The organism is Amycolatopsis sp. PSD-21 (assembly GCF_055561455.1).
In genome coordinates this window covers 2,705,417-2,816,521 of sequence record NZ_CM145712.1, presented here as the reverse complement: position 1 = coordinate 2,816,521, position 111,105 = coordinate 2,705,417, and the positions used below count along the sequence as shown (strand labels likewise).

At 69.2% G+C, this 111,105-nt stretch carries 109 protein-coding genes, 2 tRNA genes and 3 pseudogenes (2 of these 114 only partly in view); 53 read left to right on the top strand and 61 right to left on the bottom strand.

The annotated features are described in order from the left end of the window. The 3 genes from ACZ1DY_RS13645 to ACZ1DY_RS13635 form a co-directional block, all read right to left on the bottom strand. A protein-coding gene (locus tag ACZ1DY_RS13645; RefSeq protein ID WP_465484592.1) for an MATE family efflux transporter crosses the window boundary here: on the bottom strand, positions 1 to 1,287 show its 5' portion. 36 nt of this gene lie to the left of the window's left edge; only the first 1,287 of its 1,323 coding nucleotides appear in the window; its start codon is at positions 1,285 to 1,287; the stop codon falls past the left edge of the window. A 124-nt stretch (positions 1,288 to 1,411) separates the two neighbouring features. Continuing rightward, positions 1,412 to 2,581 carry a preprotein translocase subunit SecY gene (locus ACZ1DY_RS13640; protein ID WP_465484591.1) on the bottom strand — a complete coding sequence of 390 codons (1,170 nt, stop codon included), beginning with the start codon at positions 2,579 to 2,581 and terminating at the stop codon, positions 1,412 to 1,414. A gap of 58 nt (positions 2,582 to 2,639) precedes the next feature. Then, positions 2,640 to 3,638, bottom strand: coding sequence for a DHH family phosphoesterase (locus ACZ1DY_RS13635; RefSeq protein ID WP_465485654.1), 999 nt, complete (start codon positions 3,636 to 3,638; stop codon positions 2,640 to 2,642). Between the two features lie 40 nt (positions 3,639 to 3,678). Between ACZ1DY_RS13635 and ACZ1DY_RS13630 the strand changes: the two genes are divergently transcribed. Beyond that, a complete protein-coding gene (locus tag ACZ1DY_RS13630; RefSeq protein WP_465484590.1) occupies positions 3,679 to 4,722 on the top strand; it encodes a TRM11 family SAM-dependent methyltransferase in 1,044 nt (347 codons plus the stop codon). 179 nt (positions 4,723 to 4,901) lie between these two features. Here the strand turns inward: ACZ1DY_RS13630 and ACZ1DY_RS13625 are convergent, their stop codons facing one another. From ACZ1DY_RS13625 to rimP, 7 genes are all read right to left on the bottom strand, one after another. Further along, entirely contained in the window at positions 4,902 to 5,732 is an 831-nt protein-coding gene (locus ACZ1DY_RS13625) for an alpha/beta hydrolase (protein WP_465484589.1), read from the bottom strand. Positions 5,733 to 5,748: 16 nt separating this feature from the next. After that, positions 5,749 to 6,225, bottom strand: a complete 477-nt coding sequence (gene rbfA / locus ACZ1DY_RS13620; protein ID WP_126737747.1) for a 30S ribosome-binding factor RbfA — start codon at positions 6,223 to 6,225, stop codon at positions 5,749 to 5,751. Positions 6,226 to 6,254: 29 nt separating this feature from the next. Next, positions 6,255 to 6,548 carry a DUF503 domain-containing protein gene (locus ACZ1DY_RS13615; protein ID WP_126737748.1) on the bottom strand — a complete coding sequence of 98 codons (294 nt, stop codon included), beginning with the start codon at positions 6,546 to 6,548 and terminating at the stop codon, positions 6,255 to 6,257. Between the two features lie 73 nt (positions 6,549 to 6,621). After that, a complete protein-coding gene (gene infB / locus ACZ1DY_RS13610; protein ID WP_257488124.1) occupies positions 6,622 to 9,645 on the bottom strand; it encodes a translation initiation factor IF-2 in 3,024 nt (1,007 codons plus the stop codon). A gap of 145 nt (positions 9,646 to 9,790) precedes the next feature. After that, complete coding sequence (locus ACZ1DY_RS13605) at positions 9,791 to 9,985, bottom strand: YlxR family protein (RefSeq protein WP_465485653.1); 195 nt, start codon at positions 9,983 to 9,985, stop codon at positions 9,791 to 9,793. Between the two features lie 131 nt (positions 9,986 to 10,116). Beyond that, complete coding sequence (gene nusA, locus ACZ1DY_RS13600) at positions 10,117 to 11,157, bottom strand: transcription termination factor NusA (protein ID WP_126729275.1); 1,041 nt, start codon at positions 11,155 to 11,157, stop codon at positions 10,117 to 10,119. Then, entirely contained in the window at positions 11,154 to 11,693 is a 540-nt protein-coding gene (gene rimP, locus ACZ1DY_RS13595; RefSeq protein ID WP_126729277.1) for a ribosome maturation factor RimP, read from the bottom strand. Before rimP ends, nusA begins: the two co-directional genes overlap by 4 nt. 135 nt (positions 11,694 to 11,828) lie before the next feature. Here rimP and ACZ1DY_RS13590 point away from each other — a divergent pair, with 135 nt between their 5' ends. Further along, positions 11,829 to 12,758: a ferritin-like domain-containing protein gene (locus ACZ1DY_RS13590; RefSeq protein WP_257488126.1), complete on the top strand. Its 930-nt coding sequence runs from the start codon at positions 11,829 to 11,831 to the stop codon at positions 12,756 to 12,758. A 79-nt stretch (positions 12,759 to 12,837) separates the two neighbouring features. Here ACZ1DY_RS13590 and ACZ1DY_RS13585 read toward each other — a convergent pair whose 3' ends face one another. The 5 genes from ACZ1DY_RS13585 to ACZ1DY_RS13565 all read right to left on the bottom strand — a co-directional run bounded on the left by ACZ1DY_RS13585 (position 12,838) and on the right by ACZ1DY_RS13565 (position 17,684). Further along, a complete protein-coding gene (locus tag ACZ1DY_RS13585) occupies positions 12,838 to 13,458 on the bottom strand; it encodes a hypothetical protein (protein WP_126729280.1) in 621 nt (206 codons plus the stop codon). A gap of 88 nt (positions 13,459 to 13,546) precedes the next feature. Beyond that, the gene (locus ACZ1DY_RS13580; RefSeq protein WP_465484588.1) at positions 13,547 to 14,566 is read right to left on the bottom strand and encodes an aminotransferase class V-fold PLP-dependent enzyme; all 1,020 of its coding nucleotides are present in this window, start codon (positions 14,564 to 14,566) and stop codon (positions 13,547 to 13,549) included. Positions 14,567 to 14,576: 10 nt separating this feature from the next. Continuing rightward, positions 14,577 to 15,338 (bottom strand): isocitrate lyase/PEP mutase family protein, encoded by a 762-nt coding sequence (locus tag ACZ1DY_RS13575; RefSeq protein ID WP_465484587.1) that lies wholly within the window; start codon positions 15,336 to 15,338, stop codon positions 14,577 to 14,579. Positions 15,339 to 15,639: 301 nt separating this feature from the next. Beyond that, a complete protein-coding gene (locus tag ACZ1DY_RS13570; protein WP_465484586.1) occupies positions 15,640 to 17,145 on the bottom strand; it encodes a PH domain-containing protein in 1,506 nt (501 codons plus the stop codon). Continuing rightward, entirely contained in the window at positions 17,142 to 17,684 is a 543-nt protein-coding gene (locus tag ACZ1DY_RS13565) for a PH domain-containing protein (protein WP_257488130.1), read from the bottom strand. The genes ACZ1DY_RS13570 and ACZ1DY_RS13565 overlap by 4 nt, the downstream gene beginning before the upstream one ends. A gap of 55 nt (positions 17,685 to 17,739) precedes the next feature. Here ACZ1DY_RS13565 and ACZ1DY_RS13560 point away from each other — a divergent pair, with 55 nt between their 5' ends. Beyond that, the gene (locus tag ACZ1DY_RS13560) at positions 17,740 to 18,357 is read left to right on the top strand and encodes a TetR/AcrR family transcriptional regulator (RefSeq protein ID WP_465484585.1); all 618 of its coding nucleotides are present in this window, start codon (positions 17,740 to 17,742) and stop codon (positions 18,355 to 18,357) included. Here the strand turns inward: ACZ1DY_RS13560 and ACZ1DY_RS13555 are convergent. The 4 genes from ACZ1DY_RS13555 to ACZ1DY_RS13540 are packed head-to-tail and all read right to left on the bottom strand — an operon-like array spanning position 18,342 to position 21,631. Then, positions 18,342 to 18,704, bottom strand: a complete 363-nt coding sequence (locus tag ACZ1DY_RS13555; protein ID WP_126729291.1) for a winged helix-turn-helix transcriptional regulator — start codon at positions 18,702 to 18,704, stop codon at positions 18,342 to 18,344. The genes ACZ1DY_RS13560 and ACZ1DY_RS13555 overlap by 16 nt on opposite strands. 35 nt (positions 18,705 to 18,739) lie before the next feature. Then, positions 18,740 to 19,321, bottom strand: coding sequence for a TetR/AcrR family transcriptional regulator (locus ACZ1DY_RS13550; protein WP_126729949.1), 582 nt, complete (start codon positions 19,319 to 19,321; stop codon positions 18,740 to 18,742). A 51-nt stretch (positions 19,322 to 19,372) separates the two neighbouring features. Then, a complete protein-coding gene (locus ACZ1DY_RS13545) occupies positions 19,373 to 19,810 on the bottom strand; it encodes an SRPBCC family protein (protein WP_465484584.1) in 438 nt (145 codons plus the stop codon). 30 nt (positions 19,811 to 19,840) lie between these two features. Then, positions 19,841 to 21,631: a CocE/NonD family hydrolase gene (locus tag ACZ1DY_RS13540; RefSeq protein ID WP_465484583.1), complete on the bottom strand. Its 1,791-nt coding sequence runs from the start codon at positions 21,629 to 21,631 to the stop codon at positions 19,841 to 19,843. Between the two features lie 73 nt (positions 21,632 to 21,704). Here ACZ1DY_RS13540 and ACZ1DY_RS13535 point away from each other — a divergent pair, with 73 nt between their 5' ends. From ACZ1DY_RS13535 to ACZ1DY_RS13490, 10 genes are all read left to right on the top strand, one after another. Continuing rightward, positions 21,705 to 22,073 (top strand): hypothetical protein, encoded by a 369-nt coding sequence (locus ACZ1DY_RS13535; protein WP_126729296.1) that lies wholly within the window; start codon positions 21,705 to 21,707, stop codon positions 22,071 to 22,073. Then, positions 22,070 to 22,234 carry a hypothetical protein gene (locus ACZ1DY_RS13530; protein WP_465484582.1) on the top strand — a complete coding sequence of 55 codons (165 nt, stop codon included), beginning with the start codon at positions 22,070 to 22,072 and terminating at the stop codon, positions 22,232 to 22,234. Before ACZ1DY_RS13535 ends, ACZ1DY_RS13530 begins: the two co-directional genes overlap by 4 nt. 12 nt (positions 22,235 to 22,246) lie before the next feature. Further along, entirely contained in the window at positions 22,247 to 22,936 is a 690-nt protein-coding gene (locus ACZ1DY_RS13525; protein WP_465484581.1) for a response regulator, read from the top strand. Further along, positions 22,933 to 24,282: a HAMP domain-containing sensor histidine kinase gene (locus ACZ1DY_RS13520; protein ID WP_465484580.1), complete on the top strand. Its 1,350-nt coding sequence runs from the start codon at positions 22,933 to 22,935 to the stop codon at positions 24,280 to 24,282. Before ACZ1DY_RS13525 ends, ACZ1DY_RS13520 begins: the two co-directional genes overlap by 4 nt. Positions 24,283 to 24,286: 4 nt before the next feature. After that, positions 24,287 to 25,195 (top strand): LysR family transcriptional regulator, encoded by a 909-nt coding sequence (locus tag ACZ1DY_RS13515; RefSeq protein ID WP_126729301.1) that lies wholly within the window; start codon positions 24,287 to 24,289, stop codon positions 25,193 to 25,195. Between the two features lie 345 nt (positions 25,196 to 25,540). Beyond that, positions 25,541 to 26,698 carry a CaiB/BaiF CoA transferase family protein gene (locus ACZ1DY_RS13510; RefSeq protein ID WP_465484579.1) on the top strand — a complete coding sequence of 386 codons (1,158 nt, stop codon included), beginning with the start codon at positions 25,541 to 25,543 and terminating at the stop codon, positions 26,696 to 26,698. Positions 26,699 to 26,708: 10 nt separating this feature from the next. Next, complete coding sequence (locus ACZ1DY_RS13505; protein WP_257488138.1) at positions 26,709 to 27,473, top strand: crotonase/enoyl-CoA hydratase family protein; 765 nt, start codon at positions 26,709 to 26,711, stop codon at positions 27,471 to 27,473. 1 nt (position 27,474) lies between these two features. Beyond that, complete coding sequence (locus ACZ1DY_RS13500; RefSeq protein ID WP_465485652.1) at positions 27,475 to 28,221, top strand: acetoacetate decarboxylase; 747 nt, start codon at positions 27,475 to 27,477, stop codon at positions 28,219 to 28,221. Then, positions 28,218 to 29,144, top strand: coding sequence for a 3-hydroxyacyl-CoA dehydrogenase NAD-binding domain-containing protein (locus ACZ1DY_RS13495; RefSeq protein WP_465484578.1), 927 nt, complete (start codon positions 28,218 to 28,220; stop codon positions 29,142 to 29,144). The genes ACZ1DY_RS13500 and ACZ1DY_RS13495 overlap by 4 nt, the downstream gene beginning before the upstream one ends. Before the next feature lies 1 nt (position 29,145). Further along, positions 29,146 to 30,315, top strand: coding sequence for an acyl-CoA dehydrogenase family protein (locus tag ACZ1DY_RS13490; RefSeq protein WP_257488140.1), 1,170 nt, complete (start codon positions 29,146 to 29,148; stop codon positions 30,313 to 30,315). Positions 30,316 to 30,369: 54 nt separating this feature from the next. Here the strand turns inward: ACZ1DY_RS13490 and ACZ1DY_RS13485 are convergent. From ACZ1DY_RS13485 to ACZ1DY_RS13475, 3 genes and pseudogenes are all read right to left on the bottom strand, one after another. Then, positions 30,370 to 31,773 (bottom strand): annotated as a pseudogene (locus ACZ1DY_RS13485) (neutral zinc metallopeptidase); the annotation flags it as partial. 98 nt (positions 31,774 to 31,871) lie between these two features. After that, positions 31,872 to 33,071, bottom strand: coding sequence for an LCP family protein (locus ACZ1DY_RS13480; protein ID WP_465484577.1), 1,200 nt, complete (start codon positions 33,069 to 33,071; stop codon positions 31,872 to 31,874). Positions 33,072 to 33,245: 174 nt separating this feature from the next. Then, a complete protein-coding gene (locus tag ACZ1DY_RS13475) occupies positions 33,246 to 33,989 on the bottom strand; it encodes an SDR family NAD(P)-dependent oxidoreductase (protein ID WP_465485651.1) in 744 nt (247 codons plus the stop codon). A gap of 100 nt (positions 33,990 to 34,089) precedes the next feature. Between ACZ1DY_RS13475 and ACZ1DY_RS13470 the strand changes: the two genes are divergently transcribed. Continuing rightward, complete coding sequence (locus tag ACZ1DY_RS13470) at positions 34,090 to 34,716, top strand: TetR/AcrR family transcriptional regulator (RefSeq protein WP_257488143.1); 627 nt, start codon at positions 34,090 to 34,092, stop codon at positions 34,714 to 34,716. Between the two features lie 87 nt (positions 34,717 to 34,803). Next, on the top strand, positions 34,804 to 36,318 hold the full coding sequence (locus tag ACZ1DY_RS13465) for an MDR family MFS transporter (RefSeq protein WP_126729961.1): 1,515 nt from the start codon (positions 34,804 to 34,806) through the stop codon (positions 36,316 to 36,318). A 97-nt stretch (positions 36,319 to 36,415) separates the two neighbouring features. On the opposite strand, the gene ACZ1DY_RS13460 is transcribed toward ACZ1DY_RS13465, so the two are convergent. Continuing rightward, entirely contained in the window at positions 36,416 to 36,667 is a 252-nt protein-coding gene (locus ACZ1DY_RS13460) for a WhiB family transcriptional regulator (RefSeq protein ID WP_126729318.1), read from the bottom strand. A gap of 179 nt (positions 36,668 to 36,846) precedes the next feature. Here ACZ1DY_RS13460 and shbA point away from each other — a divergent pair, with 179 nt between their 5' ends. Then, positions 36,847 to 38,022 carry an RNA polymerase sigma factor ShbA gene (shbA, locus tag ACZ1DY_RS13455; RefSeq protein WP_371878895.1) on the top strand — a complete coding sequence of 392 codons (1,176 nt, stop codon included), beginning with the start codon at positions 36,847 to 36,849 and terminating at the stop codon, positions 38,020 to 38,022. A 3-nt stretch (positions 38,023 to 38,025) separates the two neighbouring features. Here shbA and ACZ1DY_RS13450 read toward each other — a convergent pair whose 3' ends face one another. Further along, entirely contained in the window at positions 38,026 to 39,399 is a 1,374-nt protein-coding gene (locus tag ACZ1DY_RS13450; protein WP_465484576.1) for an MFS transporter, read from the bottom strand. Positions 39,400 to 39,457: 58 nt separating this feature from the next. Between ACZ1DY_RS13450 and ACZ1DY_RS13445 the strand changes: the two genes are divergently transcribed. Beyond that, positions 39,458 to 39,850, top strand: coding sequence for a MerR family transcriptional regulator (locus tag ACZ1DY_RS13445; RefSeq protein ID WP_257488146.1), 393 nt, complete (start codon positions 39,458 to 39,460; stop codon positions 39,848 to 39,850). A gap of 7 nt (positions 39,851 to 39,857) precedes the next feature. Here ACZ1DY_RS13445 and ACZ1DY_RS13440 read toward each other — a convergent pair whose 3' ends face one another. Further along, the gene (locus ACZ1DY_RS13440; protein WP_126729323.1) at positions 39,858 to 40,427 is read right to left on the bottom strand and encodes a hypothetical protein; all 570 of its coding nucleotides are present in this window, start codon (positions 40,425 to 40,427) and stop codon (positions 39,858 to 39,860) included. A gap of 155 nt (positions 40,428 to 40,582) precedes the next feature. Between ACZ1DY_RS13440 and ACZ1DY_RS13435 the strand changes: the two genes are divergently transcribed. The 3 genes from ACZ1DY_RS13435 to ACZ1DY_RS13425 all read left to right on the top strand — a co-directional run bounded on the left by ACZ1DY_RS13435 (position 40,583) and on the right by ACZ1DY_RS13425 (position 43,607). Beyond that, positions 40,583 to 40,645, top strand: a tRNA-OTHER gene (locus ACZ1DY_RS13435). 260 nt (positions 40,646 to 40,905) lie between these two features. After that, the gene (locus ACZ1DY_RS13430) at positions 40,906 to 42,525 is read left to right on the top strand and encodes a TROVE domain-containing protein (RefSeq protein WP_465484575.1); all 1,620 of its coding nucleotides are present in this window, start codon (positions 40,906 to 40,908) and stop codon (positions 42,523 to 42,525) included. A gap of 194 nt (positions 42,526 to 42,719) precedes the next feature. Then, positions 42,720 to 43,607 (top strand): peptidylprolyl isomerase, encoded by an 888-nt coding sequence (locus tag ACZ1DY_RS13425; RefSeq protein WP_465484574.1) that lies wholly within the window; start codon positions 42,720 to 42,722, stop codon positions 43,605 to 43,607. Positions 43,608 to 43,909: 302 nt separating this feature from the next. Here the strand turns inward: ACZ1DY_RS13425 and ACZ1DY_RS13420 are convergent, their stop codons facing one another. Next, entirely contained in the window at positions 43,910 to 44,401 is a 492-nt protein-coding gene (locus ACZ1DY_RS13420; RefSeq protein WP_465484573.1) for a hypothetical protein, read from the bottom strand. Between the two features lie 479 nt (positions 44,402 to 44,880). On the opposite strand from ACZ1DY_RS13420, the gene ACZ1DY_RS13415 reads away from it, so the two are divergent. Next, complete coding sequence (locus tag ACZ1DY_RS13415) at positions 44,881 to 45,312, top strand: DUF6892 domain-containing protein (RefSeq protein ID WP_465484572.1); 432 nt, start codon at positions 44,881 to 44,883, stop codon at positions 45,310 to 45,312. A 175-nt stretch (positions 45,313 to 45,487) separates the two neighbouring features. Continuing rightward, a complete protein-coding gene (locus ACZ1DY_RS13410; protein ID WP_257488155.1) occupies positions 45,488 to 45,892 on the top strand; it encodes a hypothetical protein in 405 nt (134 codons plus the stop codon). Between the two features lie 118 nt (positions 45,893 to 46,010). On the opposite strand, the gene ACZ1DY_RS13405 is transcribed toward ACZ1DY_RS13410, so the two are convergent. From ACZ1DY_RS13405 to ACZ1DY_RS13395, 3 genes are all read right to left on the bottom strand, one after another. Further along, entirely contained in the window at positions 46,011 to 46,895 is an 885-nt protein-coding gene (locus tag ACZ1DY_RS13405; protein WP_465484571.1) for a CU044_5270 family protein, read from the bottom strand. Beyond that, positions 46,888 to 47,460 carry an RNA polymerase sigma factor gene (locus tag ACZ1DY_RS13400; protein WP_465484570.1) on the bottom strand — a complete coding sequence of 191 codons (573 nt, stop codon included), beginning with the start codon at positions 47,458 to 47,460 and terminating at the stop codon, positions 46,888 to 46,890. The genes ACZ1DY_RS13405 and ACZ1DY_RS13400 overlap by 8 nt, the downstream gene beginning before the upstream one ends. A gap of 246 nt (positions 47,461 to 47,706) precedes the next feature. Then, entirely contained in the window at positions 47,707 to 48,078 is a 372-nt protein-coding gene (locus ACZ1DY_RS13395; RefSeq protein ID WP_257488158.1) for a hypothetical protein, read from the bottom strand. 597 nt (positions 48,079 to 48,675) lie between these two features. Between ACZ1DY_RS13395 and ACZ1DY_RS13390 the strand changes: the two genes are divergently transcribed. From ACZ1DY_RS13390 to ACZ1DY_RS13370, 5 genes are read left to right on the top strand one after another with little or no spacing between them, the layout of a single operon-like run. Then, positions 48,676 to 49,437 (top strand): thioesterase II family protein, encoded by a 762-nt coding sequence (locus ACZ1DY_RS13390; RefSeq protein ID WP_257488159.1) that lies wholly within the window; start codon positions 48,676 to 48,678, stop codon positions 49,435 to 49,437. Next, the gene (locus ACZ1DY_RS13385) at positions 49,430 to 51,181 is read left to right on the top strand and encodes an amino acid adenylation domain-containing protein (protein ID WP_465484569.1); all 1,752 of its coding nucleotides are present in this window, start codon (positions 49,430 to 49,432) and stop codon (positions 51,179 to 51,181) included. The genes ACZ1DY_RS13390 and ACZ1DY_RS13385 overlap by 8 nt, the downstream gene beginning before the upstream one ends. Beyond that, entirely contained in the window at positions 51,181 to 52,545 is a 1,365-nt protein-coding gene (locus ACZ1DY_RS13380) for a tryptophan 7-halogenase (protein ID WP_465484568.1), read from the top strand. Before ACZ1DY_RS13385 ends, ACZ1DY_RS13380 begins: the two co-directional genes overlap by 1 nt. Beyond that, entirely contained in the window at positions 52,538 to 53,707 is a 1,170-nt protein-coding gene (locus ACZ1DY_RS13375; RefSeq protein ID WP_465484567.1) for a cation:proton antiporter, read from the top strand. The genes ACZ1DY_RS13380 and ACZ1DY_RS13375 overlap by 8 nt, the downstream gene beginning before the upstream one ends. After that, a complete protein-coding gene (locus tag ACZ1DY_RS13370) occupies positions 53,700 to 55,097 on the top strand; it encodes a tryptophanase (RefSeq protein ID WP_465484566.1) in 1,398 nt (465 codons plus the stop codon). The genes ACZ1DY_RS13375 and ACZ1DY_RS13370 overlap by 8 nt, the downstream gene beginning before the upstream one ends. A gap of 217 nt (positions 55,098 to 55,314) precedes the next feature. Here the strand turns inward: ACZ1DY_RS13370 and ACZ1DY_RS13365 are convergent, their stop codons facing one another. Next, on the bottom strand, positions 55,315 to 56,628 hold the full coding sequence (locus ACZ1DY_RS13365; RefSeq protein WP_465484565.1) for an NAD(P)/FAD-dependent oxidoreductase: 1,314 nt from the start codon (positions 56,626 to 56,628) through the stop codon (positions 55,315 to 55,317). Positions 56,629 to 56,680: 52 nt separating this feature from the next. Continuing rightward, a complete protein-coding gene (locus ACZ1DY_RS13360) occupies positions 56,681 to 57,376 on the bottom strand; it encodes a transporter (RefSeq protein WP_465484564.1) in 696 nt (231 codons plus the stop codon). Between the two features lie 194 nt (positions 57,377 to 57,570). Here ACZ1DY_RS13360 and ACZ1DY_RS13355 point away from each other — a divergent pair, with 194 nt between their 5' ends. Further along, positions 57,571 to 58,179, top strand: a complete 609-nt coding sequence (locus ACZ1DY_RS13355) for a TetR/AcrR family transcriptional regulator (RefSeq protein ID WP_465484563.1) — start codon at positions 57,571 to 57,573, stop codon at positions 58,177 to 58,179. Positions 58,180 to 58,181: 2 nt separating this feature from the next. Here the strand turns inward: ACZ1DY_RS13355 and ACZ1DY_RS13350 are convergent, their stop codons facing one another. Genes ACZ1DY_RS13350 through ACZ1DY_RS13325 form a run of 6 tightly spaced genes read right to left on the bottom strand, consistent with a single transcriptional unit; the run spans position 58,182 to position 65,823 of the window. After that, complete coding sequence (locus ACZ1DY_RS13350; protein WP_465484562.1) at positions 58,182 to 59,636, bottom strand: aldehyde dehydrogenase family protein; 1,455 nt, start codon at positions 59,634 to 59,636, stop codon at positions 58,182 to 58,184. 21 nt (positions 59,637 to 59,657) lie between these two features. Then, positions 59,658 to 60,755, bottom strand: a complete 1,098-nt coding sequence (locus ACZ1DY_RS13345) for a Zn-dependent alcohol dehydrogenase (protein WP_465484561.1) — start codon at positions 60,753 to 60,755, stop codon at positions 59,658 to 59,660. Next, positions 60,752 to 63,079 carry an AMP-binding protein gene (locus tag ACZ1DY_RS13340; protein WP_465484560.1) on the bottom strand — a complete coding sequence of 776 codons (2,328 nt, stop codon included), beginning with the start codon at positions 63,077 to 63,079 and terminating at the stop codon, positions 60,752 to 60,754. The genes ACZ1DY_RS13345 and ACZ1DY_RS13340 overlap by 4 nt, the downstream gene beginning before the upstream one ends. Next, positions 63,076 to 63,837, bottom strand: a complete 762-nt coding sequence (locus tag ACZ1DY_RS13335) for a gamma-glutamyl-gamma-aminobutyrate hydrolase family protein (protein ID WP_465484559.1) — start codon at positions 63,835 to 63,837, stop codon at positions 63,076 to 63,078. Before ACZ1DY_RS13335 ends, ACZ1DY_RS13340 begins: the two co-directional genes overlap by 4 nt. Next, entirely contained in the window at positions 63,834 to 65,171 is a 1,338-nt protein-coding gene (locus ACZ1DY_RS13330; protein WP_465484558.1) for a glutamine synthetase family protein, read from the bottom strand. Before ACZ1DY_RS13330 ends, ACZ1DY_RS13335 begins: the two co-directional genes overlap by 4 nt. Then, positions 65,164 to 65,823 (bottom strand): hypothetical protein, encoded by a 660-nt coding sequence (locus ACZ1DY_RS13325; RefSeq protein ID WP_465484557.1) that lies wholly within the window; start codon positions 65,821 to 65,823, stop codon positions 65,164 to 65,166. The genes ACZ1DY_RS13330 and ACZ1DY_RS13325 overlap by 8 nt, the downstream gene beginning before the upstream one ends. Before the next feature lie 201 nt (positions 65,824 to 66,024). Between ACZ1DY_RS13325 and ACZ1DY_RS13320 the strand changes: the two genes are divergently transcribed. Genes ACZ1DY_RS13320 through ACZ1DY_RS13305 form a run of 4 tightly spaced genes read left to right on the top strand, consistent with a single transcriptional unit; the run spans position 66,025 to position 70,320 of the window. After that, entirely contained in the window at positions 66,025 to 66,405 is a 381-nt protein-coding gene (locus ACZ1DY_RS13320; RefSeq protein WP_465484556.1) for a hotdog domain-containing protein, read from the top strand. After that, the gene (locus ACZ1DY_RS13315) at positions 66,402 to 67,922 is read left to right on the top strand and encodes a flavin-containing monooxygenase (protein ID WP_465484555.1); all 1,521 of its coding nucleotides are present in this window, start codon (positions 66,402 to 66,404) and stop codon (positions 67,920 to 67,922) included. The genes ACZ1DY_RS13320 and ACZ1DY_RS13315 overlap by 4 nt, the downstream gene beginning before the upstream one ends. Beyond that, positions 67,919 to 68,962 carry an alpha/beta hydrolase gene (locus ACZ1DY_RS13310; protein WP_465484554.1) on the top strand — a complete coding sequence of 348 codons (1,044 nt, stop codon included), beginning with the start codon at positions 67,919 to 67,921 and terminating at the stop codon, positions 68,960 to 68,962. The genes ACZ1DY_RS13315 and ACZ1DY_RS13310 overlap by 4 nt, the downstream gene beginning before the upstream one ends. Then, complete coding sequence (locus tag ACZ1DY_RS13305; protein ID WP_465484553.1) at positions 68,959 to 70,320, top strand: flavin monoamine oxidase family protein; 1,362 nt, start codon at positions 68,959 to 68,961, stop codon at positions 70,318 to 70,320. The genes ACZ1DY_RS13310 and ACZ1DY_RS13305 overlap by 4 nt, the downstream gene beginning before the upstream one ends. A gap of 163 nt (positions 70,321 to 70,483) precedes the next feature. Here ACZ1DY_RS13305 and ACZ1DY_RS13300 read toward each other — a convergent pair. From ACZ1DY_RS13300 to ACZ1DY_RS13280, 5 genes and pseudogenes are all read right to left on the bottom strand, one after another. Then, positions 70,484 to 70,876 (bottom strand): annotated as a pseudogene (locus tag ACZ1DY_RS13300) (SMI1/KNR4 family protein); the annotation flags it as partial. Positions 70,877 to 70,925: 49 nt separating this feature from the next. Beyond that, positions 70,926 to 71,528 carry an SMI1/KNR4 family protein gene (locus tag ACZ1DY_RS13295; protein ID WP_465484552.1) on the bottom strand — a complete coding sequence of 201 codons (603 nt, stop codon included), beginning with the start codon at positions 71,526 to 71,528 and terminating at the stop codon, positions 70,926 to 70,928. Beyond that, the gene (locus ACZ1DY_RS13290; protein ID WP_465484551.1) at positions 71,525 to 71,872 is read right to left on the bottom strand and encodes a hypothetical protein; all 348 of its coding nucleotides are present in this window, start codon (positions 71,870 to 71,872) and stop codon (positions 71,525 to 71,527) included. Before ACZ1DY_RS13290 ends, ACZ1DY_RS13295 begins: the two co-directional genes overlap by 4 nt. Further along, the gene (locus ACZ1DY_RS13285; protein ID WP_465484550.1) at positions 71,869 to 72,336 is read right to left on the bottom strand and encodes a hypothetical protein; all 468 of its coding nucleotides are present in this window, start codon (positions 72,334 to 72,336) and stop codon (positions 71,869 to 71,871) included. Before ACZ1DY_RS13285 ends, ACZ1DY_RS13290 begins: the two co-directional genes overlap by 4 nt. Before the next feature lie 883 nt (positions 72,337 to 73,219). Next, a tRNA-Ile gene (locus ACZ1DY_RS13280) sits at positions 73,220 to 73,293 on the bottom strand. Between the two features lie 222 nt (positions 73,294 to 73,515). On the opposite strand from ACZ1DY_RS13280, the gene ACZ1DY_RS13275 reads away from it, so the two are divergent. Then, complete coding sequence (locus ACZ1DY_RS13275) at positions 73,516 to 73,665, top strand: hypothetical protein (protein WP_257488178.1); 150 nt, start codon at positions 73,516 to 73,518, stop codon at positions 73,663 to 73,665. Positions 73,666 to 73,690: 25 nt separating this feature from the next. Here the strand turns inward: ACZ1DY_RS13275 and ACZ1DY_RS13270 are convergent, their stop codons facing one another. The 7 genes from ACZ1DY_RS13270 to ACZ1DY_RS13240 form a co-directional block, all read right to left on the bottom strand. Further along, a complete protein-coding gene (locus tag ACZ1DY_RS13270; RefSeq protein WP_465484549.1) occupies positions 73,691 to 74,212 on the bottom strand; it encodes a hypothetical protein in 522 nt (173 codons plus the stop codon). 55 nt (positions 74,213 to 74,267) lie between these two features. Beyond that, positions 74,268 to 74,999 (bottom strand): polyphosphate polymerase domain-containing protein, encoded by a 732-nt coding sequence (locus ACZ1DY_RS13265; protein ID WP_465484548.1) that lies wholly within the window; start codon positions 74,997 to 74,999, stop codon positions 74,268 to 74,270. Between the two features lie 29 nt (positions 75,000 to 75,028). Continuing rightward, on the bottom strand, positions 75,029 to 75,613 hold the full coding sequence (locus ACZ1DY_RS13260) for a DUF4956 domain-containing protein (protein WP_465484547.1): 585 nt from the start codon (positions 75,611 to 75,613) through the stop codon (positions 75,029 to 75,031). Positions 75,614 to 75,673: 60 nt separating this feature from the next. Next, positions 75,674 to 76,336, bottom strand: a complete 663-nt coding sequence (locus ACZ1DY_RS13255; RefSeq protein ID WP_257488182.1) for a response regulator transcription factor — start codon at positions 76,334 to 76,336, stop codon at positions 75,674 to 75,676. Continuing rightward, positions 76,333 to 77,724, bottom strand: coding sequence for a sensor histidine kinase (locus ACZ1DY_RS13250; protein WP_465484546.1), 1,392 nt, complete (start codon positions 77,722 to 77,724; stop codon positions 76,333 to 76,335). The genes ACZ1DY_RS13255 and ACZ1DY_RS13250 overlap by 4 nt, the downstream gene beginning before the upstream one ends. Before the next feature lie 9 nt (positions 77,725 to 77,733). Continuing rightward, entirely contained in the window at positions 77,734 to 77,994 is a 261-nt protein-coding gene (locus tag ACZ1DY_RS13245; protein WP_465484545.1) for a hypothetical protein, read from the bottom strand. A gap of 73 nt (positions 77,995 to 78,067) precedes the next feature. Continuing rightward, the gene (locus tag ACZ1DY_RS13240) at positions 78,068 to 79,216 is read right to left on the bottom strand and encodes a N(5)-(carboxyethyl)ornithine synthase (protein ID WP_465484544.1); all 1,149 of its coding nucleotides are present in this window, start codon (positions 79,214 to 79,216) and stop codon (positions 78,068 to 78,070) included. Between the two features lie 144 nt (positions 79,217 to 79,360). On the opposite strand from ACZ1DY_RS13240, the gene ACZ1DY_RS13235 reads away from it, so the two are divergent. Further along, positions 79,361 to 79,798 carry a DUF5994 family protein gene (locus ACZ1DY_RS13235; RefSeq protein WP_465484543.1) on the top strand — a complete coding sequence of 146 codons (438 nt, stop codon included), beginning with the start codon at positions 79,361 to 79,363 and terminating at the stop codon, positions 79,796 to 79,798. A gap of 10 nt (positions 79,799 to 79,808) precedes the next feature. Here ACZ1DY_RS13235 and ACZ1DY_RS13230 read toward each other — a convergent pair whose 3' ends face one another. Next, the gene (locus tag ACZ1DY_RS13230) at positions 79,809 to 80,627 is read right to left on the bottom strand and encodes an NAD(P)H-binding protein (protein WP_465484542.1); all 819 of its coding nucleotides are present in this window, start codon (positions 80,625 to 80,627) and stop codon (positions 79,809 to 79,811) included. 137 nt (positions 80,628 to 80,764) lie between these two features. Here ACZ1DY_RS13230 and ACZ1DY_RS13225 point away from each other — a divergent pair, with 137 nt between their 5' ends. From ACZ1DY_RS13225 to ACZ1DY_RS13200, 6 genes are all read left to right on the top strand, one after another. After that, positions 80,765 to 81,910 (top strand): CaiB/BaiF CoA transferase family protein, encoded by a 1,146-nt coding sequence (locus ACZ1DY_RS13225; protein WP_465484541.1) that lies wholly within the window; start codon positions 80,765 to 80,767, stop codon positions 81,908 to 81,910. 58 nt (positions 81,911 to 81,968) lie between these two features. Beyond that, entirely contained in the window at positions 81,969 to 83,132 is a 1,164-nt protein-coding gene (locus ACZ1DY_RS13220; protein WP_465484540.1) for an FAD-dependent monooxygenase, read from the top strand. 140 nt (positions 83,133 to 83,272) lie between these two features. Next, positions 83,273 to 83,854, top strand: a complete 582-nt coding sequence (locus tag ACZ1DY_RS13215) for an RNA polymerase sigma factor (RefSeq protein WP_257488190.1) — start codon at positions 83,273 to 83,275, stop codon at positions 83,852 to 83,854. Beyond that, positions 83,845 to 84,411 carry an Asp23/Gls24 family envelope stress response protein gene (locus ACZ1DY_RS13210; protein WP_257488191.1) on the top strand — a complete coding sequence of 189 codons (567 nt, stop codon included), beginning with the start codon at positions 83,845 to 83,847 and terminating at the stop codon, positions 84,409 to 84,411. The genes ACZ1DY_RS13215 and ACZ1DY_RS13210 overlap by 10 nt, the downstream gene beginning before the upstream one ends. Next, positions 84,401 to 84,802 (top strand): Asp23/Gls24 family envelope stress response protein, encoded by a 402-nt coding sequence (locus ACZ1DY_RS13205; RefSeq protein ID WP_126729388.1) that lies wholly within the window; start codon positions 84,401 to 84,403, stop codon positions 84,800 to 84,802. Before ACZ1DY_RS13210 ends, ACZ1DY_RS13205 begins: the two co-directional genes overlap by 11 nt. Then, complete coding sequence (locus ACZ1DY_RS13200; RefSeq protein ID WP_126729389.1) at positions 84,799 to 85,104, top strand: hypothetical protein; 306 nt, start codon at positions 84,799 to 84,801, stop codon at positions 85,102 to 85,104. The genes ACZ1DY_RS13205 and ACZ1DY_RS13200 overlap by 4 nt, the downstream gene beginning before the upstream one ends. Before the next feature lie 59 nt (positions 85,105 to 85,163). Here the strand turns inward: ACZ1DY_RS13200 and ACZ1DY_RS13195 are convergent, their stop codons facing one another. Then, complete coding sequence (locus tag ACZ1DY_RS13195; RefSeq protein WP_072028175.1) at positions 85,164 to 85,841, bottom strand: fasciclin domain-containing protein; 678 nt, start codon at positions 85,839 to 85,841, stop codon at positions 85,164 to 85,166. Between the two features lie 88 nt (positions 85,842 to 85,929). Next, entirely contained in the window at positions 85,930 to 87,486 is a 1,557-nt protein-coding gene (locus ACZ1DY_RS13190) for a molybdopterin-dependent oxidoreductase (protein WP_465484539.1), read from the bottom strand. A gap of 312 nt (positions 87,487 to 87,798) precedes the next feature. On the opposite strand from ACZ1DY_RS13190, the gene argG reads away from it, so the two are divergent. After that, a complete protein-coding gene (argG, locus tag ACZ1DY_RS13185) occupies positions 87,799 to 89,247 on the top strand; it encodes an argininosuccinate synthase (protein WP_126729391.1) in 1,449 nt (482 codons plus the stop codon). 74 nt (positions 89,248 to 89,321) lie between these two features. On the opposite strand, the gene ACZ1DY_RS13180 is transcribed toward argG, so the two are convergent. After that, entirely contained in the window at positions 89,322 to 90,590 is a 1,269-nt protein-coding gene (locus ACZ1DY_RS13180; protein WP_465484538.1) for an SON protein, read from the bottom strand. A gap of 118 nt (positions 90,591 to 90,708) precedes the next feature. Then, complete coding sequence (locus ACZ1DY_RS13175; RefSeq protein ID WP_465484537.1) at positions 90,709 to 91,893, bottom strand: PQQ-dependent sugar dehydrogenase; 1,185 nt, start codon at positions 91,891 to 91,893, stop codon at positions 90,709 to 90,711. Positions 91,894 to 92,219: 326 nt separating this feature from the next. Between ACZ1DY_RS13175 and ACZ1DY_RS13170 the strand changes: the two genes are divergently transcribed. Then, entirely contained in the window at positions 92,220 to 93,377 is a 1,158-nt protein-coding gene (locus ACZ1DY_RS13170; RefSeq protein ID WP_257488200.1) for a thioester domain-containing protein, read from the top strand. A 52-nt stretch (positions 93,378 to 93,429) separates the two neighbouring features. Here ACZ1DY_RS13170 and ACZ1DY_RS13165 read toward each other — a convergent pair whose 3' ends face one another. Continuing rightward, positions 93,430 to 94,173: an AraC family transcriptional regulator gene (locus tag ACZ1DY_RS13165; protein ID WP_465484536.1), complete on the bottom strand. Its 744-nt coding sequence runs from the start codon at positions 94,171 to 94,173 to the stop codon at positions 93,430 to 93,432. Between the two features lie 54 nt (positions 94,174 to 94,227). Between ACZ1DY_RS13165 and ACZ1DY_RS13160 the strand changes: the two genes are divergently transcribed. The 3 genes from ACZ1DY_RS13160 to ACZ1DY_RS13150 all read left to right on the top strand — a co-directional run bounded on the left by ACZ1DY_RS13160 (position 94,228) and on the right by ACZ1DY_RS13150 (position 97,533). Further along, positions 94,228 to 95,403 (top strand): MFS transporter, encoded by a 1,176-nt coding sequence (locus ACZ1DY_RS13160; RefSeq protein WP_465484535.1) that lies wholly within the window; start codon positions 94,228 to 94,230, stop codon positions 95,401 to 95,403. Between the two features lie 87 nt (positions 95,404 to 95,490). Continuing rightward, positions 95,491 to 96,801: a lipase family protein gene (locus ACZ1DY_RS13155; RefSeq protein ID WP_465484534.1), complete on the top strand. Its 1,311-nt coding sequence runs from the start codon at positions 95,491 to 95,493 to the stop codon at positions 96,799 to 96,801. Positions 96,802 to 96,888: 87 nt separating this feature from the next. Next, positions 96,889 to 97,533, top strand: a complete 645-nt coding sequence (locus tag ACZ1DY_RS13150; protein ID WP_465484533.1) for a TetR/AcrR family transcriptional regulator — start codon at positions 96,889 to 96,891, stop codon at positions 97,531 to 97,533. A 117-nt stretch (positions 97,534 to 97,650) separates the two neighbouring features. On the opposite strand, the gene ACZ1DY_RS13145 is transcribed toward ACZ1DY_RS13150, so the two are convergent. Genes ACZ1DY_RS13145 through ACZ1DY_RS13135 form a run of 3 tightly spaced genes read right to left on the bottom strand, consistent with a single transcriptional unit; the run spans position 97,651 to position 100,885 of the window. Continuing rightward, positions 97,651 to 98,499, bottom strand: a complete 849-nt coding sequence (locus tag ACZ1DY_RS13145) for an SDR family NAD(P)-dependent oxidoreductase (protein ID WP_465484532.1) — start codon at positions 98,497 to 98,499, stop codon at positions 97,651 to 97,653. Next, a complete protein-coding gene (locus ACZ1DY_RS13140; RefSeq protein ID WP_465484531.1) occupies positions 98,496 to 99,395 on the bottom strand; it encodes an alpha/beta fold hydrolase in 900 nt (299 codons plus the stop codon). Before ACZ1DY_RS13140 ends, ACZ1DY_RS13145 begins: the two co-directional genes overlap by 4 nt. Next, complete coding sequence (locus ACZ1DY_RS13135) at positions 99,392 to 100,885, bottom strand: flavin-containing monooxygenase (RefSeq protein WP_465484530.1); 1,494 nt, start codon at positions 100,883 to 100,885, stop codon at positions 99,392 to 99,394. Before ACZ1DY_RS13135 ends, ACZ1DY_RS13140 begins: the two co-directional genes overlap by 4 nt. 89 nt (positions 100,886 to 100,974) lie before the next feature. Between ACZ1DY_RS13135 and ACZ1DY_RS13130 the strand changes: the two genes are divergently transcribed. Beyond that, a complete protein-coding gene (locus tag ACZ1DY_RS13130) occupies positions 100,975 to 102,219 on the top strand; it encodes a PucR family transcriptional regulator (RefSeq protein WP_465484529.1) in 1,245 nt (414 codons plus the stop codon). A gap of 3 nt (positions 102,220 to 102,222) precedes the next feature. Here ACZ1DY_RS13130 and ACZ1DY_RS13125 read toward each other — a convergent pair whose 3' ends face one another. Then, positions 102,223 to 102,537: an effector-associated constant component EACC1 gene (locus tag ACZ1DY_RS13125; protein ID WP_465484528.1), complete on the bottom strand. Its 315-nt coding sequence runs from the start codon at positions 102,535 to 102,537 to the stop codon at positions 102,223 to 102,225. Between the two features lie 97 nt (positions 102,538 to 102,634). Here ACZ1DY_RS13125 and ACZ1DY_RS13120 point away from each other — a divergent pair, with 97 nt between their 5' ends. From ACZ1DY_RS13120 to ACZ1DY_RS13105, 4 genes are all read left to right on the top strand, one after another. Further along, positions 102,635 to 103,414, top strand: a complete 780-nt coding sequence (locus ACZ1DY_RS13120) for an isocitrate lyase/PEP mutase family protein (protein WP_465484527.1) — start codon at positions 102,635 to 102,637, stop codon at positions 103,412 to 103,414. A 34-nt stretch (positions 103,415 to 103,448) separates the two neighbouring features. Next, entirely contained in the window at positions 103,449 to 104,078 is a 630-nt protein-coding gene (locus tag ACZ1DY_RS13115; RefSeq protein WP_257488211.1) for a DUF2238 domain-containing protein, read from the top strand. 63 nt (positions 104,079 to 104,141) lie between these two features. Then, positions 104,142 to 105,563 (top strand): amino acid permease, encoded by a 1,422-nt coding sequence (locus ACZ1DY_RS13110; protein WP_465484526.1) that lies wholly within the window; start codon positions 104,142 to 104,144, stop codon positions 105,561 to 105,563. A 296-nt stretch (positions 105,564 to 105,859) separates the two neighbouring features. Then, the gene (locus ACZ1DY_RS13105) at positions 105,860 to 106,594 is read left to right on the top strand and encodes a hypothetical protein (RefSeq protein WP_257488213.1); all 735 of its coding nucleotides are present in this window, start codon (positions 105,860 to 105,862) and stop codon (positions 106,592 to 106,594) included. A gap of 57 nt (positions 106,595 to 106,651) precedes the next feature. On the opposite strand, the gene ACZ1DY_RS13100 is transcribed toward ACZ1DY_RS13105, so the two are convergent. After that, complete coding sequence (locus tag ACZ1DY_RS13100) at positions 106,652 to 106,990, bottom strand: YybH family protein (RefSeq protein WP_126729979.1); 339 nt, start codon at positions 106,988 to 106,990, stop codon at positions 106,652 to 106,654. 77 nt (positions 106,991 to 107,067) lie between these two features. On the opposite strand from ACZ1DY_RS13100, the gene ACZ1DY_RS13095 reads away from it, so the two are divergent. The 3 genes and pseudogenes from ACZ1DY_RS13095 to ACZ1DY_RS13085 all read left to right on the top strand — a co-directional run. Then, positions 107,068 to 108,039: a helix-turn-helix transcriptional regulator gene (locus ACZ1DY_RS13095; RefSeq protein WP_257488214.1), complete on the top strand. Its 972-nt coding sequence runs from the start codon at positions 107,068 to 107,070 to the stop codon at positions 108,037 to 108,039. A gap of 32 nt (positions 108,040 to 108,071) precedes the next feature. After that, positions 108,072 to 110,363: a helix-turn-helix domain-containing protein gene (locus ACZ1DY_RS13090; protein ID WP_465484525.1), complete on the top strand. Its 2,292-nt coding sequence runs from the start codon at positions 108,072 to 108,074 to the stop codon at positions 110,361 to 110,363. A gap of 41 nt (positions 110,364 to 110,404) precedes the next feature. Further along, a pseudogene (locus ACZ1DY_RS13085) lies at positions 110,405 to 110,608 on the top strand (transposase); the annotation flags it as partial. A 40-nt stretch (positions 110,609 to 110,648) separates the two neighbouring features. Here the strand turns inward: ACZ1DY_RS13085 and ACZ1DY_RS13080 are convergent. Beyond that, positions 110,649 to 111,105 carry the final stretch of a cold-shock protein gene (locus tag ACZ1DY_RS13080; RefSeq protein WP_465484524.1) on the bottom strand. Its footprint extends 491 nt past the window's final position, so only the last 457 of its 948 coding nucleotides appear in the window; its start codon lies beyond the right edge, outside the window — the gene reads right to left on this strand; it ends in the stop codon at positions 110,649 to 110,651.

Genomic DNA, 111,105 nt, shown 5'->3' with positions numbered 1-111,105 from the left:
CGAGCGCCACCGCACCAGCAGGGTCGCCAGCCGCAGGAGCATGAACAACGAGAGCCCGGTCCAGATCCCGGCCAGCCCCCAGCCGAACGCGAGCGACAGCCAGATCAGCGGCAGGAACCCGAGCGCCGCGCTCAGCAGGGTCGCGTTGCGCAGGAAGGCGGCGTCGCCCGCGCCGAGCAGGACGCCGTCCAGCGCGAACACCACGCCGGCGATCGGTTGCAGCGCGACGAAGAACCACCACGCGTGCGGGATCTGGCCGAGCACCGCCGCGTCGGAGGTGAACACCCGCGGCAGCACTCCCGCCACCGACGCGAACACGACGCCGAGGAAGCAGCCGAACACCAGCCCGTAGCAGGTGATCTGCCGCGACAGCCCACGAGCCCGTTTGCTCGCGCCGGCACCGAGGGCCGCGCCCACGAGCGACTGCGCGGCGATCGCTAGCGAGTCCAGCACCAGCGCGAGGAAGGTCCACAGCTGCAGCACGACCTGGTGCGCGCCGACGGCCTCGGTCGACGTCCGCGCGGCGACCGCGGCGGCGGAGACGAAACACGCCTGGAAGGCGAGGCTGCGGAGCACCAGATCCCGGCCGAGGCCGAGCTGGGCGCGCATCACCTTCGGCTCCGGGCGCAGCGGGACCCGCTCCCGCACCAGCGCCGCGATGAACAGCGACGCCGAGATCACCTGCGCGACGACGTTCGCGATCGCCGACCCTTCCAGCCCCCAGTCCGCGCCGTACACCAGCACCGGGCACAGCACGGCGGAGATCCCGTTGCCCGCCAGCACATAGCGCAACGGTTTGGCGGAATCCTGGACGCCGCGCATCCAGCCGTTGCCCGCCATCGTGATCAGGATGAACGGCGTGCCGAACAACGCGATCCGCAGCCAGGACACGGCGGCGTCGGTGATCGCGGCGTCGCCGGAGAGCACCCGGGCGATCGGCGCGGCCAGCAGCTGCCCGGCGACGATCACGACCAGCCCGACGATCACCGCCAGCCAGGTCGCCTGGACGCCTTCGCGGACCGCGTCGCCCCGGCGGCCCGCGCCGTGCAGCCGCGCCGTCCGCGCCGTGGTGCCGTACGACAGGAACGTCAGCTGGCTCGAAACCTGCGACAGCACGACACCGCCGACGGCGAGCCCGGCCAGCGGCAGCGCGCCGAGGTGACCGACGACGGCCGTGTCCACCAGGACGTACAGCGGTTCGGCGGCGAGGACGCCGAGCGCGGGCACGGCGAGACCGAGCACGCGTTTCGGCGGGACGCGCTCGTCGGGTTCGGAAGCTTCAGGCACCGATGCAGACTAGACGTCTGGTACGACAGTCCCAGTCGCCGGGAAACCGGCCGGGCCGAAGCGGGCCTGCTTCGCACCGGTGACGTAGGCGCCGACGCCCTCGGCGGCGGCCGGCTCCCGCACTTCAGCGGAGGAACGGTGCGTAGCGGCGTTGCTGGCGCAGTGATTCGATCTGCCGCGTGGTGTCGAGCGAGACACTGACGAGGAAGACGAGGACCACCTGCAGGGTCACCCCGGCGACGAGCGGCATCGGGCTCGCGTCCAGCAGGGCAAGGCCGGCGGCCGGGATCAACGCGACCACTCCCGAGCAGAGGGCGCCGAAGGCGATGATCCGGCGGCTCACGTGGTCGAGGTATTGGGCGGTCGGGTTGCCCGGCCGGATCCCGGGGACGAAACCGCCTACCCGCACCAGTTCGCCCGCCACCTTGTCCATGTCCTGCCGCACGGCCGCCCTCGCGAAGGCGAAGAGGCAGACGAGGACGAAGTAGCCCGCGATCCACCAGTGATCTCCCAGGCCGAAGAGAAACGCCGGCACCGACAGCAGCACCGCGGCGAGAACGGCCGGACTGTTGGCTTGCGGGAACCGGAAGGGAACATAGGTCGGCGTCCCGCCGAAAGCGCGCCTGCCGATCATCCGCTTGGCGTACTGCACCGGAACACGGCGCTGTCCCTGCGCGAGGACGATCGTGAGCACCGTGATCGACAGCGTCACCACGATCGCCACCGCGATCGCGGCCCAGCCCGTCCTTTCGTACAGGCGCAGGAACTCCGGCGGCAGCACCGCCAGGACCTGCGCGAGCAGCAGGATACGGACGCCGTCGCCGAATCCCCGGTCGGTGATCACCTCGGTCAGCCGGAGGACCACCGCGGTTCCCGCGGTCAGGCACACGACGGCGATCGCCCCGTGTCCGTCGAGGACGCTCTGGCCGCGGAACACGAGTGCCCCGGCTGCGCCCAGCAGACCGAGCGCGACGGTGAGCCGCCGCTGGTACCGCTTCAGTATCCGCGCGCCGGCTTCGCCTTCGGCCCGGAGCGCGGCCAGCCGCGGGATCAGGGCGATCAGTCCTCGCAGGACTCGCGGTGCGGCCAAGCAGGGCAGGACACCCAAAGCGAACACCGGCAGGGTGGCCAGGCCGCCACCGGTGAGGAGGTCGAGGATCCAGCGCACCGGGTGATCGGCTTCCGGCGCGCGGACGGTCACATGCGGGGTGGGCAGGCTCTGGCCCAGCCGGAACAGCGCGATCACGCCCAGCGTGACCAGGATCCGGCGGCGGAGGGGGTCTCGGTCGTTCATCGTGGGGATCACGTTAGGAACGACCGATGAAATTACGATGACACCGCTCGTCAGCGGATCACAGCAGCGGCGCCCTCGACAGGGCCTCTCGCAGCTTGCCGAGCACCTCGTCCGCCGTGCCTTCCGCGGTGCACCCGGCCGCCTGGCGATGCCCGCCGCCGCCCAGCTCCCCCGCGGCCGCCGAGACGTCGACGCCACCCGCCGAGCGAAGCGAGACCGTCCATCGCTGCCGCGGCCCGGTCGGTTCGGCCTCCTTGAGCACCACGGCGACCCCGGCCTCGCGAGTGGACCGGACGACGTCGATGACCGCCTCGACCTCCTCGGCGCGCACGGATCGCGCGGCGTCGAGGGTAACGACGGCGTGGGCGAGGCCGAAACCGCGTGCCTCGTCCGGTTCGAGCCGGGCGCCCGCGAGGACGTCCGACAGCATCGGCAACCACGCGAACGGGTGATCGTCGACGATCTCGCGGACCACCTTGTCCGGGTCGACTCCGGCTTCGAGCAGCTTCGCGGCCATCAGATGGGTCGACGGACGGGCCCGGCGGAACCCGCTCGTGTCGGTGACGAGCCCCGCGTACAGGCAGCGCGCGATCGGCTCGTCGATCGCGGTGCCGAGTTCCTCCAGCAACGCGAAGACGAGGACGGCGGTGGCTTCGGCGGTGTCGTCGACGACGTGATGCGTGCCGTAGAAGACGTTGGACGCGTGGTGGTCGATCACCAGGACGTCACCGCCCGCCGCGCGGACGGCGTCCACCCGCGGCGCGAGCTTCCCGAGCCTGCCCGGGGTGGGCGTGTCCAGCGCGACGAGGAGCTGTTCACTCTCCGGCAGCTCGCTCGCGGGGACGAAGAGCGCGCCCGCGTCCAGGCTCCGCAGGGTTTCGGGCATCTCCTCGGGCTCGCCGACCGAGACACGGACCTTCACGCCGCCGCGCAGCTGGAGCGCCCGGCCCAGCGCCAGCGCGCTGCCGAGCGCGTCGGCGTCCGGGCGGACATGGCCGAGCAGGGTCACGTCGTTCGCGCGTGCCAGCAGGGCGGCGGCTTCCTTCAGGTTCGGCACTGGAGTGGTTGTCACAATCAGTCAAGCTACGCTCTACCGGATGTCCGAGTACGCGATCCTGGTCTACCCGTCCGCCAACCGGGTCTACACCGACTCCACTCCGGCCCTGCTGCGGGCGGAGCTGGCGGTGTTCGGTCTGTCCGCTTTGGAGACCGAGGTCTCCGAGATCGGCGAGACGGAATTCGGCGGCGTCGGCTACCTCACCTTCACCACGCCCGCCCCGCTGAGCGAACGCGATCTCGCGCTCCTTTCGAACCTTTCCGCGCTGTACGCGCTGTTCGAACTCGGCGACGGCGTCCTGAAGCCGGTGACGATCAACCCGCTCGCGAACTTCGACTCGGATCTGCTGACCATCCAGAAGTACCCTGGCAAGACGAACGAGCTGTTCACCAAGCTCCTCGTCAACGTCACCCTGATGTCGACGGCGAACCCGGCGGCGATGCTGGACAAGCCACTGCATCTTCTCGATCCGCTCTGCGGCCGCGGCACCACGCTGAACCAGGCGATGATGTACGGCTTCGACGCGACCGGCCTCGACGTCGACGGCAAGGACTTCGACTCCTACGAGCTGTTCATCAAGACCTGGCTGAAGCAGAAGCGGATCAAGCACAGCGCCGAATCCGGTCAGGTGCGCCGCAACAAGGTCCGCCTTGGCAGGCGGCTCGACATCGGTTTCGGGATCACCAAGGAGCGGTACAAGGCCGGTGATGTCCGCAAGCTGAGCTACCTCAACTGCGACACGCTCACCACCGACGAACTGCTGCGGCCGAACTCGGTGGACCTCATCGTCACCGACGCCCCGTACGGCGTGCAGCACGGCAGCCACCGCACCCAGGACGCGTCGCTCGCGCGCAGCCCGCGCGACCTGCTCGCGGCCGCCGTTCCCGTGTGGACACGGGTGCTGCGGCCCGGCGGCGCGCTCGGCATCTCCTGGAACACCAACGTCGCGCCCCGCGAGGAACTCGCCGCGATCCTGGACAAGGCGGGTTTGGTGGTCCGCGAGGACGGCCCGTTCGCGGAGTTCGCGCACCGGGTGGACCAGGCGATCGTGCGGGACCTGATCGTCGCCGCGAAACCCGCCTGACTCCAGGCGTTTCGTCCTCTGAATGCGGTAGTCGGCATCGCGCACTATGTCCGGGGCTTGGCGCGAATGGCCCCGGTGAGCATGTCGCGAAAGCCACTTTCGCGACGTCTGGTGTCCCGAAAGTGGCTTTCGCGACACTGGCGCCGGAAGGTCACCCTCGCGCCTCACGCATTTCGGGGTCAGACGATGCGTTCCCCCACGAACTTCAGCACGTCCGGCATGATCTCGCGCCAGTAGTCGTCGTTGTGCGCGCCGGGGGCCATCTTCGCGACGGCGGGGTTCAGCGCCTTGATGAGCTTGCGGTCGGCGCCGGCGAAGGGATCCGAGTTCCCGCACCACACGCCGGTCGATCCGGCGGAAAGGTCGCCGGTGTGCAGCAGCGGCTCATGCGATTCCCACTGCGCGCGATCCGCGAAGACCTTGCGGGACTTGGCATCGGGCCAGCTGACGAACAACGCCGCGCTGGCGACGGCGACGGCTTTCAGGTCCTTGTGGTCACGGGCGTAACGCAGTGCGCCGAACCCGCCCATCGAGATCCCGAACATCGCCGACGGCGGCCGCAGCTGACGCTGGGCGAGCCAGCCGGGCAGTTCGTCGGACAGCATCCGCTGCGGATCGTCGCCCTTGCCGACGTCCACCCAGTAGTTGTCGCCGTCGACGGCGGCCACCGCGAACCCGGGCCGCCCGGCCGCGACGGCCTGGTTCAGCGCGTCCTGCACTCCGAGGTCCAGGAACGTGCGCGCGTCGGCGCCGCGCCCGTGCAGGGCGACACAGACCGGCATCCCGACCCGTGACACCCCGTCCGGCGCGATGATGACGAGGTTGACGTCGCGGTTCCGCGCCGCGGACCGCATCTTCTGCACCGTGACCGCTTCGGTGAGCGGCGTCGGGGTGCTCGGCGGGGCCACCGGAGGCGGCCCCACCAGGGGCGGTTTCTCGGCGCCGCAAGCGGAAAGCAGCGCCGAGCCGCCGAGAGCCGCGGCCCCCAGCAGCAGGCCACGCCGGCTCACGGCGTGGTCCACCCTCTCAGCGACGGGTCTCCTCGTCGGCGAACTCATCGTCTTCGGCCTCTTCCCGCGGCGGCTTGTACGGGTCGGGTTCACCGGCGTGCTGCGCCCCGGTCGCCCGCCGGGCGACCTCCGCGTCGGCCTCCCTGGCCTTCGCGAGGAGGTCTTCGATGCGCTTGGCGTCCTCGGGAATGCTGTCGGCCACGAAGGCCAGCGTCGGGGTGTAGCGGACACCCGTGCCCTGCCCGACCTTCGTGCGCAGGACACCGCGGGCGGACTCGAGCGCCGCCGCGGCGCCGGCGTGGTCGGGCGTGGACTCCAGATTCTCGCCGAGCACCGTGTAGTAGACCGTGGCGTCGTGCAGATCCGCCGTGATCTTCGTGTCGGTGATCGTCACGTGGTTCAGCCGCGGATCCTTGATGTCGTGCTCGATCGCGTGCGCGACGATCTGTGAGATCCGCTTGGCGAGCTTACGAGCCCGAGCGGGGTCGGCCATGGGATTTCGTCTCCTCGAAAGGTCTTCTGCTAGTCGTCCGGGCCGAGCAGCCGGCGGTGGGTGGAGAGCAGTTCGAACTCCGGCCTCCCGGCCATGAGGCGCTCACACGAGTCGAGCACGTCACGAACGTGCTCGCCACTCGCCGCGACCACGGCCACACCGATCAGCGCGCGCCGGTGCAGGTCTTGATGGCCGGCTTCGGCGACGGAGACGTCGAAACGCCTGCGTACCTCGGCCAGCACCGGCTTGATCACGGATCGCTTCTGCTTGAGCGAGTGGACGTCGCCCAGCAGGATGTCGAGCTCAAGAGCTCCTACGAACATGGGGGGTTCTGGGTTGTTTAGAAGGTGAAGCGGCGCTCCCCCGCCCAGATGCGGGAGAGCGCCGCTTTGTCACTTACGCACGCGGCTTTTCGCGCTGCTCGTAGGTCTCGATGATGTCGCCGACCTTGAGGTCGCTGTACGACCCCAGAGTCAGACCACACTCGAATCCGTCGCGGACCTCGACCACGTCGTCCTTGAACCGCCGCAGCGAGCTGATCGGCAGGTTCTCGGCGATGACGGTCGCGTCGCGGAGCAGACGGGCCCGCGCGTTGCGGCGGATCTCGCCCGAGACGACGAGACAACCGGCGATGGTGCCGATCTTCGACGACTTGAAGACGTCGCGGATCTCCGCCTTGCCGAGCTCGACCTCTTCGTACTCCGGCTTGAGCATGCCCTTCAGAGCCTGCTCGATCTCCTCGATCGCCTGGTAGATGACCGTGTAGTACCGGACGTCGACGCCTTCGCGGGTGGCCCGCTCGGTCGCCTTGCCCTGCGCACGGACGTTGAAGCCCAGGACGATCGCGTCGGACGCGGTCGCCAGGTCGATGTCGGACTCGGTGACGCCACCGACACCGCGGTGCACGACGTTGAGTTCGACGTCGTCGCCGACCTCGAGCTGCACCAGCGAGGCTTCGAGCGCCTCGACGGTACCGGAGTTGTCACCCTTGATGATCAGGTTGAGGCTGTTCGTCTCCTTCAAGGCGGAGTCGAGGTCCTCGAGGCTGACCCGCTTGCGGCGCGACGCGTTGAGGGCGTTGCGCGTCCGGGCGGAACGGCGCTCGGCGATCTGCCGGGCGACGCGGTCCTCGTCGACCACCAGGAAGGTGTCGCCCGCGCCCGGCACCGAGGTGAACCCGATGACCTGGACGGGACGCGACGGGTACGCCTCCGTGACGTCGACGTTGTGCTCGTCGACCATCCGGCGGACGCGGCCGTAGGCGTCACCCGCCACGACCGAGTCACCGACGCGCAGCGTGCCTCGCTGGACCAGCACCGTGGCCACCGGACCGCGGCCGCGGTCGAGGTGGGCCTCGATCGCGACACCCTGGGCCTCCATGTCCGGGTTGGCCCGGAGGTCCAGCGCGGCGTCGGCGGTCAGCAGGATCGCCTCGAGCAGGCCGTCGATGTTGATGTTCTGCCGCGCGGAGATCTCGACGAACATCGTGTCGCCGCCGTACTCCTCGGCGACCAGGCCGTACTCGGTCAGCTGCTGCCGGATCTTGTCCGGGTTCGCGCCTTCCTTGTCGATCTTGTTGATCGCGACCACGATCGGCGCCTTGGCGGCCTGCGCGTGGTTGATCGCCTCGACCGTCTGCGGCATCACACCGTCGTCGGCCGCCACCACGATCACCGCGATGTCGGTCGAGTTGGCACCACGGGCACGCATGGCGGTGAACGCCTCGTGACCCGGGGTGTCGATGAAGGTGATCAGACGCGGGTTGCCCTCGAGCTCGGTCTCGATCTGGTAGGCGCCGATGTGCTGGGTGATGCCACCGGCTTCACCTTCGCGCACCTTCGTCTTGCGGATCGTGTCGAGCAGACGGGTCTTACCGTGGTCGACGTGACCCATGATGGTCACGACCGGCGGACGGACCTGCAGATCCTCTTCCTCACCCGCGTCTTCGCCGTAGGTGATGTCGAAGGTCTCGAGCAGCTCCCGGTCCTCTTCCTCGGGACTGACGACCTGAACGTTGTAGTTCATTTCGCCGCCGAGCAGTTCCAGGATGTCGTCGGACACCGACTGCGTCGCGGTGACCATCTCACCGAGGTGGAACAGCACCTGCACCAGCGAAGCCGGGTTGGCGTCGATCTTCTCGGCGAAGTCGGTCAGCGAGGCACCACGCGGCAGGCGGATCGTCTCGCCCTGCCCCTTGGGCAGACGGACACCACCGACGCTGGGCGCCTGCATGTTGTCCATGTACTCCTGGCGCTTCTGCCGCTTCGACTTGCGGCCCTTGCGCGAGGGGCCACCGGGACGCCCGAAGGCACCCGCGGTACCGCCACGGCCACCGGGGCCGCCACGACCGCCACCGCCACGGAAACCGCCGCCACCGGCCGGGGCACCGCCGCCGCCACCGGGGCCACCGCCACCGGGACGGAAACCGCCGCCACCGCCGCCGCCGGGACGGAAACCGCCACCGCCGCCGCCACCGGGACCGCCGCGGAAACCTCCGCCGCCGCCACCGGGACCGCCACGAGCGCCGCCACCGGGGCCACCACGGGCTCCGCCACCGGGGCCACCACGGCCGCCACCGGGACCACCGGCCGGACGGGCCGGGCGGCCCGGCATCATGCCGGGGTTCGGGCGCGGGGGCATGTTGCCCGGGCTGGGCCGGTTACCACCGGGAGCGCCGCCACCGGGACGCGGGGCCGGACGGTCGCCGCCCTGCCCGCCACCGGGACGCGGCGGACGGTTGTCGCCGCCCTGCTGGTTGCCGCCGCCGGGACGCGGACCGGACGGACGCGGGGCGGGCGAACCGGAACCCACACCGAACGGGTTGTTGCCGACGCGCGGAGTGCGCGGACCGGGCTTCGGGCCGCCGGGCTTGGGACCCTGCGGCTTCGGCGGCACGACCGAACCCTGCGACGGCGTCTGGGACGCGGGCGGGGTGGCGGGTGCCGCCGGGGTCTCCTTCTTCGGCTCGGCCGGAGCGGCCTTCGCCGCCGGAGCGACCTCTTCCTTGGGCGCCGGCGGCCGGGGGCCGGGGCGCGGACCCGGGCGGACACCCGGGGTGGCGGGCCGGGACGGCTGCTGGGCCGGGGCCGGCTTCTCCGACGCCGCCGGAGCGGACGCCGCGGGGGCGGCCGGGGCCTCGGACTTCGCCGCGGGCGCGGGCTGAGCGGGCTTCGCGGCCGGAGCCGGGGCAGCGGGCTTCGCGGGCGGCGCGGGTGAAGGACGGGGGCCGGGGGTCGGAACCGGCTTCTTCTTGCCGTCCTTGGACGGATACGCGTCACGGAGACGACGGGCGACCGGCGCCTCGACGGTGGACGACGCGGACTTCACGAACTCGCCCTGTTCCTTCAACTTGGCGAGAACTTCCTTGCTGGTGATGCCGAGCTCTTTCGCGAGCTCATGTACTCGGGCCTTGCCTGGCACAGCTCTCCTCATCTGGGGAGGCCGGCGGCAGACCCGCAGACCTCGTCCTATTGTCGCGCGTTCATTGATTCAGCTTCACGGCTGACTCATGACGGGTCGACCTGCTTCCTGATTCCATCCGGCACCGGGGATGTCCCGGCGCCCTTTAGCCTTCGGCGTGCCGCTCCAGGCGTTCGTGGACACCCTGGGCGTCGAGCGGCCCTGGAACACGTAGTGCCCGGGGGAACGCCCTGCGCCGCTCGGCCTTGGCCAGACAGTCCGGCACGGGGTGCAACCAAGCACCCCGGCCCGGCAACCGCCGACGTTCGTCGACGATCAGCCGCCCGTCCGCCGCGACCACTCGCAGCAACTCGCCGATCAAGGCCCGCTTACGGCAACCCACACACGTGCGGACCGGAGTTTCCCGGTCATGCTGGAGGTCGGTTCCCGGCCGCGGGCTCTGAACCACTCGTAAGTCTAGCGCTTCGACCTTCACTCAGCCGAACCGGTTGCCGCGGCGGGCCGCGCCTGCCCGGCGTGTGCTTCGTCACCCTGCTCAGGGGCGGCGTCACTGCGGATGTCGATACGCCAGCCGGTGAGCCGGGCGGCGAGGCGGGCGTTCTGCCCTTCCTTGCCGATCGCGAGCGAAAGCTGGTAGTCCGGGACGACGACGCGAGCGGTCTTGGCCTTCTCGTCGACGACCCGTACCGAAACAACCTTCGCGGGCGACAGCGCATTCCCGACGAACTTCGCCGGGTCCTCGGAGAAGTCGATGATGTCGATCTTCTCGCCGGCCAGCTCGCTCATCACGTTGCGCACGCGCGCGCCGACCGGGCCGATGCAAGCGCCCTTGGCGTTGACGCCGGGGACCGTCGAGCGGACCGCGATCTTGGTCCGGTGTCCCGGCTCCCGAGCGACGGCGGCGATCTCGACCGTGCCGTCGGCGATTTCGGGGACCTCGAGGGCGAACAGCTTGTGCACCAGCTTCGGGTGCGAACGGGACAGCGTGATCTGCGGGCCGCGGTTGCCGCGCGAGACGGTCACGACGTAGGCCTTGATCCGGTCGCCGTGCTCGTAGGTCTCGCCGGGCACCTGCTCGATCGCGGGCAGCACGCCCTCGATGTCGCCGACCTGGATGACGACCATGCCGCGGGCGTTGGCCCTGGCGTCGCGCTGCACCACCCCGGCGACGATCTCGTTCTCCTTGGCGGAGAACTCGCCGAAGGTCTTCTCGTGCTCGGCGTCGCGCAGCCGCTGGAGGATGACCTGCCGCGCGGTGGTCGCCGCGATCCGGCCGAAGCCCTCGGGGGTGTCGTCCCACTCCTCGTCGGTCTGGCCGTCCGGGGTGAGGGTGTGCGCGAGGACGCGGACCAGTCCGCTCTTGCGGTCGATGTCGATCCTGGCGTGCGGCTGGTGGCCTTCGGTGTGCTTGTACGCGGTGAGGAGCGCGGTTTCGATCGCTTCGATCACCGTCTCGAAGGGGATGTCCTTGTCCCGTTCGATCGCGCGCAGCGCGGCGATGTCGACGTTCACTTCGGCTCCTCCTTCGGCTCCGTGGTGGCGGCGTTCAGGGCCGACGCATCGTTTTCCAACAGTTTCAGGTCCTCGGCAGGTGGTTGCTTGAACTCGATCTCGATGACCGCCTTGGTCACCGAGGCGTACGTGACGTCCCGGATCTCGCCGTCCACGAGCACTCGCGCGGATTTCTCGCCCGCGTGCCCGACGCGGCCGATGAACGCCGCGCCTTCGGCCGGGGTGATCTTGACGAGGCGGAACTTCGCGCGCCGCCAGTGCCGTTGCACGGTCAGCGGCCGGTCGAGACCCGGCGACGTGACTTCGAGCGTGTACGCGCTCGCGATCACGTGCTCGTTCTCGTCGAGCGCGGCGGAGACGGCGCGGCTGACGCTCGCCACCTCGTCCAGCCCGACGCCGTCGTCCCCGTCGACGACGACCTTGACCAGCTGGCGGCGGCCTGCCTGCTGGACCTCGAAGGAATCGAGGTCGAAACCCGCGGCCTTGACGGCTTCGGCCACGATGGGCTCCAGCCTGCTGGCGAGGTCGTTGGGCACGGTGGAGCGCTCCTGTTCGGCTGTGGGCGACCCGGCGGCGTGGATCCGGGTTCGGTAGTGGACCAGCTTATCCGGTCACCCCCGCGTGACGCGCGAGCGGCGGCCCCGCGCGGGGTACTGGCAGGATGGGGCGGCGTGACCGGAAGATCGACAGAGCCGAGCCGTCGCACTTTCCTGCGGATGGGAGCGCTGGCCGCGCTGGCCGTGCCGCTGGCGTCCGCCTGCTCCCCCGGCTTCGACGAAAGCCCCGACCCGCTGGGTCCGCTGCTGCGCGCGGCGGAGAACGACGCGGCCGGCGCGAAGGCGCTGGGCGCCGAAGGCGAAGCGGTCGCCACCGCGCGGGCCGCGCACGCGGCGGCGCTCAAGACCGAGGTGGACCGGCTCAACCGGCCGAAGCCGGAGCAGCCGGGTCCGGGGGCGACACCGCCGCCCTCGTCCCTGGACGGGCTCAAGGAGCGGCTCGCCACGGCCCGCAAGCAGGCCGAAGGCCTCGTGCCCTCGCTGCCCCGCTACCGCGCCGGGATGGTCGCCTCGATCGCCGCGGGCTGCGCGGCGCTGCAGCAGAGTTCGGAGAAGCTCGGCCGCGGCGACGACGCCGGACCGGTCGAGGTGCCCGCCGGGGTCCAGCTCGCCGGGGAGAGCGCGGAAGCCGTCCAGCAGGCGCTCGCCGCCGAACACGCGGCGATCTGGGTGTACGGGCTGGTCAGCGCGTACCTGCCCGCGGCGTTCACCGGCGCGGTGTCCCGGGGCACGGCCGAGCACGTCAAGCGACGGGACGTCTGCGAACGGATGCTTTCCGCGGCGGGTCAGACCCCCACCGGCCCGGAGGCCGCGTACGTGCCGCCGAGGCCCGTGACCGAGGCGAACTCGGCGATGGAACTGGTGGCGACGGCCGAGGCCGACGCGACCTCGGCCTGGCTCGGCGTGATCGACCGGACGGACGACGCGGCCCTGCGGACGACGGCGCTGAACGCCCTGATCGGGTCGGCGCGGCGGGGCACGGCGTGGCGGGCGGAGTTCGGCGCGAAGCCGGTGGCGATCGCGATGCCGGGCCAGTCGGCGTAGGACGCTTCGCCGCATGTGATGCGACGAAAGGGCCCTTCAGCGCGTGAGATGCGGTGAAGGGCCCTTTCGGCTCACGGGGTCAGCGGCGCAGGTCACCCGAAAGCCGCAGAGCGTCGGTCGCGATCCGCTCGATCAGCGGCTTGTCGGTCTGCTTGTTGTAGAAGCCGGCCAGCACGATGGCCACTTCCGGCCCGGTGACGTGGGAGTCGTAGGCCGCGTCCTGCCCGGAGATCTTCGGGGCGCCCTGGTCCTTGAAGGTCCCGTCGCGCACCAGGTCGGACACGTTGCCCGTGCCGTCCTTGTCGGTCAGCGCCTTGAGCTGGGTCGCGGTGACCTCGCCGGGCATGGTGACCAGGACGACCGAGACCAGTGCCTTCTTCCCGCCGGTCTCGGTCGTGTACAGCGCCCGCGAAAGGCGGGTGCACGGCGTGTCGGTGAAGAACTTCTTGGTGTCGCCGTAGGCCTTGCTCGCGCAGTCGGTGGTGACCTGCGGTCCTTCGACCAGCGTGTACTGGAACTGGCCGCTCTTCGACGGCGGGTCCGCGACCGGGGTCACCTCCGGCTCGTGCCGGATGAGCCACCAGAGCAGGGCGGACACGACCGCGATGGCGACCAGTCCGGCGCCCTTCAGCGCCAGGCCCTTGGTGTCCCTCGGCGGATTCGGCGCGGACGGCGGCCCGCCCGGCCCTGCCGGTCGCACCGGCTGAAGCCGGGCCGTTTCCGTCGGTCCCGGGGTAAATTGCGCACCAACCACGGGAACATACGGTAGTTCACGCCGCTCCGGCGGTTCACCTGAACGTGCTTATCACTCGTTCGACGTCGTCGGCCGTGTTGTAGAGATGGAAGCCGAATCGCTGCCGTCCGGCCCGGCTACCGGCCACGATGCCCGCTTCCCGCACCCGGTGGGCGTCGGCGTCGAGCGAGACGATCGCACTCCCCTGGCCGGGTGAACCGAGCGCTTCGAGGAGTGAGTCGGCGAGCCCGACGCAGTGCGCGCGGACGGCGGCGAGGTCCAGCGACACGAGGTAGTCCAGCGACGCCGCGGCGCCGACGAACGCGAGCCAGGCCGGGGAGAGGTCGAGCGAGCGGGCGCCCTCGGCGAGCCGCAGTGGGAGGCCGTAGACGGTCTGCCAGCGGTCCTCCCCCGCGTACCAGTTCGCGGCGACCGGCACGGCCCGCTCCAGCACCCGCGGATGCACGGCCAGCCACGCCGCCCCGCGCGGCGCGAGCAGCCATTTGTACCCGGCGGCGACCACCCAGTCGGCCCAGCCGAGGTCCAGCGGCTGCCAGCCGGCGGCCTGGGTGGCGTCGAGCAGGACCGCGGCACCCGCCGCCTCGGCCGCGGCCCGGAGCGCGCCGAGGTCGACCTGGGCGCCGTCGGCCGACTGGACGACGCTGACCGCGACGAGGTCGTGCCCCTCGACACGGGCGGCCAGCTCGGCCAGCGGGACTTCGGTGACCTTCACCCCGCGGTGCGCCTGAGCCGCGAAAGGGAAGGTGACGCTCGTGAAATCGTTCGCGGCGGCGAGCACGCTGGCGCCGTCGGGCAGGCCGGCGGCCACGTTCGCGATCAGCTGCGAGACCGACGCCCCGACCGCGACCCGTTCCGCCGGGACCCCGGTCAGCGCGCCGAATCCCGCCCTGGTCCGCGCGACGGGCTCGTCGAAGTCCGCCGGGCGGGCTTCACCGCGGCGCCACCGTTCGACCGCCTCCGCCACGGCGTCGGCCACGTGCGACGGCGGGATGCCGATACTGGGCGTGTTCAGATAGCCGGGCGGGACGGCGAATTCGGCTCCGAAGGTCTGCATGCTCCCGAGATTAATGAGATTCCGGGAGCAGGGCGGCGACGTCGGCGTACGACGGCGGGGCCAGCGGGAGCTCGCCGCCGTCGCGAACGGCCTCCACCGTGCGCAGCGTGGCGGCCAGCGCCATCCGGTACGGCAGCGAACCGAGGCTGACCCGCGCGACGCCGAGCGCGGCCAGTCCGTCGACGGTGACCTTGCCGGGCAGGAACAGCAGGTTCACCGGCACCCCGGCGGCCTCCACCAGCCGCTCGACGTCCGCGGGCGCGGCGAGCCCCGGCACGAACACCCCGTCGGCACCCGCGTCCACATAGGACAGACAGCGGCCGATCGCGGTGCCGATGTCGGGCTCCCCCAGCCAATGCGTGTCCGTCCGCGCGTTGACGAAGAGCCCGGGAGCGCGCTCCTTCGCCGCCGCGATCTTGGCCGCGTGCCGCACGGGGTCACCGAGCGCGTCTTCGAGGTTGATGCCCGCGACACCGGCTTCGGCCAGCTCCGCCGCCAGCGCGCCGACCTCGCCCGGGTCTTCACTGAACCCGTCGGCGAGATCGACGCTGATCAGCGTGTCCAGTCCGGTGAGGCGCCGTGCCAGCCGGACAGTGGCGTCCTTCGAGGACGGGGCGCCGTCCGGCTCGCCCTCGGCGGCCGAGACCCCGAGGCTGGTCGTGCCGAGCGCCGGGAAGCCTTGTGCGGCAAGGAAGGCGGCGGCGCCGAAGTCCCAGACGTTCGGCAGGAGCAGTGGGGAACCGGGGACGTGCAGGGCGGCGAATGCGGTCATGTCACGACGGTAGCCGCCTGATGCTTCGGTGACGGCCGAAGCGTCGGTGCCGGGGCCGCATGTCGCGAAAGCCACTTTCGGGACACCAGATGTCCCGAAAGTGGCTTTCGCGACGCCGGGCACCACCTGGCCGGCCGCGCACCCTCGCCGACGTTGCGAAAGCCACTTTCGCAACGTTGAAGGTTGCGAAAGTGGCTTTCGCAACTCGACGGGTCACCGGACGCGTGTGGATGAAGGGCCCCTTCGCCGCATCAGACACAGCGACGGGACCTTTCGCAACGTCGGTCGCCCGCCCGAAGCGTCAGCCCCGTTCCAAAAAGGGCGTCAGCAGCTCCGGCACGGACTCCTCCGCGAACAGCAGCCCCTGCTCCTCCCCCGCGTCGTACACCGAGTACGCCCCGGCACCGGCGGCCGTGGTCGCCACGACGGTCAGCAATCCCTTGCGCCGCTGGAAGATCGACTGTTTCACCGTCCAGCCGATCACGCCTTCGCGTTCCAGCGCGAACGTGCTCCGCCGCACGGTCCCGTGCCGCCCGACGAGGTATCGCCCGGTGATCCCGTGCCCGAGGTTGCGATAGGCGTCCAGCGCCAGCAGCACCGACACCGGCAGCAGCACGACACCGAGCGCGGCGCCGATCACCAGCAGGACCTCGGTCAGCAGGAACCCGAGGAGCGCGAAGATCGCCAGCAGGACCACCACCGAACCGACCCACCAGCGCAGCAGCCGTCCCCGCGCGGCGCGGGGGTGCCCGGTGAGCCGGACGGCTTCGGTCGGCGAAACGGGTTCGCGCAGGACCGCGGCGGCGACCCGGTTGGCCGTCGCGACGGGCGCGGCGGGCAGAAGCGTGTGGTAGTCGGTCTTGTCCTTGTCGGCGCTCTGCCGCATGCCGGTGGCGATCGCGTCGACCCGCGCCGCGCCGGAGATCCGGTTCCCGAGCGGCTCGACGAGGTCGACGCCCCGCATCCGGCGTTCCTCGATCGAGATCGAGCGCGTGGTGAACAGGCCGCGGCGCACCCGCAGCGTGCCGCCGGATTCGCGGTCGAGCCGGTAGTTCCACCACATCTCGATCCACAGGCCCAGCGCGCCTACCAGGCCGACGAGCATCGCGATCGCCAGCAGGATCAGGATCGCCACCACCAGCGGGATACCGCGGAACAGGCCGATCACCCAGTCGATCAGGCCTTTCTGCAGGCCCGCCCATTCGGAGATCTGCATGAGGCCACCACCGGCCGCGAGGCCCAGAGTCGGTGTCAGGAAAGACATCGGCGCGTAGCGGATCCAGCTCCGGTCCAGCTCGGCGAGCGGCGCGTCGTCGTCGGACTCCACGATTTCGGCGCGGCGCAACAGGTCCGCGCGCAACCGCTCGGCCTCGGCGCGAGAGACGGGATTGAGCTTGATCCGGCCCTGCCCGCCCGATTCGTGCGAACCGGTGCCGATGGTCACCACCGCGACGCCGAACAGCCGGTGCAGCGGGTTGGCCGTCAAGTCGACGTTGCGGATCCGTTCCCGCTGAAGGGATTTTCGCGAGCGGAACACCAGGGTGAACGCCGTCTCCAGCCGGTCCGGCGTGACCCGGTACCGCACACCCTTCCAGTAGAACAGTTCCGCCAGCACGCCGCCGCCGACGAGCACCACCGCGCCGGCGACGACCCAGGCGAGCGCGACCCAGAAGCTCGCGCCACCGCCCACGATCGCGAGCGTGGTCGGGATCGCGGCACCGACGGCCGCGCCGGTCATCATCACCGCGGTGACGGCGAGCGTCCGTTTGTCGAGTGTGCTCCAGCCCTCGAACTCGCCCGAGGTCATGTCGCGTCCCCCGGCGTCGCCTGCGTCGTTTCGGTGAGTTGCTCCGCCAGGCTCGCGGCCAGTTCGTGGTCGAGCCCGCGGATCTTGACCGCGCCCCGCGCCGACGCCGTGGTGACCGTGACGGTCGCGAGCTTGAACACCTGCTGCAGCGGACCGCGCAGGGTGTCCACGGTCTGGATCCGCGACATCGGCGCGACGCGCCACTCCTGCCAGAAGAACCCGGAACGCGCGTAGACCGCCGTCTCCGTGACCTCCCAGCGATGCACCTTGAACCACCACAGCGGCATCGCGATCACCCACACCAGGCCCAGCGCCGCGAACACCGCCGCCGGTGTCAGCAGCCAGAACCGCGCGGGCGCGATGAGCAGCCCGAGCACCACCAGTACCAGCACCGGCGCACCCCAGACGAGCGTTCCCTGCAGCCGCCACCAGCCCACGACCCGCTGATCCAGCGCGTTCCGCGGCGGCCTCAGCCGCACCTTCCCCCGTTCGGCTTCCACCGAAATCACCCCCGACGAATGTTTACAATGCGATCGCATCGTAATAGCGTCGGACAGTAGTGGCAATGCGATCGCATGGCAAACAGCGGAACGGATGGTGAGGGTGCCGAAGCAGGTGGATCACGCGGCGCGACGCGCGGAGATCGCCGAGGCGCTGACAAGGCTGACGGCCAAGCGCGGCCTCGAAGGAGTCAGCCTCCGGCACGTCGCCGCCGAAGCGGGTATGTCGATGGGCTTGGTGCAGCACTACTTCAAGACCAAGGACGAGATGCTGCTGTTCGCGGTCGAACGCCGCTCGCAGGTCTATGAAGAGCGCATCAAGGCCCAGCTGGAGGCCGGCGAACTGCCGTCGACGCCGAAGGCGATCATCCGCGCGATCATGGTCGAGATCCTGCCGCTCGACGAACGCCGGCGCGGCGACTGGCTGATGGGGGTCGCGTTCTTCATCCGCGCGATCTCCGATCCGTCGTTCGCGGCCGCGTTCACCGACGGCGTCCCCCAGCTGTTCGAGCTGTTCGCCCTCCTGATCCGGCAGGGCCAGGAAGCGGGCGATGTCGACAAGTCGGCCGACCCGATGCACGAATCCGCGATCCTCTGGGCGGTCGCCGACTCGCAGGGCACCAACATCGTGATGAAGCACCGCACGCCGGACGAGGCCCTGTCCACTGTGGACTACTACCTCGACCGGCTGTTCGGTCAGGCGGTGAGCTGACCGTCGTAGTTCTTGCGCGCGTCGAGGACCTCGCCCATGTGGACGCGAGCCCATTTGTCGAGCATCTCGAGCGGTTCGGCGAGGTTGCGTCCGAGCGCGGTCAGCTCGTACTCGACGTGCGGCGGGATCTCCGGGTAGGCGGTACGCGTCAGGATGCCGTCCCGGACGAGGCTGCGCAGCGTCTGGGTGAGGACCTTCTGCGAGATGCCGCGCACGCGTTTGCCGATCTCGGTGAACCGGAGCGGGCCGTCACCGAGCACGCCGACGATCAGCACGGTCCACTGATCGCCGATGCGGTCGAGCAGCGCACGGGTGGGGCAGTCGGGGTCGTACGGATCTCCGAGCACGTGACCTCCTCACTCTCCCCGGGAGAGTAACACGCCTAGCGAGAGGGGGTGGGCTGCATCAGCGCCTCGAACAGCAGGATCAGGTGACGGCGGCCGCGTTCCCAGCGCGCCTCCAGCTCGGTCTGGTCGCGGGTCGCCCAGCTGGCGATGAGGATGCCGCGGACGACGTCCATCGCCGTGTACACCGCGTGCAGGAACTCCGGATGCGCCGAATGATCCGGCAGCAGCGCCTTGCCGAATTCGACCAGGCTACTCGTCGCGATCGGCTCGACCACGGCCATCTGGGCGCGCAGTTCCGCGTCGGTCCGCGACGCCACCCACAGCTCGACGGTCGCCGAGAAGACCGGCCCCTGGTGCATCTCCCACAGCAGCTGCAACGCGTCCCCGACCGGATCGGCCGACGCCTTGAGCCGGTCGATCTCCGCCATCGCGACCTCGGTGCGTTTGGCCGCGAGATGCCGGATCGCGGAGGTGACGAGGTCGGTCTTGGTCGGGAAATGGTGCACCTGCGCGCCGCGGGTCACCCCGGCGCGATCCGCGACGCGGGTGGTCGTGGTGCCCGCGTAGCCGTATTCGACGAGACAGTCGATCGTGGCGTCGAGCAGCCTGACGCGCATCGCGGCGCTGCGTTCCTCCTGGGTGCGTCGTGGGGCTGCCATGGGCCTACTTTATGGTGCGCCGCGCGAGGCACGCGCCACGAGGCTCTCGACCATGCGCCCGATGAAGTGGCCGAGGAACCGGCGATGGAACCAGCCGGTGCCCGGGATCTTGGCGGTGAACGTGGAATGCCAGTGGATCTCGGTGCCGTTCCGCACGGGGGTGAGATCGACGTAGGCGCGGTAATCGCGCAGCGGGAGCCCCTTCTTCAGGGCGTAGCCGAAGCGCTTGCCAGGTTGGAGCGCGATGACCTCTTCGCAGCTGTGGACGCCGTTGGTGCTGAAGACGCCGATGGCGCCGAGACCGTTCTCGTCCCCCTTCTGGAGCAAGCGGAACGAGCCCATGGGTGACCAGTCGGGCCAACGCTCGCGGTCCACGAGGAGCGCGTAGACGGTTTCGGGGCTCGCACTCGTGTGGCCGTTGACGGAAATGCGCTGGATCTTCGCCATACGTGCTCCTTCTCTCTCGCATTCAGAGGACTAAACGTGGCCGAAGACGGGGACCGAGAGCGAAGTCCCGTCCAGCTCGAACGTCACCCGGGAGCCGAGAGCGGGCAGCGCCGGGTCGAACATGTCCCCGTCGGTCCCGCCGAGGACGAGCGCCAGCCGGTGCCCCGCCGGGACGACGTGGTCGAGGCTGCTCAGCCGGAACGTCATCGTGTACGCCTTGCCGGGCACGAGCGGTTCGCCGCGCCACAGCGAGCGATGGTGGCCGAGATCCGCCCAGCCGGTCGCCACGATCCGTTTGTCCACAGTGGTCAGATCGGCGACGGTGTCGAGGAAGCAGCCGGTGTCCGCGGCGGTGCCCGCGCCCCAGCAGGAACGGGTCGTCAGGTCCTTGGTGCCCAGCGCTGGGAACTTCGTGTTCCGCACGGTCGCGGGGCCGTAGTCGACCAGCACCGCGCCGATCCGCGCGGCGGGTTTGTCCGAGCGCGCGGTCACCGTGACGGTGGCGGTCCCGGCGACACGGGTGTCCGCCTGCACGGGTTCACCTGCGAAAACGAGCCGATCCGGGCTGGTCTCCGACGGGTTCTCCACCCACTGCGACGCCCCGCGCGCCGGATCGTCGGTCACCGAGGCCGTGCCTGACGACGGGCGATCCCCCAGTCCGTTCTCCGTGGGCCACAACACGCGCTGCCGGGTGGCGGGCGGCCAGCGGCGTTCGTCGGTCCAGCGATCCGGGGTGTGTTCGATCCGGATCGCGGGTTCGGTCTCGACGCCGTTGCGGACGCCGAGCAGCCAGCGGTCGAACCAGCGGTGCAGGGTCTTCACGAACAGCGACCGGTCGAGGTCGAACGGGTCGACGTGCGCCGCCTGGTGCAGCCACGCCTTGCGTGGCACACCGTGGGAGTTCAGCGCCTCCCACCACGGCCCGAACTGGATCGGGTTGACGTTGAGATCGTGGAAACCCATCGACGCGAAAACGCTCGCACGCACCTTGCCGGTCTTCGCGACGTAGTCGAGCCCGCGCCAGTAGTCGTTGAAATTCCCGTCCGTGCCCGCGAGCCGCGCGTTGTCCTCTTCGAACGGACGGCACAGCTTCTCGGCGCGCTCGTTGTAGAAACCCGGGCCGCCAGCCCAGCCGAAATAGGCGCCGTGCGAGTTGTGGACCTCGTAGTACGAGCTGACCCCGGCGATCGGCACGATGGTCTTCAGGCCTTCGATCCCGGACGCGGCCATCCCGATCGCCGTCGCCCCGTCCTGCGACTTCCCGATCGCGCCGACCGATCCGTTCGCCCACTCCGCCCGCACACGCTCGGGCCCGAACGGCGTGCGGAAGGCCTGTGCGCGCCCGTTGAGCCAGTCCACGACGCCGTTGCCGGACGCGACGTCGTCGAAGCACCCGGACGAGCGATTGGTGCCCCCGACGTCGACCAGCACGACCGCGTACCCGCGCGGGACGAAGTAGTTGTCGTAGAAGAGCGGGAACTGCGACGGCGTGCCGTCGGGGAGGTACGTCTTCGGCTGGCGTTCGTTGCCGCGCCCGACCTTCTCGAAGTACGGGCTGACGTCCATGATCACCGGAACGCGCTGCCCGCGCGCGGCCGGTTCCGCCGGGCGGATGATGTCGGCGGCGACCCGGTCGGTCCGCCCGTCGCGGTCGAGGTCCTGGCCGGTCTCCACCCAGGCGGTCTCCCGGATGGCCTTGTCGTAGGAGAACACCGGCTCGCTGACGCCGTCGCGCAGGACGAACGCGGGTGACGCGACGGCGGGTGCGGCGGTCAGCAGCAGTGTCGCCACCACGGTGGCGGTCAAGGTCTTGAGCCCCATCGTCCGAGTATCGCTTACAAAACCCGAACATTTCCCCGACATTCCTCGTATCCGGCCGCGCGACGCTCTTCGCATGCTGAAACACACCATCGCCGCCGGGCTCGTCGCGGCCGGACTCGTCGCTCTCGCCCCCGCCGCCTCGGCCCAGGCACCGATCACCCTGAGCCCCGAAGAATCCCAGACGCTGTGCGCCGAATGGCTGCCGAAGCTCACCCAGCGCACCACCAACCTCACCGAACGCATCAACGGCGGCCCCGAGGTCCGCGGTTCGGTGGCGAATCTCAAGGCCAGGGCCGAGGGCCAGCGCAAGAAGGGCCACAACGACGCCGCCGACAGGCTGCAGAAGCGCGCCGACAAGCGCAACGCCAGGCTGCCCGAGCTCACCACGGCGAAGCAGAAGCTCGACGCGTTCGCGAACGCGCACTGCAAGGCGGGCAAGTGAAACGTCTCCTGGCCGCCGGTTTGACCGCGCTCGCGCTGTTCGGCGCGGCCGGGTGTTCCGACGAAGAACCCGCTTCGAGCCCGGCGCCGGGACAGCTGAGCGACGTCCAGCAGACCCTCGACTCGATCGAGCAGGACATGGCAGGCGACCCCGCCCCGTGACAGGATCGGCCGGTGACGACGCAACCGGGACGCGGGCTGGTACTGGTCGTCGAGGACGACCCCGCGATCGCCGAACTCGCTTCGCTGTACCTGCGGCGGGACGGGTTCGGCGTGCACGTGGAGGCGGACGGCGGCGCGGCACTGGCCACGATCCGGCGGCTGCGCCCGGTCGCGATCGTGCTCGACATCGGACTGTCCGGAATGGACGGTATCGAGATCTGCCGGGCCCTGCGTGCGGACGGTGACTGGACGCCGGTGCTGTTCGTGACCGCGCGCGACGACGAACTGGACCGCTTGCTGGGCCTGGAGATCGGCGCCGACGACTACCTGACGAAACCGTTCAGCCCGCGTGAACTCTCGGCGAGGGTCCGGACCGTGCTGCGCCGCGCCGCCGGAACGCCTTCGCTCGCCGAGACCTACACGGCGGGCGGCGTCCGCGTCGACGTCACCCAGCGCCGTGTCTGGGCCGAAGACACCGAGATCGCGCTGACGTCGACCGAGTTCGAGCTGCTCACCCATCTGGTGCGGCGGCCCGGTCAGGTGTTCAGCCGCGAGCAGCTGCTCAGCTCCGTCTGGGGTTACGCGGCGTCGGCGGGCACGCGGACCGTCGACGTCCACATCGCCCAGCTGCGCGGGAAACTGGGCGAGCACAGTCCGATCAGGACGGTCCGCGGGATCGGTTACGCGGCGGACGCCGGATGAACCGGACCTCGCTCGCGCTGCGGATCACCATGGTGTGCCTCGCGGTCGCCGCGGTCGCGGTGGTGGTCGCCGGGCTGGTCGCGGCCCGGCTCATCCGCACCACCGGCAGCGACGTGCTCCGGCAGTCGCTTTCGGCGCAGGCCGACGTGGTCGCGAGCCAGCTCGACGAGACCGGCATCGGCAACCGGCTCCGCGTCGGGAAGGCCGCGGAAGTCGTTCGAGGGCAAGGGATCGACGTCGTCGTCCGCCGCCCGAACGGGACGATCGACGGCGACGGGACGGTCGCGGCCATCGCCGCCGCCAAAGCGGGATTCTCCCGCTCGGGCACGGTGGTCGTCGAAGGGCGGCAATACCTCGTCGAAGTCCGCGCGGTGGGCGAGAGAGGTGCCGCGTTCGCGCTGGTCCAGTCGACGGAGATCGGCGAGGCGCGCGGCAGGACGCTGGTGCGCAACACGGTGCTCGCACTCGGCGCCGGGCTGGCGGTCGCCGCGATCGCGGGGCTGCTGCTGAGCCGGATGCTGTCGCGGCCGCTGCGCCGGGCCGCGTCGGTGGCGAACGGGATGCGGGCCGGGCGCCGTGACCTGCGTGTTCCGGTCGAATGGCCGTCCGAGGTCGCGGACGTGGCGAAATCGGTCAACGAACTGGCCGACGCCCTGCGGTACAGCGAGGCGCGGCAGCGCGAGTTCCTGCTTTCGGTGTCGCACGAACTGCGGACGCCGCTGACCGCCGTCACCGGGTTCGCCGAGGCGATCGGTGACGGCGTGGCCGAAGGCGAGGACGCGCGCCGCGCCGGGCAGACCATCCATCGCGAGGCGGAACGGCTGGAACGCCTGGTCAGCGACCTGCTGGAGCTGGCACGGCTCGGTGCGGACGAGTTCCGCCTCGATCCGGCGCGCCTCGATCTCGCGGCGCTGGTCGACGAATGCGCGGACGTCTGGCGGCTGCGCTGCGCGCGGCAGGACGTCACGCTGCTGGTGGAGCGGCCGGCAGGCGAGGTGCCGGTCGTCGCCGATCCGCGGCGGCTCCGCCAGGTCGTCGACGGACTGGCCGAGAACGCCCTGCGCGTGACCCCGGCGGGCGCGCCGATCGTGTTCTCCCTGGTGACGGCCGATGGGCAGGCCCGGCTGGCGGTGCGGGACGGCGGGCCCGGGCTGGCGCCGGAGGACTACCCGGTCGCGTTCGAGCGCGGGGTGTTGAACCGGCGGTATCGCGACAGCCGTCCGGTCGGTTCGGGCATCGGGCTCGCGCTGGCGCACGGCCTGGTCACCCGCATGGGCGGGACGCTGACGGCGGGCCCGGCGCCCGAAGGCGGGGCCGCGTTCACGGTGACTCTGCGGTTAGGGTGAACGCGTGGAGATGTTGCACCTGCGGTATTTCGTGGCCGTCGCCGAGGAACTGAACTTCTCCCAGGCGGCCCGCAGACTGCATATGGCCGCCTCCCCGCTGAGCCAGCGCATCAAGGATCTCGAACACGAACTGGGTCACCGGCTGTTCGACCGCAGCACGCATCACGTCACGCTCACCGCGGCGGGCACCGCGCTGCTGCCGATCGCGCGGGACGTCCTCGAACAGGTCAACGCGATCCCCTGGCGGTTGCAGGAGGCGGTGAAACCCCGGCGGAGCACCGTGTTCATCGGCATCCCCGCCGGCGTGCACCCGGCCCTGCGGGAACGGGTCAAACGTCTGGAAGAACGCTGCCGCGACCGCTTCGAACTCAAGCGCTGGCCGGGCACGACACCCGATCTGGTCGCCGCGGTGCACCAGGGCAAACTGGCGTTGTCGCTGGTCCGGATGCCGGTCACCGATCCCGCGCTGGAGATCGTCCCGGTGCAGGTGGAGCGGCTCGGCGCCGTCGTCCCGGCCGATCGGTTCGCCGGACGGGAGACCGTCACCATCGCCGAATTGAGCGATCTGTCCTATATCCCGTCCGCCTCGGAAAGCATTCCGGCCTATTCGGACGATATGGACCACACGCTGTCGAAGGCGGGCATCAAGAAAAGGCTCAAAGTCGGCGGAACCGAATATTCGGGTATTTCCGAACTGGTGGCGAACGGTTCGTCGTTCTCGATCACGATGCTGGATCCGGCCAGCCCGATGCATCTGTTCCTCGTCGACGGCGCCACCATCCTCCCGTTCTCGGATTTCCGGCCCCGGCTGGAGACCGCCTTGGTCTGGCGACGGGACCGGGCCGAGGAGGGCGACCTCGCCGAACTGGTGGCCGGAGTGCGGGAGATCTTCGCCGAACCGCTTTCGACCTGACCGAGACCCCCTCGGCAGCTTGACGGGGAGACGGTGTTGCGAAAGCCACTTTCGCAACGTTGAAGGTTGCGAAAGTGGCTTTCGCAACACCCCCAGCGGGTTCCCCGATGTCGCGAAAGCCACTTTCAGGACATCCGACGTCCCGAAAGTGGCTTTCGCGACATCCGAGAGCGGCACGCGGACGGCCAGGACAGAACGAAACGGCGCCCACTCGCGACCACGATCCCCAACCCAAGAATGGTATGACCACCGTGGTCATACCATTCTTCGTTTCTTGATCATTCCCTTTCCCGCAATTCGCGCCTAATTTCGGTTGTAGAGCGAACAACGGCGAAGGGAAAGCAAATGACTCAAACCGCCACCGGCCCGCTGGACGGCGTTCGCGTGATCGACCTCTCGACGGTCGTCATGGGCCCGTACGCCGCGCAGATCCTCGGCGACCTCGGCGCCGACGTGATCAAGATCGAGTCCCCCGCCGACACCGTGCGGGTGGGCAGGTTCCGCACGACGCCGGGCATGACTCCGCTCAACTTGAACGTGAACCGCAACAAGCGCAGCGTCGTCCTCAACCTCAAGGACGAAGAGGAGCGCGAGCAGGCGCTCGAGCTGATCGACACCGCCGACGTGCTGATCACCAACATGCGCCCCGGCGCGCTGAGCAGGCTCGGCATGGACTACGCCGACCTCGCCGCCCGCAACCCCGGCCTGGTCTACGCCCACGCGCAAGGATTCCGCGGTGACTCAGACCGCGCCGGGCACGCCGCCTACGACGAGACCGTGCAGGCGTCGTCCGGGCTGGTCGACGTCGCGAACCGCGCCCTGGGCAAGCCGGTCTACCTGCCGACGATCATCGGCGACAAGGTCTCCTCACTGACCATCGCCTACACCGTGCTCGCCGCGCTGGTGCACCGCGACCGGACCGGCGAGGGCCAGCGGGTCGAGATCCCGATGACGGACACCCTGATCGCGTTCAACCTCGTCGAGCATCTCGCCGGGCACGTCTTCGAGCCCGCGGAGGGCCCGACCGGGTTCGGCCCGTCGCTGAACCCCGGCCACCAGGCGGTGCACACCAAGGACGGCATGGCCTGCGTGATCCCCTACAACCCGCGGAACTTCCGCGACTTCTTCCACGCCGCCGGGCGGCCGGAACTGGCCGAGGACCCGCGGGTCAACGGCGACGCGATCGACGGCGCCGACCACGAGGCGCTGGCCGAGATGATCGCCGAATGCGCCCCGGCGCTGACCACCGAAGAATGGACCGAGGTCTGCGCTAAGCACAGCATCCCGATGGCCCCCGTCCTCGAACTCGACAAGGCGCAGGACGACGAGTACGTCCGCGACGGTCACCTGCTCGACGTCGTCGAGCACCCGAGCGAGGGCTCGATCCGCACCATCGGCATCCCCGTCAAGTTCTCCGCGACCCCCGGTTCCGTCCGGCGCCTGGCACCCCTGCCGGGTCAGGACACCGAAGAGGTCCTGCGCGAACTCGCCACCACTCGCTGAGGAAGAAATCATGAGCACGGAAGTACGGACGGAACGGGTCGGCGGCACGCTGCTGATCACGATCGACCGGCCGTCGGCCCGCAACGCGGTGAACGCCGCCGTCGCGGCGGGCCTGGCCGAAGCACTCGACCTCCTGGAGACCGATCCCGCGCTGCGGGCCGGGGTCCTGACCGGCGCCGACGGTTCGTTCAGCGCCGGGATGGATCTCAAGGCGGCGCTGAAGGGCGAGTCTCCCGAGATCCCCGGGCGCGGGTTCGGCGGCCTGACCGAGGCCGAGCTGTCGAAGCCGCTGATCGCGGCCGTCGAAGGCTGGGCGATGGGCGGTGGCTTCGAGCTGGCGCTGGGCTGCGACTTGATCGTCGCCGCCGAAGACGCGAAGTTCGGGCTGCCCGAGGTGAAACGCGGGCTGATCGCCGCCGGGGGTGGCGTGATCCGGCTGCCGAAGCGGATCCCGCATCACCTGGCGATGGAGTTCCTGCTCACCGGCGAGCCGATCGGCGCCGAACGCGCCGGAAGCCTCGGTCTGGTGAACCGGGTCGTCCCGAGCGGGGAGGCCGCCGCGGTCGCGCTGCAACTGGCCGAGCAGATCGCCGCCAACGCTCCCCTGGCGCTCGCCCTGGTCAAGAAGATCGTCCGCGCGGCGGACGGCGTGCCCGACGCGCAAGCGTTTGCCACCCAGCGTTCGGAGCTTCCGGCGCTGATGAAGTCGGCCGACGTCCGTGAGGGCATGCGGGCCTTCGCCGAGCGCCGCGCTCCACAGTGGACAGGTGAGTGAGATGAACCAGCAGGACGTTCTCCGGCATGTGACCACGCCGCTCACGAACCCGGCGTACGCGCCGGTGGTGCCCCGGTTCACGAACCGCGAGTACCTGAACATCGTCTACCGCACCGACGCCGGCGCCCTGCGCGCCGTCGTGCCGGAGCCGCTGGAGATCGACGAGCCGCTGGTGCGGTTCGAGGTGATGAAGATGGGCGACGTCAGCGGTTACGGGCCCTACACCGAGTCCGGGCAGGCGATTCCGGTGAGCTTCGAGGGCGAACGTGGCGAGTACCTGCACGCGATGTACCTCGACAACTTCCCGGCCACCGCGTCCGGCCGCGAGATCAGCGCCTACCCGAAGACCATCGGCTCGCCGAGGTTGTTCGCCGAGAACGGCGCGCTCGTCGGGACGCTCGACTACGGCAGCCAGCGCGTCGCGACCGCGACCATGGGCTACAAGCACCACCGGCTGGACGCGGCCGAGGCCGAAACGCAGATCACCGTGCCGACGTTCATGCTCAAGACCATCCCGGACTACGACGGTTCGCCCCGGCTCTTCGAACTGGTCCGCACCGAGATCACCGACGTGGTGGTCAAGGAAGCGTGGACCGGGCCGGCGCGGCTGCAACTGTTCCAGCACGTGCTGGCCCCGCTCGCCGACCTCCCGGTGCTGGAGGTCGTTTCGGCGAGCCACATCCTCACCGACCTGACACTCGCCCCGGTCAAGCCGGTCTTCGACTACTTGAAGGGAGCTCGGTCATGACTTTTCGCACCGCCGCGGTGATCGGCGCGGGCACCATCGGCCTGTCGTGGACGGCGTTGTTCGCCGCGCACGGCATGGAGGTCCGGGTCTCGGATCCGCGGCCGGATCTCGCCGACGCCGTCGCCGGCGCGCTGGAGACGTTCGCCCCGCATCTCGGCCGGAGCGCCGCGGACCTCGCCCCTCGGGTCCACCTCGCCGCGGATGTCTCCGAAGCCGTCCGAGACGCGGATGTCGTGCAGGAGAACGGACCCGAGAACGTCGAGTTCAAAAAGGACCTGTTCGCGACGCTGGTCCGCGAGGCGCCGTCGCACGCGCTGCTGCTCAGTTCGTCTTCGGCGATCCCTTCGACCGCGTTCGCCTCGGAGCTGGACGACGCGTCGCGGGTCCTGATCGGGCACCCGTTCAACCCGCCGCACCTGATCCCGCTGGTCGAGGTCGTTCCCGGTGAACGCACCAGCTCCGAGTCGGTCGAGCGGGCCGTCGAGTTCTACCGGTTCGCCGGCCGCACGCCGGTGGTGGAACGCAAGGAGATCCCCGGCTTCGTCGGCAACCGGCTGCAGAACGCGCTGAGCCGCGAGGCGATCTACCTGGTGGAGCAGGGTGTCGTGTCACCGTCCGAACTGGACGCGGTGATGACGAACTCGCTCGGCATCCGCTGGTCGACCGTCGGGCCGTTCCTCGGCTCGCATCTGGGCGGCGGTCCCGGCGGCTACCGGCACATGGCCGAGCACATCGGCAAATCGATGAAGCAGATGTGGGCGGGCCTCGGCACGCCCTCGCAGGACCCCGAAGAACAGGAACGGCTCATCGAAGCCGTGGAATCCGCTTACGGCTCCTCCACGTACTCGGAACTCGCCGAGACGCGCGACCGCAAGCAGCTCGCCGTGCTGTCCGCTTTGGACAGTGCCAGGGAGGAGAACTGAAATGACCGCCGACTTCTACGCCTACGAGGACCTGCTGCCCGAGGAGGAGCGCAAGCTGCTGCTCAAGACGCGTGACTTCATGCGCACCGAGGTCAAGCCGCTGGTGAACGAGTACTGGGCCAAGGGCGAGTTCCCGCACGAACTCGTCGGCAAGTTCCGCGAACTCGGCCTCGCCGGGCTGCCCTACGAGGGCTACGGCGAGCACCTTCCGGCCACCAGCCACCTGCTCAGCGGCATGATGGCGATGGAGATGACCCGCACGGACCCGTCGGTGGCGACGTTCTTCGGTGTCCACAACGGACTCGCGATGTACAGCATCTACTCGGGCGGCGACCAGGAACAGCGCGACCGCTGGCTCCCGTCGATGGCGGCGATGGACAAGATCGGCGCCTTCGCGATGACCGAGCCGCTCGGCGGTTCCGACGTCGCGGGCGGCATGCGGACGACGGCCCGTCGCGAGGGCGACACCTGGATCCTCAACGGCGCCAAGAAATGGATCGGCAACGCGACCTTCGCGGACCTCGTCATCGTGTGGGCCCGCGACGAGGCGGACAACCATGTCAAGGGTTTCGTGGTCGAGAAGGACTCACCGGGATTCGTCCCGGTCAAGATCGAGAACAAGTTCGCGTTCCGGATCGTGGAGAACGCCGAGATCACGCTGACCGACGTGCGGGTGCCGGAGGCGAACCGGCTACAGGGCATCGATTCGTTCCGCGACGTCGCCGAGATCCTGCGCGCGACCCGCGGCGGCGTGGCGTGGCAGGCGCTGGGCGTGATGATCGGCGCCTACGAGCTGGCGTTGGACTACGCCAAGGAACGCGAGCAGTTCGGCCGTCCGATCGCGCGGTTCCAGCTGGTGCAGGATCTGCTGGTGAAGAGCCTCGGCAACATCACCGCGTCGTGGGGCATGCTGGTGCAGCTGGCCAGGCTGCAGGACGCCGGGATCTTCAAGGACGAACACTCGTCGCTGGCGAAGGCCTTCGTGACGTCGCGCATGCGGGAGGTCGTCGCCTGGGGCCGCGAGATCTTCGGCGGCAACGGGATCGTGCTGGACAACGACATCATGCGGTTCTTCACCGACGCCGAGGCGATCTACTCGTTCGAGGGCACCCGGGAGATGAACACGCTGATCGTCGGGAAGGCGATCACCGGCCAGAGCGCCTTCGTGTGACCTGAGCGCGCGTGAAGGCCCCCTTCCCTCGGCTGAGCCGAGGGAAGGGGGCCTTCACGCGCGATACTTCTCGCCGCACGTCTCCTGGCTGCCGGAGGAGAAGCCGTCACGGAAGGCGGCGACCCTGGCGAACCCGGCCGGGAGTGTCCGGCCCCGGACATCCGCCGCGATCAGGCTGTTCCGCGTCAGCATCTCGGCGATCGCCTCGTCGAGGTCGCCCGGTGACAACGCGAGGGCCCCGCCGTCCGCGAGGGTCGACGCCCAGAACCCGGTCAGGCAGGCGGTGCGTTGCGCGGCCACCGGTCCGTCGAGCCGGAACCCGCCCTCCTGCTGGACCGCGAGCGTGTAGCGCGACGCGACCTCGGCGAACGCGGCGAAGTCACCGATGCCGCCCTGTCGTCCCCTGCGCGGCGGGGTGCCGATGCGGACCAGGCCGTCGAGGTCGAGGTTGATCTGGTTGGACTCCGAGCAATACGAGGCGAGCGCGTCCTCCGCCGTCACACCGCAGGCGGCTCCGGTGGTGAGCGTCGGCGGGGTGGCCGCGAGCCGGAAGGCCTGCCGCAGGCTGGTGGTGAGGTCGGCGAGTGCCCGACTGTCGTCGAGGCGGACGTTCTCCGCCGCCGAACCGGATCCGGCCTGGGTGCTCCGGCCCTCGATCTCGCGCTCGTCGATCTTCGCGCACCGGGCGGGCCCGTCGGTGAAGCCGAACTGGAACGCGGACACCCGGTCGAACGCGTTGCCGTGCGCGCCGTCGTCGTCGAAGGCCACCCCCGCGGAGTCCCGGATCCGGAACAACGCCGTGAGCACTTCGTTGAGCCCGCGGCCGGTGGACACCTGGAACATCGGCGACCGGCCCTCGGCCACCCAGCGGAAGTACGCCCCGGTGTAGCAGTCGGCCTGCTGCTCCTTGACGATCGACGGGCTCGCGGCGGGCAGCCCCAGCCGGAACTGGACGGCGTGGCCGATCTCGTGGGCGAGTACCGCCATGACCGCCGCCGGGCCGAGGGAATCGTTGAGCGACGGCAGCAACTCCCCGCGATCCCAGGCGACGACGTCCGGCCCCGAGCAGTAGAAGGCGTTCACCAGACCCGCCGTCGAGGCACCGCAGATCACGCGGCCGCGGCCCGCCGAATCGTAGGAGACGAGAGTGCTCAGCGGCCGGAACTCGCGTTCGAAGGTCGCGGGCAGATGCTCGCGCCAGTACCCCTGGACGTCGGCGACGGCGTTGGCCGCGAGCCTGTCGATCTCGCCGCCGTCGCCACCGTCGACCGGGAGCCCGTCGTCCAGGACGCCGGGTTTGAGACCGCTGGGACCGTCGGTGACCTCGAGCCCGGCGACCCTGGTGGGATCCACCGGTTGTGCCACTCCGCCCACGGTCGCGGCACAACCGGCGAGGCAGAGGGCGAGACTCACCAGGATCGTCCAGCGCTTCATCACACCATCCCCGTCGCCGTGGCCACCCCTGACTCCAGGGACACGGACGGCGGCGCGGCGCGGTTCAAAAGAATCTTGGGGCGCTCACGGGGGCGACCGGCGCAATCACCCGGCTGATTGCCTCAGTTCACGCAGCCGGCCATCGCGGGCGGCGTGGAAGCAGTGGAAGACGAAGGCGGCGCGGCGATCGAAGAAGTCGCCGCGACCGGCTTGATCCCGATCCCGCCGGTCGGCTCCCCCACCGCGGCGACGCTCGTCGAGTTCAGCGCGGCCTTCACGAACGCCTGCACCTCGGCCGGATCCACCTTCACCGCGTCGCCGTCCGACGGCGTCGGCAGGGAGAGACTCTGGACCGGGATCGTCTGGAACTTCAGCGCCCCGGAACTCATGCCCCGCAACTGCTGCGCGAAGCTGAGCACGTCCCAGCCGCGGTCGAGCACGACCGAACCCTGGACCGCGCCGACCAGCGCGCTCAGCCTGGTGGGATCGGTGAAGGTCCCGGCGTCCAGGACGGTCTTGGCCATGCTCGACAGGAACGCCTGCTGCCGGGCGATGCGGTCGAGGTCGCTGGGCAGCCCGTGCCGCTGCCGCACGAAGGCGAGCGCCTGCGGCCCGGAGAGCAGCTGTTTGCCCGCCGGGAACGACGCCCCGGAGAACTTGTCCCGCACCGGTTCGTTGAGGCAGACCTCGACGCCGCCGACGGCTTCGCTCAGCGCGGAGAACCCGGCGAGGTTGACCGCCGCGTAGTGGTTGATCGACAGCCCGGTGAACCGCTCGATCGTCTGGATCGTGAGTTTGGCGCCCGCCTCGTTGGCCTTGACCTCGAGCTCCGGACCGGAGAGGCCCTGCGCGCGCAGCGAGTTCATCGCGGCGTTCTTGCCGCGGCTGTACGCCGAATTGATCTTGTGCTTGCCGAGTCCGCCCGCGATGTCCACATAGGAATCACGCGGGATCGAGATGGCCGTCGCGGCCGCGCCGCCCGCCGGGATGTGGACGATGATCATGGTGTCGGTGGTGTCACCGCCGTCGTCGCTGTCCCCGGCGTGCAACGCGTCGAGGACGTTCTGCGGCAACGGGTTCCCGTTCGCGTCGGTGCGGGAGTCGATGCCGACGAGCAGGATGTTCTGCGCCACCTTCAGCGGTTCCCCCGCCGGGCCCACGGGCATCTGGGCGGAGGGCGCGATGACGTCGGCCGTGACGATCGCTTGGTCCAAACGGCTCAGCTGGGTCCACGCGAAACCCGTGACACCCAGTACGGCCGTCGACACCAGGCCCAGTGCGACGCGGCCGCCGATCCGCCGTCCTCGCGACGTGAGCAGCACGACTTCTCCCCGCTTCCGTGAATGATCCCCCGCATTCGAGGATCACCGCGTTAGCTGGGAATTACCTGAGAAACGTGTCATAACCGGGTCTTAAAGCCCGTTCGGACCAGCCGGAGTGATCAAGCAGACAGCCGGCCGCGACACTGAGTACCGGACCGACCGCGCAGCGCTCCCCTACCGGGGCATCCGGCGCCAGATCGCGCGCGGCACCACGCGCATCACGGAAAACACCAGCCTCAGAAGTCCCGGCACCCACACGGTTCCCCGCCGTTTCCGCAGCGCGGCGACCGTCGCGTCGGCGACCTGATCCGGAGTACTCGAGAACGGGGCGGGCGACATTCCCTCGGTCATCCGCCCGATCACGAATCCGGGCCGGACGAGCAGGAGGTGCACGCCGGTGCCGTGCAGGGCGTCGGCCAGGCCGCTCGCGAAACCGTCGAGGCCGGCTTTCGCCGATCCGTAGACGTAGTTCGCCCGCCGGACCCGCACCCCGGCGACCGACGAGAAGACCACCAGGCTTCCGTTTCCTTGCTCACGAAGCACATTCGCCACATGCGTCAGCACACTCACATGAGCCACATAGTCCGTGTGGACGATCGCGACGGCGTGCGCGGCGTCCGCTTCGGCGCGTGCCTGGTCACCGAGGATCCCGAAAGCGGTGACGACGACGTCGAGCGGCCCGTGGTCCGAGACGACATTCTCCAGGAACGGGCCGTGCCCGGCGAGGTCGTCGGCGTCGAACTCGACGGCTTCGACCGCTTCCGCCCCCGCGGCCAGCAGTCGCCGGGACTCCGCGCCGAGGTCCGCGCTCCGTCGCGCGGCCAGCACGATCCGGCGCGCCCCGCCCTTGGCGAGCCGTTCCGCGACCGCGAGGCCGATCTCGCTGCGTCCGCCCAGTACCAGCACCGTTCCGCTCACCCGCCGCAGTCTGCCAGGCGGCCCGGCGCCGTTCGCCAGTGGCACGTTTCACAGACTGCAATTTTGCAGTATCTGCATCTTTGGGCGTATCGTGGTGCTCATGCCCGAACCCGTCAAAGGTCTCCGCGAGCGCAAACGGCTGGAAACCCACCGCGCGCTGGCGACCACCGCCGTCCGGCTCGTCGCCGAACGCGGTCTGGACCACGTGACGGTCGAGGACATCAGCGCGGCGGCGGGGGTTTCACCGCGCACCTTCTTCAACTACTTCGCCTCCAAAGAGGACGCCGTCGTCATCGCGCACGCCGACACGGCCGAGCGGACGCAGCGCACCATCGACAGGTTCCTTGCCACGCCGAAGGAAGTCAGCACTCCACGCGCTTTCGTCGACGCGTTGAAGGAAGACTTCGCCCAGGTCGACGAGAACCGCGAAGAGTGGCTCGGCCGGATGAAGGCCATTCAGGAGAACGCCACCCTGCATTCGCGCGCGGTGGCCATGAACCACGACACCATCGCGCCGCTGATCGAGGCGATCGCGCGCCGCACCGGTGTGGATCCCAAAGCCGAGCTGTACCCGGCGCTGCTGCTGTCCACGCTCGGCGGCGCGGTGAACGCCGTGCTCATGCTCTGGTACCAGCGCGACGGGCGGGTGTCCGCGCTCGACCTGCTGGACGACGCCGTCGAAACACTTCTCGCCGGGTTCCCGGAGCCCGGCGGCCGCGCGCGCTGACGCGCCCGGCACCACAGAACACGAAGGGGGACGCCCATGTCCGTATCCACGACCGAACCACGTGAACCGGAGGCCCCGGCGGGCTCGATGGACCGCAGACAGGTCCTCGAAGCGATGTCGGGGCTGATGATGGGCATGTTCGTCGCCATCCTCGCCTCGACCGTGGTCGCGAACGCGCTGCCGCGGATCGTCTCCGAACTCGGCGGCTCCCAGGCCTCCTACACCTGGGTGGTCACCACCGAACTGCTCGCGATGACCGCGACGGTTCCGCTCTGGGGCAAGCTTTCCGACCTGTACAACAAGAAACTCCTGATCCAGCTCTCGCTCGGCCTGTTCGTGGTCGGCTCGCTGGTCGCCGGGTTCGCGGGCAACATCGAGCTCCTGATCGGCAGCCGGGTCGCGCAGGGCGTCGGCGCGGGCGGGCTCACCGCGCTCGCGCAGGTGATCATGGCCGCCATCGTCTCCCCGCGGGAGCTCGGGAAGTACTCGGGCATCTTCGGTGCCGTGTTCGCCGTCGGGACCATCGCCGGCCCGCTGATCGGCGGCGTCATGGTGGACACCTCGTGGCTCGGCTGGCGCTGGTGCTTCTTCCTCGGTGTCCCGTTCGCGGTCGCGGCGATCCTGCTGCTGCAGCGCACCTTGAACCTGCCGACGATCAAACGTGACGTGAAGGTCGACTACCTCGGCGCGTTCCTGATCATGGCCGGTGTCTCGACGCTGCTGGTCTGGTCGTCGCTGGCCGGGCACCAGTTCGCCTGGGGCTCCTGGTGGACGGTCGGCCTGGTGAGCGCCGGCGTGGTCATCCTCGCTCTCGCCGTCTACGTCGAGTCGAAGGTGGCCGAGCCGATCCTGCCGCTGGGCCTGTTCCGCAACCACACGGTCGCCCTGACCACCCTGGCGAGTTTCCTGGTCGGTGTCGCCATGTTCGGCGGCACGGTGTTCCTGTCGCAGTACTTCCAGCTCTCGCTCGGCAAGTCTCCGACGGTGGCCGGGCTGCTGAGCCTGCCGATGATCTTCGGCATCCTCGTGTCCTCCACGGTCTCCGGCCAGCTGATCAGCCGCACCGGCAAGTGGAAGAGCCACCTGCTGCTCGGCGCCGCGCTGATGACCGCGGGCCTCGGCCTGCTGGGCACCATCGACGCGAAGACGAACCTCGTCGTCCTCGGCGCGTACATGGTGCTGCTGGGCGTGGGTGTCGGCATGCTGATGCAGAACCTGGTCCTGGTGTCCCAGAACGACGTCGACGCGCACGACCTCGGCACGGCGACCTCCACGCTGTCGTTCTTCCGCAGCCTCGGCGGTTCCATCGGGGTGAGCGCGCTCGGCGCGGTGCTCGCGAACCGGGTCCTCGCGCTGATGAGCGAGAAGCTCGGGCCGCTGCCCGGCGGCGGCGAAGGCGGCGCGGTGCCGAACATCGCCACGCTGCCCGAACCCGTCGCGAACGTCGTCCGCGAGGCCTACGGGGAGGCGACCAGCGAGCTGTTCCTGATCAGCGCGCCGATCGCGCTGCTGGTCGTCGTCGCCGTCGCGTTCCTCAAGCACAAGCCGCTCAAGACCCAGTCGGGCAACGAGCGGCTGGCCGAGGAGACCGCCGCCGCCTGACCGTCGTGACAGAGGGGCCCGGTTCACGGAACCGGGCCCCTCTTTTTTCGCGCGCACGAAGAACACGACGGAAATTCGGCAACACGATCGAATGCTTTCAGGCGGCACTGCCGACGCGAATCACGTGGCGTCGCTCGCTACCGGTCAGCCCGCCGAAAACTCCATGGGCCAACCCGTTTTCCACGGCGTAGGCCAGGCAGGCCGAAGTGACCGGGCACCGGGCGCAGACGGCCTTCGCCCTGGCAGCCTGCCGGGCGCCGGGGCCGGTTTCGGTGACCGGGAAGAACAGTTCGGGATCCTCACCGCGGCAAGCGGCCTCGCTCAGGTCACCCGCCATCCTCATTTCCATTTTCCTATCACCTCCTTTTTCTCGATTTTCCCTTCCCCGTCAAACGACTTCCGGGTATCCGGCCTCGTACGCCACGCAAACATCACCTTGACCGAATCGTTACACTCAGCGGCCCGCTCACTGCACCTGTCCTTGTGAGGGCATTCGCGTCAGGCGGCGGAGAGCGGTGAGTGCGGGTGATGGGCCACGACGGGTTCGACGAGTTCTTCCACGCCGAATTTCCGCTGCTCACCGGCTTTCTGTGCAAGGCGGGCTTCGCGCTGGATCCGGCGCGGGACGCCGCCGCGGAGGCGATGCTGAACGCCTACGAGGGCTGGCCGGGCATCACGCAGCCGAAGGCGTGGGTCCGCCGAGTCGGGCATCGGCGGGCGAAGGAACAGACGGCGACCAGGGCCGATTGGGTCTTCGACGACACCGGCCGGGAGGACAAGCTCAGCGCCCTCGCCGACGAGGCGTCGGCCGTCCTGACGATGCTGGGCAGACTGCCGAAACGCCAGCAACTCGGCATGGCGTGGGCACTGGACGGGTACTCGTCGCGGGAGATCGCCGGGGTGCTCGGCATCGCGGACGACGCGGTCGGCGCGACCCTCCGCCACGCGCGCGACCGTCTGGCGGAGCACGACCCCGCCTTCGTCGACAACCTGGACAGCGCCAACAGCGCCTTCATCGACGCGCTGAGGACGGGACTGGACGTCGACGACACCCTGTCCCGGATCAAGAACCGCGCGATGATCAGGGAACTCGCGCTGGTGGCACCCGGCGCCCCGGCGGAGTCGGAACCCGAACAGGTGACGCCGTCGCGCTGGTACACCCTCGACGAACCCGTCGCGGCCGCCGGACGAGGTGACCGGCGAGCCCTGAACCAGCTGCTGACCACCATCCGCCCGCTGGTGATCCGGTACTGCCGGGCGCGGATCGGCAGGCAGGAACGGACCTACGCCTCGGCGGACGACGTCGCGCAGGAGGTCTGCGTGGCGATCCTCCGCGCGCTGCCGACCTACCGTGAACGAGGACGGCCGTTCCTCGCGTTCGTCTACGGCATCGCCCACCACAAGGTCGCCGACGCCCGCCGCGCCGCCGCCCGCAACCGCACCGAACCCGTCGCCGAAGTCCCCGACGGGATCTCGGAATCCGCCGGCCCCGAACAACAAGCGCTGCACAACGAACTGAGCGACCGCATGGGCGAACTGCTGCGGATCCTGCCGGACAAACAGCGGGAGATCGTCGTGTTGCGGATCGTCGTCGGCCTGTCCGCCGAGGAGACCGCCGGTGTGGTCGGCTCGACGGCGGGGGCCGTGCGGGTGGCGCAGCACCGGGCTTTGACGCGATTGCGGAAAATCCTCACGGATACCTGATCGTCAGGCGTCCGGTCGCCTGCCCGCGAGCACGGCCAGCCCGCACAGCACCACCACACCGATCGCCGCGACCACGGCGAGTCCGGTGGTGAAACCGTGCCCGCGCTGGACGAAGGTGCCGACGCTGCCGAGGACGGCGACCCCGAGTGCCAGCCCGAACTCCACGCTGGTCTCCGACAACGCCGACGCCGCCCCCGCCCGGCCCGGTGGTGCCGCGCCGATCACGATCTCCGTGCTCAGCGCCATCACCGGCCCCAGGCCGAGGTAGATCAGCACGAGACCGGCGACCAGCGGCGCGATCCCCTCCTCGGCCGGCGTCAAGGCCAGCACACCGAAGCCGAGCGCCGATACGACCAAGGACGACGCGAACAGGCGGTGGACCGGGATCCGGCGAGCCAGCGCCGGAGCCGCGACCGACGTGAAGACCATCGCGACCGCGGAAGGCACCAGCCACATCCCGGCCGCGATCGGAGACAGATCGGCTTCCTGCTGGAGGTAGAGCGCGGCGAACAGGTAGATCCCGGCGACGCAGGCGAGCGCGGCGAGAAGGACCAGCAGCGCGTTCCGGAACGGGCGCGCCGCGAACAACCGGAGGTCGATCAAAGGCACGCTCAACCGCCGCTGCCGCCGCAGGAACACGATTCCGGCGCCGCCGCCGAGCAGCAGCGCGGCCCCGCCCGCCGCCACCGACCCGCCTTCCGCGAGATGCTTGATGCCGTAGACGATCGGCAGCACGGTCGCCAGGGACAGGCCCACGCTCGCGAGGTCCAGCTTGCCGGGCTCGGGGTCGCGGTGCTCCGGAAGCAGGAACGGACCGGCGATCAGCAGCAGGAGCATCACCGGGACGGCGAGCAGGAACACCGAACCCCACCAGAACCACTCGAGCAGCAGCCCGCCCGCCACCGGGCCGAGCGCCACTCCGCCGGACAGGCCCGCGGACCACAGTCCGATCGCGACACCGCGCTGACGAGGATCACCGAACATGTTCCCGATCAGGGCGAGGGTGGACGGCATGAGGGTGGCACCGGCGATGCCGAGCAACCCGCGGGCGACGATCAGCAGTTCGGCCGACGGCGCGTAGGCCGCCAGTACCGAAACGACCAGGAAGGCCGCCGCGCCGATCAGCAGCAGCCGTCGCCTGCCGATGCGGTCGCCCAGCGTGCCCATGGTGACGAGGAAACCGGCCACCAGGAAGCCGTAGGCGTCGGAGATCCACAGCAGCTGGCCCGGGCTCGGGGCCAGCTCGGCGGAGAGACTGGGAAGCGCCAGGTAGAGCACCGTGGCGTCCATGGACAGCAACGCGGTCGGCAGGACGAGCACGGCGAGGCCGAGCCATTCCCGTGGCCCCGCGGAGATTTCGAGTTGTCGGTCGGACATGCCTCGACGCTAAAGTCTCACATAAATGTGAGAGTCAAGGGCGAGTCGCGGAGGGGCCGTGCGCATCAGCGAACTGGAACGCAGGACCGGTGTCAGCCAGCGTCTTCTGCGCTATTACGAGGAACAAGGGCTGCTGCGGCCCGAACGTCTCCCGAGCGGCTATCGCGTGTACGCCGAAGCCGACGTCACCACCGTGGAGCACATCCGCAACCTCCTCGCCGCGGGGCTGTCCACCACCACGATCGCCGATCTGCTGCCCTGTATGGGTTCCGACGGCGGCAGGCTCATCGCCGACTGCCCGGAGCTGCTGCTGGACCTGCATCGGGAACGCGCCAGGCTCAGTTCCGCGATCGCCGAACTGACCACCGCCCGCCGCACCCTCGACCAGGTGATCGCCACCGCGCCGCCCGCCGTCGAGCACGAGGCCGCCCGGCTGGGCGGCCTCGGCTAGGACGGGCTCACGGGCGGCAGCGTTCCGCGGTCGCCGCCGCCGTCTTCAGCTCGGGAGCCCCCAGGATGGCCGCGACCGGGTCGAGCGCGCCGTGCGTGTCCTTCTGGGCGGCCATGAGCCCGTCGACCGCCCGGCCTTGCGCGGCGGTGTCGTCCTTCCCCGCCGCGTCCAGGTCCGCCTTCGCTTTCACGGTCTTGTCGCGCGCCGAGGTGTACTTCGCGAGGAAGTCCCGCTTCGCCGTGTCTCCGGCGGGAACCGGCGCGGCGGGCAGCGCGCTGAGACCGTCGACCGTCTTGGCCAGGATCCCCGCGTAGTGCCCGAGTTGCGCGCTGGTGCTCTTCTTGATCGCCTCGACGGTTTCCCCGCTCGCCGACGGCATCGTGTTGTTGCCCTCGACGAAATCCTTGACCGCGCCGCAGAAGCCGTTCATCCAGGCCACCGCCGCGGCCGGATCCGCGGCGGACGGCGAAGGCGCCGCCTGCCGGGCGGCCGGTGCCGGATCCGGCGAGCAACCGGCCAGCACCGCCGCGGCCAGGACGATCCCCGCGGCGACCGATGTCTTGTGGGCAGCACACATGTCCGTTCCCCTCTCCCCCGGCTGCTGTTCCCGCCGGTGCGAGGACGGTGACACGGCGGCGCGCCCGCCGTCTGCGTCATCTGACGCAGAACGAGAGGACCGGTAATTCCGGCGACGTGGACGCGAGCGCTCTGTTAGCTTGGGCGAGCACTCCCGGTGCGCAGGTAACGGTTACTTCCTCTTTCACAGGAGAGACGCGGGTTCGAATCCCGCCGCGGGCTCCGGCCCGCGTCGACCAGCGGCCCAGGTCACTTTCGTCACCGTCACCGACTATTTCTCGGGAGCCCACAACTTCAGATGTGCCCGGTGCGCAGGCGACGGCTACTTCACCGTATTCCAAGGGTCGCGGGTTCGAGCCCCGCCCGGCAGGCAGCCTGCCGGTAGCTCAATCGGTAGAGCATTGGACAAGCACCGTCACCGACTTTTTCTCGGGCCACATCCGGAGCCGAAGCTCCCCTCGAACGAAACGAGGGTCGAGGTGTCGAAGTTCAACACCGCGGGCGCACGCCCGGCGACAAGCTCACCGATCGCCGGTGAGCGGAGCCCCGGCGGCGTCACCCACGAAGGCGGGGACGGCTACCGGCGGGACACCAGGTCCGAGCTGTTCCTGCTCGCCGTCACCAACATGGTCGGCGAGAACACCTTCTACGAGACGGGCGACGAGCGCGACACGCGTTACGCCGCCCTCGTCCGGACGGCCGCACTCGCCGATCCCGAGTGGACGGCGCGGTTCCTGCGCTGGCTCCGCACGGAAGCGAACCTGCGTACCGCCGCGATCGTCGGCGCCGCCGAATACGTCCGCGCCCGGCTCACCGCCGCGACGGACGACCGGTCGTACGCCGCCACCACCGCGAACCGCGCCGTCGTCGACTCCGTGCTCCAGCGCGCCGACGAGCCCGGCGAGCTCCTCGCGTACTGGACCTCGATGTACGGCAGGAAGATCCCGAAGCCGGTCAAGCGTGGCGTCGCCGACGCGGCCGTCCGGCTCTTCCACGAAAAGTCGTTCCTCAAGTGGGATTCCGACGCGCGCGCCTTCCGGTTCGCCGACGTCCTCGGCCTGGCCCACCCGGACCCGGAGGACGCGGCGCAGGACGCCCTGTTCAAGCACATCGTCGACGTCCGGTTCAACCCCGGCCGGAAGATCCCCGCCGAATTGCCGGTCCTCGGCGCCCGCGCGGAGCTCATGGCGTGGGACGAGGAGAAGCGACGCGACCTGTTCCGCGGCCCCGAACTCGACACCGCGCGGTCGGTTCTCCGGCAGGCGGGTATGACGTGGGAGTCGCTGGCAGGCTGGCTCCAGGGCCCCATGGACGCGCGGGCGTGGGAAGCCGTGATCCCGGCCATGGGCTACATGGCACTCCTGCGGAACCTCCGGAACTTCGACCAGGCGGGCGTGTCCGACGAGGTCGCCGAGCGGGTCGCGGCGCGCCTGGCCGATCCGGAGCAGGTGGCGAAGTCACGGCAGTTCCCGATGAGGTTCCTCTCCGCGTATCGGGCGGCGCCGTCGCTTCGCTGGTCGTACGCGCTGGAAAAGGCGATCTCCGAGTCGCTGTCGAACGTGCCCCGCCTCCCCGGGCGGACGCTGATCCTCGTCGACACCTCGGGGTCGATGAACGCCGGGTTCAGCAAGGACGGCACGCTGATGCGCTGGGACGCGGCCGCGATCTTCGGGATCGCGCTCGGGGCCCGCTGCGAGACGGCGGATGTCGTGTCGTTCTCGAACGGCTACTACGGCGGCACCGGTTCGAAGGACTTCGAAGTCCGCGGTGGCGAGTCGCTGCTGCGTGCGCTCGACCGGTGGAAGAACGGCGGCTACTTCATCGGCGCCGGCACCGACACGGTCGGCGCTGTCCAGCGGCACCTGCGTCCGGAGCACGACCGGCTCGTGATCCTGACCGACGAGCAGCACTCGGCGGGCAACGTCGACGAGGCGGTGCCGAGGGACACGGCGCTGTACACGTGGAACCTCGCGGGCTACCAGCACGGCCATTCGACGTCCGGCCACGGGAACCGGCACACCTTCGGCGGCCTGACCGACCAGGCCTTCCGGATGATTCCGCTCCTCGAAGCGGGCCGGAGCGCCGACTGGCCGTTCTGACCGCTGGGCGGGACCGTCCTCATCGGACGGTCCTGCTCGGTGGCCGCCCTTGTGCGCTCAGGCGTTTCGGGAGCTCGCCGCGTGAACCGTTTCGGCAGTGCCTGGTGTGATGACCTCAACCTGCCACCACGCCACTCCGGCGGTCACGACACGGAAGACTGTCCATGAACGCCCACGCAGACGACAGGAGCACGATGTCCCAGCCGCACCAACCGGGCTACCCCACGGGGCAAGGCAGCCCCGCGCCTACTCCCGGCTGGCAGCAGGCCCATCCGCAGCAACTGCCCTACCAGCCGGCGCCACGGCCCAGGACGGCTCTGTGGATCGGGCTCGGGGCACTCGGACTCGTCCTGGCGGTCACCGCGGTGACGTTCACCGGATTCGTCACCCCGGGCTTCTTCCTCGCCGGCGACCAGGGAAAAACGACCGGCTCGCCGGAACCGCTCGCCCCTTCGAGCGTTCCCGCGCAACAGACCCCGCAGCAGAAACGACCGACGCCGCTGCCCGACCCGACAACATGCAGCTTTCCCGCTATCGCCGATGAAGCGAGCAAAAAGACGCCCCCACCCCCGCCCGGTTACATTCCGGCGAACGGCACCGTGACGGTCACGATCAAATCGACCGCCGGGGACATCGGACTCTCCCTGGACCGCGCGCTCGCACCGTGCACGGTGGCCAGCTTCCTTTCGCTGGCACAACAAGGTTTCTACGACGGCACATCGTGCCACCGGCTCAGCGTCACGACACTGCGGATGCTCCAATGCGGCGCCCCGGACAGGGCCGGCGTCGGCGGGCCCGGATACATCACCCCGAACGAGACCTTCCCCGAGCTCAAGTACGGCCGAGGGACCCTCGCCATGTTGATGGACGTCGCGCCCGGCACGGGCGGCAGCCAATTCTTCATGATCTTCGAAGACTCGCCGTTGCCGCCGCACTACACGGTCTTCGGACGTGTCTCCGACTCCGGCCTGCGGGTACTGGACACGGTCGCACGCGGAGGCGCCGACAGCACCCAAGGACCGGGCGACGGGACAGGGCCGCCGACCATCCCGGTGACGTTCCAGTCGGTCACCGTGAGCTGAAGCGAGGAATCACACGTGGATGACCATCCCGACGACACGGCGGCCGACACCGGGAACCCGGCACGATCGACGGAGGCGCTCACGGCCGAGTCAGAGCCGGTGAAGACGCGGGGATCGATGGCACACCGTTGATCGCGGTCCCCTGGTACGCCGATTCTCGTGCGCGACAACGGAAAGCTGGTGCGCCACGAGGATCTGCTTCACGCAGTTCGGAGGCCTGCGCTGTACCTGGCACAGCTTCGCCACGTAGCCCGCCGAGCCGAACGGCCCGGGAGACCGAGCCGATCGGCGGCTGAGGCCGGTTACGGGAAGTACGGGTTGTCGTAACCGTACTCCTTGCAAGAGTCCACCCCCGGCCGGATGTCCGTGCACACCCGCAGCGTGGGACCGTAGATGCCGTTGGTGTCAGATCCCGCGATGCCCTTCCAGGTAATCGTCTTGTTGCAGCCCTCGTTGTTGTCGCGCCGCTTGCCCTGCCACTCGCTCGTCCACCCCTTGTTGATGATGAAGTAGAAGTAGACGGGGTTGCCGTCGCACTTCGCGTCCTTCAACGTGATGTCGGCTTTGAAGCTGCCCCGGCCGGTCCACGTCAGCGTCCCGCTGAAGCTCGCGCCGCCGTCGGGCGACTTCCCCGAGATGGATTTCGACTGGTCCGCCGCCGCGGATCCCGCGCCGACGAACGCCATCGCGAGCACCATGAACGCCGACACAAGACATGCGACAAGCCTCGAACGAACTCTCATGACAATCCCCTCGTGATCTGCCGGCCGGGAGAACGGGCCGCGCTTGATCATCAGATTACCGATGTCGAGTACCGCTTTCTGTCAGGTGAACACCCGACAGCAATGGCGGAGGACGGAAGATGGATGCGCCCGGGCCGGTCGACCCGGCGAGAACGTAACTCCGGATCGCGCCGTCCTGTGCTGGGCGAACCTTATGGACAGCAAGGAAACCTCCTCACTGACGCGGCTGATGTCGTCGGTCGGGCCCTCGGACAGGCACGGCTCCGAGTGCGCGAGCTTGATCCGGTAACGCCCGGAGGGGCAGTGTCACTGGCGAGACGGCCGCTGGCTGTGTGGTGGACAACGCAGGCTGTAGGTCCAGGCCGGGCGCGGCGCTTGTGTGGTGCCGGCGCGGCATCCGGGTCGGTATCGGTGTGGATGCGCTCGGGTCGTAGTGGCGCAGACGAAAGTGCGCAGTGTGCACGATTCGTCCATCAGAACGTGTGTGTCGACTGCCCGGATTGTCGGACCGGTCTGGTAGATCATGGGGCATGTTCCGCGACTTCAACTTCAAGCTGCTGGTCATCGACAAGCTCATGTACCAGGACAAGCTCATCCAGCCTCGTTTCCAGATCGCCGACGTCCTCCACGCCAAGGGCGCCACCGGCGACCTGTGGCAGTACCTGTACGAACAAGACCTGCTGAACACCGTCCTCGAGGAAGCCCGCCAGTACTTCACCGACTTGGAGATCACCCCCGACCAACTGGCCACCGTGGACGAACTGATCACTGACGGCGGCTTGGACATCTACCACCAGTGCTCGCCGTTCTGGGACGGCGAGGACGACCTCTTCGACATCACCTCACTGGACGACCTCGCCCTGCTACCCAACCTCCGCGTGATCCACGACATCGCCGAGACCATCACGGCCGTCCCCGGCGCCGAGGACATTCTCAAGACCCGCGGAATCACCGTGGAATGACCCTTCTGCCCGCGTTACAGGTGAGGGCGTGTGGCGTGGCCGCCGGGTGATTCCCGCACCCTTGTTGATCTTCTTCCTGGCGATCTCGCTACCGGTGGCGCACAGGGGCCGGGTCGCCGTCGCGTGCTGGAATCCGCTTCGTGCGAAAGCTCGATACCACCGGCATACTCTGGTAGTGACCGATCTTCCGGCGGACGTGGAGACGCGCTACCGGCGTCTGGCAGCACAACGGCACTGGCCGCCGGAGACCGTATCCGCGTTCCGGGCAAGCGTCGCCTGGTATCGGGCGTTGGACGAGGGCTCCGAGCTTCGCCAGTACTACGAGTACGTGGATCATGAAGGCCTGGTCGACGAAGGAGCCCGCTGGCTGTGGGAAGCGATCGTGGTCGACCACGAGACAGTGGCCGTCAAGCAGATCGAGCAGGATTCGTCCGGGGCCGTTCACCGCTACTGGTGGCGGAATATCGAGGATGACGCCGGCGGACTCACCGACCAGCCACTCGACCTCGCCGACCCCGGCCTCACGCCTGTTTCCCGGTCTACGTTCTACGCGCTCTGGGACAGCAGCACCGACAAGTGAAGCTTCCGTTCCGGTGCGGTCGATGGCCGAGATCCTGCGCGACACTGTAGGCGGCGACCCATTCGCATGTGGGGCGCGGGAGTGGCCGGGAGTGGGATACACCCCGGCCACCGATCCGCTACTCGGGCAGGGTGTTGGTCCACTCCGCGTCGATCCTTACGCCGGCGGGGTTGGCCACCTTGACCACCGCCCCGTCCCTGGTGACGAAGACCGAAGTGCCGTTCACCCGTCCGGTCTCCGGATCGACGACGAGCCGCTCGCCCGTGGGCAGCAACAGGCCATGCCCGCCCGGCACCGCGCCGAGGTTTTGGACACCTGGCTGGTCGGCGATCAGGCGGAAGGCCGTGGCCCGGACCTCGGGCGTGGCCGGCAGGGTGGACACCAGTGAGATCAACGACTGGAAAGCGGCTTGTTCCCGGTCGCTCGCGGTGAGTTCGCCCGCGCTGGTCCTGGCGTCACTACGCTCGAGGGCGTCTGCGATCCAGGCCTTCAACGCATCCGGGGCCGTCGGCAAGGCACGCAACTGCTCGAGGGTCAGATCGACGGCGACCAGCGAGAACGGGGTGGCCGAACGCTCCTTCAACGGCGCGACCTTGCCTCCCGTTTTCGCTCCCCGCATCCACGACTGACCGTCCGGCTTGATCCAGTACTCGTACCCATTCGAAGCAGCGCCGCCGTCCGCCTCGGCCACCTTCACGTGCCAGTAGCTGCCGGCCCCGTCGGGGGAACGCTCGGCGGCGGTGGCGGCCGCGAGCAGGATCTCCTGCCCACTGACCGTCCGCACCGGCCGACCGTCGACCGGTGCGGCCGGGATGGCCGCGATCGCCACGACGGCAGCGGCGGCCGTCGCGAGTCCGGCTCCCGCGGCCAGCCATCCGGTCCGCCGCCGGGCGGTCCGCCCACCCTGTATCCGGTTCTGGAGCCGGTGGCGGCTGCGGTCGACCACGTCCTGGGACGGCTCGTCCGGTGCCAGCGCGGCGCGCAGCGTCTGCAGGTCATTCATCGAGTACCTCCGGGGTGAGGACGAAGTTGAGCTTCTTTCGTGCACGGTTGAGCCGGGAACCGACCGTGCCGGAGGAGATACCGAGCGCCGCGGCCACTTCCTCGTACCCGAGCTGGCCGAGCGCCACGAGCAGCAGCACGTCCCGTTCCCCGGCGGACAGCCGCGACAACGCGTCCGCGAGCTGAGGAAGCCGCCGCCGGGCGGCCACCGACGCGATCACCCTGCTCTCGTGCCCCTCGACCACCGGTGCGGCGTTCACCCGAGCCAACGCCCGATAGTGGCGAGCCTCCCGGCGGCGGTGCCTGGCCACCAGATTCGTGGCGATGCCGAACAGCCAGACCCGCACTTCACCACGTTCAGGATCGAACGTGCCGCGGCGGTCGAACGCGACGAGGAACGTCTCGGCGGCGATATCCTCCGCGGTCTGCGCGTCCAGCCGCCCGGCCACATACCGGTAGATGGCCGCGAAGTAGCGATCGTGCACTTCGGTGAACAGGCCCGGGTCCTGCGGCAACCGGGCGGCCAGGTCGGCATCGGTCACCTGCTCGCCCGTTCCCGCTGTCATATGCCCACCTCTGACATGTGGGTCCTTCCCGTCGACAGTCAGCTTTCACCACCACTTCGCCGCCGGCCGGTTTCTTCTTCCCACCCGGTTCGGCCTGCTCGATCACCCTCGTCGAACCTGGTGGTCGCCGACATCGACCCCCGGGGACGTGGCATGGCCGTCGTCGGATTTCGCACGTAACAGCGGCACGAGCGGGCGACGGTCCACACGACAGAGCCGATGACGGCGCCCCAGAGCAGCCACTGCTCAGACGGTGTAGTCGGCGGACCTCTCAGTCCTCGGCCTGTGACCGAACTTCGACTCATACGCCTTGATGAGGGCACGGCCGGTGACCTTTTCGCCCGCCGCAAGCCGTGCCAGGTGTGGCACCAGCCACCGGGCCTCGCAGGCGTCGAACTCCTCGGCGTACGTCTCGTCCAACTCGCCATCGAGGATCACCTGCGTGACGGAGCGCTGCCCGCCGACGTTGACGATGTGCGGCCCCATCGAAAAGTTGAGCAGTGTCGTCTTGCCGCGCGGGTGGACGCTGATCGTCACCGGGTGCGGCCAGCCGGTGGCGCCTTCGGGCGAGTGGCCGAGCACCAGGAACTCCAGTTGTCCGCTCGTGTGGTCAGCCATGAGAACTCTTTCCAGGATGGCCCGGACGTGCGTGATCCATGGGCGTCGAGTCTGCCACGTCCGCCTTGCCAAGGGCCTGGGCTGTGGAGTGAAGCCGGCCTTCATCACAGACCGCAACTCGCACGTGATGGCCAAGGCCTGAGGTAGCCCGTGTGAGGGAGCGAACGGGGGACCGCGTCGCCGCTTGCAGGCATTTTGATCTCGCCATCAAACCGTTACCCCGGTCGGGCTAACGGCGTCGTATCTTTCGGACCAACAACTCTGACGGTTGACACCTAACGGAAGAGGCCAGTAAAGGGAGTCTCGTACCTTTCCCGCGGTCGGCGCGGTCGCGGAACCACCTGAAGGTGCGAGCAAGGCGAGATCGGCTCTCGCCAAGGCGCGTCATCGGCGCAAGGCCCGGAGGTTCACCGGGACGGCGCGACATCATGAAAATTTCGCTTGCCGGGCAAGGCGATCGACATCTGACGGTCCGATGTGGACATGGAGGCGCGTGGCGCTTTCCGGTCCTGTCACCGGGGTTGTGCCGCGCCCGCCAGCTTCGTCTTCGACGGCCGAAGTCATTCCGTCGACGGACCGGTCCGGGAGAACGTGGCGATGAATGCTGCCCTCAGAACACTGTCCACACCAGACACAGGTGCCGGATTCGCTCAGCGGTACCTGTGTTTTCCGCCCGCGGGAGGAACGGTTCTCGGCTTGCAAGGGCTCGCTCGCGCGGTGCCCGGGGTCGAGGTGTGGGGGGTGGAGTATCCCGCGCACGGTGAACGTCTCGTGGAGCCTGCCGCCGAGTCCCTCGAGGACATCGCCGAGGAGATCGCGCTGGACGCCCTCGGCCACTTCGAAGCCGAAGGACTTTCGCGGATCACGCTGATCGGGTTCAGTATGGGCGCGTTCGTCGCACTCGAAGTGGCTCAACGCCTTCAGATCCGTGGACGAACGGCACCGGCGGCCTTGATCGTCGTCGGCGTGTGCGCCCCGCAGCTCCGGACACCCGGGAAGTACGTGAAGGCCGCCTGGATCGACGCCGTCGGAGTCCTCGATGGGATCGGTGACCACTCCCCCGAGCTCCGGGAGTACGCGCTGGAGCTGTTCCTCGGCGATCTTCGGTTGACCAGCGCCTACTCCGGCCCCGCGAAGGTGACGCTGTCGTGTCCGATCATCGCGATCCGGGGCGAGGACGACCCGGCGTTCGCGACCGGTGCCGACTCGCTCCGGGCGTGGCGCGTCTGGACATCCGGCTGGTTCACCGATCGTGTCGTGCCAGGGGGCCACCTCGGCGTGCTCGCACCGGGCAAGGAAGCCAACTTCTGGGGCCTGGTCCGGCAGGCCCGATCCGCTGGGGAGCCTGGCGATGAGTGACCCGGCACCGTCCATTGTGAACGGCACGCGACGGCGACTCCCCCGGCTCACCTGGTGCGACCTGTTCGAGTACCAGGCTCGGCGAACTCCGGACGGCACCTGCCTGGTCGCCGGCGAGGTCGCCTGGACGTTCGACGAACTCGACCGCTGGGGCGACCGGCTCGCCCACGCCCTCCGAGACGCCGGCGCGTCACCGGGAACGGTGGTGGCCTGCGCGATGACGAGGTCCGTGCGGGCGGTGCTGGCCGTCCTCGCCACGGCGAAGGCGGGTGCGGTGCATCTGCCGATCGATCCGTCCCTGCCACGCGCACGGGTCGACGCGACCCTCGCCGACGCTCGTCCGTCCGTGGTGTTGACCGATGCCGTGGGTCTCGCGGGCCGGGCGGATCTGCTGCTGTCCGAAGAGGACTGGCAGGGCGAACTCTCCGGGCGAGACGTGCGGCGGTTGCCGCGGACCGGCGAGGGCGCGGCGTACGTCATCTACACCTCCGGTTCGACGGGCCTGCCCAAAGGAGTGGTGGTCGGCCATCGGAGCCTGGTCAACCTGTACGGCGAACTGACGGCACGGTTCTTCCCGGCCGGCCGTGGCCCTCAGCGGGTAGCGCACGGTTTGCCGCTGGTCTTCGACGCGTCGTGGAATCCGCTGTCGTGGATGGCGGGCGGGCACGAACTACATCTGGTCCCCGATTCGGTTCGCGCGGATCCGGGGTCCTATGTGGACTTCGTGCGGGAGCACCGGTTGTCGGTCGTGGAGGCGGTGCCCGCGCAGATGTCGGCGCTGCTCCAGGCCGGGCTGCTCGATGGCCGCATCCGCCCGCGGACGCTGCTGATGGGCGGCGAGGCCATCGGGCAGGAACTCTGGTCACGACTACGTGGAGCAGTGGGCGTCACCGCGGTGAATCTCTACGGTCCGACCGAGTGCACGGTGTTCACCACGTCCTGCGATCTCGGCGAACGCACGACGCCGTCGATCGGGCGGCCCATCGCCAACACGACCGCCCAGGTCGTCGACGACGAGCTGCGGCCGGTGCCGGTCGGGGAACCCGGCGAACTCCTGATCGGCGGCTCCTGCCTCGCGCTGGGCTACTTCGGGCGGCCGGAGCTGACCGCGGACCGGTTCGTCACCGCGGGAGAACGCCGATACCGGACCGGCGACCGGTGCCGTCTCGCGGCCGACGGTCACCTCGAATGGCTGGGCAGGCTGGACGACCAGGTCAAGATCCGGGGCCATCGGGTCGAGCCGGGCGAGGTGGAGCGCGCACTGCTCGCCTCGCCCGGGGTCCGGCAGGCCGCCGTCCGCGCCGAAGGCGCCGAGCCCCGGCTGGTCGCCTACGTCGTGCTCGGCACCGCCACCGTCACCCAGGTGCGGGAACGGTTGCGAGCGACGCTACCGCCATATCTGCTGCCCTCCACCGTGATTCCGCTCGAGGCCATGCCACTCGGGCCGACCGGGAAAATCGACCGGGCCGCCCTCGCCGCGCCCCTCCCGGTACGGCGGACGGTCGTGCTGACCTCCACCCAGAAGCTCGTCGCCGCCGCGTTCCGGGTCCAGCTGGAGATTCCGGCGGTCGACGCGGACAGCGACTTCTTCGACCTCGGCGGGCACAGCCTCTCCGCCGCGGCGCTCGCCGCGCGGCTACGGGCACTGGGTGTGCCGTGTTCGCTGCGGGACGTCCTGCTGCGCCGCACGGTGGCCCGGCTCGCCGAACTCGTTCCCACCACAGAGAAAGGAGTGACGCCGTGATGGACGACTACGACGTGATCGTCGTGGGTGGCGGACCGGGCGGATCCACCGCCGCCGGCCTCACCGCCGCGGAAGGTCACCGGGTGCTGCTGCTGGACAAGGACCACTTCCCGCGCTACCAGATCGGGGAATCCCTGCTGCCCGCCACGATCCACGGGATCTGCGCGATGCTCGGGGTCCGCGACGAGATCGAACGGGCCGGATTCGTCCGCAAACGGGGCGGCACCTTCAAATGGGGCACCGGTGCCGAACCGTGGACGTTCTCCTTCGCCGCTTCCGACCGCATGGCCGGGCCCACGTCGTACGCCTATCAGGTCGAGCGCACCCGGTTCGACGCGCTGCTGCTCGACGGGGCCCGCCGGCTCGGCGCCGAAGTCCGGCAAGGACATCGAGTACTCGGCACCATCCAGGTGGGCGAGCGGATCGGCGGCGTCCGTTACCTCGACGACGCCGGGCACGAACGGCAGGCGACGGCCAGGTTCGTGGTCGACGCGTCGGGCCACGGCAGCAGGCTCCACCACGACGTCGGCGGCATCCGCGAGTACTCGCCGCACTTCCGGAACCTGGCGCTGTTCGGGTACTTCGAGGGCGGCCGCCGGATGCCCGCGCCCGACACCGGGAACATCCTGTGCGTCTCGTTCCCCGGCGGCTGGTTCTGGTACATCCCGCTGTCGGACGTCTTGACCAGCGTGGGGGCCGTCGTCGAACACGAATCGGCGGGCCGCGTCCAGGGCGATCCGGAAGTGGCCTACACGGCGCTGATCGAGGATTGCCCGCTCATCGACGAGTACCTCCGCGACGCGCACCGCGCGACCGAGCCACCCTACGACCGCCTCCGGGTGCGGAAGGACTACTCCTACGACCGGACCGTCCTGTGGTCCCCGGGCATGGTGCTCGTCGGAGACGCCGCCTGCTTCATCGACCCGGTGTTCTCCTCGGGGGTGCACCTGGCCACCTACAGCGCGTTGCTGGCCGCCAGGTCGATCAACAGCACCCTCGCGGGTTTCTCGGACGAGAAGCGATGCTTCGCCGAGTTCGAAGCCCGCTACCGCCGGGAATTCGGGCTGTTCCGGGATTTCCTCATCACCTTCTACCAATTGGACTCCGACGAAGACGGCTACTTCCGGCAGGCGCGACGGCTGACCGGCCACCACGGGACCGCCGACGCGGCTTTCGCCGGTCTCGTCGGTGGAGTGTCCTCACAGGACTTCTCCCGCGCGATGTTCGGCGACGTGCTCGCCGAAGGTGTGCAACTGCAGTTGCGCGGCCTCCTCGGCGAAGCCGCGGGCGACGAACCGCCGATGTTCCCCGGCGGGCTCGTCCCCACCGCGGACGGCAGGCGGTGGCGGGTGCCCGATGCCTGATCTCGCCGTTCTGCTCGCCGCGCTCGCCGTCCTGCTGGCCATGGCCCGCTGCTTCGGCTGGGCGTTCACCCGGGCCGGGCAGCCCGCCGTCCTCGGGGAGATCACCTGCGGGCTCGTCGTCGGCCTCGCCCTGCAGGCCGGCCCGGGCCTCCCCGGTGGCGTCGACACGACGCTGGACGCGCTCGCCCAACTCGGCCTGATCCTGTTCCTGTTCGGGGTCGGCGCCCGCCTCGCGCCGTCGATGACCGCGGCACGGATCACGGCGGCGTTCGTGCCCGCCCTGGGTGCGACCGTCGTCCCGGCCGCCCTCGGTGCGCTGCTGGCTCTTTGGCTGGCCACCCGCCATGCTCCGGCCGGGGCCGTCCCGTTCGTCCTGTTCGCCGCCGCAGCCATGGCGGTGACCGCCTTTCCCGTGCTGGCAAGGATTCTGGCCGAACGGCGGATGCTGGACGACGACCGCGGCCGCTGCGCGCTCACCGCCGCGGCGCTCACCGACGCCACCGCGTGGGCGGCGCTCGCCGTCGTCGCGTCCGTCCACAGTGGAGCAAGGGTCTGGACGCTGCTGGCGGCCTTCCCGTTCCTGCTGGGCCTGCTCCTGCTCGCCCGGCCGTGGTCCGGCCGGGCGATGGATCGCCTGTCCGGGCCGACCGCGGTCGCGACCATGGTCGCCCTCGCCTGCTCCGGGGCCGCGATGACGGACGCCATCGGCCTGCACGCCGCGATCGGCGCGTTCCTGGTCGGCGTGGCCGTCGGACGGCCCGCGTCCCGGCACGACCCCGTCGCGCTGATCACGCCCCTGGCGTCCCTGCTGGTGCCGCTGTACTTCGTCCTCATCGGACGGAAGGTCGACCTCGGTGAGCTCGACACCGCCCTGGTGACCGAAACCCTCGCGATCATCGCGGTCGCCGTCCTCGCCAAAGGCGGTGGCGCGTACCTCGGTGCCCGCCTCGCCGGACAGCCTCCGCATCCGGCCGCGGTGTTCGCGGCCCTGATGAACACCCGCGGCGTGACCGAACTCGTCTTCCTCGGCATCGGGCTCGGCCTCGGCGTCATCGACAGCGCCTTCTACACCGCGATGGTCGCCATGGCCCTCGTCACGACCGCCATGACCGGCCCACTCCTCAACCACCTCGAACGGAACAAGGTGACCCGAGATGCCTGACCACCCAGCCGAACCCTGGCGGATCAAGATGGTCGAACCGATCCGCGCCACCACCCGCGAACACCGCGAACGAGCGCTCCGGGCCGCGGGCTGGAATCCCTGCCTGCTCCGCTCCGAACACGTCTACATCGACCTCTTCACCGACTCCGGCACCAACGCGATGTCCGACCGGCAATGGGCGGCCCTCATGCGCGGCGACGAAGCCTACGCCGGCGCCCGCAGCTTCTACCTCTTCGAACAAGCCGTCCGCACCCACTACGGCTACGAACACGTCATCCCCGTCCACCAAGGCCGCGGTGGCGAGAACATCCTCTCCCGCTGCCTCATCCGCCCGGGCACCCATGTCCCCGGCAACATGTACTTCCCCAGCACCCGCGCCCACCAGGAACTCAACGGCGCCACCTTCCACGACGTCATCATCGACGAAGCACACGACCCAGCCCGCGAACATCCGTTCAAAGGCAACGTCGACCTCGGCAAGCTGCAGGCCGTCATCGCCGAACACGGCGCCGGCATCCCCTACGTCTCACTCGCCGCGACCGTGAACATGGCGGGTGGCCAGCCCATCAGCGTCGCCAACCTCACCGCCGCCTGCGAGCTCGCCCACTCCCATGGCATCCCGGTCTTCCTCGACACCGCCCGCGCCGTGGAAAACGCCTGGTTCGTCAAACAACGCGAGCCCGGCTGGGCACACCGCTCGATCGCGGACATCCTGCTCGCCCTCTGCTCCCCCACCGACGGCGCCGTCATGTCGGCCAAAAAGGACTGCCTCGCCAACATCGGCGGCTGGATCGCGCTTCGCGACCCCGATCTCGCCGAACAAGCGCGCGGTCTCGTCCTGCTCTACGAAGGCCTCCACACCTACGGCGGCATGGCAGGCCGCGACATGGAAGCCATCGCCCAGGGCATCACCGAATCCGTCGACGAAGACCACATCCGCGCCCGCGTCGCCCAGATCGAATACCTCGGCCACCGGCTCCACACCGCGGGCGTCCCGATCGTCCGGCCCATCGGAGGCCACTGCGTCTGCGTCGACGCCACCGCCGTCCTCGGCCACCTCCCCCGCACCGAGCTCCCCGGCCAGACCCTCGCCGCCGCCGTCTACCTCGAAGGCGGCGTCCGTGGCGTCGAACGCGGAACCGTCTCAGCCGGACGCGACCCGGCCACCGGCGAAAACCGTTACCCGCCCCTGGAATTCCTCCGGCTCGCCATCCCCCGCCGCGTCTACACCCAAAGCCACATCGACCACGTCGCCGACACACTCGTCCGCGTCCACAAAGACCGGCACCACATCACCCACGGACTCGCCTTCACCCACGAACCACCCCACCTCCGCTTCTTCCAAGCCCGCTTCGCCCCCACGGCAGGCACGAGCATCCACACCACCTGAACCGACCGCCTCACGTCACGTCAGTTGCCTGTGCCATCGGGGGCAGAGGGGTCTGTGCCTTCGGTGGCTGTCGCCGCCCACGCCTCGTCCATCGGCCCCTGAACCAACGTCGCAGCAGGTTGCGCGACCTGGGGCCGCGGATCTCCACTTCCCTGGGGTCTGACCCTTCGTTCCAAGGTTCAGAAACCGAGGGGCGCTTCCAGGGAATCCGAAGTCTTCAGCGCCGCCGGCTGAAGCGGTCGGAGATCCGGTCGAGTGCCCACGCGGCCTTCAAGGATGGCGCGCTGAGAGCGAACGAGGGCAGGCGCGGCGGCCGGGGTCGCCACACCGCGCGCAGGTCTTCGTGCGGTTCGTCTCCGGCCAGGCGGTCGGCCAGCAGTGTGCCGACGTAGGGCGATTGGGCGAGGCCGTGGCCGTTGCAGCTGACGGCATAGAAGACGTTCTTCGCCACCTCTCCCGCGACCGGGAGGAACGACGTGACCGCGACCCACCCGCCCCACGCCCGTTGCGGCGCGACGTAGCGCAGCGATGGGAAGCGCTCGTGGAAGCCGCGGACGAGGTCTGCCACGACCTCCCGGCTGGGTTCGCGGGCCCCGAGTGCCCTCGGCGCGGCCTCGAGCTGGCGGGTACCGAACAAGAGGGTCCCGCGCTCAGTGCGCCGGTAGTTCTCGAGAATCGTGTGCGCGGTGACGATGCCGGCGCGCGTTGTCCAGCCGATCGCCTCCAGCCGGTCGGGGTCGATCGGTTCCGTTTCGACGACATTGGTCCACACGGGCTGGATTCCGCGTGGGGCGATCGCGAGGTCGCGGGAGCCGGCGTTGGTGGCGAGCACGGCGCGCTCGGCGCGGACGCGGCCGCCGGGAACGCTGAGCACGACCGTCGCGCCTTCGGACTCGACCTTTTGTACAGCAGAACGCTCGAACACCCTGACACCCGACGCCAGAAGCGCGTCACGAAGTCCGGAGGCGAGTTTTCCCGGGTTCAGCAGACCCCCACCGCGCAAGTGGATGCCGCCAAGGAAGGTGTCGGGCATGCCGAAGTCCCGGCCGTCGACGAATTCGACGTCGGCGCCGGCGTCGCCGAGGATGCGCGCCCCCTTCTCCAACCGTCGCAGCTGTCCGGCGGAGACCGCGGCGTTGACGCCGCCGGTGGGTTCGTAGTCGCAGTCGATGCCGAGCCGTGCGATCCATTCCTCGGTGAACTGTGCCGAGGCCTCCGCGTAGTGAATGAGGTTTCGCAGTCGGCGCCGGTACAGGAAGCGCAGCATCTGCGGGTCCCCGGCCAATTCGTTCGACAAATAGCCCGCGTTGCGCGACGCCCCGCCCCAGCCGCAGTATCCGGCTTCGAGCAGGACGACATCGGCGCCGCGCTCGGCCAGCCGAAGTGCCGAGGCCATACCGACCAGGCCACCACCGACGACAGCGACATCACACTGGATTTCCTCTTCGAGCGCCGGCGCGAAATTCGTGGGCCGATCGCACCATCCGGAGAACGCCGAACAGGTCACACCGTCGGACTCCGTCGCCCGCATGGTCACTCCTCTTCTCTTGCCCCGAGACAGGGCTGTCGTTGTTCGATTCGATTCAGGCCCGGGCAACGCTGTGTTCGCCCGCCGCCGGTTCGGCACCGGTCTTCACGTTGTGGTCGTGCAGGGCGCGATAGGCGAGGTAGTACACGAACATCTGGAATCCCCAGGTGGCCAGCGCCGCGCTGTAGAAGAGCGTTCGGTGCGCGTCGTCGCCCGGAATGGGGAAGAAGTCGTACGTGATCGCGATGGCGGCTCCCGCGAGGGTGACCACCCCCGCGCCCACGGCCGTGACCGTGGCGCCGATGCGCCAGAGCCGCCATACGAAGTAGGCGAGGAAGACCGTGGTGACCACGTTGACCACGACGTAGAACGTCGCCGGGCCGACGTGGAGCTGATCGGCGCGGAATTGCTGGAGGTACAGCCCCGCGACGGCGGCGAGCGCGAACACCCCGACGTCGACCGCGACCGAGGGCTTGTAGCGGTGCGTCACGCGCATCAGGCCCATGACGAGAATGAGCGTGATGCCGACTGATCGGGAGAAGGCGTCGAAGAAGTAGGCGACGCTGTACAGCGGGCTGCCCTCGTCTCCGCCCAGAAGTGCCCAGAGAAGAAAGTTCGAGCCCGAGGTGGCGACGATCATCCATTCCAGGCCGAGCAGGTAGTTGTCGTAGCGCCGGATGAACTTCCAGCCGAAGTAGAAGCCGGCGAAGATCATCCAGAGATCGGCCAGCATGAAGAGCAGGTCCTTCATGTCCTTGATTCCTTCGAGTCGCGCCTTCGCCTCTGCGTCGAAGGCGGTGCGTTCGGATAGCGAGCCGACTTGTGATCCGGCTCATAGACTACGCCGGTCTTAGTCATCCGATCAAGTCATTTGCCCAAGTATTCTCGCTGCTAGGCTGGCCGTGACTTAATCAAGCGTCCAACTACGTGCACCGGGAGGACTTCGTGCCACGGATCCCCGCCGCCCAGCGGCGTAGCGACTTCATCAAGGCCGCGGTGGAGGTCATCGCCACCTACGGCATCGAGGGCGCGACGACCCGGCGCATCGCCGAGCAGGCGCAGGCGAATCTGGCGATGCTACACTACTGCTACGACTCCAAAGAGGACCTCTTCGCCGATGTCTACGAGTTCGTGGCCGGCCGGTACCGCGACGCGCTCGAGGGCGACGACTCCCCCGGTGACGTGCGAGAGACGGCTCGACGGCTCCTGCGCGGGGTCATGGAGTGCTACCTCGAGTCGGCCAGCTTCACCGCGGCGACGGTGGAACTCATCAGCTGGGCACGACGCCAGCACGGAGACCGCGGTATCGCGGTGTACGACAAGGCTCTCGAGACGGTGCGCGCCGCACTTCGCGCCGCCGAGCCGGACCATCCGATCGAACCGGAAGTCGTCGACGAGATCGCCTTCGTCCTCGCCACCTTGGCCGACGGCTTCGCCGCGAACTGGTTGACCTACGGGGATCGGGCCGCCGCGCTGGGGCAGATGGAGATCGCCACGTCGGTCCTCGACAGCTGGCTCGCGGCCCGGCTCGGAGCCACCCCCGTCGGGCGATGACGTCACAGCGGCAACTCGGGCGAATCGACACCGACGACCCGGTCGCCGCAGAAGACCCGCACCGACTCCGCCGGACCGTGGCCACCGATACCCGCCGGGCCCCAGAAGCTCTGCGCCGAGTCGTCACCGAGGTCGGCGACTTTCGCGCCGTTGACACGCACTTCGCCGGCCAGGACGCGGGAGCCGACGTCGATCGCCCGGTCCGTGTCGGCGCCGAACACGTACGCGTCGAGCCCTGACGGATGGGCATTGGCGACGCGCAGCGCCTGCTCGTCGGAATCCACGGCGTGCAGGGAGACGACCGGGCCGAACAGCTCGGCGGTGGCCTGAGCGGGGTCCGCGCCGACTGCCACGGTCGGCGACAGGAAGAAGCCGCCGAGCTCGGGCAGGCGGGCGGGCTGCCGGATACTCGCCCCCAGGTCGCGCAACCCGTCGATCCTGCTCTGGAGGGTCCCGAAATGCGGGGCATTGGAGATCGGGCCGATCTGGACGTCCTCGTCGAGGGAGTGGCCGACGACGAGCTTGGAGATCCGCTCGGTCAGTGCTTCGAGGAGGGGGTCGATCAGGCCGCGGTGCGCGAGGATCTTGCCCGGTCCCTCACACCATTGACCGTTGAGTTTGGTCATCCCGTCGAGGATGCCGTCCGCGGTGACGTCGAGATCGGCGTCGTCGAGCACGAGCACCGGATTGTTCCCGCCGAGCTCCAGCTGCAGGACCTTGAAGTCTTCCGCGGCCGCCCGCGCGATGGCGCGCCCGGCGGCGGGCCCGCCGGTGAACGAGACGATCTTGACGCGGTGGTCGGTGGTCAGCCGGGCGCCGACGTCGCCGGCGCCGTGCACGAGCTGCAGCGTGCCACTGGGCAGGCCCGCCTCGACGAAGCACTCGACGATGAGCTGTGCGCTGCCGGGCGCGTGCTCCGAAGGTTTGAGGATGACCGGGCAACCCGCGGCCACGGCGCTGGCGAGCTTGGCCGCCGGGATGAAACTCGGGCCGTTCCACGGCGTGAGGATCGCGGCGGGACCCCACGGCACCTTGTGGAGGCGGACGTCGCGGCCGCCAGCCGCGAGCGCGGTGACGCGCGGGATGTTCACCAGGTCCGCCGCCGACGCCCGGATCCTCATGGGCAGGAAGGCCGCGACCTTCCGCGTGACACTGATCGGCGTGCCGCTGGTCAGCGAGTCCGTCCGGGCGATGTCCTCGGCCCGGGTCTCGACGATGGCCGCCACTCGTTCGAGCATCGCGGCGCGCTCACGCCGAGCGTCCTCGTCCCAGCGGCCGATGTCGTACACGCGCTCCGCGTGCCGCAGGGCCCGCTCGACGTCGTCGGGTGACGTCGTGACGGAGCGGTGGACGGGTTCTCGCGTGTTGGGGTCGACGTTCCACGTGCCGGGGATCGTCTCGGCTTCGCGCCAGGCATCGGCGATGTAGTTCACCGGCCGGGGAATCTCGTTGCTCATCTTCAAGGTTCCTTCGGTTGGTCAGGACTGGAGATCGACGACGATGCGGGTGACGTCGCCGGACTTCATCGCCTCGAAGCCTTCGTTGATCTCGCCGAAGGGAATGACGCGCGTGACCATCTCGTCGAGCAGGAGACGTCCTTGCTGGTAGAGGCGGGCGAGCTGGAGGATGTCCTGTCGCGCTTGACCCGAGCCCATGTAGGAGCCGATCAGCCGCTTCTCCTCGAAGAAGAAGTCCGATGCCGGAACGCTGAGTTCGGTGCCTCCTGGTGCGATTCCGACCAGGCACGCGGTCCCCGTCGGGCGCACCAGTGCCAGGGCCGTCGCGGCGGTGCGGGCCGAGCCGACCGCCTCGAAGGCGTAGTCCACTCCGTCCCCGAGCAGGCGGTGAACTTGCGCGACCAGGTCTTCGTCCCCGCCGTTGACGACGTGGGTGGCGCCGTAGCCGCGCGCGGCCTTGAGCCGGTCGTCGTCCAGGTCGATCGCGACGATGGCCGACGCTCCGGCGAGCCTCGCGCCTTGGATGATGGCCGATCCGACGCCGCCGCAGCCGATGACCGCGACCGTGCTGCCCGGTCGCACCCGGGCGCCGCGGAAGACGGCGCCGACACCGGTGATGACGCAGCAGGCCAGGAGACAGCCGACGTGCGGTGGAACGTCGTCGGGGAGCTTCACCAGCGAGTTCTCGCGCATGAGAACGTGCCGGGAGAACGCCCCGATGTCGCCCAGCCGCTCGATCGGCTCGCCCGACGTGGTCTGAAACGCGGGCCGGGGGCGGTGAAGGATCTCCCCCAGCCGCTGGCACTGGGTCGAGCGCCCCGCCTCACAGTTCGCGCAACGGCCGCAGGACGGCGTCAGCGCGCCGACCACCCGGTCCCCGGGACGCAGCCCGGACACCTGCGAGCCGACCGCCTCGACCACGCCGGCCACCTCGTGGCCGACCACGACCGGCAGCTCGGTCGGGACCGTTCCGGTCATGTAGTGCAGGTCGCTGTGGCACAGCCCCACGTTGGTGACCGCGACCCGCACCTCGTGCGGCTCCGGGTCGTCCACCCGGATGACGGTCAGCGCGAGCGGTTCGCCGACGGTGGTCAGCACCGCGGCCAGGGTGTCGATCATGTCGAAGTCTCCTTTTCAGTGTCCTTTGTGGACAGAAAGGCTCGGATGCCCGCGGCCAGAGCTCCGCTCTCCCATGCCTGGGCCGCGGCGAGGTCTTCCCTGGCGAAGGCAGCTTCGACGTCCTCTGCCGTCGGGCGCAGGAGCGCGAGGTGGAGGGCCGTCGTGTTGCCCTCCGGCGTCCACTCGACGACGGTGTCGATGGCACGGCCGATCAGGGCGCCAGGCTCGACGATCTCGTCGAGCAGACCGATCCGCAGCGCTTCGTCGGCCCGGATCCGAGGGGATCCGAGCACCACTCGCATCGCGTGGTTCCCGACGAGCCGCCTCAGCAGCACGCTGGACGCGTTCGAGATCGTGATGCCCCGGCCGTTTTCCGGTTGGTAGTACACGGTTTCCGGGGTTCCGATGCGGGTGTCGCAGCTCAGGGTGATCTCCGAGGCTCCGCCGACCGCGATGCCGTTGACGGCCGCGACCACGGGTATCCGTGTCTCGAGGATCGCCCTGGTGATGTCGTGGAAACTCGCGAACGCCTCACGCATCCCGGCTTCCGTCGACGGTGCGCTGTGGAGATCCTCTCCCGCGGAGAAGGCCCGGCCCGCACCGGTGAGCACGATCCCACGCACGGTCTCACCGGTACCGAATTCACGGATGACGCTCGCCAGACGGCGCCGGGTGGCGACGTCCATGGCGTTGAGCTTCTCGGGGCGCCGGAGGGTCAGCACCGCGACGTCCCGGACGACTTCGATGCCGAGGAATCCCCGTCGTGCGCCGAGGTCGTAGGTCACGCCGGGGTCGGCCGCGGCCCGGGCCTTGAGTGCCGGTTTGGCGATGCGTTCGGACGGCGTGCGGGGGAAGTCTTCGACGAACTCCAGGTAGCGCGGCACTTTGAACCGCGCGAGTTCCTTGCCCGCCCGCTCGACGATCCGCTCGGCCGTCGCCGGCTCGGCGGGGACACCGGCCGCCAGCTGGACGAACGCCTTGACCTCCTCGCCGAGCGTCTCGTCGGGTTCGGCGACGACGGCGGCCGAGACCACCAGGTCGTCACGCTCCAGGGCGGCTTCGACTTCGACGCTCGCGACGTTCTCGCCACCGCGCCGCACCATGTCCTTGATCCGGCCGACCAGCCGGACGCCGTCGTCCGGGCGGCGGACGACGAGGTCGCCGGTGTGGAGCCAGCCGTCCCGCAGCACGCGGGCGGTGTCTTCAGGGCGGTTCCAGTAGCCGTTCATCATCGGTGTGCCGGCGATGATCAGCTCACCGGCTTCGCCGTCGGGCACCTCGGAGCCGTCGGGATCGACGACGCGGATCTGCTTCGTCGGTACGGGCCGCCCCAGGCTCCCGCTTCCCACCGCGCCGACGTCGCCGAAGGGACTGAACAGGTCGATCCCGGATTCGGTCATTCCGTAGACCTCGCGCCACGGAGCGCCCCATCGTTCCTCCAGCCGGGCGTGGAGTCCGGCCGGAATTCCCGAGCAGAACACGAGGCGGAGGTCGTTGTCGCGGTCTTCGGGCGTCGGCGGTTGCTTGAACAACAACGTCGGCATGGACCCGAGGACGTAGAAGAAGGTCGCACGATGCCGCCGGACGTCCGCCATGAACGTCGACGCCGAGAACCGGGGCAGCACGACCAGCGGCGCGCCGGCGGTGAGGGCGAGCGCGGTGTTCCACTGTGGATCCATGTAGGAAAACGGTTGGGCCGTCAGGAGAACGTCCTCGGGCCCGAGTCCGGTCACCGACGCGCAGATCCAGCCCAACCGGACCCAGTAGTCGTGGGTGAGCATGCACGCCTTGGGAAAACCGGTCGTACCCGACGTGTACTGCAGGTTCGCCAGCGCCCCACCTTCGATCGGTGCGGCTGGAGGCGTCGCCGGAAACGGCTCCGACCCGTCGTCGGCGACGTCGACGACGCGGACGTCCGCACCGGCGACGACCCCCGCGATCAGATCCGAGCGGTCGGCGTCGGTGAACACGACGCGTGCCCCGGAGTCCCGCAGCACGAAGTCGAGGTCGGCACGCTGGTAAGAGCTGTTGATCGGTACGGCGACCGCGCCCGCTTTCAGCGTGGCGAGCCAGACGACGGGCCAGTGCACGACGTTCGGCAGCATGATCGCGACACGCTCGCCCGGCCGGACACCGTCGACCTCGATCAGCCGGTGCGCCAGCCTGGAGGTCCAGCCGTCGATCTCGGCGAAGCTCCACGACCACTCCCCGAAACGCAGGAACTCACGATCCGGCGAGTCCTTCGCGCGTCGCGACAGCAGTTCCGTCAGGGTCGGGGTGGCGGGGTCGTCGCCCGCCTGTCCGGGCGCCACTTTCGCGGTCATGGCAAGCTCCTTCGCCTTCTGGCCGCGGCCTGGACGATCCACGTCATCGCCGGGTCCTCGCTCTTCATCCACTCCGGATGCCACTGGACGCCGAGCACCGGTGCGCCCGGGAGCTCGACCGCTTCGATCACGCCATCGCTCGTCCGTCCGGTCACGACCAGGCCGGTGCCGCAGCGGTCGACGGCCTGGTGGTGCCACGAGTTGGTCATCGCGTGCTCGCCGAACAGGCCGGCGGCGATCGAGCCTTTTTCGAAGGACACGAGATGATCGGCGGTGCCGTCGGTCGGCGCGGTCTCCGCCGACAGATGGCTCACGGGCCCGGCAGGCAGGTCGGCGACGAGGGTGCCGCCGAGCGCGACGTTGAGCACCTGCATGCCGCGGCACACGCCAAGGATGGGAATCCCTGCCTCCAGCGCGGCCCGGGCGAGCCCGAGCTCGTACTCGTCCCGCGCCCTGTCGTGGACCATCGGGTCGGTCCGCGGATCGATGTCGCGGACCACCCCCGGGTCGCCACCCCAGAACGCCGGGTGGACGTCCTGCCCGCCGGTGATCACCACCCCGGAGAGCCGGCGGCAGATCTCCGTCGCGTCGGTGTCGTAGGAGAGATGCACCGGAAGCCCACCGGCCTGCGCGATCCGGCTCGCGAAGTCCGCCATGTAGCTGTCGAGGCAGCGGTCTCCGTATCGCTCGTCGGCTCCCTTGATCAGCTCCAGCCGGAATCGCCTGCCGGTGATGCCGATCAGCGGACGCGCGCTCACGGGAACTCGAAGTAGCGAGTGGACTCCCACTGGGAGAGTTCGGCGAACGGATCGCCGCCTTTGGTGTGGAACTCCATCCACTCCCAGCGCCGCGACGCGATCCAGAAGTCCACGAACTCGTCACCGAGGTACTCGCGCAGAAGCGGATCGGCATCCAGGGCCGCGGCGGCCTTCGACATCGTGTCGGGGATCCGGGGCACGCCGGCGCTGTCGGGCAGGCACCAGGCCATGTCCCTGACCTGCTCCGGTGGTTCGATCTCCCGCTCCACACCGGCCAGCACCCCGGCGAGCACTCCCGCCAGCGCGAGATAGGGGTTCACGTCGGCACCGGGAAGCCGGTACTCGAGGCGCGAGTACTTCGGGTGGCCGGTGATGGCGCGCACCGCGGCCGTCTTGTTGTTTTCGCCCCAGCTGACGACGGTGGGCGGTCCGGTGAAGTCGACCAGCCGCCGGTAGGACGTTATCTGCGGCAACGCGAGCGAGGTGTTTCCCGCCATCGTGGCCAGTAGCCCGCCGACCGCGTGCCGCATCAGCGGGGAGGGTCCGTCTTCGGCGAAGAACCGGTTCACTCCGTCGCTCTGGAGCGACAGGTTGAGGTGGGCGCCCTGGCCGTAACCCGCCGTCGGTTTGGCCATGAAGGTCACCGTGTGGTCCCGCTCGAACGCGACCTCGCGCATGACCTGCCGGGTCCGTGCCCAGGAGTCGGCCAGCGTGATCGGGTCCGCCGGCGGCAGGTTCAGCTCCGTCTGCCCGGCGGCGGCCTCGTCGGTCCAGGCCTCCCAAGCGATACCGAGCCGATCGAGGCGGCCGACGACCGCTTCCATGTAGTCGACCCAGTCCTTGGACCTCGCCAAGTGATACGTGGCTCCCGTGCCGCCGCCCAAGGGCGTCAGGTCCCGGTACCCGCGTTTTCGCGCCTCCTGAACGGATTCCTCGAACAGGGTCGCTTCGATCTCCACGGCGACGGTCGCGGTGTACCCGAGAACGGCGAGCCGGGCCACCAGCTTCCGCACGAGGTTCCGCGGGCAGATCGGCACAGGTGTGCCGTCCTGCAGCCAGTAGTCGCCGATGACCGAATCCAGGCCCGGCTTCCATTCGACGAGGGTCGACATGTCGGGGACCATCTGGATGTCGTAGAGGTTGCCGCGCCAGTCCGGGAAGGCGTCACCGAGGACGATCTCGTTGCCGAGGTCGATCGCGAACAGGATGTCGGCGAAGGCGAAGCCGCTGTTCTTACCTGAAGCGAACTTCGTGCTCGACACGGTCTTGCCGAGAAGGCTTCCGTCGTGGTTCGTCGCTTCGAGGCGCACGGCGCGGTTCTTGAGATCAGACATCGAAACGAACCCTCCAGGAAGCGGCCGTCATGACCGACAGTTGCGACAGCGTGCCCTTCACCTGAAGGCCGGCCGCCAAGGAAGCGGCGAAGTCGTCCGCTCCACTGAGGACACCGGCGAGCACGTCGGGTTGCCCCGCGATCAGGTATTCGGACGGCCCGTCGCCGAACCGTTGCCGCTCCGGGCCGCCGGGGCCATCGGCGTCGACGATCAGCACGTCGGGAATGCCGGGAATTTCCCTTGTCACCGACCAGAAATCTTGGGCGGCCTGGCGCCAGTGCGGCAGCGGCGGCGTCAGCGCGCGCAGGATGCCGGCGGCCAGGACGACATCACCGGCGGGCTCCCCCACAGCGGCGAAGCGCGCCAGCAGATCGACGACGACCGTCGCGGCGGGCTCGATCACCACTCCGCCGGTCACCGTGATCGCCTTGCTGTCAAAGGAAATCGTCGCGGTCTGCGGCGTGTCGTGAGAACGGACCACCACGGTGCCGGCGGACCGGCCCAAGACCTCTTGCGCGTGACCGATCCGCGACGAGTCACGCAAAGTACGCCCGATCAGCCGGACGACCGGACTCGCGTCGTCGTCGATGGTGACGGGAAGGGCCGAACCCTCCATCACGGGCGCCTCGGGAAACGTCATGATCTCGGCCATCGGCGGCCCTTTCGATCGTGGCGACGATCGCGCCAGAGTTAGTCAAATGACTCGATCAATTGACGAAGATGATGAGTGCCCTGCCGCGCCTTTGTCAACAGCCCCTTTCGGGCGAGCGCCCGGAACCACCTCTTGACGAGGGGTCGAAGTTGTCACACACTCGATCACCTGACTTAATCGGATGACCTACTAGGAGTTCTGATGCACGTCATCCACCAGCGCTACGTCGCCTACTCCGAGGCTCACTACGCCGGAAATCTCGTCGACGGCGCGTACGGCCTGGCGCTGTTCGGCGACGCCGGAACTCATCTCGCGATCGTCACGGACGGCCACGAGGGCCTCTTCGCGGGCTACTCGTCCGTGGAATTCCTGGCGCCGGTGCGCGGCGGCGACGTCATCGAGGTCGAGGCGCGGCTCGCGGCGAAAGGCACCAGGAGCCGGACGATCGACTTCGAGCTGCGCGTCATCGCCCGGTCCGTCGGCCACACGGGCGAAGCGGAAGTCCTCGCCGAACCCATCGTCGCCACCCGCGCCCGCGGGACCGGCGTCGTCCCCGCCAACCGAGAAGGAAGTGCAGCATGAAGGACCCAGACGTGCCGGAAGCGGCCGACATCGTCGTCATCGGCGCCGGCATCTCGGGTATCGGCGCGGCCCAGCACCTGAGGACCGACTTCCCCGGCAAGAAGATCATCGTGCTGGAGTCCCGCGACTCGATCGGCGGCACCTGGGATCTGTTCCGCTATCCGGGTGTCCGGTCCGACTCCGATCTGCACACCTACGCCTACGAGTTCAAGCCGTGGCGGCATCGGAGCGCGATCGCCGAAGCGCCGCTGATCCGCGAATACCTCGCCGAGACGGTGAGCGAGTTCGGCCTCGACAACCTCCTGCGGCTCAGGCATCGGGTGACCTCCGCGGATTGGTCGAGCGCCGAGGCGCGCTGGACGCTTCAAGTGACCGCGACCGACGACGCCGGCACCGAACGCACGAAGACGATCAAGACCCGCTTCGTCTTCAGCGCCACCGGTTACTACCGATACGACGAGGGATACACACCCCATTTCGAGGGTCGTGAAGATTTCCGGGGCGATATCCTGCATCCCCAGCATTGGCCCGAGGACTACGACCACCGCGGCAAACGCGTCGTGATCATCGGGAGTGGCGCGACCGCCGTGACCATGCTCCCGGCCATGCTGACCGGCGAGGGCGCCGCGGCACACGTGACGATGCTGCAGCGCACCCCCAGCTACATCGCCTCCCAGCCGCGGTTCGACAACATCGCCGTCAAGCTCACCAAGCTGCTCGGGGCCAAGCGCGGCTACGCGGCCACACGGCTGAAGAACATCTGGATCGACTTCCTGCTCGTCTCCACGCTGCGCAAATTCCCCGACTTCGGCCGGAAAGCGCTGCGCAAGTGGACGCTCAAGGAGCTTCCGCCGCACATCGACGTGGACACGCATTTCAACCCGCCGTACGCGCCGTGGGACGAGCGTCTCTGCGTCACCCCGGACGGAGAGTTCTTCAAGGCACTCCGTGCGGGCGGCGCCGACGTGGTCACCGACCGGATCGACCGCTTCACCGAGAACGGCATCCTGCTGAAATCGGGCCAGGAACTGGAGGCCGACGTCATCGTCACCGCGACCGGCCTCGTCATGCAGATGCTGGGCGGTATCCAGCCCACAGTGGACGGTGTCCCGGTGAAGATGTCCGACACCCTCCTTTATCGTGGCGCCCTCTTCTCCGGCATACCGAACTGGGCCATGATGCTCGGTTACACGAAGGCGTCGTGGACGCTCCGGCTGAGCAACGTGTGCCGCCTGGTCGGCGACGTGCTCCGCCGCATGGACGCGAACGGGTACGACATCGCGGTCCCGGTCGTCCCGGACGGACTCGCCACCGCGGACCTCCTCGACCTCACCGCGGGCTACATGCAACGGGCCAAACCCGAACTTCCCCGCCAGGGCACCGAATTGCCGTGGCGAATGCACACGACCTTCGTCAAGGACAACCGGCTCTTCAAGGGGCGGCTCGTCGACGAGAACATCCGGTTCTCCGTCCGGGCGCCCGCCGCCGACCTCACGGGCGCGGCGGCCGACTCATGACCGCGGCACACCGGCGTCTCCAGCGGGCCCTCGTAATCACCCTGAGCCGCACTCCTCCCCTGCTCCTCAAACTGCTGGCACGCCCACCGGTCAACAGCGCCGGCGATCGGATGGCGCCCGACATCGCCCTGCTGATGAAGCTCACGGAAGCCGGTGGCGACTACAGCGACCTGCCGGTGGCCGCCGCCCGGGAGGTCACCGAACGTGACGCGGCGCTGTTCGCCGACCGGATCGCGCCTTGTCCCGTCGAGCAGGACGTGGATCTCGGCGACGGGCTGCGGGCGACCCGCTACAGCTGCGGAACCCCGAACCGAGGTTTGCTCCTTTTCTTCCACGGCGGCGGATTCGTGCTGGGGAGCCGCGCGAGTTACGCCGCGCCGGCGCGGATGCTCGCCAAGGGAACGGGCGCCGACGTCCTGTCCGTCGAGTACCGGCTCGCGCCCGAGCACTCGTTCCCGGCGGCGCACGACGACGCGCTCGCCGCGTGGCGGTACGCCGTCGACCATGCCGCCGACTGGGGAATCGACCCGCACCGGATCGTCGTCGCCGGTGAAAGCGCCGGAGGCAACATCGCCGCCGTGCTCTGCCAGCGGCTTCGCGGCCTTCCTGTCCAGCCGATGATGCAGGCGCTCATCCAGCCGGTCACCGACATCTCGGAACGACGGCCCTCCCAGCACGAGTTCGCGGGGTCCCCCGCGTTGTCGGCCAAGCAGATCGCCTGGTTCATGAACCATTACCTCCCCGATGGGACCGACCATCTCGACCCTCGGGTTTCCCCTCTGCTCGCCGGAGACCTGGCAGGTCTCCCCCGTGCCATCGTCGCCGTCGCCGGATTCGACCCGCTCCGCGACGACGGACTCGCTTACGCGGCCGCGTTGGCGGAAAGCGGCGTACCGGCGGAGGTGATCCACGAACCCGAACTCGTGCACGGCTACATCGCCTTCACCGCGATCAGCCCGAGCAGCAAAAGGGCCACGAGACGGCTGGTACGGGCCATTTCCTCGGCGCTGACGTCGACACCTGAACGGAGCACCTCATGACCGAATCCCGCCACGAGCACACGGCGGACGTCGTCGTGGTCGGTGCCGGTATCGCCGGGTTGATGGCGGCGACCACACTGTCCGATCGGGACGTCGTCGTGCTCGAAGCCGGCGGCCGGGCCGGAGGACGCGTGGAGTCGGTCCGCCAGGGCGACTACTGGATCAACCTCGGCACCCAGTTCACCGAAGGCACCGGCCCGCTGATCGAAGCCCTCGAACGCCACCGGGTCCACATGGGGACGTTGGCGGGCAAGAAGGTGGCCCTCGCGCTCCACGGAAAACAGGTCGACACCTCGAATCCGTTCGCCCTGATGTTCCGGTCCCGGATGACCTTGCGGGACCGGGTCGCTCTGGCGGCCGTCGGCGCGCGCATCCTCGCGGCGGCACCCTTCCTGCAGCTGAACCCGGACAACCGCCTGGCGAAGCGAGTGCGGGCGAAGCTCGACGCCCTCTCCGCGTCATACGTGCTCCGAGGGATCAAGTCCGACGTCGCGCGGGACATGGTCCGGTCCTGGTCCGGGCAATGGATGGGCTGCGAACCCGAGGAAACCGCCGCGACCCAGTTCGTCATCTCGATGGGCATCCTCCTGACCGACCCGGCGAAGGTGCCCAATTTCTCCCTGCCGGAAGGGGGAAACCAGACCCTCACCGACATCCTGGCCGATGACCTCGGGGATCGGCTGAGGCTCAACTCCGCGGTGAATTCGGTGGAGCGAACAGAAGACGGAGTCGTCGTGGACTACCACGACGAGAACGGACCGGCGCGTATCCGAGCCCGCCGCGCGATCGTGGCCGTTCCCAGCGATGTCGCGATCAAGATCCTGCCAGGCCTCCCGGCCGAGTACCGGACGGCGTTCGACGACATCCACTACGGCCGGTACGTGGTGGTGGGCTTCTTCACCAGTGAGGAAGGCCCGCAACAGTGGGACGACTACATCGCCGTGTCGACGCCCCAGCTGTCGTTCCAGGCGATGTTCAACCACGCCGCGGCCCTGCGCGGTCCTGGTCCACGCAAGCCGGGCGGTGCGCTCGCCTGCTTCGCCGGGGGCGCCGTCGCCGACGACCTCTTCAAGCTCACCGACGAGGAGATCGTCACCCGGTTCACCGCGGACCTCCTGTCGCTCTACCCCGAACTCGAGGGGAAGCTCGGCGAGGGGATCGTCCGGCGCCACCACCGTGTCGTGCCGTTCTGGGCACCAGGCGGACGCGCCTCCTTGCCGACCCTGCGCGAACACCTCGGCCCCATCCATCTGGCAGGTGACTACCAGCTCGACATGCCTTCACTCGCCGACGCGGCCTCATCAGGTGAACGGGCCGCCAAGCAGGTTCTCGCGAGCCTATCCCGCCCAGCACACTGACGAAAGGAACCCATGCCCTCCCCCTAGACTCCCGCCCGTCAGGCGGACCGGCTCTACCACGACCTCTTGTCCCCCGCGAAGTACGCGACCGGGCCTTTCCTCTGCCGGTAAGGATCTCGTAGAGGAGCTGGGTGACCGGCCCGGGATGCTCACGCCGTTCGTCCGCACTCTGGTCGTGGTAAGTGATCCTCCATCCGTCGGGGTCGCCGGAATCGGTGATCCAGCAGAAGGTTCCACCTTGGCCGTCGGATCCCCACGGAAGTAGGCCCCCAGGTTCGGGATACAGGGCGTAGTCGACTTTGTCGAGGTACTCGAAATCCTCGAGGGCGTGCTTGTAGTTCGCCCAGGCTCTCTCGTTAGCGACCGGGCTGTCGACCTCAATCCGTCTGAACACCCCGCCTGAAAACCGGGTCAGCAACATCTTGTAGTCCGACGGCAGCGCTGTGCCCAGATCCTGCTCGACGAGTGCCCAGGACCTCTCGGGAATGAACGGCCGCTGCCAGCCCAGTAACGTGGCGATCTCGTCGACACGCGAGGAGATTTCGTCGCGGACCATCGTTCCCCTGGTTCGTGAGCGGTCGCTAACTGTCCAGAAACGCACAAGCCTATAAGGTCAACGGGTTGAATGAGTGCTCATGCCGGGACATGTCCCAGCCAAGGATGTTTCGCTCACCTTTACTCTTCGCGAGTTCGAGCATCACTGCCGTCATCGTCCGCTTCGTTCGCGTCCATGAGTCCGGACTGTGCCGACTCAGGTACACCACGTGCCATTTGTCGGGGTCGGGAGTCCAGGGGAGCCAGAAGAACGCGCCACCTGTGTCGTCGGAGGCGAACGGTACGACTCCGCCGGGTTCCGGAAATGGTGGATACGTTTCGTATTCGTACTCCCAGGCTGTCTTCACATTGGCCAGAGCCTGATCGAAGTCAGCTTGAAAGGACCCTAAATGGTCGTTACTCTGCATCGGATTGATGAGCCTGATCACGTGACGGAACATTCCCGACGGGAACCTGTTCATGAATTCTTTGTAATCAGCCGGGAGAGTCGTTTTCAGGCGGCGCTCGACGACACCCCAGTCCACTTCGGGAGCCACGGAGCCGACCCAACCAAGTGCGGCGGCGATACCATCCACTTCACGGCGATGGTCGGTGATAGGCAAGGCGAACTCCTTCACAATATCGTCAAGCGGGACGCCGGAATCTGCCGTCAAGCTGTCAAGGGGCGGGTGCGGCGGAGCCGGACGCTCTTGGAGGAAAGGTAGCGGCGGCGGTCGGTGATGAGGATGGAGACGAGGGTGCCGATGAGTCGCCATGCGGCGAGCTGGGCGATGCCGGTGGCCAGCCCGGTGCCGTCGGTGAACAGGGAGGCTGCGCGGTAGTCGCCATTGGTGACCACGGTCCAGAGCAGCAGCGAGGTGATGTGGCAGCCCGCGGCCGGTTCGTGCCGCCGGCCGTGATCGGCAGGCCGACCGTCAAGGGTTCTCCTCTGGTGAGGGCACCACGCGCACGCGGCGGCCTCACCAGAGGATTTCTTAAGCCGGGCCAGATCGGTCACTGCACTGTGAGCTGCCAGTCGAGGACGATGGCAATCTCATGGATTGCCGGGACGACGGTGAAGTCCAATAGGCTCGCTGCCGCCCCGATGTACAGGAACACACCGTCGCTGCCGGGAAACCAGATCATCTCGGTCGAGTCCCCCGCGTCGAATTTGATGGCCACGTCCCCGAGCCACCACGAATCGCCATCGACCGCCCTTAAGAACGACGTCAGCCCGTCAGCTTCGCCGTTCGCATCGAGCTTCCCCAGAGGCCTGGCCACCCGCGACCGGCCTTCGCCGGTCGCGGTGGCCACGAACCTCAGCAGCCTTCGCTTCTGCTCGATGCCGGCAGCTTCCGGCCACTGCAGCGTCAGCGACTCGAAACTCGGAGGCACGCCGACCCGGGCGACGAAATCTGGTGCGATGTCGGCGAACTCGCCGGGCTCGTCGCGGAAGACGATCACCTCGACCGGGTCACTCATATTCTCCTCCAGACCCGGAACACTCGCCTGGGGGTCCGCTTCTTACCTGTGTGGATGTGCCATCGTCCCACATGCGGCTTGGTGCGCTTGGAATATCGCCTGTTCACGTCGTGTGGAGCGTGTAGAGCGATCCGGTGCCTCTTGTACCCGATGCCTTGTCCACCGATCTTGACCTTGCGGAGGATCTTGTTCGCTCGACTTGCCGCGCTCGCAGGACGAGGGCGAACACATTGCCGAAGCCGAAGAGGAATGTCAGGCCGACTACGGTCCAACCGTCGTGTTCACGGCCGACGCAACCGGATCGCGGCGATCCCTCACCGTCATCGTCCACACCCGTCAAAGCAGGCGGCTAAAGCTGCTGGACCAGGCGACAGAACCCGGCATCTGCGAGCCCGAGAGGTCTGAAACAGCCTGGCGCCAGGCGACATACCCCGACAACTGCCACTGTGCAGCGACCAGACGAAAAGGTCTTGTTCGGCATCACTCGACACCATCCGACACCACCAGGTGCCGACTCTTAACCAGCGGGTTGCCGACATGGGCGCTGCCATCGGGTCGCATCCTGCGGAAGTTCGTGTGTCATGTGAGCTCAGGTCGCAGGTAGTCCGGTTCAGAGGGCTGTCTGAGCTTGCGCAAGCGCTGCCGGACCTCGGCGGCCTGTGGCGTGGCCGAAGTCGTCGCCGAGGATGGCGGCTTCTTGCCAGCTGCTGATGACGAGGAAGCAGAAATACTGCTACGCCACCAATTGGCTCTGCAGAGCGCTCCCCCTATGAGCACACCGGAGCGAACGGAGACATAACGGAGCCCAATCGCGATTAACGCCGAGGCGAAATTGCCGCCGAAAGAACAACATCCCCGCAGGTCGGAAGCGATGTTGATGAAGTGGGCCGGGTCGGGCTCGAACCGACGGCCAAGGGATTATGAGTCCCCTGCTCTAACCAACTGAGCTACCGGCCCCAACGGTGCCCTGACACCTCCGCGGGAGCCGTCCCAGCCCGATCAGCGGGTTTGCGAACGCACAGAAGTCCCAGTTCGCTCCAAGTTATCACAGCGCTCACCTGCCACGATCGCCTAGGCCGATCAGCTGCTTTCCGGCGCCGGGCCAGGCCGTCTCGTCTAGGTTTCAGGGACCAACGCCGGGCGGCGCGCCGCCCGGGCCCGGCGGGCAGGGAGGCGCTCGTGGCGAATCCGGTCGCCATCGGGCTCGGTGTCATGGCCGTCCTTGGCGCCGTCGTGTCACTGAGGGCGAGCATCCGGGTACTGCGGCGAGCCGGTGTCCGTGTCGACGCGATCCTCGCCGACGAGCTGGGCGACCGGCCGCCGCGATAGCCAATAACTGGTCCTTTGTGGACGGTCAGCCGCCCAGGCCCGAGCCGCCACCCGGCGTGGTGGTGGTCTCAGGAAGCGTCGTGGTCGGTGCTGGTGTCGCGCTGGTCGGCCGTGTTGGAGTCGGGGTCGGTGTCGTCAATGGCGGCTTCGGCGAGGTCGGCGTAGGCGTCGGAGTCCCCACCGGCGCGCCGCCATAGGCCGCGAAGCTGAACCAGATCGCCCCACCCGCCTTCGGCTTGGTCTGGTCGAACATCGCCCGCACCTGGAACGTGGTCGCCGTGTACGAACCCTGCACCGTGTTCAGCATGTACGCGTTGAACTGTCCCGGCGTGTTCGCCGAGACCACCACCACCGCCGGGACCGCGCCCAGCGCGTGCTGCACGGTGCACATCCCGGCGCCGTCGGTCACGCACGACGTCTCCGCGGCCTGCACGCTCGGCGACGGCGAGGGGCCCACAGCGCCGGAAGTCCCAGCGAACACGGTGCCCCCGGCCGCGGCGACGGCCAGCCCAGCCACGGCGAGCGCGGCCTTCTCCCTGATCCTCATTCGTTCTCCCTCGCTCGGAACCCGAAAGCAAGGGTCGGCGCCCGTGCCGCGATCGTTACGCCACGCCGAGCCGCCGCAGCGCCGGCCGCCACCGGTTCCCACCGGTGGCCAGCCCCAGCGCCACCAGGCCCGCGCAGTATTTGCTCACCGACTGCTCCCGGATCCGCAGTTGCGCCAGCGCCTCGGTGACGCTGTTGCGCTCGGAAGCCGACTTCACCTCCATCAGCACCAGATCGCCTCCGGCGGCGAGGCTCCGCGAGCCCGAACGCCACACCAGCGACGTGTCGCAGGTGATCCGCGCGTCGGCGGTGACGAGGGTGGTCCGCCGGTAGTCGGTGACCAGTGCGGGAGTCAGCGGCCGTGGCGCCGGGCGGCCGTAGGCGGCGGTGAGCGCGTCGTCGAGGAACGTCAGGGCGGGCGCGGTCAGGCCGTGTGCCGCCTCGGCCGGGTGCGGGCGGCGCGCCTTGACCGTCTCGTCGCGCTTCCCGCTGACCTTGAGCTCGCAGTAGGTGTCGGCCGAGTCGGTGTAGGTCCGGGTGCGGATCTTGAACCGGCGCCGCCGGTCCTGCCGGTGCGCCCGGTAGATCGCGAGATCCGGCGTGTCGAAATATGTCGACGAGTAGCCGAACACGCGTTGCCCGTCGATCTCCAGGCAGCGCGGCGACAGCACCTCGGCGACGGCCAGGAAGTCGTTGAGCGGCAGGACGTACTTGCGGTCCGTGCGGCTCATCAGCCCGCTCGTGGCGACGACTTCGGCCAGCGACAGCGATGGAAGTCCTTTCGCCACCGCCGCGACGGTGGCCGTCCCGCGCCCGCTCACCGGTGCCCCGCCGGGGCGCCGTGGACGACCGCGGCGGCGTCCGGGCGGAACCGGACGTCCACGACGGTCACCTCGCGAACATAGTCCACTTCGGACACACTGTGCCGCACGACCGTGCCGCCGAGCCGCGCGCGCAGTTCCATCAGCATCGTCTGCTCGTCGGGATACACGGTGTCGAGCACGACCGTGCGCCGCTGCGGGCCGCGGGTGCGCGACGGGTGGTCCGCGACGTACATGACGCCGAGCAGCAGGACGTTGAAGACCCCGACGATCCGCCAGTCCGCGGACCGCAGGCCGTTCACCAGCCCCAGCACCAGCGCGACGAAGTAGTACGCGACCTCCTGCTGGCTGATCGAATCGGACCGCAGCCGGATGATCGACAGTACGCCGAAGAGACCCAGCCCCAGCGCGCTCGCGGTCGACACGGAAAGCAGCACCGCGACCGAAACACAGACGCCGACGTTCAGCGCGAGGTAGGCGCAGGCGAGGTCACCGCGGTGGTGGCGACGAGCGTAGATACCGTAGGCGAGGATCACGGCGGCGACGAGGTCGACGGCGAGATGAAGCAGTGTCGTGGTCATGAAAACCACTGTGACGGCACAAGAAGAGACCGCCGTGAGAGCCGGATGAGAACCGTCTCATCAGGACTCACCGAGCCGGTACCCCATGCCCCGCACGGTTTCGATCCGCTCGGCGCCGATCTTCCCGCGCAGGTACCGGATGTAGACGTCCACCACGTTCGACCCGGGGTCGAAGTCGAAGCCCCAGACGCCGCCGAGCAGCTGCTCCCGTGACAGCACCTGGCCACGGTTGCGCAGCAACGTCTCCAGCAGCGCGAACTCGCGAGCGGTGAGGTCCTTCTCCTCCCCCGCCACCGAAACCTTCCTCGTTCGCAGGTCGAGCGAGAGTTCCCCGGCACGCAGCACCGCCGGCTCGGCTTCGGGATTTCCCCTCAGCCGCAACCGGATCCGGGCCAGCAGTTCCTCGAAAGCGAACGGTTTGGCCAGATAGTCGTCGGCGCCGCCGGACAGCCCGGCGACCCGGTCGACGACGCTGTCCCGCGCGGTCAGGATGATCACCGGCACCGTCCGGCCCGCCGCCCGCAGGGCCCGCAGCAGATCCGAGCCGTCGAGATCCGGCAGGCCGAGGTCGAGGACGACCAGGTCGTGCGCGCCGGTCAGCGCCTCGGTCAGTCCTTCGGAGCCGGTCTTGACCCAGCGGGTCGCGAAACCCTGTGCCCGCAGGCCCTTCTCCACGAACGCGCCGATCCGGGCGGAATCCTCCACCACCAGCACACTGGTCACCGGTCCGCACCTTCCGCGACGGGGATCTCGATGGTGAACCGCGCGCCTTCGCCGGGCGCGGTGTCGAGCAGGACACGGCCGCCGTGCGCCTCGGCGATCGCGGCGACGATCGCCAGGCCGAGCCCGGCGCCGTCGTCGCCGCTCGAGTTGCTGCCGCGTTTGAACCGTTCGAAGATCCGGCTTCTCGAATCCGGCGGGACTCCCTCGCCGGTGTCGCGGACCCAGAGCCGGGCCGTCGTCGCGGTCACCTCGGAGCCGAGGGCGATCTCCTGGCCGGGCGCGGTGTGCCGGACGGCGTTGGAGACCAGTTGCAGCAACGCCTGCGCGAGCCGCTGGCCGTCCGCGCGGACCTTCACCTCGGCGACCGCGTCGAGCCGCCAGACGCGGTCGGCCAGCGGCCGCGATTTGGCGAGGGTTTCGACGGTGAGATCGGCGAGGTCGGTCTCACCGGGGGTGAGGAAATCCGGGTTGCCGGACTTCGCGAGGACCAGCAGGTCGTCCACGATCCGTTGCATACGCCCGAGTTCGTCGAGGACCAGATGCCGGGTGGCGGCGTTCTCGCCGGGGTCGTCGCCCATCAGCTCGATATGGCCGCGGACGATGGTGATCGGCGTGCGCAGTTCGTGCCCGGCGTCGTCGATGAACTCGCGTTGCCCGGCGAAGGCGCTTTCGAGCCGGTCCAGCATCGTGTTGAAGGTGCGCCCGAGCGCGGCGACGTCGTCCGAGCCTCGGACCTCGATCCGGCGCGAAAGATCGGTCTCGCCGATCTGCTCGGCGGCCAGGCGGACCTCCCGCACCGGGGCGAGGATGCGGCCGGCGACCAGCCAGCCGATCAGCCCGGCCAGCACGAGCGCGGCCCCGGACATCGCGGCCATCACGCCGACGACGTCGTTGATCTCGCCGGCGGCGTGGTCGACGAACTCGACGATCACCAGCGCGCCGCGGCCCGGCGAGCCCTCGATGGTCACCGGGACGACGCCGTACCGCGCGGATCCGACCGCGGTGGTGACCGTGCCGTACGCCGGACTCGTCGCCCGCGACAGCTCGGCGACGAACTTCGGGTCGGCGTCGAGCCGGACCGGCGGCTCGATCGCGCTCCGCCTCGACGCGGCACCGTCGCTGATCGAGAAGAACGTCTCGTACTTCTCGGGCAGGTTCCGTTCCAGGTGACGACCGAGGACCGCCTCGACGGTGGCGGGCTGCCCGGCCGGGCGGGCGTCGGGCGACGCGAGGAAGGCCCTGAGCTTGCCGGTCTCGTGGGCGATCTCGTTGTCGAGGCGCTGGTCCAGCTGGTTGTGCAGGACGGTGCGGGTGGCCAGCAGCGATCCGGCGAGCGCGAGCAGCACGACCAGCAGGACCCACGCGAGGATCCGGGCGCGGGCGCTCATCTGGCCCGCTCAGTCGTCGAGGTCGAAGTGGTCATCGGCGTCATCAGGGTCATCATCGACGTCGTCGTCGTGCCCGGCCAGCCGGGGCGGGACGACGGCGGGCGGCGCCCCAGCTTCATCCGGGCCGGTGACGGCCTGCCCGGCCGGGGCGACCACCGCCGGGCCGAGATCGGGTGGCGAGGCCGCGGTGGCCGCGACGACGGCGAACGTGCCGGCGGCCGCCACCACGACGGCGGCGACCCCGGCCAGGACGATGATTCGGACTCGCATACCACCCAGGCTGCCCGGCGCGGGTGAGTCACCGATGAGGGCTCGATGAGAACTTTCTCATCGAGCCCGCGCCTCACCGGTGCGCGTGCGGATACTCCGGCGCGCGGTGCTGGAAGGCCAGGATGTCGGGGTTCCGGATCTTGCCTTCGCTGATCTCGATCGCCCGATCGAGGGTTTCGTCGGCGGCCCAGGCGGACGGCCCTCCGAGGACCTGCTTCAGATGCGGCAGCAGGGCACCGCTGATCTCCCAGGTCGCCGAATCCCACAGATAGGACGGGCTGTGGTCGACGGCGTAGTAGGTGACTCCGCCGACTGGGAAGCTCGGCTCGGTGAAGGTCGTCGGCTTCGCCCAGCTGAACCCCATCTCCTCGTCGCACGAAACGTCCACGATCAGGCTTCCCGGCTTGAACGCGGCGAGATCTTCCTCGACGAGGAACGTCAACGGGGCGTTGGTGTCCTGCAGTACGCAGTTGACGACGATGTCGTGCCCGGCGAGGAATTCGGCCACCGGGACGCGGCCGTGCTCGGTGATCGCGTGACTGCGGCGGAGATCGCCCGTGCTGTGCACTTCGTGGTCGAGATGAACGATGTTCGCCGAATGGATCGGCGACCCGACCGCGGTGACGCCGCGATGGGTGAGGACGTGCACGTCGTGGATCCCGTGCGCGTTCAACGCCGTCACCGAACCGCGCGCGGTCGCGCCGAAGCCGATCACGACCGCGCGGAGACGGCGGCCGTAGTCGCCCGTCGAGCCGATCAGCTGAAGCGCGTGCAGCACCGAGCAATAGCCCGCCAGTTCGTTGTTCTTGTGGAAGACGTGCAGACCGAAGGAACCGTCGCCGCGCCAATGGTTCATCGCTTCGAAAGCGATGAGGGTCAGCTTCCGGTCGATGGCCAGCTGGGTGAGCTTGTCGTCCTGGACGCAGTGCGGCCAGCCCCACAGGACCTGCCCCGGCCGGAGTTCGGAAAGGTCTTCCGCGAGCGGTTTGGCGAGGAGAACGACGTCGCAGTCCGCGATCAGCCGCTCACGGGAACGCATCCCGCCGACGAGGGGTGCGAGTTCCTCGTCCGGGACGCCGAAGCGTTCGCCGTAGCCGGTTTCGAGAAAGATGTTCTTCCGCAGTCCGGCTTCGATCCGCTCGACATGTCTTGGATGGATCGGAAGCCGCCACTCGTTTTCTTTGCGCGAGCGGGAAATGACGCCGAGAGTGAGCTGGTCCACTTGGGGCCCCTTAAATAGACCTTCAGTCTAAACTCAGGGTCCAGGCGTAGACTCGGGGTGTCCGAGAGCATCTCGTGCGCAGGCGTTCGAGCCAGCGTCGTCCTCGGCCCCATCCGGCCGCTCGGCCCGGGACGGAGCACCGCCATGACGACGGTCTCGCACAGGAACACCGTTGCCCCTCCGAAACATGTCGCCCGCCTCCGCCTGAAGCCCAAAGCGGCCGCCACCGGTCACGTCGACGGCGCGTGGTGGCCCGCCTCCCGTGATCTCGCCGCGGAACTGCCGTTCCTGCTGGTGGTACTGGCCGTCCAGTTGGAACACGTCGAGCGCGTGACCTACAACCTCACGGCCTGGCCGTCCGCTCCCCGCCGGCTCGTCGTCGAGAGCGGGAAGGTCCGGCTCGAAGGGTTCCACTCGCAGCACACCGACACCGTGACGGTGATCGGCACCGCGGGCAGGCGGCGGCTGACCCTGCTGGCCGTGCCGCCGGAGACCGAGCCGGGCCTCGCGCACCACCTGTTGATGACCGCGGCGCACCGGGACAACGTCGACGACATCGAGGCGCTGCTCACCGGCGAATGACGGCAAAGCGTCATTTGAACGCCGCCGCGTTCCGCGCCGCCCAGTCGGCGAAGGTGCGCCCCGGCCGTCCGAGCACCTTCTCGACGTCGGGGCTCACCCGCGCTTCGTCTTCGGTCGGCCTGCCGAGGATCGACAGCGTGGCCTCCACGACCACCGGCGGCATGAACTCCGACATCGCGGCGCGCGCCTCGTCTTCGCTCAGTTCGGTGAACCGCAGCGGCTCGCCGAGCGCGTCGCCGAGATCCGCCGCCTGCCGCCGGGGCGAGGTGGGCTCGGGTCCGGTGAGCACGTAGGTCCGGCCGTGGTGGCCGGGTTCGGTCAACACGGCCGCCGCGACGTCGGCGATGTCCGCCGGGTCGATGACGGGCAGCGCGACGTCGCCGAACGGCGCGGCGACGACCCGATCGGCCCGGATCGCCGGCGCCCACTGGAAGGCGTTCGACGCGAAGCCGCCCGGCCGCAGCACTGTCCACTTCGGACTCGCAGCCTTGACCGCCTCCTCGAACGCGGGCGCGTGCCGCCCGGTCCCGACCCCCTGGGACGACAGGAGCACGATCCCGGCGTCATCGGCGGCCGCGACGACCTCCGCGACGTCGCCGCCCGCGGCCATGAATTCTCCCGACGTCAGAAGGAAAACCCGGTCCGCTCCGGCGAAGACCTCCTTCAGTCCTTCGGTCCGGGCGAGATCGGCCTGCACGGTCCGCACGCCGTCCGGCACGTCCGACAGCGAGATCCGGCGCGACACCGCCGTCACTTCTTCTCCCGCGGCGACAAGGTTTTCCACCAGCAGCCGTCCGACGTTCCCGGTCGCTCCGGTCACTACGATCATGATCACTCCTCGGTTCGCGTCTCGTTGACGCGACCGAAGCTACCTTCCTGGAGATAGTAGGTACCTAGAGGAAAGTAATGGGTTCGTGAGCGCGATCACAACTTCGCGGGCGGGAGCGTCCGCTTAGGGTCGGGCCCATGCCCGAAACCGCACTCGGCCCGCTACGCGTCCTCGACTTCTCGCGGGTGCTCGCCGGCCCGTTCGCCACGATGCTGCTGGCCGACCTCGGCGCCACGGTGATCAAGGTCGAGCGGCCGGGCACCGGCGACGACACCCGCAGCTGGGGCCCGCCCTACGACGCCGCCGGACAGGCGACGTACTTCCAGTCGGTGAACCGGAACAAGACGAGTGTGGCGCTGGACCTCGGCGATCCGGACCACCTCGCCCAGGCCCGCGCGCTCGCCCTGGAGGCCGACGTCGTGGTCGAGAACTTCCGGCCCGGCGTGATGGAGCGGCTCGGGCTCGGCCCGGAGGTCCTGCTGGCGGCGAATCCCGGTCTCGTCCTTTGCTCCATCACGGGTTTCGGCTCCGGCGGCGGCGCCGCGCTGCCCGGTTACGACCTGCTCATCCAGGCCGTCGGCGGGCTGATGAGCATCACCGGCGACCCGGCGGGCGAGCCGCAGAAGGTGGGCGTCGCGCTCGTCGACGTCCTGGCCGGGCTGTTCGCGAGCGTCGGCATCCTCGCCGCCCTGCGCCATCGCGACCGGACCGGGGAGGGACAGCGGGTCGAGATCGACCTGCTGTCGAGCCTGCTCGCGGCGCTGGTCAACCAGGGCAGCGCCTACACCTCCGGCGGGACCGTCCCGGCGCGGATGGGGAACCGGCATCCCAGTATCGCGCCCTACGAACTCGTCCCCTGCGCCGATCACGAACTCGCGCTCGCGGTCGGCAACGACCGGCAGTTCGCGGCGTTGTGCGAGGTCATCGGGCTGCCGGAGCTCGCGGACGACACCAGGTTCGCGACCAATCCGGCGCGCGTCGCGCACCGGGCCGAACTCCGCGCGCTGCTCGAAGACCACTTCGGCAAGCGTCCGGCGGCCGAGTGGGCGGCGGACCTGAGCGCGGCCGGGGTGCCCGCCGGGGAGGTCAACGACGTCGCGGGCGCGTTCGCGCTGGCCGAACGGCTGGGGCTGAGCCCGACGGTCGATCTCCCGCGGCCCGACGGCACCTCGGTGCGGCTGACCCGCAACCCGATCGGGTTGTCGGCGACGCCGCCGCGCTACGAGACCGCGCCGCCGGACGACCCCGGCCAACTCACCCTTCCTTTGCCCGGCTGGAGCTGACGGGGAACCGTCAGCGGGCTGTCAGTGCTTCGTCAACACCGGCCGCGAAGCTCCGGGCATGACGAACAGGACAGCCCTCATCTCCGGCGCCAGCATCGCCGGGCCCGCCCTCGCCTTCTGGCTCTCCCGCCAGGGTTACGCGGTCACCGTCGTCGAGCGGTCGCCGGAACTCCGCGCCGGCGGCCAGGCGGTCGACTTCAAGGGCGCCACCCACCGCTTCGTGCTGGAGCGGATGGGCGTCCTCGAAGAGATCCGCCGTCACCAGACCGGCGGGCTCGACCAGACCATCGTCGACGCCGAGGGACGGCCGCTCGCCGTCCTTCCCGGCGAGTTCACCGGCGGCGACGTCGAGATCCGGCGCGGTGACCTGGCCCGGATCCTCTATGAACGGACCGAACGGGACTGCGAGTACGTCTTCGGCGATTCCATCGCTTCGCTGACCGAGTCGGCCGACGGCGTCGACGTCACCTTCGAACGCGGTGCCCCGAGGCGCTTCGACCTCGTGTTCGGCGCGGACGGCATCCACTCCACCGTGCGACGGCTGGCGTTCGGCCCGGAAGCCGGCTACGTGAAGCACCTCGGCCACTACTACGCGCTGGTCGAGACCGGCGAGACCGACGGTGGCCCCGCGGTGATGTACAACGAGCCCGGCCGTATGGCGGCCACCGGCGGGCCCAAGGCGAACGCGTTCTTCGTGTTCGCCTCCCCCGAGCTCCGCTACGACCGGTACGACCTCGAGCAGCAGAAGGAGATCTTGACCACCGCGTTCGACGGCGGCGGCTGGCGGCTGCCCGAACTGATGGAGATGGTGAAGCGTTCGGACGACGTCTACCTGGACGCGATCGCCCGGGTCACGATGGACGGCTACTCCACCGGACGTGTCGCTCTCCTCGGCGACGCGGCGTACGGCAACACCCTGGCCGGCTTCGGCAGCGGGCTCGCCGTCGTGGCGGCGTACGTCATCGCGGGCGAGCTGGCCGCGGCCAACGGTGACCACGAACTCGCCTTCCGCCGGTACGACGAGAAGTTCCTCCGCTACGCCAAGGTGACCCGCAACGCCAACGCCGGCCCGTTCCTCGCGCCGCCGACGAACCTGCGGATCAAGCTGCGCGACCAGATGTTCCGGCGGCGGCTCCTGCTGCGCTCGATGCTGTGGATGACCGACAGGCTGGCCACCGACATCACACTCGACGAGTACCCCGCGCTCGCCCGGCTGGACTGATCACACCGTCTCGGCGTGCGCGGTCCCCGATGCCGTGGTCGGCTGGACGAAGTTTCCCGCGTGACGTTTCCGGGGAAGCCGTGTCTTAGCTGGTGAGGTGAAGGGAGCTTCGGCATGACGGCGCTGCACAGGTGCGCTCGATGACGACTTCGGCGAGAACCGAACCGCTCGCGGCCGGCGAGACCGTGCTGGACGACGCGACGCTGGTCGCGCGCGCCCGCGACGGCGAGATCCGCGCGTACGAGCAGCTCGTCCTGCGGTTCCAGGGGCCGATGTACCGGCTGGCGCTGCGGATGCTCGGGAACAAAGGGGACGCCGAGGACGTCGTCCAGGAGGTGTTCCTCGTCGCCTGGCGGCGGCTCGGCCAGTTGCAGGAGGACGCGGCGTTCGTCGGCTGGCTCTACCGGATGACGACCAACCGGTGCCTGAACGTGATCCGCGCCAGGAAACCGGTGGCCGACGTCGAGCTGGACCAGCAGGAGTCCGCCGGTTCGGCGGGGCGGCCGGAGCGCGCGGCGGAGACGAGCGCGCAGATGACGGCGCTGACCGGGGCGCTGGACGAGCTGACCGCCGAGCAACGGGCCTGCTGGCTGTTGCGCGAGGTCCACGGGCGCTCCTACGAGGAGATCGCGAAGGCGATCGGGGCGACCACCACCGCGGTGCGCGGACGCATCGCGCGAGCACGAGCACAGTTGGCGGAGGTGATGGCGCCATGGCGATGAACCACGCGACCCGGGACTACCTGCTGCCGTGCGGCCGTGATGTGGAACAGATCTGGGACCGGCTCGACGAGGTCGACGCCGGCCGGGCGGACCAGCACGAACTCGACTGCCCGCACTGCCGGGCGACCCGCGAAAGCCTCCGGGTGCTGCGCGGGCTGACCAGGGAACTGGCCGAAGACGACGCCGAGCCGTCGCCGGATCTCACCAGCCGGATCATGTCCGCGATCCGCGCCGAGGTGCGGCGCCGGGACCTGGTGCCGCTGTCCAGCCCGGAACCGGGCGACGTGCAGGTGAGCGATCAGGCGGTCGCGGCGGTGCTGCGGTTCGCCGCGGACTCCGTCGACGGTGTCCGCGCGCGGCGCTGCCGGGTCCACCGGTCGGGCGAAGACACCGACGCGCTGGCCGTGGACGTGGAGCTGAGCCTGGCGATCGCGCATGATTTCCACGGCGACTCGCTGGAACTGGTCCGTGAACGGGTCACGGCGGCGGCCGGAGCCAGGGTGGGTCTCCGGCTGGCCCGGCTGGATCTGACGGTGGAGGACATCTATGACGCGTGAGCAGGCCCCGGCCAGGCCACTGACCGAAACGGTGATCTCCCCGCCGGTGATCGCGGCCGTCGCCGCGCACGCCGCGGCCCGGGTCCCCGGCGTGGTCCGCCTGGAACCCGGGCTGCGCGGCCTGGCCGGTTCGCTGACCCGGATCGCCCGGCAGCGGATCAAAGGCCTCGAACCGGCGCCGACGGAAGGGGTCCGCGCGTTCGTCGAGCACGATCCGCCGGACGTCCGGGTGGAGATCGACCTCTCCCTCTCCGGGCTGGACCAGGCCGCGGCGACGGCACAGGCGGTGCAGCGTGCCGTCGGCAAGGCGGTCACCGAGGCGACCGGGCTCACCCCGTCGGCCGTCTCGGTGTCCATTTTGGACATCGAAATCCGTGGAGGACTGTTGTGACCGCACGATCCGAACTGACCGCGTCCCTGCTGAGCACGCTGCGCGAGGTGCCGGGGCTGCGCGCGGCCACACCGTCGACCACCGCCGCCGCCTCGGCGGTGCCGTGGGACCTCGACGTGATGGCCGTCGACATCTCCGAGAACGTCGTCGAGATCCGCGTGGTCGCGCTTGAGGTGCCGATCCCGCCGCTCACGGAGGTCGCCGGGGCCGCCTTGCGCGCGGTGCTCACCGGCACCCCGTGGGAGAACGCGAGCCTGCGGATCGTCGTGACCGACGTCGACGCCGCCGCGCTCGTTCCCTGACACGAAGATCGCGGTGGCCACGCCCGGGAGCGTGGCCACCGCGATCATGGTGTGGGGACCTAGTTCTTGTTGGTGCCCGGCGTCAGCACCTTGTCGATGACGAAGACGGTGGCGTTCTTGGTGGGGATGTTGCCGCACAGGACCTTGGCGCCGTTGACGGTCATGTTCTCGCCGGAACCCTCGATCTTGACCGGTCCGCCCGCGGTGTTCAGGCTCTCCACGGACTTGGCGGACTCCAGGCCCTTGGCGTCGTAACGCTTGCCGACGACGTGGTACTGCAGGATCGGGGCCAGCTGGTCGGGCTTGCCGGCGAGTTCGTTGAACTTGGCGTCACCCAGGGCCTGGAAGGCCGGGTCCGCCGGGGCGAACACGGTGATGGCCTGCTGGCTGTTGAGGGTGTCGACCAGGTTGGTGGCCTTCACCGCGGCGACCAGCTTGGTCAGCAGCGGGTTGGTCGACGCGGCGCTGGCCACCGGCTGCGGGCCCATCGAGTCGAGCGAACCGGGAGCACTGCCCTGCGGCAGCTGCGAACAGGCCGGACCGAACACGTCGGCGTTGGTGGTGACCCCGTCACCGGAAGCGGCGCTGGACATCGGGGCCGACATGGACGAGGACGGGGCGGGCGCGGGGGCGCTGCTGGAGCTGCCGGACGAAGCGCTGTCATTGCTGCTGCAGGCGGCCAGTGCCAGCGCGGTGACCGCGGTGAAACCGATTCCTGCGACGCGAAGCTTGCTCACGGAAAATCACTCCATTTGTTTTTCGGACTCTTGCCGGGTATTCGGATCTACTGCGAAATCGGATTGCCACTCTTTCGAGTGACGCCGATCACCGTGCGGTGAAACTGATGACATGCCAGCCCGTCGCACCGTCCGGAACGGTTCCGGCGCGGGCGTCGGTCTGGATGTAGCCGGATTTGTCGACAGCCCGGACGGTGACCTGGTGACTGCCGGGCGGGACGTCGAATTCGGTCCACCACATCCGCCAGGTGTCGACGTTGACCTCTCGGGAAAGCATTGCGGGCTGCCAGTTCCCGCTCCCGCCGAGGCGGACTTCGACCCGCTCGACGCCGGTGTGCTGTGCCCACGCCACGCCCGAGATCCGGACCTTGCCCGCGGGTACCGTTTCGAACCCTTTCGGACTGTCGATCCTGGACTGCGTTTTGATCGGGGCCTGTTCACCCCAGCCGCGGTCGAGCCAGTACGCGCGGCGCGCTTTCCAGGTGGTGATCTCCAGGTCCTTGACCCATTTCGTCGCCGAAACGTAGCCGTAGAGACCGGGGATCACCATTCGCGCGGGAAAGCCGTGTTCGACCGGAAGCGGTTCGCCGTTCATCCCGATCGCCAGCATCGCACCGCGTTCCGGGTCGAGCGCGGCGACGACCGGGCTGCCCGCCGTCCAGCCGTCGGTGCTGGTCGAGAAGATCTGCTCGGCACCGGGCAGGACTTCGGCCTCCCGCAGCAGATCTCCGAGGTCGACGCCGATGAAGTTCGCCGTGGACACATAGGTGCCGCCCACCTCGTTGGACACGCAGGTCATGGTGATGGTGCGCTCGATCAGCGGACGGTTGCGGATGTCGTCGTAGGTGTACCGCTTTTCGTTGCGCACCATGCCGTGCAGACGCAGGCTCCAGTCCTCGGCCCGAACCTGCGGTACCGACAGCGCCGTGTCGACGCGGTAGAAGTCGCGGTTCGAGGTGAGGAACGTCGGCGTGCCCAGTTTGGCGAAATCCGCGTCGGCCGGGACCGGTGGCGCCGGTTTGGCGGGAACGAGCCGTCCGATAGCGATCCGGGAAGACTCCGCGTCCCGAGTGCCGGCGAGAAGCTGTCCTCCGGCCCCCGCCGCACCCGCGGCGACGACGGCACCGGCTCCGGCCAGCAGCACCGACCTGCGTGACGGCGCGGCGCCCGAGGCTTCGACCTGGGGCTTGACCGAGGCCAGGCGATGCAACCAGAGGAACACGCCGACCCCGGCGATCAGGCTGGCCAGCGGGGCGAGCAGCGCGACGGTCGTAAGGTCGGGGCGCTGCGACACGGCGAGCCCGCCCAGCAGCCCGAAGGCGGCGATCAGCACGACCCCCGGAACGGGTGACCGCCGCGAGGCGATACCCGCCACGGCGGCGGCCAGCACCATCACGACGGCCATCCCGCCGAGCAGCACGAGCTTGTCGTAGACGCCGAACGTCCGGACCGCGAAATCCTTCAGCTCCACCGGCGTCAGATCGATCGCCCCGTTGCCGACCGCGAGGTACGGCGAGGCGTTGGCGCTGATGAACCCGGCCACGAGATGACCGGCCGCCAGCGCCGCGGCGAGGGCCACGACACCGATCAGCGCCGCCCCGAAGAGCGGGAGGCGTGGTTCCCGGTCGGTCCGCGAAGTCTTCATGCCAGGTATTCGACGCCGCCCGGCCTGCGGACTGGTTTTCCTTTTACCACAAGGAAAAGGACGGTTTCACACAGGGCCTCGCCCAGTATTCGTGGCGGATCCCCTCGCGGACAGGTCACGAAAGGGACACGGCCCCGAACGCGTAACTCGCGTGATCAGGGACGTCACTCGCGTGCTTGAAGCCGTAACTCGCGAGTTACGCCTCTGATCACGCGAGTTACGCCGGCAATCACGCGAGTTACGCCACCCACCCGAGTTGCCCTGCTCACCCCGGCTTGCATGGTCATACACACCTATGCATATACTTCCATCATGTCCAAGGTACTCACCTCTCTGCCTGTCGGCGAACGCGTCGGGATCGCCTTCTCCGGCGGCCTCGACACCTCCGTAGCGGTCGCGTGGATGCGCGAGAAGGGTGCGGTGCCGTGCACCTACACCGCTGACATCGGCCAATACGACGAACCCGACATCGCGTCGGTCCCGGGCCGGGCGAAGGCCTACGGCGCCGAGATCGCGCGCGCCGTCGACTGCAAGGCCGCGCTGGTCGAGGAAGGTCTCGCCGCGCTGGCCTGCGGCGCCTTCCACATCCGCAACGGCGGCCGCACCTACTTCAACACGACCCCGCTCGGCCGTGCGGTCACCGGCACCCTGCTGGTGCGCGCGATGCTCGAGGACGACGTCCAGATCTGGGGCGACGGGTCCACCTTCAAGGGCAACGACATCGAGCGGTTCTACCGCTACGGCCTGCTCGCGAACCCGTCCCTGCGGATCTACAAGCCGTGGCTGGACGCCGCGTTCGTCAGCGAACTCGGCGGCCGCAAGGAGATGTCCGAGTGGCTGCAGGCCCACGACCTGCCGTACCGGGACAGCACCGAGAAGGCCTACTCCACCGACGCGAACATCTGGGGCGCGACGCACGAGGCCAAGTCGCTGGAGCACCTCGACACCGGTATCGAGATCGTGAACCCGATCATGGGCGTCCGGTTCTGGGACCCCGAGGTCGAGATCGCGCCGGAGGACGTCACGATCGGCTTCGAGCAGGGCCGCCCGGTGACGATCAACGGCAAGGAGTTCGCCACCGCGGTCGACCTGGTCCTGGAGGCCAACGCCATCGGCGGACGGCACGGGCTCGGCATGTCCGACCAGATCGAGAACCGGATCATCGAGGCCAAGAGCCGCGGTATCTACGAGGCGCCGGGGATGGCCCTGCTGCACGCGGCGTACGAGCGGCTCGTCAACGCGATCCACAACGAGGACACCCTCGCCAGCTACCACAACGAAGGCCGCCGCCTCGGCAGGCTCATGTACGAAGGCCGCTGGCTGGACCCGCAGGCGATGATGCTGCGGGAATCGCTGCAGCGGTGGGTCGGCGCGGCCGTGACCGGCGAGGTCACCCTGCGGCTGCGGCGCGGCGAGGACTACTCGATCCTCGACACCACCGGTCCGTTCTTCAGCTACCACCCGGACAAGCTGTCCATGGAGCGCACCGAGGACTCGGCGTTCGGCCCGGTGGACCGGATCGGCCAGCTCACCATGCGGAACCTCGACATCGCGGACTCGCGCGCCAAACTCGAGCAGTACGCCGGGCTCGGCATGGTCGGCGGCGGGCATCCGACGCTGATCGGCGCCGCGCAGGCCGCGTCGACCGGCCTGATCGGGGCCATGGACGCGGGCGGCGCGCAGGCGATCGCCTCGCGCGGCAAGGCTTCGGCCGAGGACGAACTGCTGGACCACGCCGCGATCGAATCCGGCACGGACTGACCCGAATCACCGGGACGCGAAAGCGCCGGGCGCGCGGCATCGAAGCCGTTCGCCCGGCGCTGTTCTTCATCCGGTCAGCCGCCGAGCTTCGACCGCCGTTCCGTCAGCTCGTCCACCAGACGGGTGATCTCGACCTGCCCGATCGCTTCGGCCAGCACGGCGACCGACGCGATGCTTTCGATCTGGTACTGGACCGGAACGCCGCCGGAGGCACGCGACCGCGCTTCGGCATCCGCCTTCTTCTCCGCTTCGACGGACGAGAAGACACTCCCGGCCCCGCCGTTGACACAGGTGATCGAAGCCGAGCCGTTCAACGGCAGGCTGGCGGTTTCCCGGCAACTGCCCGCCGGGCGGCCACCGATGGTCACGTTCGCGGTCATCGTGGCGTTGACCTGGCCGCTGACCTTCCCGCCGCTGCTGGCCGAGGCGGAGTTGGACACGTTCGCCGTCACCGTGCAGCCCGACGAGCTGCACGCGACCGTGGCCGCGCCGTTCATGTCGAACCGCACACTGGTGTCGACGGCACCGGACAGCTTCTTGGTGTTCGTCGTCAGGTCTTCGTAGACGGCGTCGGTCTCCTGCGGGGACAAGGCGTCCACATCGGACTCACCGAGGCCGGCGCCGGACGGCATCGGCGGCTGTGACTCCGAGCCGGGCATGGACGGTATCCCGCCGGGCATTTTCAGGGAGTAGCGGAGAAGGCGGTGCGGCGCCTCCTTCGAGACGTACAGGTCACCCGCCGGCGTGCTCGCCTTGAGCGCCGGAACGTCCCGGACGGTCTCGTTCTGATCCGCGGGGATCTCGTCCGCCCTGTCCAGCGCCGCGCGCAGCCGGGCGGCGAGTTTCTCCGGGGATTCGAACTGCTGGAGAGCCGGGCCGAACAGCGCGTCCTCACCGGTGATCCACCGGTCCTTGAGCTCGTCGGTCCCGCCCGCGTCCGCCATCGACCCGGGCAGCATGCCGTCCGGCGCCTTGAAGTAGACCTTGCCGCCGACGACCAGGATGTCGATCTTCTTGCCCCGGAAGGACATCGTGCCGGACGTCTCGCCGTGCGCGGTGGTCTTGACGTCGGTCTTGATCATCCCGCCGACCCCGGAGGTGCTGTTCCGGACGGCGGGCGCCGAGGAAAGCCCGGCGAGCGCCTGCTCGAAGGGTTCGCGGTCCCCTTTCGACGGCCACAGGAGCCAGGTCGTCAGACCCGCGAGGAGCACCAGCACCAGTCCGGCGATCCCGCCGAACAGCAGCCACCGGGGTTTCCGGGCGGGCGGCCCCGGTACCGGTTGCGGGACCCAGCCCTGCGGCGGCGGCCACTGCGCGCCTCCGGGTGGGAATGTTTGCTCCACGTCGCCCTCCATCACTGTTTTCACCGGACGACCTCACGCTAGGGAGCGATGATGAAAACTTGATGAAACGCGATCGGGTGCCCCGGCCGCGCCGGGCGGACGCGGCCGGGGCGGGCATCTATCCCTTGCGCGCGAACGAGATCCGGTGCAGTCCGCCAGGGGTCTCGTCGGCGAGGTACAGCTCGCCGTTCTGGTCGGTGCCGAAGGTGGTGGCGTCGAGCGGGAACTCGCCGATCCGGGCGCTTTCGTAGGTGCCGTCGGTCTTCTTGCGGACGGCCCAGGCCGTTCCCTGGCAGAAGTCGGTGGCGAGGTAGGTCCCGCCGGCCAGTGCCGCGTACTTCCTGCCGCGGTAGACGTGCCCGCCGATCACCGCGCAGCCCTCCGCGCCGGAGATGTAGTGGAAGACCGGATCAGTGTAGGTCACGCCGTCCTCACAGCGTGTCTCGTCGAAGACGACCGGCCCCTCTTTGCAGGACCAGCCGAAGTTCGCACCGCCCTTGCCCCTGGCGAGGTGGTCGACCTCCTCGAACCGGCCCTGGCCGACGTCGCCGATCCACAGCGAACCGTCGGCCGGGTCGAAGGAGAACCGCCACGGATTGCGCAGCCCGTACGACCAGATCTCCGGACGCGCGCCCGCCACGCCGGCGAACGGATTGCCCGCCGGGACGCAGTACTTCAGCGGATGGCACGCGCGGTTGACGTCGATGCGCAGGATCTTGCCCAGCAACGTGTCCAGCCGCTGCCCGGTGGCCAGCGGATCGCCCCCGCCACCGCCGTCGCCGATCCCCCAGTACAGGTACCCGTCCGGGCCGAACGCGAGCTGGCCGCCGTTGTGGTTGGGGAATTCGGAATGCGGCTGGGTGATCAGCTCGGTGAGCTCGCCGGTGTCCAGCCGGACCCGGGACAGCGTCACCGCGCTGTCGGACTTGCGGGTGTACGCGACGTAGACCCGCCTGTCCTTGGCGATCGCCAGCCCGAGCAATCCGCGCTCGACGTCCGCGCCGTTCACCTTGGCGCTGATGTCGAGGACCGGCTTCGCGGCGAGGCCGGTCCGGGGATGGTAGGCCCGGACGACGCCCCGCTTCTCCACGATGAGGATCCGGCCGCTGCCGTCGTTCATCGCCGTGATCGCGGTCGGGTTGACCAGCCCGGACGCGACCTTGGTCGCCGTGGCGGTCAGCTCGCCGAGCGGAACTCCTCGCGCTTCCACGGTTTCCGCGCTGCTCGCGGCCGGGAGCAGCGCCCCGGCCAAAGCGAGCCCGGCCACCAGGGACAACCCCCGGCGGAGGTGCCGTCGCGTCATGAGGACTCCAATCGCCAGTGAATGGTCTGGTCCAATTCAACAGCGACCGGAGGAGCGGCGGTACCTCCATCTGCGAGCTTTTCGTCGGTTTCTTTCCGGCGAAGAGTCGTTCTCTACTCGGCCAAGATCGTTTTCCTGACGTTCACCCATCGTTCGGGGCAATTCGGACATGAGCCATACCCCTGAGTAGCCGTGTGTATGACCTCTGTATGCTCCGCTCTCGCTCGATGGGATGATTCCTCCCCCACTCGGGCGAGCCGTTGCGGTCGGGGCCTGTGGTCGCACACGGCACTGGCATTCGTGGTCCGTATCCGGATAGGAGACACATGCACGGCAGGTCAGTTCTGGTTCGCGGCGGGATCGCGGTGGCCTCCGCGGCCGTCGCGCTGACGATGGCCGCTCCGGCCGCCCTCGCCGACGACGGCGCGGCGCGGGGCCGGGTCGTCCAGCAAGAGGGCAACGGCGGGTTCGGCGTCAACTTCGAGAACGGCAAGCCCGCCGACACGGTGCTGTTCACGCTGAAGCTGTCGGACGGCAGCAAGCTCAAGATGTACTGCGTGCAGGTCGAGGTCGGCATGCGCACCGATCAGGACATGATCGAGCGTCCGTGGAACAAGTACCCGGACACCAAGTCGCCGTTCAACAAGAACAGCTCGAAGCTCAACTGGGTGCTGCACCACGGCTACCCGGCGGCGTCGGTCAAGGCGCTCGAGGGCACGCTCGGCAAGAGCGACGTCAAGCTCAACGGCGGCCTCTCCGTCAAGGAGGCCATCACCGCGACGCAGGCCGCGGTCTGGCACTTCAGTGACGGCAAGGACCTGAAGCGCGCCAACCCGATTTCGGGCGGTGCCGCGGAAGACTCCGCCGACGTGCTGGCGGTCTACGACTACCTCGTGGGCAAGGACAACGTCGGCATCGGCCAGCAGCCGAAGCCGACCCTCGACATCGGCCCGGCCAAGGCCTCGGGCGCCACCGGCACCCGGATCGGCCCGTTCAGCATCGCCACCAGCGGTGACATCACCGAGCTGACGAGCAAGCTGCCCGAGGGCGTCAAGGTCACCGACGCCGACGGCAAGGCGATCAAGGCCGCCGACATCAAGGACGGCACCAAGGTCTACGTCGACGTCCCCAAGGACGCCAAGGACGGCTCCGGCACCTTCTCGCTGAAGGTCAGCGGCCACCTCGACACCGGCCGCCTGTTCGTGGGCGAGAACTACGACAAGGTGCCCGCCCAGTCGCTGATCGTCGCGCAGTCCGAGAAGACCTCGGTCGCCGCGAACGCGACCGCGAGCTGGAAGCAGGGCGGCGCGCCCGTCACCGAGACCCCGGCCCCCACCACCCCCGGTGGCGCCGAATCGGGTGGCGGCGACGAGCTGGCCAACACCGGTGCTTCCGCGACCATGCCGCTGATCATCGGCGGCGCGCTCCTCGGCGCGGGTGTGCTGATGGTGCTGCTGGTGCGCCGTCGCCGTAGCGAGGCGTAAGAACCGAACGAAGAACGGGGCCGGTCCTTTGTGGACCGGCCCCGTTTCGCGTTCAGCGGTCGTAGTACCGGCCCGGCGTATGCCCGAAGGCGCGGCGGAAGACGTCGATGAACGCGCTGGTGGACGACCAGCCGCAGGCATGCGCCACCGCGGTCACCGGGGTGTCCTCGGCCAAGAGGACCAAAGCGCGATGGAGCCGCAGCTGCGTGCGCCACTGCGGGAAGGTCATGCCGAGGTCGGCTTTGAAGAGCCGCGCGAGGGTGCGGTCGCTCGCCCCTACCCGCGCGCCGAGAGCCGCCAACGTCCGGCCGTCGGCCGGATCCGCGCTGAGGATCTCGCATAGTGCGCGTAGCCGCGGGTCGGAAGGCGTCGGCAGGTGCAGGGGTTGCTGCGGCGAGGCGCGAAGCTGATCGAGCAGTACCGCGCGCAGCCGCCGTCGTTCAGGTGAGTCGTCGTGCGGCGGATCGGTGTACGCGCGGATGAGTTCGCGCAGGAGCGGTCCGACGGCGAGCACGCTCGGTTCGTTCAGCCGCAACGGGTTCACGGTGGCGGGCAGGCCGACGAGACGGAGTTCGAGGTCGCCGTGCGCCTGATGGGCGTGCACGGTCCCGGCGGGCACCCAGATGGCCCTCGTGGCGGGCGCGACCCAGGAACCCCTGTCGGTGGTGATGGCCAGTACGCCGCGAGCGGCGTAGGCGACCTGGTGATCGTCGTGGCGGTGCGCCTCGATCGTCGTGCCGGAGGCCAGGGAGCGGACCTGGGTCGGTGCCGCGGACATGTGGCGGATTTCCGTCATCGTTTGTCATTTTATCGGAAGCGCGACACCGCGATCCGCGACGAGCATGGCGACGTGCCGAAGAACAAAGCGATCGCCCTGCTGTCGGCCGGGCACGCGTGTGTGGACGTGTACCAAGGTTCGGTCGCCGCGCTGGTGCCGTTCTTCGCGGCCGAACGCGCCTACGGTTACGCGGCGGTGTCCGGCATCGTGCTCGCCGCTTCGTTGCTGTCGTCGGTGGCGCAGCCGTTGTTCGGTGCGCTGACCGACCGATGGGCGATGCCGTGGTTGCTGCCGTCCGCCACGCTCCTCGGCGGGCTCGGCATCGCCCTCGGCGGACTGGCCGGTTCCTACCCGCTGACGCTGGCTTTCGTCGCCGTGTCGGGAATCGGGGTGGCCGCCTACCACCCCGAGGCCGCACGGGTCGCGAGGATCGCCGGCGGTGGCAGCCATACGGCCATGGGCTGGTTCTCCCTCGGCGGGAACATCGGTTTCGCGGCCGCTCCCGTACTCGTCGCCGCCGTCATGGGCCTCGGCGGACTGCGGATGTCGTCGTTGCTCGTCGTACCGGCACTGGCCGGTTCCGTGCTGTGCCTGCCCGTGCTGCGTGCCCTCGCCAGGACCAGCCGCACCGGCGGTTCGCCGGCGGAGACGACAGGGGTCGACGACTGGAGGTCGTTCACGAAGCTGTCGGCGGCCGTCGTCTTCCGCTCGATCGTGTTCGTCGGCCTGAGCACCTTCGTCTCGCTCTACGCGCAGCAACGGGCCGGAGGCGGCACGGCGACGGGCAGCGCCGCGCTGTTCCTGCTCTACCTCGGCGGCGCCGCCGGCACTTTGCTCGGCAGCAGGCTGGCCGGGCGCCGGGACCGCGTCATCGTGGTGCGCCGGTCCTATCTGGCCACCGTCGTCGCGGTCACGGGCGTCGTTTTCGTGCCGGGCCCGGCCTTCTTCCCGTTCGTCCTGCTGGCCGCGGTGGGCCTGTACATCCCGTTCTCCCTGCAGATCACGCTCGCGCAGGACTACCTCCCCACGCGCGTCGGCACCGCCAGTGGCGTCACCCTCGGGCTGACGGTCAGCATCGGCGGTCTCGCGAGCCCGGTCATCGGAACGGTCGCCGACCACACCTCCTTGCGGACGGCCTTGGTCCCGTTGATCGCGCTGCCGTTTTTGTGCTGGATCACAACCCGCACCCTTTCCGAGCCGTGCTCCGTCCCAACGCGAGTAAAAGAATCGTCGAGATCGCGCGATTAATGATGTACGCCTCTGTACACCATCGGTTACCGGCTGGTAGGTTCCGGGCATCCAAACGTGATCCACTTCATGATTCAAAGGGGAGTCATGACCCGAAAGCCCGCTCGTCTGCTGGCCGTCGCGATCGCCCTCATCGTCGGTTTCGCCGCCGCGCCCGCCGCCTCCGCCGCCCCCGCGACCGATCCGTTCTACAGCTACGACGGCAGCGAACCGCTGTCGTCGTACAGCCCCGGGACCGTGTTGAAGACCCGGACGCTCAATTACCACGTCATCGGCATTTCCACGCCGCTCAAGGTGACCCAGTTGCTGTACCGGTCCACCGACGCGCAGGGGAAGCCGTCCGCCAACGTCACTTCGGTGCTGCGAAGCCTCACCGGCGACAGCACGAAAGCCGTTTCGTACCAATCGTTCTACGATTCGCTCAACCCCGAGCACGGCCCGTCCAGGGCGATCGCCGGTGACGTCTCGCTCGGCGGCCTGATCGCCAACGCGGAGACGCTGTTCATCGCGCCCGCCCTGTTGCTGGGCTACAACGTCGTCATTCCCGACACCGAGGGCCAGAAGGCGAACTTCGCCGCCGGGCCCGAATACGGGACGAACACCCTGGATTCCATCCGCGCCGCGACGCGGTCGCCCGCAACGGGGATGAACGACAAGACCCGGTTCGGGCTCATCGGGTATTCGGGCGGCGCCATCGCGACCGGCTGGGCCGCCGCGCTCGCGCCGGATTACGCGCCCGAGGTCAACAAGAACCTCGTCGGTTTCACCGAAGGCGGAGTGCTCGTCAAGCCGTCGCACAATCTCAAGTACGTCAACGGCAGCGTCGCGTGGACCGGCGTCATTCCGATGGCGCTCATCGGCGTCTCGCGTTCCTTCGGCATCGATCTCAAGCCGTACGCGAATTCTTACGGCCTTCAGGTGCTCAAGGACATGGAAAAGGCGTCGATCGTCGACGCGCTCGGCCGGTATCCCGGGCTGACGTGGGAGAAATTCGTCAAACCCGAGTACGTCAACCCGAACAAGGTGCTGCCGTACGTCGAGGCCGTGAACAAGATCAACCTCGGTTCGGCGCCGACGCCGACCGTGCCCGGCTACATCGCGCAGGGCAACAACGGTGTCCTGGAAGGCACTTTCGGCAATCCGCCGGGGATCGGGACCGGCGACGGGGTGATGGTCGCCGGTGACGTGCGCTCGCTCGCGCGGCAGTACTGCGACACCGGCAACAAGTCGATCAAGTACGACCAGTACAACACATTGAGCCACGTCGGGGCGGCCGTCGCCTGGGCGCCGTTGGCCATCGGCTGGCTCAACGACCGGTTCGCGGGCAAGACGGCCCCGACCAGCTGCGGGAAGATCGCGCCCGGCAACTCCCTTGCCCCGGAGGTGCCGGTCGGCTGACCGCACAGGTCCGTGAAGGCCTCCTTCTCTACCCTGACAGTAGGGAAGGAGGCCTTCACGGATCTCCAAGCCGGTACGGTGCCGCACGTGACCGAGCACCGCAAGCTGCCGAAGGGGCCGCACAACCTCAGCCGCGACGAGGTCGCCGAAACCCAGCGCGCCCGGCTGATCGACGCGGTACTGGAGAACACCGGCGAACGCGGCTACGTCGCCACGACCGTCGGCCACATCACCGCGACGGCGGCCGTGTCCCGGACCTCGTTCTACGAACAGTTCACCGGCAAGCAGGACGCCTTCCTCGCCGCGTATCGCGAGATCACCACCGAGTTCATCACCCAGGGCGTCGCCGTGGGCGCCGAGGCCGCGACCCCGCTGGACGCCGTCGCCGCCTGCTGCGACTTCCTCGTCGACTACGTGCACCGGCGCCCGACGGCCGTCCGCGCGGCGTTGCTGGAGATCTACGCTCTCGGCGACGCGGGACTCGAAGCGCGGGAGAACACCTTGCGCGCCGGTGAAGCCGTCTTCGATCGGACGGCGGAATGGCTTCGTGCCACCGATCCCGCGCTGCCGTCACCGCCGCCGTTCACCGCGCGCACGGTCGTCGCAGCCACCATCGAGCTGATCACCCAGGCCATCTGGATCGGCACCGAAGACGCGTACGAACAGGCTCGCGAAGCCGTCCGCTACACGTGGCTGCTCGGCTTGTTCGGGCACCGGAGCGTCGACGCCTAGGCGTGCTTCATAGGGAGGGTGGGTGCGTCGCGAAAGCCACTTTCGGGACGTCTGATGTCCCGAAAGTGGCTTTCGCGACATGTGCAGCGGGGCCGCCGGCTTCGAGCGGGACCACGCCTAGCGGGCGAGACGCCGCCGCTCGAAGTCGACGATCAGTTTCGGGTACCGCCGCGGGAGCAGCCGGACGAGCCGGTCGACCAGCTTCGCGTCGTTCCCGACGAGCACGCGCGGTTTCCCCGCCTCGACCCCGTCGACGATGATGCGGGCGGCCTGATCGGCCGGCATCTTCAGCAGCTTTTCGTTGTACACGCGGACGCGTTCCCGCTGTTCGGCGGTGGGCTCGATACCGCGCGCCTCGGCTTCCTTCAACGCCGCCGAGGCGATACCGGTCTTGACCCCGCCGGGATGGACGACGGTCACCCGCACCGGATACCCGCCCGCGATCATCTCGGTGCGCAGCGCCTCGGTGAACCCGCGGACGCCGAACTTGCTGGCGCAGTAGGCGCTGAGCGTCGGCTGGGCCATGAAACCGTTGAGGCTGGAGATGTTCACGACCTGGCCGTCGCCGGAATCGATCAGATGCGGCAGGAAGGCCTTGGTGCCGTTGATGACGCCGAAGAGGTTGACCGCGAGCGTGCGGTCGTACAGCTCCCATTCCGCGTCGAGCACGGTCTGCCCGCCGCCCGCGACCCCGGCGTTGTTGTAGATCTGGTGCACCACACCGAACTGCGCGGCGACGGCGGTCGCGTACTCCAGCACGGCCGCCCGGTCGCTGACGTCCAGCGCGGCGCCCTGCACTTCCGCGCCCAGGGCCTTGACCTGGGCGACGGTTGCTGCCAGCCCGGTTTCGTCCACATCGGACACCGCGAGCCGGGCTCCGCGCCGCGCGAGTTCAAGCGCCAGCTGACGGCCGATGCCGGAACCGGCACCGGTGACGACGGCGACCTTGCCGCGAACACCGCTCATCGGGTTTCTCCTGCCGGGTCGAGGGCTAGTTCGGCGGTCAGCTCGACGAGCCGCTCGACCAGATCCGGCGCGATGTGGTGGCCCATTCCGGGGATTTCGACGTAGCGGGCGCCCCTGATGGCCTTGGCGGTCGCCCGCCCGCCGCTGTGGTGGACCATGCGGTCGGTATCGCCGTGGACCACGACCGTCGGGCAGGTGATGCGGGCGAGTTCGGCGGTGCGGTCGCCGCTGGCCTGGATCGCGCCGATCTGACGGGCGATACCGCTGCGGGCGCGGCGCCCTCCGGCCCGTTCCCACAGCTCCTCGGCCCAGGCCGTTTCGACGTCCGTGTCCAGCGGGAACGTGGCCGAGCCGAGGTGACCCATCATCGCCAGGTGCCCGGCCACCGATTCCTCGACGGTCCGCGCGGGCCGCCGCGCCATGCGCAGCAGCGTCGACCGCGCCGGCTGCCCGACCCGGCGGTGCCCGGTCGTGGAGAAGATCGACGTCAGCGACAGGACCCGGCTGGGGTTCCGGGCGGCGACGGTCTGCGCGATCATGCCGCCCATCGACATGCCGACCAGATGCGCCTTCCCTACGCCGAGGTGGTCCAGCAGGCCGACGGTGTCCGCCGCCATGTCGCCAAGGTCGTAGGCGTCCGGCAGCGGCCGGGCCAGCAGTTGCCGAAGCTTGCCGGGATTCGGCGCCTTGATCCGGTCCGAGCAGCCCGCGTCCCGGTTGTCGAACCGGATGACGCGGAAACCGCGGCCGGTGAACCCCTCGATCATCGGCCGCGGCCACGAAGTGAGATCCAGGCCGAGCCCGGCGATCAGCACGAGCGGCATCCCGTCGGACGGGCCGTCCTCGCGGTAACAGATCCGCGGGCCGCCGGGCAGGTCGGCGAAGCCGTCGGTCACGAGTTCACCGCTTCCCGGACCTCGACACGGGAGAAGTGCAGCTCCGGATCGGTGATGTCGTCCGCGCGCAGCAGCTTGATGTCCGAGTGGTAGCTCATCGAGGTCAGCCACGGCATGCGGTCGCCCTGACGCGGGAGCTGGTCGAGAGCGCGCTGGACGTATCCGGCGGCGAAGTCCAGGAACGGTTTCGTCGGCATGTCCGGATCGGCGAGGACGGGACGGCAGACGTCGTAGCCGTGGGCGTCCATATGCGCCAGCAGACGGCAGAAGTGCTCGCACAGCAGGCCGATCTTGAGCGTCCACGACGAGTTCGTGTAACCGATCGCGAACGCGGCGTTCGGCACGTCCGAAAGCATCATTCCCTTGTACGCGAAGGTTTCCGGCAGGATCACCGGTTTCCCGTCGACGCTGAGCTTCGCCCCGCCGAACACCTGGAGGTTCAATCCGGTGGCGGTGACGATGATGTCCGCCTCCAGCTCACGCCCGGATTCGAGCAGGATCCCCTTCTCGGTGAAGGTCGCGATCTTGTCGGTGACGACGTCGGCCTTGCCCTTGCGGATGGCGGCGAACAGATCGCCGCCGGGTACGGCGCACAGCCGCTGGTCCCACGGGTCGTACGGCGGGTTGAAGTGCTCGTCGACCGGATAGCCCTTGGGAAGCTGCTTCTTGTTGACGTAACGGATGAGGCCGCGGGCGGTCTTCGGGAACTTCTGGCAGAACTGCCAGACCGCCAGTCCCTTGCGGATGTTCTTGCGGCGGGTGAGCGCGTAGGCCCGCTCCTCGCCGAGGATCTTGCGCAGGCCGTTGGCGATCTTGTCCTCGCGCGGCACCGGCATGACGTAGGTCGGGGTGCGCTGCAGCATCGTCACGTGCGCCGCGGTGCCCGCCATGGCCGGGATAAGGGTGACCGCGGTGGCGCCGCTGCCGATCACGACGACCCGTTTGCCCGCGTAGTCGAGGTCCTCGGGCCAGTGCTGCGGATGCACGATCGTGCCGGTGAACCGGTCCCGGCCCTCGAAACGCGGGGTGAAGCCCTCGTCGTAGCGGTAGTAGCCGCCGGCGTTGAACAGCCAGCCCGCGCTGAGGCTGGTGCGCTCGCCGGTGTCGGTCCGCTCGATCTCGAGCAGCCAGCGGGCCTCGTCGCTCGACCAGGCGGCCGAGAGCAGCTTGTGGTGGTACCGGATGCTGGGTTCGAGGCCGTTCTCGGCGACCGTCTCGCGCAGGTACGACAGGATCCGGGGCGCGTCGGCGATGGACTGCTTGTCCCGCCACGGCTTGAACTCGTAGCCGAAGGTGTGGAGGTCGGAGTCCGACCGGATGCCCGGGTAGCGGAACAGGTCCCAGGTGCCGCCGGACGTGCCGCGCGCCTCCAGGATGGCGAACGTCTTGCCCGGGTTCTCGGTCTTCAGGTAGCGCGCGGCCCCGATCCCGGAAATCCCGGCACCGATGATGACCACGTCGAGGTGCTCGACGGGGGTGCTCGTCGTCATGCGGTACTCCAGCCTCGTCTCGGTTCCCTCCACGATGCGGGTCGGGCGGGGAATTGCGCTAGCGCTATCTGCACCATCATGATGTATGGATGGTGCAAAGTGCCGCATCGCCGTGGCCGACACTGTCGCCTGAGGCGCGTGACCTCTTCCGGCGGGGCGCGGAGATCGTGCTGCATCCCCGCGCCGAATGGATCGAGGAGCTGCACGAGGCCTCGCTCGGCGGGGACAGTATGCGCGCGGTCGCCGAGGACCCCGTGCTCACCGAGGGCACCAAACGCGCCAATCTGGCGAATCTGCTGCACTGGGCGGCCGCCAACGTGCAGCGCCCCGGTGAACGGGTCGCCGCCAACCTGAACCAGGAAGTGCTGGACGGCGCTCGCGACATGGTGCGCCGCGGCTTCGACTCCGGCGGCCTCGACGCCTACCGGCGGGCCCAGGGGGTGGCCTGGCGCCGGTGGATCGAGATCTGTTTCGACCTCACTTCGGACCCGGTCCTGCTCCGCGAGCTGCTGGACGTCTCGTCGTTGTCGATCACCACGTTCATCGAGGACACGGTCGCCGCCGTGTCCGAACGGATGGCCGCCGAACGCACGGAACTGACCCGCGGGGCCCACGCCGAACGGCGGGCCACGGTCACCCTGCTGCTGGAAGGCGCGCCCATCAGCCGTTCGCGCGCCGAAGCCCAGCTCGGCTACCCGCTCGCCGGGCCGCATACGGCCGCGATCGTCTGGAGCGGCTCGGTGACACCGTCGTCCCAGCAGCTCGAAACCGCCGCGGAGACGCTCATGCGGGCGAGTAGCGCTTCGCACCGGCTGACCGTCGTCGCCAGCGCCGCCGCCCTGTGGGTCTGGCTGCCCGGCCGGACCCAGCCGCGCGCGGAAAGGCTCGCCGAAGACCTCGCGCCGCATCCCGACGTCCGGGTCGCGCTGGGGCGGCCCGGCAGCGGGATCGACGGGTTCCGCCGCAGCCATCTGGACGCCGCCGCCACCCAGCGGATGCTCGCCCGGCTCACCTCGCCGCAGCAGATCGCGCGGTACCAGGACATCCAGCTGCTCGCGCTGCTCACCGGCGATCCGGCGCAGGCGGGCGAATTCATCGCCGACACGCTCGGCGAACTCCGGCACGCCGACGCCGAGACCCGGGAGACCGTGCGGGCCTACGTGCACGAACTCGGCAACACGACACGGACCGCCGAACGGCTCTACACCCATCGGAACACCGTCGTCCGGCGGCTGTCGCGGGCCGACGAACTGCTCCCCCGGCCGCTGGCGGAGAACGCGGTCGACGTGGCCGTCGCGCTGGAAACGCTGCGGTGGCTGGGAAGCGGCGCGTGACGGTCACGAAAGCGGCAGGTCCAGGTTCCGGAGCATGGCGCGTTGTTCGGCGGTCAGCTCACCCTCGACCGTGATGGTGAACGGGGGCGTCTCCTCGCGGGAGCGGAGGAAGTTGCTCCAGGCGATGCCCAGATTCGCCAGCCCGGTCAGTGAGCCGATGGACATGCAGATGACCTCGAAGACGCCCAGCTCCCCCGTGCTCCGCGAACCCGCGAGGCTGATGGTCGCGGACCGCGTCACGTCGGCGTCGTCGCGGAGCCAGCTGTAGAACTCGGTCAGCGCTTGTTCGTCGCCGGCGGCGTTGATCGTCAGCTCCATGGGACCTCCCTCGAAGTGCTGTCCCTACCAGTCGCCACCCCGGCCCGGCGCGTAACAGGAATCGGCTTCGCCGGGCGAAAACCTCTAGATTGACGGCATGGTTTCCATCGCCGAGAAGGCCACCCGGCTGCAGGAGCTGCACGCCGCCCCCGAACTGCTGCTCGTCGTCAACGTGTGGGACGCGATCACCGCGAAGGTCGTCGCCGAAACCCCTGGTACGCAGGCGCTCGCCACCCCGAGCCACGGTATCGCCGCCGCCCGCGGCTATCCCGACGGCGAGGTGATCCCCCGCGACGAGATGATCGCCGAGGTCGCCCTGATCGTCCGGGTGGCGGGCGACCTGCCGGTCACCGCGGATCTGGAAGCGGGTTACGGCGACCCGGGCGGCACGGTCGCCCGGGCGATCGAGGCCGGCGCGGTCGGCTGCAACCTCGAAGACCAGATGAAACCGCTGGACGAGTCGGTCAAGGCCGTCGAAGCCGCGGTCGCCGCCGCCCAGTCCGCCGGTGTCGACTTCGTGCTCAACGCCCGCACCGACGCCTTCCTCCGGGCGGGCGACCGTGACCCCGAGGAGGTGCTGGCCGACGCGATCACCCGCGGCCGCGCGTACCTGGACGCCGGCGCGTCGAACTTCTTCGTGCCCGGCAAGCTCGACGAGACGCAGGTCGGCAGGCTGGTCGAGGCGCTGGGCGAGCGCAAGGTGAACCTGATCGGCGTGCCGGGCTCGATCCCGCTGGCCACCGCGCAGAAGCTCGGTGTCTCCCGGGTGTCCTACGGGCCGTTCAGCCAGAACGTCGCGCTGACCGCGCTGGCGAAGCTCGCCGAGGACGTCTACGCCGGCGGCGGCCTGCCCGCCGACATGCGCAAGCTGAACTGAGCGAGCCGGGGCCCGTCACAGTAGGGTCCCACGCATGGTGCGCGGAGTCGGCCGGACGGAAGGCATCCTGCTGGCCGGCTTCGTGGTCGCCGTGCTCGTGGTGACCGGTGTCCTCGCCAGGTCGCCCGGCACCTGGCTGCTGGAAGTGGTCTGGGTGCTGATCGGGCTGCCGCTGGTGGTGGCCCTGCGCAAACGTTTTCCCCTGACCCGCTTGCTGTGCTGGCTGCTGGTGCTGCACGCGATCGTGCTGTGTTACGGCGGGCAGTACACCTACGCGGAGACCCCGGCCGGGGAATGGGTGCAGGAGCTGATGGGCACCCAGCGGAACAACTACGACCGGTTCGCCCACGTGGTCCAGGGTTTCGTCCCGGCGATCGCCGTGCGCGAAGTGCTGCTGCGCCGGACCCCGCTGCGCCCCGGTGCCTGGGTCGCGTTCCTGACCGTCTGCGTCTGCGTGACGATCGCCGCCGGTTTCGAGTTCGTGGAATGGCTCAGCGCGATGATCGCCGGCGCGGGCGCGGACGATTTCCTCGGGACCCAGGGAGACGTCTGGGACACGCAGTGGGACATGTTCCTCTGCCTGTGCGGCGCGGTGCTCTCCCTGCTGATCTGGCGCAGGACGCACGATCGGCAACTCCGGGGGATTCCGGCGAACAGCCTGTAATGCAGGTAACCAAGCAACGATCTCCTGTCCTGCGTGTTCAGCGCGGCAGATACGGTCCTCGGCATGACTCTGCGAGCCGCGGCGGTGCGGCGGAAACCGGTCGCCGATCTGATCGCCGACAGTGATCACGGCGCGCTGAAGCGATCCCTCGGCCTCGGGCAGCTGACGATGCTCAGCATCGGCGCGACGCTGGGCAGCGGGATCTTCGTCGTGCTCGGCGAAGCGGTCCCCGTGGCGGGCCCCGCAGTCGTGCTGTCGTTCGTGCTCGCCGGTGTCACCGCGCTGTTCTCGGCGCTGTCCTACGCCGAGCTCGCCGGCATGATCCCGGTGTCCGGTTCGTCCTACTCCTACGCCTACGCGACGCTCGGTGAGCTGGTCGCCTGGGTCTGCGGCTGGTGTCTGGTGCTCGAATACGGCGTCTCGGTGGCGTCGGTGGCCGTCGGCTGGGGGCAGTACCTCAACGAACTGCTGCGGCTGGCGTTCGGTTTCGCCATCCCCGACGCGCTCAGCCAGCCGCCGGGCTCGGGCGGGATCGTCAACGTCCCGGCCATCGTCGTCGTGCTGCTCGCCATGTTCCTGTTGCTGTCCGGCGCGAAGGAGAGCGCGCGGGCCAACGCGATCATGGTCGTGATCAAGGTCGGCACGCTGGTGCTGTTCTGCGCGATCGCGTTCTCGGCGGTGCGGGCGGCGAACTTCGCCCCGTTCCTGCCGCTCGGACTGGCCGGGCTGAGCGCCGGTGCCGCGAAACTCTTCTTCTCCTACATCGGTTTCGACGCGGCCTCCACCGCGGGCGAGGAGGCCAAGAACCCTCAGCGGGACCTGCCGAGGGCCATCCTGCTCTCGCTCGCCATCGTCACCGTGCTGTACTGCCTTGTCGCCGTGGCCGCGGTCGGCGCCCTGCCGTGGCAGGACTTCGACGGCCAGGAGGCCGCGCTCGCGCACGTGCTCGGTGCCGTGTCCGACAACCCGCTGTGGGCCGGATTGCTGGCCGTCGGCGCGATCGTGGCCATCTCCAGCGTCGTGCTGACCGTCCTCTACGGACAGACGCGCATCCTGTTCTCCATGTCCCGCGATGGGCTGGTCCCCGCCTCGCTGTCCAAAGTGGACCCCAAAACGGGAACGCCCCGGATCAACACCCTGGTGGTCTCGGGCTTCGTCGCGACGCTGGCCGCGTTCGTCCCGCTCGGGAAGCTGGCCGACGCCACCAGCATCGGCACGCTGTTCGCCTTCGGGCTGGTGAACGTCGCCGTCCTGCTGCTGCGAAAGCGGCAGCCGGAGGCGCCACGCTCGTTCCGGGTCCCCTTCTCCCCCGTCACGCCGATCCTCGGGGTGCTGTGCTGCGGCTACATGATGCTCAGCCTCGACGGCGAGACCTGGATCGTCTTCGCCGGCTGGATGGCGCTCGGCGTGGGCATCTACTTCGGTTACAGCATGCGCCGATCCAGGCTGGCCGCGGATTCGCCCGTTCGCCGCCATAATTCCTAGCCTGTCCAGCCCTAGTACGAGCCGGATCATTGAAGTGACGGTGATCGGTAGGGGACACTTCCGTCCGCCCCCACGGAAAACCCCTACCGTGAACCGAGGTCCCCATGCGCCGATATGGCATTACCGTGCTGACCGCGTGCCTCGCCCTGTCCCTCACCGCATTCCCCGTCTCCGCTACCGCGCAAGAGACGGCGGCGGCTCCCTTCTGTTATGAAGAACCGGTACAACCGAAAGCCGATGTCAGTGACATAAAGGCCGGTTTCCAATCCACGAAGTGGTTGCAGACGATCCAAGCCGTGTACAAGCGGCGCTGGCCCAGCGGCGAAGCCCTCGCGATCGCCCAGGCCAAGGACAAGTACTTCAGCCAGTTCGTGAACAAGACCAGCTTCAACGCGCTCGCCGAGTCCCTGATGGTGGCGATCCACGAAGAGACCCACATGTGGGACCTGGATCCTTCGAGAACGTCGTGGGACGTGTACGTCTCGGCGTGGATCGACGCTTCCCGCAAGGCGATGAAGGTCCCGATCCACGGCGGATTCCCCCGCCGCGAGATCCTGCCGCTGATCACGGACGATCTCACACGTTCGATGGACGACATCTACCTGCGGGATCAGCAACAGGGTTCGTATCGGATGCAGGGGGTCATCGCGGAACTCAACGCCGGGCTCATGGGATTGCCCGCGGCGAGCGTCGTCGCCGAGTACATCCAGGGTGTCGGCGCGAGCAATTCGCGCGACATCGCGGCAACGAACATGCGTTACCTTCAGCTCTACCTGCGTGTCGCCAAGACCAAGCATCCCGATTACTGGGCCAAGATCAAGGCACAGCCGGAATTGCGTGAATTCGTGCTCGTCGAATTCCTCCGGACCGCCTACTGGCTGGATCAATCCGCGCCCCACGCCGCCAAACTCGGCAGCGCGGACGTGGCCAAGATCGTCGCCAAGAACTACGCGCCGGAGAACGTCGCGATCATCGAGGAGTTCACCGGCGCCAAGGTGAACACCGGTTCGGCCAGGAACTGCACGCTCTGACGCCGCGCACGGCTCGCCGGTGACGGCCCCCGGGTCCGTCACCGGCGAGCCGTCCCGTCACGGCACGAAGACCGGCTGGTCCAGCACCCAGAGCCAGGATCCGTCCGGCTGACGGCGGGCGACCTCGATGGTCGCCTCACCGGTGGTCAGCGTGGACGCCGTGAGCGCGAGGTCGTCGCCCACCAGCGCCGGATGCTGCCTGCCCGGCAGGAGTTCCGGCGCGGCCGCGACGAACTCCTCGTACACCTTGCGGATCTCCGCGTGCCCTTTCGCGATGTTGCCCGGCGGGAACGCCAGCACGGCGTCCGGTTCGTACAACGCCACCAGTCCGTCGACATCGCCCGCGTTGCCTCGCTCGATGAAGAATCTGCCCAGATCGTTCGGCTCGGTGGCCACAGTCCTGCTTGTCATGGGAATGAGCCTCGCAGCGAATCACGACATCCTGTGTCGTGTATTCCGCTAGAGTTCCGGCCATGCGCGCCGACCGGCTGGTCTCACTGGTGCTGCTGTTGCGGCACCGCGGCCGCCTGTCCGCGACCACGCTCGCGCGCGAGCTGGAGGTCTCCACCCGCACCGTGTTGCGCGACATCGAGGCGTTGTCGGCGGCGGGTGTCCCGGTGTACGCCGAACGCGGCAGGCACGGCGGTTTCGGGTTGCTGCCGGGTTTCCGGACCGAACTCACCGGGCTGAACCATGACGAGGCGCTCGCGTTGCTGATCGCCGGATCACGGCGTGGCGCGCAGGCTTTCGGTCTCGGCTCGGCGCTCGCGTCGGCCATGCTCAAGGTGGTCGACGCGCTACCGGAAGGCCAGCGGGACACCGCGGCGGGCGCGGCCCGGCGCCTGCTCATCGACCCGGAGACCGACCTGCTTTCGCGCCGGGTGGCCGCCGAAGAGGTGCCGGACGCCGTCGTCTCCGAGGTCCGGCGCGCGGTGTTCGCGGGCCACAAGCTGCGCATCCACTACGCGGCCGAGGGCCGGGCGCCGCAGTGGCGCACGGTGGATCCGATCGGCCTGGTCACCGTCCGGGACCGGGGCTATCTGCTGGCCACGAGGTCCGGCGAGGACCGGACCTACCGGCTGTCCCGGCTGCGGGCCGCCGAGGAACTCCCCGAACCCGCGCAACGCCCGGACCGGGTGGACCTGGACCGGACCTGGCAGGAACGCGGCACGCGGTTCCGGAGCGGCGGGGACCAGGTCGCCGTGTCGGTGCTGGTGGATCCGGCGCGGCGGGGCGAACTGGTGGGCACCGCGCTGGCCGTGCTCACGGAGGAAACGGCCGAGGACGGACGACTGCGCATGGAGGTGACCTTCCAGGACGCGCGGCACGCCGAATGGGCGTTGTGGCAACTCGCCACGGACGCCGAAGCCGTCGGCCCGCCTTGGTTGCGCGCTTCCCTGCGGGATCGGGCCGTCGCGATCAGCGGCCGCTATGGCGAAGGGTGAAGCCGAACGCGGCGAGGCGGGATAATCCGGCCATGACGAACGCCGCCCTGGCAAGGGCAGCCAAGACTTTCAAGGTGCTGCTGAAGGAATACCGCGTCCGGGCCGGCCTCACGCAGGAGGAACTCGCCGAGGGGTCCGGGGTGAGCGTCCGCGCCATCAGCGACATGGAACGCGGGATCGCCAAGAGCCCGCAACGCCGGACGATCGAAGCGCTCGCCGCGCCGCTGTCGTTGTCCGACGACGAGCTGACCGGTCTGCAGAAGGCCGCGCGGCAGGGCCGCGCCCCCGCGCCTGAAAACCACGGCGCGAACCTGATCGGCATCCTGCCGGCGGACGTCGACGACCTCACCGGCCGCGAAAGCGATCTCGCCGCGTTGCGCGCCCTTTCCGCGGATCCGGTCGCCGGGCGCCGCAGGTCCGGGCGGGTCGCGATCCTGAGCGGACCTCCCGGGACCGGCAAGACCACGCTCGCGGTCCGCGTGGCGCACAACCTCGTCGAGGAGTTTCCCGACGGCAGGCTGTTCCTGAAGCTGCGCGGGATGTCGGCCGAGCCGGCGAACCCGGCGGACGTGCTGCACCTGATCCTGCGCTCGCTGGGCGTCGAAGCCGTCCGCATCCCGGCCGATCAGGAGGACCGGATGAGCCTGTGCCGGTCCCTCCTGCAGGACCGGGCCACCCTGATCGTCCTGGACGACGCGGCCGACGAAGCCCAGGTGCGCCCGCTGCTGGTCGGCGGGCCGCGGTGTCTCACCCTGATCACCGGCCGCCAGATGCTGGTGGGGCTGGAAGGCGCGAGCAGGCTCGCCCTCGACGTGTTCGGCGAGGGCGACGCGGTCGCGTTGCTGTCGACCATCGTCGGGGCGGACAGGGTCGAGCGGGAGCGGCGGGAGGCGCTCGAACTGGTCGAACTGTGCGGGCGGCTGCCGCTGGCGCTGCGGATCGCGGGCAACCGGCTGGCGAGCCGCCCGACCTGGCCGTTGTCGCGGCTGGTGGATCAGCTCCGGGACCGCGGCCGTCGCCTGACCACACTGACCGCCGGCGATCTCGACGTGCGCAGCGTCTTCGAACTGTCGTACCGGCAGCTCAGCCCGAACGCCGCCGTCTACCTGGAGGAACTGACCGACGCGAGTCTGCTGCAGACGTCGCAGGAGAACGGGCGGTACCAGTTCCACGACCTCCTCCGGGTCTTCGCGACCGAACGGCTGGCCCGCGAGGAAACCCCTGACGTCGTCGAAGCGGCGGAAAACCGGCTGGCCTGCTGGCTGGTGAGCACCGCGACGGCGGCGGGCCGCTACTTCCACCCCACCGACGGCGTCAGCTCGCTCCCGGTCGCGACGCCGTCGTTCGATGACCACTGCGGAGCGGGCAGGTGGCTCGAAGTCGAGCTGAGGAACTGGCACGCCGCGGTCAAAAGCGTCGCCGCGCGCGGTGACCACCGGACGGTGCTCGACCTGGCCGAGTCCATGCACTGGTATTCGGAGATCGGCGGGACCGCGAGCACCTGGTACGACGTGTTCGAACTCGCCGTGAACGCCGCCATCGCGCTCGGCAGCGACCGGGACGAGGCGGTCCACCGGAACTATCTGTCCTGGGTGCAGGCTTCGCTGCGCGATCAGGCGGACGAGGCCGTCCGGATGGCCAAGCTGGCCTGGGACGCCGCGGAGAAGGCGGGCGACCGGCGCGAACAGGGCTGGGCACGGGTGTACCTGACGAGCGCCCGTGGCCGCGAAACGTCGCCCGAGCTCTTCGACGAAGCAGTGCGCCTGTTCGCGGAGGCGGACTATCCGCTCGGCGTCCATGTGGCGCGGACGATGCGGGCCTCGCACCGGTACCGGGAGGGCCGGTACGCAGAGGCCGCCGAAGAGTTCGACGCCTGCGTCCGCTACTTCGCGCCGGACCACGGCGGCCCGCGGACTCCGGTGGACGACACCAACTACGCGTACGTGCTGCTGCGTTCGGCCCGGAATCTGGCCGCGCTCGACTCGGCCGACCGTGCTCTCACCCAGTGCGAGACGGCACTCGGCCTGTTCCGTCGTCACGGTGCGGCCATGGGCCAGGCCCGCGCGCTCCAGGAGACCGGACGGTTCCTGTGGCGCCAGGGCGACCACGCGAACGCGCGCGGCCGGTTGTCCGAGGCCGAGAAACTCTACGAACGCATCGGGCTGACGCAGGCGCGGATCGACACGCTCGGCGAGCGGGCGGCACTGTCCGAGGAGATGGGCGACCCGGCGTCGGCGCGCGCGGACCGGGAGCGTGCTTGGGGTCTCCGTGACCGGCTCGGGCGTTCCGATGCGGACCGGCCGACGTACGGTTCCGGTTCTTAGACCTGGCCTCAAAACTCAAGGTGTGTCGATCGTGGGCAGTCGTGGCGAAGACGACGCAGCATCGACGGGTCGAAGACCGGCTCTGGGAGCTGATCGAACCCCTGATCCCGTCCCGGCCAGCGCCGCGTGGTCCGGGTGGGCGGCCCCGGATCGATGACCGTGCCGCGCTGGAGGGGATCTTGTTCGTGCTCGGCACCGGCTGCCGCCGGCGAGACCTACCCGAGCAGCTCGGATGCGGGTCCGGGCAGCCGCGTTGCTGACGGCACCGTCGGCGGGGCCGCCTCTTCAGAGGCGTTCGATGCGGTCGGCCTGCGGGCCCCGGTCGCTCTGACGCACCGTGTACCGGACCCGGTCACCCTTCTGCAGCGGCTCCGACCCCATGATCACGGACGCGTGGGCGAAGAGATCGTCGCCGCCCGCGTCCGGGGTGATGAAACCGAAGCCGCGGTCGTCGTCGTAGCGCGCGACGACGCCCTCGCCGCCTCGTACGGGCACGTCCCGCGCCGCCGGCCCCGCGGCCTCGGCAGGTGCCGACCGCTGCGGCGCCGTCTGGGGCTCGGCGCCCCGGACCAGGTGCACGTCGCGGGCCTGCGGGCCCTTGTCTCCGCTAGCCACCTCGTAGGCGACGCGGTCGCCCTCCGCGAGCCACGTCAGCCCCTCGGCCAGGGCCCGGGCGTGAACGAAGACGTCCCCGGCGCCGGAGTCGGGGTTGATGAAGCCGAAGCCTTTGTCCTCGTCGTAC

What these genes read in the sequence shown, in the direction of transcription:
- ACZ1DY_RS13350 (WP_465484562.1), bottom strand. Translation starts at nt 59,636, where the DNA reads ATGAGCAACGAGATTCCCCGGCCGGTGAACTACATCGCCGATGCCTGG.
- ACZ1DY_RS13615 (WP_126737748.1), bottom strand. Translation starts at nt 6,548, where the DNA reads ATGTTCGTAGGAGCTCTTGAGCTCGACATCCTGCTGGGCGACGTCCAC.
- ACZ1DY_RS13400 (WP_465484570.1), bottom strand. Translation starts at nt 47,460, where the DNA reads ATGACAGCGGGAACGGGCGAGCAGGTGACCGATGCCGACCTGGCCGCC.
- ACZ1DY_RS13630 (WP_465484590.1), top strand. Translation starts at nt 3,679, where the DNA reads ATGTCCGAGTACGCGATCCTGGTCTACCCGTCCGCCAACCGGGTCTAC.
- ACZ1DY_RS13540 (WP_465484583.1), bottom strand. Translation starts at nt 21,631, where the DNA reads ATGGGGCTCAAGACCTTGACCGCCACCGTGGTGGCGACACTGCTGCTG.
- ACZ1DY_RS13325 (WP_465484557.1), bottom strand. Translation starts at nt 65,823, where the DNA reads ATGGCCGAGATCATGACGTTTCCCGAGGCGCCCGTGATGGAGGGTTCG.
- ACZ1DY_RS13330 (WP_465484558.1), bottom strand. Translation starts at nt 65,171, where the DNA reads ATGTCTGATCTCAAGAACCGCGCCGTGCGCCTCGAAGCGACGAACCAC.
- ACZ1DY_RS13405 (WP_465484571.1), bottom strand. Translation starts at nt 46,895, where the DNA reads ATGAATGACCTGCAGACGCTGCGCGCCGCGCTGGCACCGGACGAGCCG.
- ACZ1DY_RS13450 (WP_465484576.1), bottom strand. Translation starts at nt 39,399, where the DNA reads ATGTCCGACCGACAACTCGAAATCTCCGCGGGGCCACGGGAATGGCTC.
- ACZ1DY_RS13235 (WP_465484543.1), top strand. Translation starts at nt 79,361, where the DNA reads ATGACGACGGTCTCGCACAGGAACACCGTTGCCCCTCCGAAACATGTC.
- ACZ1DY_RS13230 (WP_465484542.1), bottom strand. Translation starts at nt 80,627, where the DNA reads ATGATCGTAGTGACCGGAGCGACCGGGAACGTCGGACGGCTGCTGGTG.
- ACZ1DY_RS13270 (WP_465484549.1), bottom strand. Translation starts at nt 74,212, where the DNA reads ATGAGGATCAGGGAGAAGGCCGCGCTCGCCGTGGCTGGGCTGGCCGTC.
- ACZ1DY_RS13115 (WP_257488211.1), top strand. Translation starts at nt 103,449, where the DNA reads ATGGTGCGCGGAGTCGGCCGGACGGAAGGCATCCTGCTGGCCGGCTTC.
- ACZ1DY_RS13165 (WP_465484536.1), bottom strand. Translation starts at nt 94,173, where the DNA reads ATGACGGAAATCCGCCACATGTCCGCGGCACCGACCCAGGTCCGCTCC.
- ACZ1DY_RS13125 (WP_465484528.1), bottom strand. Translation starts at nt 102,537, where the DNA reads ATGGAGCTGACGATCAACGCCGCCGGCGACGAACAAGCGCTGACCGAG.
- ACZ1DY_RS13210 (WP_257488191.1), top strand. Translation starts at nt 83,845, where the DNA reads ATGGCGATGAACCACGCGACCCGGGACTACCTGCTGCCGTGCGGCCGT.
- ACZ1DY_RS13345 (WP_465484561.1), bottom strand. Translation starts at nt 60,755, where the DNA reads ATGATCGACACCCTGGCCGCGGTGCTGACCACCGTCGGCGAACCGCTC.
- argG (WP_126729391.1), top strand. Translation starts at nt 87,799, where the DNA reads ATGTCCAAGGTACTCACCTCTCTGCCTGTCGGCGAACGCGTCGGGATC.
- rbfA (WP_126737747.1), bottom strand. Translation starts at nt 6,225, where the DNA reads ATGGCCGACCCCGCTCGGGCTCGTAAGCTCGCCAAGCGGATCTCACAG.
- ACZ1DY_RS13250 (WP_465484546.1), bottom strand. Translation starts at nt 77,724, where the DNA reads ATGAGCGCCCGCGCCCGGATCCTCGCGTGGGTCCTGCTGGTCGTGCTG.
- ACZ1DY_RS13120 (WP_465484527.1), top strand. Translation starts at nt 102,635, where the DNA reads ATGGTTTCCATCGCCGAGAAGGCCACCCGGCTGCAGGAGCTGCACGCC.
- ACZ1DY_RS13415 (WP_465484572.1), top strand. Translation starts at nt 44,881, where the DNA reads ATGTTCCGCGACTTCAACTTCAAGCTGCTGGTCATCGACAAGCTCATG.
- ACZ1DY_RS13205 (WP_126729388.1), top strand. Translation starts at nt 84,401, where the DNA reads ATGACGCGTGAGCAGGCCCCGGCCAGGCCACTGACCGAAACGGTGATC.
- ACZ1DY_RS13460 (WP_126729318.1), bottom strand. Translation starts at nt 36,667, where the DNA reads ATGGAAATGAGGATGGCGGGTGACCTGAGCGAGGCCGCTTGCCGCGGT.
- ACZ1DY_RS13145 (WP_465484532.1), bottom strand. Translation starts at nt 98,499, where the DNA reads ATGAGCGGTGTTCGCGGCAAGGTCGCCGTCGTCACCGGTGCCGGTTCC.
- ACZ1DY_RS13560 (WP_465484585.1), top strand. Translation starts at nt 17,740, where the DNA reads ATGGTGAGGGTGCCGAAGCAGGTGGATCACGCGGCGCGACGCGCGGAG.
- shbA (WP_371878895.1), top strand. Translation starts at nt 36,847, where the DNA reads ATGGGCCACGACGGGTTCGACGAGTTCTTCCACGCCGAATTTCCGCTG.
- ACZ1DY_RS13550 (WP_126729949.1), bottom strand. Translation starts at nt 19,321, where the DNA reads ATGCGCGTCAGGCTGCTCGACGCCACGATCGACTGTCTCGTCGAATAC.
- ACZ1DY_RS13220 (WP_465484540.1), top strand. Translation starts at nt 81,969, where the DNA reads ATGACGAACAGGACAGCCCTCATCTCCGGCGCCAGCATCGCCGGGCCC.
- ACZ1DY_RS13245 (WP_465484545.1), bottom strand. Translation starts at nt 77,994, where the DNA reads ATGCGAGTCCGAATCATCGTCCTGGCCGGGGTCGCCGCCGTCGTGGTG.
- ACZ1DY_RS13370 (WP_465484566.1), top strand. Translation starts at nt 53,700, where the DNA reads ATGCCTGACCACCCAGCCGAACCCTGGCGGATCAAGATGGTCGAACCG.
- ACZ1DY_RS13490 (WP_257488140.1), top strand. Translation starts at nt 29,146, where the DNA reads ATGACCGCCGACTTCTACGCCTACGAGGACCTGCTGCCCGAGGAGGAG.
- ACZ1DY_RS13535 (WP_126729296.1), top strand. Translation starts at nt 21,705, where the DNA reads ATGCTGAAACACACCATCGCCGCCGGGCTCGTCGCGGCCGGACTCGTC.
- ACZ1DY_RS13425 (WP_465484574.1), top strand. Translation starts at nt 42,720, where the DNA reads ATGTCCCAGCCGCACCAACCGGGCTACCCCACGGGGCAAGGCAGCCCC.
- ACZ1DY_RS13385 (WP_465484569.1), top strand. Translation starts at nt 49,430, where the DNA reads ATGAGTGACCCGGCACCGTCCATTGTGAACGGCACGCGACGGCGACTC.
- ACZ1DY_RS13090 (WP_465484525.1), top strand. Translation starts at nt 108,072, where the DNA reads ATGACGAACGCCGCCCTGGCAAGGGCAGCCAAGACTTTCAAGGTGCTG.
- ACZ1DY_RS13175 (WP_465484537.1), bottom strand. Translation starts at nt 91,893, where the DNA reads ATGACGCGACGGCACCTCCGCCGGGGGTTGTCCCTGGTGGCCGGGCTC.
- ACZ1DY_RS13465 (WP_126729961.1), top strand. Translation starts at nt 34,804, where the DNA reads ATGGACCGCAGACAGGTCCTCGAAGCGATGTCGGGGCTGATGATGGGC.
- ACZ1DY_RS13260 (WP_465484547.1), bottom strand. Translation starts at nt 75,613, where the DNA reads ATGACCACGACACTGCTTCATCTCGCCGTCGACCTCGTCGCCGCCGTG.
- ACZ1DY_RS13310 (WP_465484554.1), top strand. Translation starts at nt 67,919, where the DNA reads ATGACCGCGGCACACCGGCGTCTCCAGCGGGCCCTCGTAATCACCCTG.
- ACZ1DY_RS13500 (WP_465485652.1), top strand. Translation starts at nt 27,475, where the DNA reads ATGAACCAGCAGGACGTTCTCCGGCATGTGACCACGCCGCTCACGAAC.
- ACZ1DY_RS13505 (WP_257488138.1), top strand. Translation starts at nt 26,709, where the DNA reads ATGAGCACGGAAGTACGGACGGAACGGGTCGGCGGCACGCTGCTGATC.
- ACZ1DY_RS13390 (WP_257488159.1), top strand. Translation starts at nt 48,676, where the DNA reads ATGAATGCTGCCCTCAGAACACTGTCCACACCAGACACAGGTGCCGGA.
- ACZ1DY_RS13320 (WP_465484556.1), top strand. Translation starts at nt 66,025, where the DNA reads ATGCACGTCATCCACCAGCGCTACGTCGCCTACTCCGAGGCTCACTAC.
- ACZ1DY_RS13095 (WP_257488214.1), top strand. Translation starts at nt 107,068, where the DNA reads ATGCGCGCCGACCGGCTGGTCTCACTGGTGCTGCTGTTGCGGCACCGC.
- ACZ1DY_RS13190 (WP_465484539.1), bottom strand. Translation starts at nt 87,486, where the DNA reads ATGAAGACTTCGCGGACCGACCGGGAACCACGCCTCCCGCTCTTCGGG.
- ACZ1DY_RS13580 (WP_465484588.1), bottom strand. Translation starts at nt 14,566, where the DNA reads ATGCAGACCTTCGGAGCCGAATTCGCCGTCCCGCCCGGCTATCTGAAC.
- ACZ1DY_RS13380 (WP_465484568.1), top strand. Translation starts at nt 51,181, where the DNA reads ATGGACGACTACGACGTGATCGTCGTGGGTGGCGGACCGGGCGGATCC.
- ACZ1DY_RS13135 (WP_465484530.1), bottom strand. Translation starts at nt 100,885, where the DNA reads ATGACGACGAGCACCCCCGTCGAGCACCTCGACGTGGTCATCATCGGT.
- ACZ1DY_RS13520 (WP_465484580.1), top strand. Translation starts at nt 22,933, where the DNA reads ATGAACCGGACCTCGCTCGCGCTGCGGATCACCATGGTGTGCCTCGCG.
- ACZ1DY_RS13375 (WP_465484567.1), top strand. Translation starts at nt 52,538, where the DNA reads ATGCCTGATCTCGCCGTTCTGCTCGCCGCGCTCGCCGTCCTGCTGGCC.
- ACZ1DY_RS13315 (WP_465484555.1), top strand. Translation starts at nt 66,402, where the DNA reads ATGAAGGACCCAGACGTGCCGGAAGCGGCCGACATCGTCGTCATCGGC.
- ACZ1DY_RS13640 (WP_465484591.1), bottom strand. Translation starts at nt 2,581, where the DNA reads ATGAACGACCGAGACCCCCTCCGCCGCCGGATCCTGGTCACGCTGGGC.
- ACZ1DY_RS13170 (WP_257488200.1), top strand. Translation starts at nt 92,220, where the DNA reads ATGCACGGCAGGTCAGTTCTGGTTCGCGGCGGGATCGCGGTGGCCTCC.
- ACZ1DY_RS13215 (WP_257488190.1), top strand. Translation starts at nt 83,273, where the DNA reads ATGACGACTTCGGCGAGAACCGAACCGCTCGCGGCCGGCGAGACCGTG.
- ACZ1DY_RS13495 (WP_465484578.1), top strand. Translation starts at nt 28,218, where the DNA reads ATGACTTTTCGCACCGCCGCGGTGATCGGCGCGGGCACCATCGGCCTG.
- ACZ1DY_RS13285 (WP_465484550.1), bottom strand. Translation starts at nt 72,336, where the DNA reads ATGAGTGACCCGGTCGAGGTGATCGTCTTCCGCGACGAGCCCGGCGAG.
- ACZ1DY_RS13340 (WP_465484560.1), bottom strand. Translation starts at nt 63,079, where the DNA reads ATGACCGCGAAAGTGGCGCCCGGACAGGCGGGCGACGACCCCGCCACC.
- ACZ1DY_RS13570 (WP_465484586.1), bottom strand. Translation starts at nt 17,145, where the DNA reads ATGACCTCGGGCGAGTTCGAGGGCTGGAGCACACTCGACAAACGGACG.
- ACZ1DY_RS13575 (WP_465484587.1), bottom strand. Translation starts at nt 15,338, where the DNA reads ATGACCGCATTCGCCGCCCTGCACGTCCCCGGTTCCCCACTGCTCCTG.
- ACZ1DY_RS13360 (WP_465484564.1), bottom strand. Translation starts at nt 57,376, where the DNA reads ATGAAGGACCTGCTCTTCATGCTGGCCGATCTCTGGATGATCTTCGCC.
- ACZ1DY_RS13110 (WP_465484526.1), top strand. Translation starts at nt 104,142, where the DNA reads ATGACTCTGCGAGCCGCGGCGGTGCGGCGGAAACCGGTCGCCGATCTG.
- ACZ1DY_RS13565 (WP_257488130.1), bottom strand. Translation starts at nt 17,684, where the DNA reads ATGCGATCGCATTGTAAACATTCGTCGGGGGTGATTTCGGTGGAAGCC.
- ACZ1DY_RS13225 (WP_465484541.1), top strand. Translation starts at nt 80,765, where the DNA reads ATGCCCGAAACCGCACTCGGCCCGCTACGCGTCCTCGACTTCTCGCGG.
- ACZ1DY_RS13510 (WP_465484579.1), top strand. Translation starts at nt 25,541, where the DNA reads ATGACTCAAACCGCCACCGGCCCGCTGGACGGCGTTCGCGTGATCGAC.
- ACZ1DY_RS13305 (WP_465484553.1), top strand. Translation starts at nt 68,959, where the DNA reads ATGACCGAATCCCGCCACGAGCACACGGCGGACGTCGTCGTGGTCGGT.
- ACZ1DY_RS13155 (WP_465484534.1), top strand. Translation starts at nt 95,491, where the DNA reads ATGACCCGAAAGCCCGCTCGTCTGCTGGCCGTCGCGATCGCCCTCATC.
- ACZ1DY_RS13395 (WP_257488158.1), bottom strand. Translation starts at nt 48,078, where the DNA reads ATGGCTGACCACACGAGCGGACAACTGGAGTTCCTGGTGCTCGGCCAC.
- ACZ1DY_RS13420 (WP_465484573.1), bottom strand. Translation starts at nt 44,401, where the DNA reads ATGATCAAGCGCGGCCCGTTCTCCCGGCCGGCAGATCACGAGGGGATT.
- ACZ1DY_RS13365 (WP_465484565.1), bottom strand. Translation starts at nt 56,628, where the DNA reads ATGCGGGCGACGGAGTCCGACGGTGTGACCTGTTCGGCGTTCTCCGGA.
- ACZ1DY_RS13440 (WP_126729323.1), bottom strand. Translation starts at nt 40,427, where the DNA reads ATGTGTGCTGCCCACAAGACATCGGTCGCCGCGGGGATCGTCCTGGCC.
- ACZ1DY_RS13470 (WP_257488143.1), top strand. Translation starts at nt 34,090, where the DNA reads ATGCCCGAACCCGTCAAAGGTCTCCGCGAGCGCAAACGGCTGGAAACC.
- ACZ1DY_RS13545 (WP_465484584.1), bottom strand. Translation starts at nt 19,810, where the DNA reads ATGGCGAAGATCCAGCGCATTTCCGTCAACGGCCACACGAGTGCGAGC.
- ACZ1DY_RS13130 (WP_465484529.1), top strand. Translation starts at nt 100,975, where the DNA reads ATGGTGCAAAGTGCCGCATCGCCGTGGCCGACACTGTCGCCTGAGGCG.